Source organism: Candidatus Epulonipiscium sp. (genome assembly GCA_012519205.1).
Classification (GTDB): Bacteria; Bacillota; Clostridia; order Lachnospirales; family Defluviitaleaceae; genus JAAYQR01.
This window is the reverse complement of record JAAYQR010000027.1, coordinates 57,672-173,014: the sequence shown is the minus strand read 5'-3', so window position 1 is coordinate 173,014 and position 115,343 is coordinate 57,672. Positions and strand designations below refer to the sequence as shown.

Annotated in this window: 111 protein-coding genes, 1 other RNA gene, 3 pseudogenes and 1 riboswitch (2 of these 116 cut by a window edge); of the genes and pseudogenes, 27 read left to right on the top strand and 88 right to left on the bottom strand. The window is 33.7% G+C overall.

The features are described from left to right. Positions 1 to 271: the 5' portion of an O-antigen ligase family protein gene (locus tag GX308_09770; protein ID NLK22338.1), read on the bottom strand. Its footprint begins 2,234 nt before the window's first position; 271 of the gene's 2,505 nt are visible here — the first part of the coding sequence; its start codon is at positions 269 to 271; the stop codon falls past the left edge of the window. Between the two features lie 161 nt (positions 272 to 432). On the opposite strand from GX308_09770, the gene GX308_09765 reads away from it, so the two are divergent. Next, positions 433 to 2,043 carry a glycoside hydrolase gene (locus GX308_09765; protein NLK22337.1) on the top strand — a complete coding sequence of 537 codons (1,611 nt, stop codon included), beginning with the start codon at positions 433 to 435 and terminating at the stop codon, positions 2,041 to 2,043. A gap of 127 nt (positions 2,044 to 2,170) precedes the next feature. Here GX308_09765 and GX308_09760 read toward each other — a convergent pair whose 3' ends face one another. The 19 genes from GX308_09760 to GX308_09670 form a co-directional block, all read right to left on the bottom strand. Continuing rightward, on the bottom strand, positions 2,171 to 3,313 hold the full coding sequence (locus GX308_09760; GenBank protein NLK22336.1) for a phosphonoacetaldehyde reductase: 1,143 nt from the start codon (positions 3,311 to 3,313) through the stop codon (positions 2,171 to 2,173). 22 nt (positions 3,314 to 3,335) lie between these two features. Further along, positions 3,336 to 5,345, bottom strand: a complete 2,010-nt coding sequence (gene aepX, locus GX308_09755; GenBank protein ID NLK22335.1) for a phosphoenolpyruvate mutase — start codon at positions 5,343 to 5,345, stop codon at positions 3,336 to 3,338. Further along, on the bottom strand, positions 5,346 to 6,467 hold the full coding sequence (gene aepY, locus GX308_09750) for a phosphonopyruvate decarboxylase (protein NLK22334.1): 1,122 nt from the start codon (positions 6,465 to 6,467) through the stop codon (positions 5,346 to 5,348). It lies immediately after the preceding gene. Positions 6,468 to 6,482: 15 nt separating this feature from the next. After that, the gene (locus GX308_09745; protein NLK22333.1) at positions 6,483 to 7,880 is read right to left on the bottom strand and encodes an oligosaccharide flippase family protein; all 1,398 of its coding nucleotides are present in this window, start codon (positions 7,878 to 7,880) and stop codon (positions 6,483 to 6,485) included. Continuing rightward, positions 7,873 to 9,069, bottom strand: coding sequence for a hypothetical protein (locus tag GX308_09740; GenBank protein ID NLK22332.1), 1,197 nt, complete (start codon positions 9,067 to 9,069; stop codon positions 7,873 to 7,875). Before GX308_09740 ends, GX308_09745 begins: the two co-directional genes overlap by 8 nt. 15 nt (positions 9,070 to 9,084) lie before the next feature. Then, on the bottom strand, positions 9,085 to 10,203 hold the full coding sequence (locus GX308_09735) for an EpsG family protein (protein NLK22331.1): 1,119 nt from the start codon (positions 10,201 to 10,203) through the stop codon (positions 9,085 to 9,087). Positions 10,204 to 10,211: 8 nt separating this feature from the next. Continuing rightward, positions 10,212 to 11,222, bottom strand: coding sequence for a hypothetical protein (locus GX308_09730; protein ID NLK22330.1), 1,011 nt, complete (start codon positions 11,220 to 11,222; stop codon positions 10,212 to 10,214). Next, positions 11,219 to 12,334, bottom strand: coding sequence for a glycosyltransferase family 1 protein (locus GX308_09725; protein NLK22329.1), 1,116 nt, complete (start codon positions 12,332 to 12,334; stop codon positions 11,219 to 11,221). The genes GX308_09730 and GX308_09725 overlap by 4 nt, the downstream gene beginning before the upstream one ends. 50 nt (positions 12,335 to 12,384) lie before the next feature. After that, a complete protein-coding gene (locus tag GX308_09720) occupies positions 12,385 to 13,215 on the bottom strand; it encodes a glycosyltransferase (protein NLK22328.1) in 831 nt (276 codons plus the stop codon). A gap of 20 nt (positions 13,216 to 13,235) precedes the next feature. After that, positions 13,236 to 14,093 (bottom strand): NAD-dependent epimerase/dehydratase family protein, encoded by an 858-nt coding sequence (locus GX308_09715; GenBank protein ID NLK22327.1) that lies wholly within the window; start codon positions 14,091 to 14,093, stop codon positions 13,236 to 13,238. Between the two features lie 72 nt (positions 14,094 to 14,165). Further along, positions 14,166 to 14,789, bottom strand: coding sequence for a sugar transferase (locus GX308_09710; protein NLK22326.1), 624 nt, complete (start codon positions 14,787 to 14,789; stop codon positions 14,166 to 14,168). Between the two features lie 70 nt (positions 14,790 to 14,859). Next, on the bottom strand, positions 14,860 to 15,219 hold the full coding sequence (locus GX308_09705; protein NLK22325.1) for a four helix bundle protein: 360 nt from the start codon (positions 15,217 to 15,219) through the stop codon (positions 14,860 to 14,862). A gap of 251 nt (positions 15,220 to 15,470) precedes the next feature. After that, positions 15,471 to 15,995, bottom strand: a complete 525-nt coding sequence (gene vanZ, locus GX308_09700) for a VanZ family protein (protein ID NLK22324.1) — start codon at positions 15,993 to 15,995, stop codon at positions 15,471 to 15,473. Positions 15,996 to 16,009: 14 nt separating this feature from the next. Further along, positions 16,010 to 16,651, bottom strand: coding sequence for an acetyltransferase (locus tag GX308_09695; GenBank protein NLK22323.1), 642 nt, complete (start codon positions 16,649 to 16,651; stop codon positions 16,010 to 16,012). Beyond that, positions 16,648 to 17,247, bottom strand: a complete 600-nt coding sequence (locus GX308_09690; GenBank protein NLK22322.1) for a sugar transferase — start codon at positions 17,245 to 17,247, stop codon at positions 16,648 to 16,650. Before GX308_09690 ends, GX308_09695 begins: the two co-directional genes overlap by 4 nt. Positions 17,248 to 17,269: 22 nt before the next feature. Continuing rightward, entirely contained in the window at positions 17,270 to 18,385 is a 1,116-nt protein-coding gene (locus GX308_09685; protein ID NLK22321.1) for a DegT/DnrJ/EryC1/StrS family aminotransferase, read from the bottom strand. Continuing rightward, positions 18,382 to 18,750 (bottom strand): hypothetical protein, encoded by a 369-nt coding sequence (locus GX308_09680; protein ID NLK22320.1) that lies wholly within the window; start codon positions 18,748 to 18,750, stop codon positions 18,382 to 18,384. Before GX308_09680 ends, GX308_09685 begins: the two co-directional genes overlap by 4 nt. Before the next feature lie 19 nt (positions 18,751 to 18,769). Further along, positions 18,770 to 19,297 carry a winged helix-turn-helix transcriptional regulator gene (locus GX308_09675; GenBank protein NLK22319.1) on the bottom strand — a complete coding sequence of 176 codons (528 nt, stop codon included), beginning with the start codon at positions 19,295 to 19,297 and terminating at the stop codon, positions 18,770 to 18,772. A 114-nt stretch (positions 19,298 to 19,411) separates the two neighbouring features. Next, entirely contained in the window at positions 19,412 to 21,889 is a 2,478-nt protein-coding gene (locus tag GX308_09670) for a SpoIID/LytB domain-containing protein (protein ID NLK22318.1), read from the bottom strand. Positions 21,890 to 22,137: 248 nt separating this feature from the next. On the opposite strand from GX308_09670, the gene GX308_09665 reads away from it, so the two are divergent. Together GX308_09665 and GX308_09660 are read left to right on the top strand one after the other, a co-directional pair. Continuing rightward, positions 22,138 to 23,736 carry a DUF342 domain-containing protein gene (locus tag GX308_09665; protein ID NLK22317.1) on the top strand — a complete coding sequence of 533 codons (1,599 nt, stop codon included), beginning with the start codon at positions 22,138 to 22,140 and terminating at the stop codon, positions 23,734 to 23,736. A gap of 31 nt (positions 23,737 to 23,767) precedes the next feature. Further along, a complete protein-coding gene (locus tag GX308_09660; protein ID NLK22316.1) occupies positions 23,768 to 25,690 on the top strand; it encodes a hypothetical protein in 1,923 nt (640 codons plus the stop codon). Positions 25,691 to 25,742: 52 nt separating this feature from the next. Here GX308_09660 and ssrS read toward each other — a convergent pair. The 5 genes from ssrS to GX308_09635 all read right to left on the bottom strand — a co-directional run bounded on the left by ssrS (position 25,743) and on the right by GX308_09635 (position 29,242). Continuing rightward, positions 25,743 to 25,934: non-coding RNA, 6S RNA (gene ssrS, locus GX308_09655), on the bottom strand. A 104-nt stretch (positions 25,935 to 26,038) separates the two neighbouring features. Continuing rightward, entirely contained in the window at positions 26,039 to 27,124 is a 1,086-nt protein-coding gene (locus GX308_09650) for an HD-GYP domain-containing protein (protein NLK22315.1), read from the bottom strand. A gap of 57 nt (positions 27,125 to 27,181) precedes the next feature. Then, entirely contained in the window at positions 27,182 to 27,607 is a 426-nt protein-coding gene (gene lspA, locus GX308_09645) for a signal peptidase II (protein ID NLK22314.1), read from the bottom strand. 31 nt (positions 27,608 to 27,638) lie between these two features. Further along, positions 27,639 to 28,583, bottom strand: coding sequence for an inorganic phosphate transporter (locus tag GX308_09640; GenBank protein ID NLK22313.1), 945 nt, complete (start codon positions 28,581 to 28,583; stop codon positions 27,639 to 27,641). Between the two features lie 5 nt (positions 28,584 to 28,588). Beyond that, positions 28,589 to 29,242, bottom strand: coding sequence for a DUF47 family protein (locus GX308_09635; GenBank protein NLK22312.1), 654 nt, complete (start codon positions 29,240 to 29,242; stop codon positions 28,589 to 28,591). Between the two features lie 292 nt (positions 29,243 to 29,534). On the opposite strand from GX308_09635, the gene fba reads away from it, so the two are divergent. Then, positions 29,535 to 30,479, top strand: a complete 945-nt coding sequence (gene fba / locus GX308_09630) for a class II fructose-1,6-bisphosphate aldolase (protein NLK22311.1) — start codon at positions 29,535 to 29,537, stop codon at positions 30,477 to 30,479. 32 nt (positions 30,480 to 30,511) lie between these two features. Here fba and GX308_09625 read toward each other — a convergent pair whose 3' ends face one another. The 5 genes from GX308_09625 to GX308_09605 form a co-directional block, all read right to left on the bottom strand. Beyond that, a complete protein-coding gene (locus GX308_09625; GenBank protein ID NLK22310.1) occupies positions 30,512 to 31,009 on the bottom strand; it encodes an SEC-C domain-containing protein in 498 nt (165 codons plus the stop codon). 56 nt (positions 31,010 to 31,065) lie between these two features. Beyond that, positions 31,066 to 31,578 carry a flavin reductase family protein gene (locus GX308_09620; protein ID NLK22309.1) on the bottom strand — a complete coding sequence of 171 codons (513 nt, stop codon included), beginning with the start codon at positions 31,576 to 31,578 and terminating at the stop codon, positions 31,066 to 31,068. Positions 31,579 to 31,726: 148 nt separating this feature from the next. After that, positions 31,727 to 33,214 (bottom strand): threonine synthase, encoded by a 1,488-nt coding sequence (locus GX308_09615; GenBank protein NLK22308.1) that lies wholly within the window; start codon positions 33,212 to 33,214, stop codon positions 31,727 to 31,729. A 152-nt stretch (positions 33,215 to 33,366) separates the two neighbouring features. Then, a complete protein-coding gene (locus GX308_09610) occupies positions 33,367 to 33,567 on the bottom strand; it encodes a cold-shock protein (protein NLK22307.1) in 201 nt (66 codons plus the stop codon). 149 nt (positions 33,568 to 33,716) lie between these two features. Next, positions 33,717 to 34,466 carry an HAD family hydrolase gene (locus GX308_09605; protein ID NLK22306.1) on the bottom strand — a complete coding sequence of 250 codons (750 nt, stop codon included), beginning with the start codon at positions 34,464 to 34,466 and terminating at the stop codon, positions 33,717 to 33,719. Positions 34,467 to 34,639: 173 nt separating this feature from the next. On the opposite strand from GX308_09605, the gene GX308_09600 reads away from it, so the two are divergent. Continuing rightward, the gene (locus tag GX308_09600; protein NLK22305.1) at positions 34,640 to 35,356 is read left to right on the top strand and encodes a phospholipase; all 717 of its coding nucleotides are present in this window, start codon (positions 34,640 to 34,642) and stop codon (positions 35,354 to 35,356) included. A gap of 9 nt (positions 35,357 to 35,365) precedes the next feature. Here GX308_09600 and GX308_09595 read toward each other — a convergent pair whose 3' ends face one another. Continuing rightward, positions 35,366 to 35,746 carry a helix-turn-helix transcriptional regulator gene (locus GX308_09595; protein NLK22304.1) on the bottom strand — a complete coding sequence of 127 codons (381 nt, stop codon included), beginning with the start codon at positions 35,744 to 35,746 and terminating at the stop codon, positions 35,366 to 35,368. A gap of 138 nt (positions 35,747 to 35,884) precedes the next feature. Between GX308_09595 and GX308_09590 the strand changes: the two genes are divergently transcribed. Next, a complete protein-coding gene (locus GX308_09590; GenBank protein NLK22303.1) occupies positions 35,885 to 36,463 on the top strand; it encodes a phosphatidic acid phosphatase in 579 nt (192 codons plus the stop codon). 372 nt (positions 36,464 to 36,835) lie between these two features. Here the strand turns inward: GX308_09590 and GX308_09585 are convergent, their stop codons facing one another. The 5 genes from GX308_09585 to GX308_09565 all read right to left on the bottom strand — a co-directional run bounded on the left by GX308_09585 (position 36,836) and on the right by GX308_09565 (position 42,592). After that, positions 36,836 to 37,357 carry a peptidylprolyl isomerase gene (locus tag GX308_09585; GenBank protein NLK22302.1) on the bottom strand — a complete coding sequence of 174 codons (522 nt, stop codon included), beginning with the start codon at positions 37,355 to 37,357 and terminating at the stop codon, positions 36,836 to 36,838. 87 nt (positions 37,358 to 37,444) lie between these two features. Beyond that, positions 37,445 to 37,705 (bottom strand): (2Fe-2S) ferredoxin domain-containing protein, encoded by a 261-nt coding sequence (locus GX308_09580; GenBank protein NLK22301.1) that lies wholly within the window; start codon positions 37,703 to 37,705, stop codon positions 37,445 to 37,447. A 124-nt stretch (positions 37,706 to 37,829) separates the two neighbouring features. Next, the gene (gene hpt / locus GX308_09575) at positions 37,830 to 38,366 is read right to left on the bottom strand and encodes a hypoxanthine phosphoribosyltransferase (GenBank protein ID NLK22300.1); all 537 of its coding nucleotides are present in this window, start codon (positions 38,364 to 38,366) and stop codon (positions 37,830 to 37,832) included. A gap of 16 nt (positions 38,367 to 38,382) precedes the next feature. Continuing rightward, on the bottom strand, positions 38,383 to 40,548 hold the full coding sequence (locus GX308_09570) for a topoisomerase IV (GenBank protein ID NLK22299.1): 2,166 nt from the start codon (positions 40,546 to 40,548) through the stop codon (positions 38,383 to 38,385). Between the two features lie 64 nt (positions 40,549 to 40,612). Further along, a complete protein-coding gene (locus tag GX308_09565; GenBank protein NLK22298.1) occupies positions 40,613 to 42,592 on the bottom strand; it encodes a DNA topoisomerase in 1,980 nt (659 codons plus the stop codon). Positions 42,593 to 42,738: 146 nt separating this feature from the next. Here GX308_09565 and GX308_09560 point away from each other — a divergent pair, with 146 nt between their 5' ends. Beyond that, positions 42,739 to 43,521, top strand: coding sequence for a hypothetical protein (locus GX308_09560; protein ID NLK22297.1), 783 nt, complete (start codon positions 42,739 to 42,741; stop codon positions 43,519 to 43,521). Here GX308_09560 and GX308_09555 read toward each other — a convergent pair. After that, positions 43,518 to 45,020 carry a L,D-transpeptidase family protein gene (locus GX308_09555; protein NLK22296.1) on the bottom strand — a complete coding sequence of 501 codons (1,503 nt, stop codon included), beginning with the start codon at positions 45,018 to 45,020 and terminating at the stop codon, positions 43,518 to 43,520. The genes GX308_09560 and GX308_09555 overlap by 4 nt on opposite strands. A gap of 199 nt (positions 45,021 to 45,219) precedes the next feature. Here GX308_09555 and GX308_09550 point away from each other — a divergent pair, with 199 nt between their 5' ends. Continuing rightward, the gene (locus GX308_09550; protein ID NLK22295.1) at positions 45,220 to 45,660 is read left to right on the top strand and encodes a hypothetical protein; all 441 of its coding nucleotides are present in this window, start codon (positions 45,220 to 45,222) and stop codon (positions 45,658 to 45,660) included. 56 nt (positions 45,661 to 45,716) lie between these two features. Continuing rightward, a complete protein-coding gene (locus GX308_09545) occupies positions 45,717 to 46,496 on the top strand; it encodes an exonuclease domain-containing protein (GenBank protein NLK22294.1) in 780 nt (259 codons plus the stop codon). A gap of 51 nt (positions 46,497 to 46,547) precedes the next feature. On the opposite strand, the gene GX308_09540 is transcribed toward GX308_09545, so the two are convergent. From GX308_09540 to rpsA, 6 genes are all read right to left on the bottom strand, one after another. After that, complete coding sequence (locus GX308_09540) at positions 46,548 to 47,225, bottom strand: hypothetical protein (protein ID NLK22293.1); 678 nt, start codon at positions 47,223 to 47,225, stop codon at positions 46,548 to 46,550. Positions 47,226 to 47,342: 117 nt separating this feature from the next. Beyond that, positions 47,343 to 49,190: an ABC transporter ATP-binding protein gene (locus GX308_09535; protein NLK22292.1), complete on the bottom strand. Its 1,848-nt coding sequence runs from the start codon at positions 49,188 to 49,190 to the stop codon at positions 47,343 to 47,345. After that, a complete protein-coding gene (locus GX308_09530) occupies positions 49,187 to 50,947 on the bottom strand; it encodes an ABC transporter ATP-binding protein (protein NLK22291.1) in 1,761 nt (586 codons plus the stop codon). Before GX308_09530 ends, GX308_09535 begins: the two co-directional genes overlap by 4 nt. A gap of 103 nt (positions 50,948 to 51,050) precedes the next feature. Further along, positions 51,051 to 51,350 (bottom strand): MarR family transcriptional regulator, encoded by a 300-nt coding sequence (locus GX308_09525; protein NLK22290.1) that lies wholly within the window; start codon positions 51,348 to 51,350, stop codon positions 51,051 to 51,053. Between the two features lie 476 nt (positions 51,351 to 51,826). Beyond that, on the bottom strand, positions 51,827 to 52,078 hold the full coding sequence (locus GX308_09520; GenBank protein NLK22289.1) for a YkuS family protein: 252 nt from the start codon (positions 52,076 to 52,078) through the stop codon (positions 51,827 to 51,829). 57 nt (positions 52,079 to 52,135) lie between these two features. After that, on the bottom strand, positions 52,136 to 53,281 hold the full coding sequence (gene rpsA, locus GX308_09515; GenBank protein NLK22288.1) for a 30S ribosomal protein S1: 1,146 nt from the start codon (positions 53,279 to 53,281) through the stop codon (positions 52,136 to 52,138). A 283-nt stretch (positions 53,282 to 53,564) separates the two neighbouring features. Here rpsA and GX308_09510 point away from each other — a divergent pair, with 283 nt between their 5' ends. Beyond that, positions 53,565 to 53,804 (top strand): hypothetical protein, encoded by a 240-nt coding sequence (locus GX308_09510; protein ID NLK22287.1) that lies wholly within the window; start codon positions 53,565 to 53,567, stop codon positions 53,802 to 53,804. An 11-nt stretch (positions 53,805 to 53,815) separates the two neighbouring features. On the opposite strand, the gene GX308_09505 is transcribed toward GX308_09510, so the two are convergent. The 4 genes from GX308_09505 to thyA form a co-directional block, all read right to left on the bottom strand. Continuing rightward, positions 53,816 to 54,394: a rhomboid family intramembrane serine protease gene (locus tag GX308_09505; protein ID NLK22286.1), complete on the bottom strand. Its 579-nt coding sequence runs from the start codon at positions 54,392 to 54,394 to the stop codon at positions 53,816 to 53,818. Positions 54,395 to 54,414: 20 nt separating this feature from the next. Next, positions 54,415 to 54,576, bottom strand: coding sequence for a hypothetical protein (locus tag GX308_09500; protein ID NLK22285.1), 162 nt, complete (start codon positions 54,574 to 54,576; stop codon positions 54,415 to 54,417). Positions 54,577 to 54,637: 61 nt separating this feature from the next. Then, the gene (locus tag GX308_09495; GenBank protein NLK22284.1) at positions 54,638 to 55,141 is read right to left on the bottom strand and encodes a dihydrofolate reductase; all 504 of its coding nucleotides are present in this window, start codon (positions 55,139 to 55,141) and stop codon (positions 54,638 to 54,640) included. Between the two features lie 9 nt (positions 55,142 to 55,150). Continuing rightward, a complete protein-coding gene (thyA, locus tag GX308_09490; GenBank protein NLK22283.1) occupies positions 55,151 to 55,981 on the bottom strand; it encodes a thymidylate synthase in 831 nt (276 codons plus the stop codon). A 162-nt stretch (positions 55,982 to 56,143) separates the two neighbouring features. Here thyA and GX308_09485 point away from each other — a divergent pair, with 162 nt between their 5' ends. Both GX308_09485 and GX308_09480 read left to right on the top strand, forming a co-directional pair. Then, on the top strand, positions 56,144 to 56,854 hold the full coding sequence (locus GX308_09485) for an AzlC family ABC transporter permease (protein ID NLK22282.1): 711 nt from the start codon (positions 56,144 to 56,146) through the stop codon (positions 56,852 to 56,854). Next, positions 56,851 to 57,156, top strand: a complete 306-nt coding sequence (locus tag GX308_09480; GenBank protein ID NLK22281.1) for an AzlD domain-containing protein — start codon at positions 56,851 to 56,853, stop codon at positions 57,154 to 57,156. The genes GX308_09485 and GX308_09480 overlap by 4 nt, the downstream gene beginning before the upstream one ends. A 98-nt stretch (positions 57,157 to 57,254) precedes the next feature. Here GX308_09480 and GX308_09475 read toward each other — a convergent pair whose 3' ends face one another. The 10 genes and pseudogenes from GX308_09475 to uxuA all read right to left on the bottom strand — a co-directional run bounded on the left by GX308_09475 (position 57,255) and on the right by uxuA (position 67,523). After that, positions 57,255 to 57,488 (bottom strand): NrdH-redoxin, encoded by a 234-nt coding sequence (locus GX308_09475; protein ID NLK22280.1) that lies wholly within the window; start codon positions 57,486 to 57,488, stop codon positions 57,255 to 57,257. Between the two features lie 205 nt (positions 57,489 to 57,693). After that, positions 57,694 to 59,274 carry a DEAD/DEAH box helicase gene (locus tag GX308_09470; protein ID NLK22279.1) on the bottom strand — a complete coding sequence of 527 codons (1,581 nt, stop codon included), beginning with the start codon at positions 59,272 to 59,274 and terminating at the stop codon, positions 57,694 to 57,696. A 41-nt stretch (positions 59,275 to 59,315) separates the two neighbouring features. Beyond that, complete coding sequence (locus GX308_09465; protein NLK22278.1) at positions 59,316 to 60,158, bottom strand: S1 RNA-binding domain-containing protein; 843 nt, start codon at positions 60,156 to 60,158, stop codon at positions 59,316 to 59,318. 51 nt (positions 60,159 to 60,209) lie between these two features. Beyond that, positions 60,210 to 61,154 carry a 1,4-dihydroxy-2-naphthoate polyprenyltransferase gene (locus GX308_09460; protein ID NLK22277.1) on the bottom strand — a complete coding sequence of 315 codons (945 nt, stop codon included), beginning with the start codon at positions 61,152 to 61,154 and terminating at the stop codon, positions 60,210 to 60,212. 151 nt (positions 61,155 to 61,305) lie between these two features. Continuing rightward, the gene (locus tag GX308_09455) at positions 61,306 to 62,331 is read right to left on the bottom strand and encodes a sugar kinase (GenBank protein NLK22276.1); all 1,026 of its coding nucleotides are present in this window, start codon (positions 62,329 to 62,331) and stop codon (positions 61,306 to 61,308) included. A 9-nt stretch (positions 62,332 to 62,340) separates the two neighbouring features. After that, complete coding sequence (locus GX308_09450) at positions 62,341 to 62,985, bottom strand: bifunctional 2-keto-4-hydroxyglutarate aldolase/2-keto-3-deoxy-6-phosphogluconate aldolase (protein NLK22275.1); 645 nt, start codon at positions 62,983 to 62,985, stop codon at positions 62,341 to 62,343. Positions 62,986 to 63,203: 218 nt separating this feature from the next. Then, positions 63,204 to 63,965 (bottom strand): IclR family transcriptional regulator, encoded by a 762-nt coding sequence (locus GX308_09445; GenBank protein ID NLK22274.1) that lies wholly within the window; start codon positions 63,963 to 63,965, stop codon positions 63,204 to 63,206. A gap of 59 nt (positions 63,966 to 64,024) precedes the next feature. Then, a complete protein-coding gene (locus tag GX308_09440) occupies positions 64,025 to 64,660 on the bottom strand; it encodes a YesL family protein (protein ID NLK22273.1) in 636 nt (211 codons plus the stop codon). A gap of 176 nt (positions 64,661 to 64,836) precedes the next feature. Continuing rightward, the gene (locus GX308_09435; GenBank protein ID NLK22272.1) at positions 64,837 to 66,453 is read right to left on the bottom strand and encodes a mannitol dehydrogenase family protein; all 1,617 of its coding nucleotides are present in this window, start codon (positions 66,451 to 66,453) and stop codon (positions 64,837 to 64,839) included. A gap of 1 nt (position 66,454) precedes the next feature. Next, positions 66,455 to 67,523, bottom strand: a pseudogene (gene uxuA, locus GX308_09430) (mannonate dehydratase). Positions 67,524 to 67,702: 179 nt separating this feature from the next. Here uxuA and GX308_09425 point away from each other — a divergent pair. Together GX308_09425 and GX308_09420 are read left to right on the top strand one after the other, a co-directional pair. Then, entirely contained in the window at positions 67,703 to 68,578 is an 876-nt protein-coding gene (locus GX308_09425) for an AraC family transcriptional regulator (protein NLK22271.1), read from the top strand. Between the two features lie 137 nt (positions 68,579 to 68,715). After that, positions 68,716 to 69,186, top strand: coding sequence for an acyl-CoA thioesterase (locus GX308_09420; protein NLK22270.1), 471 nt, complete (start codon positions 68,716 to 68,718; stop codon positions 69,184 to 69,186). A 9-nt stretch (positions 69,187 to 69,195) separates the two neighbouring features. Here GX308_09420 and xth read toward each other — a convergent pair whose 3' ends face one another. Beyond that, positions 69,196 to 69,948 carry an exodeoxyribonuclease III gene (gene xth, locus GX308_09415; protein NLK22269.1) on the bottom strand — a complete coding sequence of 251 codons (753 nt, stop codon included), beginning with the start codon at positions 69,946 to 69,948 and terminating at the stop codon, positions 69,196 to 69,198. A gap of 255 nt (positions 69,949 to 70,203) precedes the next feature. Between xth and GX308_09410 the strand changes: the two genes are divergently transcribed. Then, positions 70,204 to 70,686 (top strand): transcription factor YdeB, encoded by a 483-nt coding sequence (locus GX308_09410; protein NLK22268.1) that lies wholly within the window; start codon positions 70,204 to 70,206, stop codon positions 70,684 to 70,686. Between the two features lie 106 nt (positions 70,687 to 70,792). Here the strand turns inward: GX308_09410 and GX308_09405 are convergent, their stop codons facing one another. Beyond that, positions 70,793 to 71,146 carry a helix-turn-helix transcriptional regulator gene (locus tag GX308_09405; GenBank protein NLK22267.1) on the bottom strand — a complete coding sequence of 118 codons (354 nt, stop codon included), beginning with the start codon at positions 71,144 to 71,146 and terminating at the stop codon, positions 70,793 to 70,795. A gap of 200 nt (positions 71,147 to 71,346) precedes the next feature. Here GX308_09405 and GX308_09400 point away from each other — a divergent pair, with 200 nt between their 5' ends. The 4 genes from GX308_09400 to GX308_09385 are packed head-to-tail and all read left to right on the top strand — an operon-like array spanning position 71,347 to position 74,956. After that, positions 71,347 to 72,291, top strand: a complete 945-nt coding sequence (locus tag GX308_09400) for an ABC transporter permease (protein ID NLK22266.1) — start codon at positions 71,347 to 71,349, stop codon at positions 72,289 to 72,291. After that, complete coding sequence (locus GX308_09395) at positions 72,291 to 73,241, top strand: iron chelate uptake ABC transporter family permease subunit (protein NLK22265.1); 951 nt, start codon at positions 72,291 to 72,293, stop codon at positions 73,239 to 73,241. The genes GX308_09400 and GX308_09395 overlap by 1 nt, the downstream gene beginning before the upstream one ends. Further along, a complete protein-coding gene (locus tag GX308_09390) occupies positions 73,238 to 73,993 on the top strand; it encodes an ABC transporter ATP-binding protein (protein ID NLK22264.1) in 756 nt (251 codons plus the stop codon). Before GX308_09395 ends, GX308_09390 begins: the two co-directional genes overlap by 4 nt. A gap of 24 nt (positions 73,994 to 74,017) precedes the next feature. Further along, positions 74,018 to 74,956: a siderophore ABC transporter substrate-binding protein gene (locus GX308_09385; protein NLK22263.1), complete on the top strand. Its 939-nt coding sequence runs from the start codon at positions 74,018 to 74,020 to the stop codon at positions 74,954 to 74,956. Positions 74,957 to 74,969: 13 nt separating this feature from the next. On the opposite strand, the gene GX308_09380 is transcribed toward GX308_09385, so the two are convergent. The 18 genes and pseudogenes from GX308_09380 to GX308_09295 form a co-directional block, all read right to left on the bottom strand. Further along, a complete protein-coding gene (locus tag GX308_09380; protein NLK22262.1) occupies positions 74,970 to 75,323 on the bottom strand; it encodes an aspartate 1-decarboxylase in 354 nt (117 codons plus the stop codon). 2 nt (positions 75,324 to 75,325) lie between these two features. After that, positions 75,326 to 76,171 (bottom strand): pantoate--beta-alanine ligase, encoded by an 846-nt coding sequence (locus GX308_09375; protein NLK22261.1) that lies wholly within the window; start codon positions 76,169 to 76,171, stop codon positions 75,326 to 75,328. Positions 76,172 to 76,188: 17 nt separating this feature from the next. Next, entirely contained in the window at positions 76,189 to 77,031 is an 843-nt protein-coding gene (gene panB / locus GX308_09370; GenBank protein NLK22260.1) for a 3-methyl-2-oxobutanoate hydroxymethyltransferase, read from the bottom strand. Positions 77,032 to 77,165: 134 nt separating this feature from the next. Continuing rightward, positions 77,166 to 78,475 (bottom strand): annotated as a pseudogene (gene thiC / locus GX308_09365) (phosphomethylpyrimidine synthase ThiC). After that, on the bottom strand, positions 78,438 to 79,568 hold the full coding sequence (locus tag GX308_09360; GenBank protein ID NLK22259.1) for a thiamine phosphate synthase: 1,131 nt from the start codon (positions 79,566 to 79,568) through the stop codon (positions 78,438 to 78,440). Before GX308_09360 ends, thiC begins: the two are co-directional and overlap by 38 nt. Further along, the gene (gene thiF / locus GX308_09355) at positions 79,537 to 80,160 is read right to left on the bottom strand and encodes a sulfur carrier protein ThiS adenylyltransferase ThiF (GenBank protein NLK22258.1); all 624 of its coding nucleotides are present in this window, start codon (positions 80,158 to 80,160) and stop codon (positions 79,537 to 79,539) included. The genes GX308_09360 and thiF overlap by 32 nt, the downstream gene beginning before the upstream one ends. 10 nt (positions 80,161 to 80,170) lie before the next feature. Further along, positions 80,171 to 81,277 (bottom strand): 2-iminoacetate synthase ThiH, encoded by a 1,107-nt coding sequence (gene thiH / locus GX308_09350; protein ID NLK22257.1) that lies wholly within the window; start codon positions 81,275 to 81,277, stop codon positions 80,171 to 80,173. A 15-nt stretch (positions 81,278 to 81,292) separates the two neighbouring features. Next, positions 81,293 to 82,078: a thiazole synthase gene (locus tag GX308_09345; GenBank protein NLK22256.1), complete on the bottom strand. Its 786-nt coding sequence runs from the start codon at positions 82,076 to 82,078 to the stop codon at positions 81,293 to 81,295. A gap of 1 nt (position 82,079) precedes the next feature. Further along, entirely contained in the window at positions 82,080 to 82,280 is a 201-nt protein-coding gene (thiS, locus tag GX308_09340; GenBank protein ID NLK22255.1) for a sulfur carrier protein ThiS, read from the bottom strand. Between the two features lie 69 nt (positions 82,281 to 82,349). Further along, positions 82,350 to 82,450, bottom strand: a riboswitch (TPP riboswitch). 62 nt (positions 82,451 to 82,512) lie between these two features. Beyond that, positions 82,513 to 83,361 carry a flagellin gene (locus tag GX308_09335; GenBank protein NLK22254.1) on the bottom strand — a complete coding sequence of 283 codons (849 nt, stop codon included), beginning with the start codon at positions 83,359 to 83,361 and terminating at the stop codon, positions 82,513 to 82,515. A gap of 125 nt (positions 83,362 to 83,486) precedes the next feature. Next, positions 83,487 to 84,497, bottom strand: a complete 1,011-nt coding sequence (locus GX308_09330) for a hypothetical protein (protein ID NLK22253.1) — start codon at positions 84,495 to 84,497, stop codon at positions 83,487 to 83,489. A 216-nt stretch (positions 84,498 to 84,713) separates the two neighbouring features. Continuing rightward, positions 84,714 to 85,883 (bottom strand): MFS transporter, encoded by a 1,170-nt coding sequence (locus GX308_09325; protein NLK22252.1) that lies wholly within the window; start codon positions 85,881 to 85,883, stop codon positions 84,714 to 84,716. Between the two features lie 52 nt (positions 85,884 to 85,935). Beyond that, positions 85,936 to 87,306, bottom strand: a complete 1,371-nt coding sequence (locus tag GX308_09320; protein ID NLK22251.1) for a citrate/2-methylcitrate synthase — start codon at positions 87,304 to 87,306, stop codon at positions 85,936 to 85,938. Between the two features lie 181 nt (positions 87,307 to 87,487). Further along, positions 87,488 to 88,165, bottom strand: a complete 678-nt coding sequence (locus tag GX308_09315) for a uracil-DNA glycosylase (GenBank protein ID NLK22250.1) — start codon at positions 88,163 to 88,165, stop codon at positions 87,488 to 87,490. 66 nt (positions 88,166 to 88,231) lie between these two features. After that, on the bottom strand, positions 88,232 to 90,388 hold the full coding sequence (locus GX308_09310) for a glycosyl hydrolase (protein ID NLK22249.1): 2,157 nt from the start codon (positions 90,386 to 90,388) through the stop codon (positions 88,232 to 88,234). A gap of 96 nt (positions 90,389 to 90,484) precedes the next feature. Beyond that, positions 90,485 to 91,675: a pyridoxal phosphate-dependent aminotransferase gene (locus tag GX308_09305; protein ID NLK22248.1), complete on the bottom strand. Its 1,191-nt coding sequence runs from the start codon at positions 91,673 to 91,675 to the stop codon at positions 90,485 to 90,487. A gap of 95 nt (positions 91,676 to 91,770) precedes the next feature. Next, positions 91,771 to 92,499, bottom strand: a complete 729-nt coding sequence (locus tag GX308_09300) for a hypothetical protein (protein NLK22247.1) — start codon at positions 92,497 to 92,499, stop codon at positions 91,771 to 91,773. Continuing rightward, complete coding sequence (locus GX308_09295) at positions 92,468 to 93,526, bottom strand: radical SAM protein (protein ID NLK22246.1); 1,059 nt, start codon at positions 93,524 to 93,526, stop codon at positions 92,468 to 92,470. The genes GX308_09300 and GX308_09295 overlap by 32 nt, the downstream gene beginning before the upstream one ends. Positions 93,527 to 93,775: 249 nt before the next feature. Between GX308_09295 and GX308_09290 the strand changes: the two genes are divergently transcribed. Continuing rightward, entirely contained in the window at positions 93,776 to 96,805 is a 3,030-nt protein-coding gene (locus GX308_09290) for an insulinase family protein (GenBank protein ID NLK22245.1), read from the top strand. Positions 96,806 to 96,825: 20 nt separating this feature from the next. Continuing rightward, complete coding sequence (locus GX308_09285; protein ID NLK22244.1) at positions 96,826 to 97,848, top strand: CPBP family intramembrane metalloprotease; 1,023 nt, start codon at positions 96,826 to 96,828, stop codon at positions 97,846 to 97,848. A gap of 70 nt (positions 97,849 to 97,918) precedes the next feature. Here GX308_09285 and GX308_09280 read toward each other — a convergent pair whose 3' ends face one another. Beyond that, positions 97,919 to 99,205: a Glu/Leu/Phe/Val dehydrogenase gene (locus GX308_09280; protein NLK22243.1), complete on the bottom strand. Its 1,287-nt coding sequence runs from the start codon at positions 99,203 to 99,205 to the stop codon at positions 97,919 to 97,921. Between the two features lie 121 nt (positions 99,206 to 99,326). Further along, positions 99,327 to 100,216: pseudogene (locus GX308_09275) on the bottom strand (LysR family transcriptional regulator). A gap of 108 nt (positions 100,217 to 100,324) precedes the next feature. Between GX308_09275 and GX308_09270 the strand changes: the two are divergent. After that, positions 100,325 to 101,515, top strand: a complete 1,191-nt coding sequence (locus GX308_09270) for a F420-0--gamma-glutamyl ligase (protein ID NLK22242.1) — start codon at positions 100,325 to 100,327, stop codon at positions 101,513 to 101,515. Between the two features lie 54 nt (positions 101,516 to 101,569). On the opposite strand, the gene GX308_09265 is transcribed toward GX308_09270, so the two are convergent. From GX308_09265 to GX308_09250, 4 genes are all read right to left on the bottom strand, one after another. Further along, positions 101,570 to 102,244 (bottom strand): uracil-DNA glycosylase, encoded by a 675-nt coding sequence (locus GX308_09265; protein ID NLK22241.1) that lies wholly within the window; start codon positions 102,242 to 102,244, stop codon positions 101,570 to 101,572. Between the two features lie 91 nt (positions 102,245 to 102,335). Then, on the bottom strand, positions 102,336 to 103,013 hold the full coding sequence (locus tag GX308_09260; protein NLK22240.1) for a cysteine hydrolase: 678 nt from the start codon (positions 103,011 to 103,013) through the stop codon (positions 102,336 to 102,338). 16 nt (positions 103,014 to 103,029) lie between these two features. Continuing rightward, positions 103,030 to 104,325 carry a glutamate-5-semialdehyde dehydrogenase gene (locus GX308_09255; protein ID NLK22239.1) on the bottom strand — a complete coding sequence of 432 codons (1,296 nt, stop codon included), beginning with the start codon at positions 104,323 to 104,325 and terminating at the stop codon, positions 103,030 to 103,032. A 116-nt stretch (positions 104,326 to 104,441) separates the two neighbouring features. Beyond that, complete coding sequence (locus GX308_09250) at positions 104,442 to 104,636, bottom strand: hypothetical protein (GenBank protein NLK22238.1); 195 nt, start codon at positions 104,634 to 104,636, stop codon at positions 104,442 to 104,444. Between the two features lie 291 nt (positions 104,637 to 104,927). Here GX308_09250 and GX308_09245 point away from each other — a divergent pair, with 291 nt between their 5' ends. Continuing rightward, complete coding sequence (locus GX308_09245; protein ID NLK22237.1) at positions 104,928 to 106,427, top strand: hypothetical protein; 1,500 nt, start codon at positions 104,928 to 104,930, stop codon at positions 106,425 to 106,427. 145 nt (positions 106,428 to 106,572) lie between these two features. Here the strand turns inward: GX308_09245 and argC are convergent, their stop codons facing one another. The 4 genes from argC to GX308_09225 all read right to left on the bottom strand — a co-directional run bounded on the left by argC (position 106,573) and on the right by GX308_09225 (position 110,625). After that, positions 106,573 to 107,529, bottom strand: coding sequence for an N-acetyl-gamma-glutamyl-phosphate reductase (gene argC / locus GX308_09240; protein ID NLK22236.1), 957 nt, complete (start codon positions 107,527 to 107,529; stop codon positions 106,573 to 106,575). 144 nt (positions 107,530 to 107,673) lie between these two features. Continuing rightward, entirely contained in the window at positions 107,674 to 107,886 is a 213-nt protein-coding gene (locus tag GX308_09235) for a DUF4250 domain-containing protein (protein ID NLK22235.1), read from the bottom strand. Positions 107,887 to 107,906: 20 nt separating this feature from the next. Next, positions 107,907 to 109,607: an adenine deaminase gene (gene ade, locus GX308_09230; GenBank protein ID NLK22234.1), complete on the bottom strand. Its 1,701-nt coding sequence runs from the start codon at positions 109,605 to 109,607 to the stop codon at positions 107,907 to 107,909. Between the two features lie 70 nt (positions 109,608 to 109,677). Continuing rightward, entirely contained in the window at positions 109,678 to 110,625 is a 948-nt protein-coding gene (locus tag GX308_09225; GenBank protein NLK22233.1) for a DMT family transporter, read from the bottom strand. Positions 110,626 to 110,768: 143 nt separating this feature from the next. Here GX308_09225 and GX308_09220 point away from each other — a divergent pair, with 143 nt between their 5' ends. From GX308_09220 to GX308_09205, 4 genes are all read left to right on the top strand, one after another. Then, entirely contained in the window at positions 110,769 to 111,335 is a 567-nt protein-coding gene (locus tag GX308_09220) for a hypothetical protein (GenBank protein ID NLK22232.1), read from the top strand. 51 nt (positions 111,336 to 111,386) lie between these two features. Then, positions 111,387 to 111,557, top strand: coding sequence for a hypothetical protein (locus tag GX308_09215; GenBank protein ID NLK22231.1), 171 nt, complete (start codon positions 111,387 to 111,389; stop codon positions 111,555 to 111,557). Positions 111,558 to 111,601: 44 nt separating this feature from the next. Continuing rightward, on the top strand, positions 111,602 to 112,696 hold the full coding sequence (gene mnmA, locus GX308_09210; protein NLK22230.1) for a tRNA 2-thiouridine(34) synthase MnmA: 1,095 nt from the start codon (positions 111,602 to 111,604) through the stop codon (positions 112,694 to 112,696). Between the two features lie 106 nt (positions 112,697 to 112,802). Then, a complete protein-coding gene (locus tag GX308_09205) occupies positions 112,803 to 114,281 on the top strand; it encodes a TIGR00341 family protein (GenBank protein NLK22229.1) in 1,479 nt (492 codons plus the stop codon). Between the two features lie 76 nt (positions 114,282 to 114,357). On the opposite strand, the gene GX308_09200 is transcribed toward GX308_09205, so the two are convergent. Further along, on the bottom strand, positions 114,358 to 115,343 hold the end of the coding sequence (locus GX308_09200) for a DUF3160 domain-containing protein (GenBank protein ID NLK22228.1). It continues 1,303 nt past the right edge of the window; only the last 986 of its 2,289 coding nucleotides appear in the window; the start codon falls outside the window, past its right edge; its stop codon occupies positions 114,358 to 114,360.

Below are 115,343 nucleotides of genomic sequence, written 5' to 3'. Positions count from 1 at the left end.
TATAAGGTATGGATAAAATACCTTCATTTCTTTGAACAAAAACATGGGATAAAAATAAGCTTAAAATAAGCCCCAAAAAATAAAAAATATAGAGCCATCTTTTTTTATCTAATAGCCTTTTAAAGTGAATGATAACTAATAATCCAGCCAAAGGGAAAAAAATATCTCCAAGAGATATGTTTACGGGACTTCCTGATACATGAATATAAAACATAAAGGGCAATAATAAAATCAAAACCACATGAATAAAACTTTCTATCCTATTTTTCATAAAATTCCTCATTATAATTTTAATTTGTTCTAGCATTCATCACATTTTATCATACAAAATTATTATGAGCAAATTTTTTCTAATCTATAAGTATTGATACTCTATTTTTCTTTGGAGATGATATAATATAAGAACATCATATAAAACAGGAGGAAAGGGCTATGGATATCAATCAAAGGATACATATTAACCAGTTAGGTTATAGGCCAAAGGATAAAAAGGTCGTAATATGCAGTGAAATGGATGGAACCTTTTATATCGTCAATGAAAAAAATAATGAAACCGTATATGAAGGTATATTATCGGCAGGTGAGTTGGATCCTTCCAGTAAAGATAAAATATATAAAGGAGATTTTTCTTCCTTAGAAAAACATGGAAGCTATTATGTTTTGATCCCTACATCTGGCAAATCCTATCCTTTTGAAATTGGTGATAAGGTGTATACAGAGGTTAAAAAGGCTCTCCTTAAAGGCCTATACTTTCAAAGGTGCGGCATGGAACTAGAAGAAAAACATGCTGGAAAGTGGAAACATGAGGCATGCCATTTGGTAGACGGTATAGTATATGGTCACAAAGACAAAACAATATGTGCCACAGGGGGCTGGCACGATGCCGGGGACTATGGAAGATATACAGTGCCCGGCGCCTTATCTGCTGCGGATCTTATGATAACGTATAGACTTTTTCCAGAAAAAATAAAAGACGTGATAAATATCCCAGAAAGCGGAAATGCTGTTCCCGATATACTCAATGAATGTAGATATGAATTAGAATGGCTTTTAAAAATGCAGGATAAAGATAGTGGAGGCGTTTATCATAAACTGACAACTGCCAAATTCGTTGATCTTGATATGATGCCTTGTGGGTATGTGCCCAAACTAATATTTTCTCCTATTTCTGATAGTGCCACTGGGGATTTTGCTGCAGTTATGGCGATGGCATATGACACCTACAGCACCTTTGATCCCGACTTTTCGAACCAATGTCTTGCAGCAGCTTTGAGGGCCTTTGAGTACCTCCAAAACAAAAAATCATTAACAGAATATAAAAATCCTCCTGGGATTATGACAGGAGAATACGGAGATAAAGTTATCATAGACGAACTTGCCTGGGCGGCAGCTCAGTTGTATAGGGTAACTGGGGAAGATAAGTATCATCAGGTTTTTAGAAATTGCTATTCTTCTATTGGGTGTGAGCTGGGCTGGGCAGATATTAGCGGTATGGCAAAATTAACCTATTTGCTCACATCCCCTGAACTAGTGGACAAAAAAATATATACATACATTAAAAATGAATGGATTAGTACCGCTGACCGATATCTTGGTATATGTTCTAGGGATGGATATGGCATTGGTCTAGAACCTGATGAATACCTATGGGGAAGCAATATGACAGTAGCAAACATAGGAAGGCACCTGATCATTGCGAATATCCTAGAACCTAATAGCGATTATGTTAGCGGGGCACAAAATCATCTTCATTACTTGTTGGGAAGAAATAGCCTTAATCAATGCTTTATAACTGGATTTGGCTCAAAGCCCATACTCAACCCCCATCATAGACCGTCCGTAGCAGATGGGATAACTAAACCAGTACCTGGATTACTGTCAGGAGGCCCCAACAAAGGATTGCATGATGATTATGCAAAGAATCATCTTATGGGACTCCCCCCTGCTAAATGCTTTGCAGATCACGAAGATTCCTATTCAACCAATGAAGTTGCAATATACTGGAATACCCCAGCATTGTTCTTGGCGGCATACTTCGATTAAAATAGAATTAACCTTGTACTAGGTAGCTTATTTATGTACCTAGTACAAGGTAATCTTAATAAGACGAGGTACCTGTCCCCTTGTCCCTCTATCTATAAGTTAGGTCTAATTAACTTAGTTCTATAACTTACATAATAGATTTAAGTATCTCTTCCACATCGTCCTTCCCTAAATCTACAGGATTATTATCCATTCTACCCCCTGTAAATGCTTTTTCTATAATCAGTACAATATCCCTTTCATTTATACCAAATGCAGATAGCCTCATTTCTATGACACTTTCACATACACTATCTATCCAATTCATAATGCCACCATATTGTTCAAATAATCCAAATAGCAGATCATCGTTTGCAAAATGCCCTTTGTTTATCTTACCAACTGCATCTAAAGTAATAGATGCTGCTAGTCCATGTGGTACATTATATAGCATTGTAAGTGGGTAAGATATGGAATGGCATGCTGTTGTTCTCGTTTGCGAAAATGCTAGTCCCGCCAACACCGAAGCCCTACAGAGCCTCTCCCTAGCCACAATATCATCTGGTTCTTCTACAGCTTGCCTTAGATGTTGTATCACTAGCTCTACAGCTCTATATGCAATTTCTTGAACTACGGGTGTTGTATGCTTGGACCAGTAGGATTCTATAGCTTGGCACATTGCGTCAAGTCCAGTAGCAAGTGTCATTTCAGCAGGTACGGACAGTGTTAAGTCTGGTGATATAATAGCTAGCCTAGGCTTAAGCATGGGATGATCAATGGAAAACTTACTATCTCCGTTTTCATCCCATATTGTAGCCCATTGGGTAACCTCTGATCCTGTTCCTGCTGTTGTTGGGACAGCAATAATATGGATTAGTGCATCCCCTGGGTATGTCTTATTTTTTATGCTATCTGTAATCTCATCTATTGTATAGTTTTCATTTTTTTCGATATTATAAAATGCACTGATTCCTTTTGCTAGATCTATACCACTTCCACCGCCAAAAGCAATGATTGTCTCAACCTTACTATTCCCAACTTGTTTTAAGGATTCGATAACATCTTTTTGTGTTGGATTGGCAGGGACAGTTTTTATCCATGTAAATATACCATCTATTGATTCACACCTTGTCTTTAGCTTATTAATAAAATCAGTCATGTTCCATCTTAGTGCTGATGATTCACTCATAACTAACACTACATTAGCCACATCTAACGACATGATCTTTTGCATTAACTCACCTTTATTAGAAAATGTAATCTCAGTATCACAAAATGGTTTGTAAGTCATGGTTTGCTCCTTCTTACTGATATTAATAGTCTTCTGGTATTAAGGTTAATATATCTTTAATGGACATACACATATCATCGGCTTCTTTTGCCCTGTGGTGTGTCAAAATAGTCTTTGCAACTTCTTGCATTGCAGGGAATCCACTTCTGGTAAGTTGGTTTGCATAGATTATGATATTAACTCCATGTTCTGAAAATTCCTCTTCTGTAACCTCATTAAAGGATGTTGGCACAACCACAAGTGGAGTTGTTTTATCTTGCCCCCTAAATTTCTGACAAAATTCAAAAATCTCACTTGGGTCTTTTTTACGGGAATGAATCATAATTCCATCCGCACCTGCAGCTACATAAGCGAAGGCCCTTTCTAAAGCATCCTCCATACCCTGCTCTAATATTAAACTTTCAATTCTAGCAATTAGCATAAATTCTTTTGTTTTAAGGGCACGTTTACCTGCAGTAATCTTTGCACAAAAGCCTTCGATGCTATCTTGAGTCTGCTCTACTTCATTACCAAATAGGGAGTTTTTCTTAAGTCCCGTCTTATCTTCTATTATAACAGCTGATACCCCTACTCGTTCCAATGTACGGATGTTATAAACAAAGTGTTCTATTTGCCCCCCTGTATCCCCATCAAGAATAATAGGCTTTGTTGTCACTTCCATAATATCATCAATGGTTCGCATACGGGAGGACATATCAACAAGCTCAATATCTGGTTTACCTTTTGCAGTTGAGTCACAAAGGCTAGAAACCCACATACCGTCAAACTGATAGGCCTTTCCATCTTGCAGGATTGTTGTATTTTCTGCAATTAAGCCCGTGATTCCACTATGTGCCTCTAGAATACTGACTGTCTTTTTCATTTCTAAAAGCTTTCTAAGCCTTCCACGTCTAATATCAGGGATAGAAAGTTGTGCTCTTGATTGCTGTTCTAATATTTTATATGTATCATCATTAGCATAAGGGAATTCTACAAGCTCTCCACCAAATTCTTTAAGAATTTCTATAACTTCATCCCTAATAGCACTTTGAAAACCAGTTTTCCAATCATCACCGTGTACCACATAATCAGGCTTATATTCTCTAAGATTATCAGCATAACTAAGGGTAGTTTGTGGAACTGTTTTATATACTCCTTTTATATTACGAATTATTTCTTCCCGTTCATTATATGATAGAATAGGAAAACGCTTATAACTAGCTACTGCCTCGTCACATAAAACACCAATGATTACTTGTCCTAGCTTTGCAGCCTCATTAATAATCTTAATATGCCCCCCATGGATAATGTCCGTACTAAAACTCATATATACTGTTTTCATCTTTAACTCCTTTAGTCTTTCTTTGACAATTATAAGGTCCTCTAAATGATCCACTTCATTGCATAACATATCTTTTACATCTAGTGGGTGTATTTGGCACTGTTTCGTTACTTCATTTAATGCGTTTTCTGCATAGCACGATACTTGCCCTTTTTCACAAAAAGAAATGATACGCCCAAGCCATATTTGCCAATCCCTTTTTAACAGTTTATATAAAGGCTGAGCCGCCATTGCATGATCAAAAAATTCAATCCCTACCTTTTTTATTATTTCTTCTTTTATGACTGCTTTAAAATCTTTTTCTGGTAATTCAAGCGTTGAGCTTACTGTCATACAGCTTGTTTTATTTTCAATTACTTTGTTAAGGACTATATTATCAAAAATCAAGTCACCATGCATTAGTAACAAATCATCAGTAAGATACTCTCGTGCTAGGTAAATGGAATAGATATAATTGGTTTTATCATATATTGGATTATTTACAAATGTGTACTCTAAAGGCAAGTTAAGTGATTTACAGTAATTAATTAATGTCTGCTCAAATGGACCTGTTGTAATAATAACTTCAGTAATATTACAATCTGCTAACTGCTTTAATTGACGGCTTAGGATTGTTTCATTTTCAGAGATTTTAGTCATACATTTAGGATGTTCGCTTGTTAACTCTCCCATCCTTCTACCTAAACCTGAGTTTAATATTAAAGCTTTCATCTAATCGCACCCCTTTAGATAATCCATAAAGGCTATCTTATTTTCAATTGGTGTTGTGGTAGGCCTACCAAGGTTATCTCTAGAGCCTATCGCAGACTTTACTTCAATAAGTATTGGTCCTGGTTGATTGTTAATCTTATTTAATATGGATTTTAACTCTTGCTTATCATTCGCTTTATATACAGCTTTGTAACCACACCCTAAAGCAATTGGTCCAAAGTTAACATGGTCTGCAACCGTTGGTTGTCCTCCTACAGATTCATGTGCTCCGTTATTAATCAATACATGAATATAGTTTTGGGGAGATTTAGCTCCTATTAGTGCCATAGCCCCCATATGCATTAATGCGGCACCATCACCATCGATGCACCATATTTTTGTATTAGGTTTGTTTAAAGCTATACCTAATGCAATCGTTGAACTATGTCCCATACTACCTACTGTTAGAAAATCGTATTGATGAGATTGTTTGTTCTTTTCTCTAATCTCAAATACTTCCCTAGATGTTTTACCTGTTGTTGAAACAATAATATCTTCGTTAGCTGCTTCTATAATCGTATCAATAAGCTCTTCACGTAGTTCAGTGTTAGAATTCTTATATTCCAGACTTTGGTCATAGGTCAATCCGCCCTTTTTAACTACAAAAGCTACACTTTTACCTTGGTCAAGTAGCATTTTAAAGTCATCTATTTTATTTTCTAACTGTAGTTCTGTTGTATTTTTATCTAGGACTAAATATTCAATATTCACAGTTTCTAATGTCTTTAATGTAATCTCGCCTTGAAATACATGTTGGGGTTCATCATGAACATCAGGTTCACCTCTCCAACCGATTACAAAAACACATGGTATGCCATATACCTTATCGTTTAGCAATGAGGCAACTGGATTAATGATGTTTCCTAATCCACTGTTTTGAAGATAAACACATGGAATTTTACCAGTGGATAAATGATAACCAGCTGCTAAGGCTACAGCATTTCCTTCATTCATAGCAATGATATGGTTTTTGGATATGCCATATGTATTCATTAAATAGTCACATAGTGGCTTAAGCTGGGAGTCTGGGACTCCTGCGAAAAAGCTACTTTTTAAAACTTTTAAAAAAGCTTCCACTTCAATCATTTAATATACCCCCTAGTTTATAATATTGTATATCTTTTTTATGATAATACCTATTAGATTTAAATGAATTATAATCATAATAATAAAACATATAAGTGTAAAAGTTTTGGCAAAGGGAATCTCTGCAGTCAGAATTATTGATTGAGTTAATAAAAGAGCGAATCTGATAAAGAAAAATTTATAGTTAATGTTAAGCGATATGTGTTTTCTAGTATCAATCATTCTAATTATTGTTATAATTAGATAACCAACAACACTAGAAATCAATGCACCATATACACCAATAAAAGGAACCAAAATAAGATTTAAGACAATATTTATAGTCGCACCTATACCTGTTGAAGTCATTGCCATAATATTATTTTTTATAGCGATATAAAAAGTTCCAAAGTATGTCGAAAAAGCTCCTAGAGTTGCAGCTACTAGTAATAACGGTACATATTTCCATGCAACATAAAAATCACCTTGCAAAATAAGTCTGGCTAAATATGGTATTAATATTATTAATGCGGAACAGATTAGAAATACAAATCCTGAATAATATGTCAGTACCCTTGAAAAGAAAACCTTACTGTCATCATTTTGTATTTCTTTTGCTGTAGAGTACTGCCATGCTTGTTGGAATATTAATACAAATAGATTAATCATAGATGGTATCTTAGTAGCAGCGGTAAACATACCTGCCATTCCTGCACCACAAAAGAACATTATAACATAACGACTAGAAATATTATTAACCCACCAAGAAAGCATATTGGGGATATTAGGTATACTAAATAGCAACATCTTTTTTAGTAACTTCTTATCAATAGCTTTTATATTAATATATAAATATTCTTTTGATGCGAAAAAAGAGAACATAGCCGCAACAAAAAATGATATTATTAATGAGATAAGATAAGACCCAACTCCACCATTAAATACTACAAGTAGAATAACATTCATAACAACTAATGTTAAAGTATTAATAACACCACTTGCTACAAAACGTTTAATATGCCCTATCCCCCTGGCAAATTGTGAAAACAGCTTATGAAGCGTTGTTGCAACGAACAACAAATAAAAGTAAGCTGTATATTGGTAGCCACTAAATAAATAAAAAACAATACATACTACCAATACTATAATAAAACTTTTCATAATCAAGTTAATGGATGTAGACATCATTTTTTCATGTTCTGCATCTTCGTCAATAGAAAAACGAAATAAAGCATCTATAACACATAATGTAGCTACAGGTAATATAATCTGTATTGAACTATTTAAAAGCTCTGCAATACCATATTGTTCTACCGTTAGTTGCGAAGTATACAGGGGCATTAAAAAGAAAGACACTAGTTTAACCAAAATATTTCCTATAGCAAATACTACAGTATTAGATAAAAGAGTTTTGTATTTGTTATTATTCATATAGTGTAATCCCTAAAAACCGTAGTAGTCTCTCGCAATTTTTACCATCCTGATAATGATTTACTAAATCATTAATTGTTTTCCTTGCATCAGTATAATTATCATTTCCCTGTATTACATCACTTATAAAATTTTTCAGATTATCCATATTGAATACTTTATGTCCAGGCATAACCTCTAAAGGATTCGAAACATTAAATCCTCTAACTTTACTGTACTCATCTATATCATCAACTACAAATCCTATTGGTTTATTTATTAACAAGAAATCTTGATAGACAGACGAATAATCTGTTAATAATGCATCCATTTGTCCCAACAAGGTATAAAAGGGTATTCCTTTTCTATCCAAATCTATATTATCAATAAAAATAATGTTGTTATACTTATTATTAGTAATTTCTATATTTGTATCTAATTTAGCAGTATGATGTAGTTTAATAATTAATAAACACTCCTCCATGTACAGATAATTATCTAGGTCTTGAATATTGTCAATAGTCAATAGCGGAAAATTACTTTTATGCCCATTAAACCCTAACCTATCTGAATTTCTATATGTAGGCAAAAATATTATTATATTCTTATATTCTTTTTTATTGATACCTAATTCAGATACTGCGTCAATATCCGAATTAAATAAATAGTCATTTTTAGGTGACCCTGCTACAATTAATTGTGTTTCCTTACAATCATAACTCTTTGTAACCATTTCTGCAAAATACTTTGATGAGATTATGACATTACTAAAACAAGATGCAGCATTATAAAAATCTTTTTTATTAATGCAGTATCCTATTTTTTTTAATCCAAATCCATGCCATAAATTTATTACCTTTTGATTTTTAGGCACTATACAATCAAAACGATTGCCACCAAATGCATATAATACAAATTTTGATGTAATCCTATAATAAAAGCCTAAGAAAAAATTGCTAATAATCTTTGTATTCTCTCCTAAATATTCCTCTATTAAATTCTTATTTCGCGTATAATATACTATTGTATATTGTTTATAATAATGGTTATCCACCATATATTTATATAAAACATATTGATTTTCACGCACACTCGAAATATCACTGAAAAATATATTATTTTCTTTTTTAGGTATAATAAAATTCAATAAACTCATTGAATTAAAAAGTATAAATTTAATAATTAGTCTAAACTTCTTTAATATATCCATTATTAATAACCCCCTTTATTTGTTCCAATAAAACAAATACGGATATGTGCTCTGCCACTCCGGCCTAAGTAAATTTATCATTGTAGAGTAGCAAAAAAATATAACTACTGTAATGAAAATAATTAGTAATTTCCCTTTATTGTTTTTCATTTTTGCAATAGCATTTGGATAATAAATTATAGCGAAGATGCTGTAAATGTTTGTAAATCTACTAAGAATAGTTCCCCTTAAAGAAATAAGTAAAAATGCATATGCAATCAATAGAAAGACAGCTTGCACATCATCCTCCCCTGTTTTATGTGAAATAATCGTATATCTTCTCAAAGAGTTGTTTTTATATACAAATCTATGATTTAATATTTCTGATATAATTAACATAAGTGCAGTAATTGTCAAAGAAATTATCGTGGCAATCCGCGCTTCTCCATCTAAATAGGTTCCATTTAAATAGTAACTATATCTTGGAAATATTGATAACGCAACTTTTAATATTGGAATAAATAAAATATATATACCAGCAGATGTGACCATAACTGTAAAAAGAAATCTTTTTGTAAGCTTAAACTTTGATAAAGGATATGCTAAGAAAAATATAATAGAAACAGTGTGAAATGATGTAGCTAATAAAACGGTACATAAAAATTTAAATGGTTTTTTATCTACTATATATTCATAACTTATTGATACAGTAGCCAACGCCAACATCTGTCTAATTCCACTCATAGATAAATCAAAGTTTCTCATTGTAAAGAACAAAAACACACTTAACCAAACCATATTAGAATGCTTATATATTAATCTTCCATATGCAAAATAAATATATGCTCCTGAAACAACAAAGATAATTTGATAATTGTTTGATATTAGACTTAACACTTTGTTTAAATATAAAAATCCAATCTCATATCTTTTCGCATAAAATGACATCTCCACACCTGACGATATAGAGTTAAAAAGTCTAATGTAAGCTTGTGTATCATTTCCAACTTGTTCAGATCTAAACATAGTAAGAATAGCAAACAAACCCATAGTCAATACAATATATACATATCGCCCTTTTTTCATATTACTTATTGAAAAGATAAAAATTGCACATGATAGTATATATATTGCTAAAAAATAGTATAACCACATACAATCACCTAATCCTTACTAGGCAAACCATACAAATATTCTTCAAGATGTTTTTCTATATACTCAACATCTGCTTTTAGTTCAGGATATGTAAGATAAACCCTAGTGTTTTTTATCGATATCTCAGGATTAAAAAATTCTTTTTTTAAGGTATGATTTTCTTTTTTTAAACCAATAAAATTAATTAACATGTTACTAGTTTCTTCATAACGATAAATCAAATCTTCAAAATAAATTCGTACTACTTTATTAGTATCATCTTTCTCGTATTTTCGATGTGTCCTTGTAATTCTATACCACTCACAAAAGGTTTCAACATCTTTATAAGGAATAATACCCCATCTATATTTTACTTTTTCTAACACATAAAGGTCTCGTGGGTCTCTTTCAACTGATATTACTTTTATATCATCAAAATAGTTTAAATATCTATTAATGTTAGAAGGTGGGACAAGTTGATCTATCATCATATAATCATCATCATTTTCATTCGCATAATTAAATATCTCTTGTAGGTATTGCCTTGTATACTTATAAAATTCTTCTTTTGTAATGTGTGTAAAGTAAGCCGACTCATTTTGAAGCATGGATATATTAAAACGCTCCTTTTGAAAAACCCCAACAAACTGAGCATATACTCTATCAAAAAAATAAAACCAAGAACCCCTATCTATCTGATCTCTATGCCACCACGATTTACATTGTAATTCTGTTATCTTATCAATATATTCCAACGAACATTTCATAAACATATTACCAAAATACTTTCTATATCTAGGAGCATACCAGGTTCCATTAAGAAAATTAACAAGTTTTTTATATCTCTTTATAGCATGACTCGTGTTATGTCTATGATTGTTTTCTATAAGATTGTATTCTAAATCTGAAATTCCATCCGGGTCTTGCAAAAATCTAACTTCAAAGTCTCCGAGTGATTTACAGTTTTCAAATTCACTAAAAAAATCACTAATAGCACTTGAACCAGTCCTATAATACCCTGCACATGTGATAATTTTCATTTTTTACTCCTTAAATTAAGATAAAATTCTTCTAAACTCTTTCCTTGACTCAGAATATCAAAATTAGCTTTAGTATCAGTTTCCATATGGTATAATCGTTTATTATATGGTATACCTTCAATAATAACATCAGCCCATTTTTCAGCTTTATCATCTAAACTCATGCAATAATAATCATCTGAAATCTTAGCTTGATTAGGAACTGTATTAGATACATAACATGTCAAACCATTACACTGAGCCTCTATAAGAACAATTCCTAATCCCTCAAAAATAGATGGCAACACAAAAACATCCATTGCATTGTAATAATCATGTATATTTGACTTAGAACCTAAAAAATACACGCAATTATCAATTCCCAGTTCTGATGCCTTCACCTTATATTTTTCAAATAAAGGACCATCCCCTAAAAGCATTAGGACACAGTCTGCTTTTTTTTCTTTAATTGCAATAAACACTTTAAATAAGTAATCGTGATTTTTTTGTTCAGCGAACCTACCAACATGACCTATTACAAACTTATCTTTTAAACATAACTCCCCCCGAATTTCATTTCTTTTTTTAGAATTATATCTAAATTTTTCTGTATCTATTGCATTGTTAAATATCTTCACATTTCCTGAATTTACATACTTTTGTCCATATAAAAATTTCCCAGCATCCTCTGAACATGCAAAAAATATATTAGAAGTTTTCTTAAGGGGAATACATAATAATTTATTTCTTATTGCTTTTATTCGGTTTTCAGAATACATTGTATTATGGCTATGTGTAATACGGTGTTTAATGCCATACTTTTTAGCAAGAGGATGAATAAATCCATTTAAATACACTTCATGTAGGTGAATAATATGATAGACATGTCCATTTTCTTTAAAAAACCGTCTATAACTATTATAGCTCCTAATACTTGGTTTCTTTAGAAAATATGATTTGCCTCCCATTTTTTTTATTTCATTTTCATATGTATTTCCATTGTTTACGAAATAAATAAAGTCAAATTGCACCTTTTCTCTATCTATATTTCTATAATAATTCATAATAAAACTCATGACTCCGCTACTTATTGCTAAAGTCGATACAACGTGCAAAACTCTAATTTTAGACATTAAACCACCCTCTTATACTTGAAATGCTTTTAATTTGAATATTAATACGTTTATCTTTTCTTCCTTAAAATCTTATCTGATATGATTTTAAGTAGCCATACCGGAGACAAAAACATCACTATTTGCCCTATAACAACTATAACTAAGTCTAGCGTACTCGAGTATCCCATCTTCCAGAATCTATAAATAACTGAAACATAGCTTTTACAATTAACCCAGGTTTTTCTTCTCTTATAATTATCTTTATTCGATCTAAATAATAATAACGGTTTGGGTATATTCATAGAAAGACAGTCATTATGTAGCATTCTTATGAATAAGTCTATGTCTTCTTTTCGCAACACGTCCTGATAACCGCCACAGCCCAACACAGCTGATTTCCTGTACATCACTGTCGGATGATTAAATGGACTTCGCCTTCTAGAGAATTTCATTATATCTTCATGCTTTTCTGGGACAATTCTTGATGTTACGATATTTGAAGGCTCATCATAAAACTCATTTGTCCACGTTCCAACAATACATAATTCAGGATTTTCATTAAACTCCTTAAGTTGTAATTCACATCTATTTTCTAATGAAATATCATCAGTATCCATTCTAGCTACTAACTCATTTCTACATTTCTTCAACCCTTCATTCAAAGCAGGACCTAATCCTAGATTCTTTTCTAAAGGAACAATCGTAAAAAGTTCTGGATTTTGTTTTTTATACCGATTAATTGCCTGATCCAACTCTGCAGTTAGCGGTCCATCTTTTACAATCACAATTTCATCCGGTTTAATTGTTTGTCTAAGCATACTTTCAACACTCTTAATGAAAAATTCCAACTGTTCCTTATTATATATAGACATCAGAACACTATATTTTATTTTTTCCATTTCTAACTCACCCTTCTTAATTATCTCTCTGTCAACTCAATCGATTGTTTAAAACTCCTTATTCTATAATCTGCTTTATCATAGTCACTCATAGACTTCTCATAAACCAAATTTCCAAATACCTTATTAACAACATCAATTCCAAACATCAATCTCAAAATCGGATTAAATACCTTCGTCAAAACAATCCTTTTTCCATGCACTTCTGCAATCAATCTAACCATTTCGCTTGTCCTTACATATTCCTTATTCTGTGGAAAGAACAATCCACTCTCTTTATTATCTATCATCAACTTAATAAACTCACAAAGATTATCTATATGAAGCATACTGCGTTCATTATCAATGTCAGGAAATACTGGTATCTTCTTAGCCATGTTAGAAAGCCTTAGATAATTGCCTCTAGACCCTTTTCCATAAATCATAGGTGGTCTCAAAACTATAATCTTAAAGATATCTGACTTTAAATGTTTGATTCCCTCTTCTGCTTGTAGCTTACTGTTTCCATAGAAGTTACTTGGCGTAGGGACTGTGTTTTTATCAATAATTCTCTTGCTACTGCTGCTATCACCATAAACAATGATACTACTCATAAAAATGAACTGCCTTACACCTTCTGCTTTAGCCTTCTTGGCAGTTTCTATTGTTAAATCTCTATTAACTCTATAATATAGTTCTTCCATCTTAGGATCTGATGACACATGGGCTATCCCAGCCACATGAAACACCACATCGTACCCTGAAAAGTCTTTACCCTTCCATGAATCTCCCATCATATCAACGGTATCTATCTGGTATTCATCAGGATATCTACCTAGCCATTTTTCTAAGCTTGTCCCTATGTAGCTATTAGCTCCTGTAATGAGTATTTTCTTCATAATGGGGTAATCTCCTTTTGTGGATTGTGGGGTAGAAAGTTGGTTAGTTGGTTAGTTGGTTGGTTAGGAGAGTTAGTATCCCTTCCCATTAGGTTTACCTTCTATAACCCCTGTTCCACCTTCTACTACGCCTTCTTTTTTTAGAACACTTTTTATCGTTCCAAAGAAACACTTTATATCAAATAAAAAACTTATTTTCTCTACATACTCCCCGTCTAACCTTGCCTTAAGCTCTATAAGAAGCTCGTCTCTACCATTAATCTGTGCCCATCCAGTCAGTCCAGGTCTTATATCATTGGCACTATATTTATCCCTTTCTTCAATCAAATCATATTGATTCCATAGGGCGGGTCTTGGGCCGATGATACTCATTTCACCCTTTAGTATATTAATGATTTGCGGAAGCTCGTCTAAGCTTGTTTTTCTTAAAAACTTTCCAACCTTGGTAATCCATTGGTCCGGATTTTCAAGTAGATGAGTTGGTGTATCTTTTGGGGTATCTATTCGCATGGTGCGAAATTTTAATATATTAAAATGGCTCTTATTAAGTCCTACTCTTTTTTGCTTGAAAAATATAGGACCCTTGGAGTCGATTTTGATAGCTAGGATGAGGATAGCGAATATAGGAGAGAGAATTATGAGTCCCACGAGAGATAACATTATGTCTATGAATCGTTTGATTTTTAAGTAAAACATGAGTATAATTCCCCCTTATGAGTTGGAAAGTAGAAAGTGGAAAGCGGAAAAAAGCAAAACATCTGCTTCTTTACTTTTTTTCCACCGATACAATTAATCCATTTAATAATCTTCCTACTTCTTTTGCCAAGACTAAAACTTCTTTATATTTATTTTCACTTATATACCGTAAATCTTTTGATAACAACAATTTATATTTTACTTCTTCTAATGATCCTCTGGCAACTAGTAAAAACCTCTTGAATTCTTTACTTGAACCTCTAGCTTTCCCTTCGATAATGTTGCTCGGTACAGATACTGCTGCTCTTCTTATTTGCGAAGTTAGACCGAAAAGTTCGTCTTTGGGAAAGTTTTTCGTTATACTGTATATTTCCAGTACCAATTGATGAGATTTTTGCAATACGACTAACTTACCTGCATCATCGTACATGAAACCCCTCCAAATCTCTTTTCCGCTTTCCACTTTCCGCTTATTTCAAACCAAATCACAAAACATATATTTCTTATTTGTTCACAATATGAACATCACTTGTATTTTACCTTTCTATGTTTTTAATGTCAACATGTTTCTATATATTTTTAAATAATGGCTATTTTATTTCAAAAAGATTCTTCTCTATCTTTCAGGATGACAAGAAAAAGGCCCTGTGCTACTGCATAGGGTTTTTTGGTTTAATGTCTTCATCTTTTGGTATATCCGATGATTAGCTTTTTGGCATTTAGATTGTAGATTTTATTTATTATTTTATTTATAGCTGGTACCCATTCGATTATTAAGAATAATATCACCATAATCAGGCATCCCCAGAATGCTCCTTTTCCATCTCTTATAACATCTTGCACCTGTGAACCTCTTCCGGGAACAAAGTATTGATGGATTTCATCCGTAATGGCAAATATTATAGTTAAAAGCCAAGATACTACTCCTGTCATAAGTGACTTGCCCACATATCCGTATAAGGAGGCATATATAAGCATAGCTAATCCTGCAAATATTATAATATGAGCTGTTTTCCTTATCCACATCTGCAAGCTCATTGCCCTTGAATTATCCGTATCCATTGCTTCTTCTTGGGTTGTTATATTGACTCTATCTAATAACCACGCCGAATCTTGTCTAGACAGATCTCCTGTTCTTGAGGAGAAAAAAAATATAGCAATCATCCATAATATAGTCACTACCCATATAGTCTTTCTAAGTAACATAGTAATCCTCCAAATCAAATCTCTCTAGCCGGTACTCCTGCCACAGTGGTTGCTTCTTTAACATTCTTAATAACAACAGTTCCTGCTCCGATTATACTGTTTTTCCCTATTTTTAGACCTTGTTTTATGAATGCCTTACTGCCTATTGCAACTTCACATTCCACATCAACATTACCTGAAATATTAACGCTCCAATATAAAGTGGTATAGTCACCTATAGTCGTATCGTGGCCTATACCGCATTGAGGGTTTATATGAACATGGTTCCCGATGGTAATATTAGTTGTGAGTACACAGTAAGGACTTATTAGGACTCCTTCGCCAATTTTTACTTCTGGGGTGATATATGCGCTAGGATGAATAATATTTATGTCCTTGATATTATATTCTTTCATTTGATTAACCAGTCTTTTTTTAATCTTTGGATTGGCAACAGCACAAAAGCCGTATAATTGCTCACTGGTTTTGTAAATTAAGTCCAATGCATCAAAATCCCCCAAGACCGGAATGTCAGAATGTAATATGCCTTTTTTATTTATATCGTTATCAATAAAGCCTAGGACTCTATATGTGGGATTTGTTTTATTGATATCTTTTATATATTGGGCGACTTCCCTTCCTAATCCACCGGCTCCGATGATTACTATATCCTTCACATTATTTCATCTCTCTTCCCATATACCCCTTCTGCCGTTAAAACTACTTTGATAGTTTTTAATACTATCTTAAAATCCAGCCATAAGGAATAGTTATTAATGTACTCAACATCATATTCTATTCGTTTATCCCAGGGTAGGGAGTTTCTACCTCTTACTTGGGCAAGTCCTGTAACCCCCGGACGCATCTTTAGACGTTGCATTTGATGGGGGGTGTATTTTTCCACCTGATATCTTAAGGTTGGCCTTGGCCCTATTATGCTCATATCCCCTTTTAGGATATTGAATAGCTGTGGAAGCTCGTCTAGACTGGTCTTCCTTAAAATTCTTCCAATATTAGTGATTCTGGGGTCCTTTTCTTCTGTATAAATGCCTGTTCCTATGTTTTCTGCATTTTGAATCATGGTTCTAAATTTATAAATATCAAAGTCCTTTCCATCCTTGCCAACTCTTTTTTGGATGAAAAAAACAGGACCTCTAGATGTTAATTTAATTCCTATAGAAATAATTAGAAAAATAGGTGTTGTTATAAGTAATAGGATAAATCCTATAATTTTATCTAAAATATGTTTGATAGTTATTTGTATCTTTTCCATGATATTACCTCTCTAATAAAGCCTAAAATCTGCTTTCAAAACTTTTTATAACATCCACAACGTAGTCGATATCTTCTTTTTCAAGATTTGTATAAAAAGGAATAGCAATACACTGATTACCTGCTTTTTCCGTTATTTCAAAATCCCCTTCCTTGTATCCGTGGCTCTTTTTGTAGAAAGGTTGTAAATGGATAGGAGTAAAATACGGTTTGCATTCGACTCCGTTTTCTTTTAAGTAGTCTATTAGATGGTTTCTTATATCTTCCTCAACCCGAATCACATATACGAACCAGCTCATTTTGGTTACATTAGGGTCTATGATTGGTCTATTAACCCAGGGAATTTCCCTTAACCTTTTGTTGTAGTAGTCGGCTACTCCACTTCTTTTTTCGATGATTTCGTCTATTCTTTCCATTTGAGCAATGCCTAAGGCTGAGTGAATTTCGCTTAATCGATAATTATATCCTAATCTCTCATGGTAAAGCCATAACCCTGTTATTGCTCTTCCTTGGCTTCTCATACTTCGGCATAGTTCTGCTGTTTCGTCATTATTAGTTACTATAACCCCACCTTCTGCCGTTGTTATTTGCTTATTGGGATAAAATGCAAAAGCTGCCGCATCGGCAATACTCCCAGCTTTGATGTGATTATATGCACTTCCCAGGGATTCACAGGAATCTTCTATGAAAAAAAGATTATGTTTTTGGGCTATCTCTTTAACCTTTTTCATATCCATGGGTTGTCCAAAGGCATCTACTGTTAATATAGCTTTAGTTTTATCCGTAATTTTTTCTTCTATTTTATCGATATTAATGTTTAGGGTATCTTCATCAATATCAACAAAGACAGGGATTGCCTTTTCAAACAAAATACAATTAGATGAGGCAATAAAACTAAAAGGGGTAGTAATAACTTCATCCCCTTCTTTTATTCCTAGGGCCTTGATAATTAAGTGTAGGGCGCTGGTACCACTATTGACTGCTATAGCATGTTTTACCCCTATATATTCTGCTATCATTTTTTCAAATTCTTCAACTTTTGGTCCTATACTTAGAATCCCTGAGCGAAGTACTTTATTAACATATTCTATTTCTTTATCCGTAATATCAGGTCTTGATAAGGGGACTTGCTTTTTCATTTAATCACTCTCAATATCTGTTCTTTATTTTTTGCAACCTCTACCGTCGTTTCTGCCACTCTGATTTCTAGCTTAACAGTCACTTCTTTTATATCCCTTATGTCTTTTTTAATTTTATCTTGAGATAGGAACATACTTGTCATCATACCATCTTCTCCAACAGACTTTGAATGAAGTAAATCTATCCTATCCATAATCTGTTTTTGGCCAGTTTCTAGGTGATTTAGCCGTGTTTCCATGGTATCTAGCCGTACATCCATGGTATCTAGCCGTGCATCTATAGTATCTACTTTTTTATTAATATTACCAACATCTTGTTTTAGTCCTGTAAGCTCACCAAGTATTTTATTTAATATCTTTTCCATGTTATACCTCCCTCTGTTTTTATAAGATGGATAATATATTTATATACGGTAGGTCCTTTTCTTTTACTGTATTCTTTTTATCATCATTCCAAATTAGTATCATAAAGCCCTCTTTTTCTTTTATACTGTCGATATCATTTAGTAGCTGGCATTCCATATCTAAAGTACCGATAATATCACTTATGGTTATCCTAAGTACATTATATACCTCATCTTCTTTTCCGTATAGGTATATTGTTTTTATTCCATTTTTCCTTTGCTTTTCCAAAATGAGTTTTGCTACTGCCTGTATGCGAGTGATGGTTTCATATGTTCTAACTATGAAATGATATGTTTTTGCTGTTTTTTCTTTTATTCCTTCTGGTGTTAATATGTACTTTAGGGTTCTAGCATTTAGTCTTTCTATTTTTATTAGGCCGGTTTTTATCATCTTTTTTAATAATAAATTAACAGCACCTAGGGATAGGCCTGTTTTTTCTGCTATTTCCCGCTGGGTAATATGCTCATTTTCCTGTATATGGGTTAAAATTTCCAGTTCTTTTTCCATAGATAACTCTCCTTGTTCATAGTTTGAACGATTTTATTGTACTTCATTTTAAAAGGAGTTGTCAATGATTAAAAAGGGTCGGCATGAAAACCGACCCTATAGTTTATAGTGGGCTTAATAGATTTTATTTACTTCTGTTTCTGGATAATAGTGTTTTAAGATTTCTTTATACTTATATCCTTTATCTACCATACCTTTTACCCCGTTTTGGCTCATACCTGCCCCATGACCATTTCCCCCACCGTAAAAAGTATATCCTGTTAAATTGCCTTTTGAATCTTCCTTAGATTCTATAATAAAAAATGCACTGGGCATAATGTCATAGTCAGCCATCTTCGTTCCGTTGTATAAATTAGTAACTATATGATCTTTACCTTTTATATATTGCTTAGGTTGAAGAAGAAAACGAACATTGTATTCTGTAAGTACTTTCACTGTTGCCTTAGAGCCTATTAATACCATTTCTGTGATATTTCCTCCTTGACCCCTTTTTAATATATCTATCTTTTTAAGCTGCCCTATATTTTCAACTGGCCGGCTTCTGAATATATTGTTTTCATCTAATAATTTAATGAGCTTGGGGTTGGCTTGATATCTTTGTTTTATATTGGCATTAATAGAGGCGCTTAATTCTTCTAAGTCCATACTTACATTCCATCTAAACCATCCAAAATCCTTATCATATGCATCTATATCCTTTGACTTTATGAATCTTTTTATGTTTTCTTCCTTTGTAAGGTCTCCAAAGTTCTCCCCATCGAACTGCTTTTTAGAAATTAAGTAAGGGGGGGTATAGCTTGGAAATGACCTGTCACTATAATCTGCCCATACTTCTCCCGAATTAGCCGTATATCCACAGGAAGTAGAAAAAAAATTCGCATTTACAACATTGCCCTTATGGGTTATTCCTTCGTTTGTTGTATCCTTTACTGCCTGTATGGATATATCATTTTCAGGGATATTATTATAAACTTGGCATTGTACCGAATCATCGACATTTCCTCCATAAGTATAAAAACGATTGGCGAGAAACTGGACATAGGCATAACTTCTAGCTGTAACTGCCTGCACCTTTGCCGGTTCTATACCATAAGATGAAGGCATTTCACTAGGTATTACCGCATATAAATATTCCTCTATTGGAAGTTCGTTAACAATGCTATAGCCCCCATCTAACTTCATTATATCTAAGGTGCCGCGATATCTTGGATTTTCTCCGTTTCTAGTTATCGATAAAACTTTTAATTTACCCCTGCCCGATTTGGTTTTTATCCTTACCCTAGGCACCGAATCCGATAAATTTCTACTTACATCATTAATATTAAATCCGTCCCCTGCATTATAGAGTTTTTCTTCCTCTCCAATATAAACCATAAATTCCTCATCAGAAGTTACGATTGCTTCTTTATGTATTAGCCCTGTAAATCCTGTCTTATTAAGGGCAACCCTTATGTTTTTAGGCTCTGGCTTTTTTTCTATTAATGCAGCACAGACTTTTCCATCCTTTAAAATAAACCTTGCAATATCTTCACCTATAGTAAGACTGCTTAGGCTGCCCCACCCCGTCTTATCCCCGGATATATTATAAAGTTTATAGTCATTGCCTAGAGGAATATACCCCCGCCCTTCTAGTTCGATTTTATTTGACTCAGCCCGCAATACCTTCCCCCTAAGTTCTTCATCAAAGCTTTCTAAACTTAATATATTTCCTAGATTTATTTTAATATCTGCTATTTTTCCTTTTTCCGCACTAAAATCCTTTTGGGTGTGGTATGTTCTATGAACTCCCCCTACAAAAATTGTAATTTCATCCTTAACACTGTCGGGTATATAGCAATTAGTTATTGTAGGTTCTTCATTTTCTATTTTAATGAAACCAAATACTTCTTTGTCCTTTACTAGAACTCTTATTTGTTTATCGATATAAGCATCCATGGGAAGACCAAAAAAACTGTATATTCCTTTGTCTGTTCCCATATTCCATGCTTCAACCTCTGTATTATTAGCAGGGGTAGCTATTACTATAAGCGAAGCTTCTCTTATACCATAGGTCTTTTCAATACCCTTTTCCTCTGCTAGCTTATCCATTAATTTAAGGTAAATATTTACCCATTCCTTATAGGATATATGCTGCTTTTGTTTTTCTTTGGATAAATTCATTTTTACATTATACTTTCCCTTCCCTAACCTTTCTAAAATGGTTTGGGCTTGGGAATAAGTCAAAGGTTCTAAGGGGTTAAAAGTATCCCCTGAACCATTCATAAAACCCTGTATGCTCACCACATTGATGTACATATCGTACCAATCCTTAGGATTTACATCCTTATACTTTATCTCTCTATCCATTGTTTTTATATCGCCAAAATCATTGTAGGTTAAAGCAATCATCTTAGCCGCCAGTGCCCTAGATACAGTGATATCTGCATCTACGTCATATTTATGGGTTAGAGGGGCTTCCATCTTTTTTTCTTCTATTATAAGTTCTTCACCTTTTACTTGCGTTTTATCCTTTGGTAGCCCTTGATAACAGGAAGAAAGTACAGCAATGTTACATAAAAAAATACTTATACAGAATATGGTTTTGATTTTCATAGATTTCCTCCTTTATTTTCCGTAGATTAAATAGTTGTCCATATTTTATATGTATGTTTACTTTATGGTAATGTATGCACCATTTTTTGTAAACATAATAGACTCAAATATCCTAAGGACTTTTTCGACAAAGCTCGTTCAAAATAGTTAAAAAACAACAAATAAATGTAAGAATAATATTTACATGTTTATTTATTTTCGAAATTAATATATAATAATATTAAACTATATTTTAAGAGGGGGATATTATGGATTTTGAAATCTTATATTCAAATCCCTATGTTCAATTAATTGAAAAAGAAGATGGTTTCTACATAGAAACTTTTAAAGCTGGTTACAATCTAGATGAATTTAATCAAGTTTTGATAGACTTTCCCCAAGTTAAGATTGTAAACTTTCTTGCTTTAAGGAGGGCTATTTTAGATGCTCCCCAACCCATGTATAAATTTGCTGTCAAAAGGGAAAAAATAGAACTTGATGTAAGCAGTGACCATCTTAAAGCCTATATTACGCTTTTTGTACCAGATTCCGACTTAGTTGGGGCAAAAAGAAAGGAAATTTCTTTACAAATTTTAGAGGCCCTTCAGAAAAAAGGTGTAGTATATGGGATTATGCAGGATGTCTTATTGTATAACTTAAAGCCAAAGGTAAAAACCCTAATTGCCAAGGGCAAACTACCGGTAAATGGTGAACACTCTAAGATTAAGATGTATGAACTTATCGAACCAAAACCAACACTAACTGAAGACGGCACTGTTAACCATTATGAATTAAGTTTGATTAATAAGGTGAGTGAGGGGGATTGGCTTGGAGAAAGGATTGATGCTACCCCCGGCGAACCAGGCAAATCGGTGCTTGGAGAAGAAATTCCTGCAAAATCTGGCAAACAGTTCCCTCTTCATTATGATAAACAATCCGTAGAAGAAGTATATGATAAGGAAAAGGGCGTTACAATATTAGTAGCCAAAAAAACCGGTGCTGTATTTTACAGGAATGAAGTAATCTATGTTTATGATTATCTTGAAATTGATGGGGATGTTTCTTTTGAGACCGGTAATATCAACTTTGACGGTTTTATCAATATAAGGGGTTCTATTGAAGATAACTTTTCAGTTAAAGCCAAAAATGATATTGAAGTCTTAGGTGATATGGGAGTTGGTGGAGTAGAAAATATCCAAAGTAAGGATGGCTGTATTTATATTCGCGGCGGAATTGCAGGGAAAAACAAAGCCCGTATATTCTGCAAACAAGATTTATTTACTAAATTTGCTTCTGAATGTACCATAGAATGTGAAGGAACGGTACACATTGGGTTTTATGCCATTAATTGCAATATCAAGGCAAAACAGGTTATCTTCGAGTCTAGAAGCAGCAGAATCATCGGCGGTAATATTGATGCTGAGATTAAAGTTGTTGTTAATGAAGTAGGCAACCGTACCTATATCCCTACGACCATAACCTTACAGGGCTTTAATCGTAGAGAGTTTAAAGACAGATTTGATGAAATAAATGCATCCATCAAAGAAATGAATGAAAAATTAGTTGATTTCAAGCATAAATTAGCTATTTATAGGGGAAGTGAAAATCTATCCGACAGTCAGAAATTCGAACAAAAAAAGATAACCAGGGAATTTGCAATTTTAAGGGAAGATCTTAAGAAATTGCATTCAGAAAGGAAAAAATATATATCTTATTTACGTACAAAGGGTGAGGGTGAAATTTCCGTTGCAGGCCAAATTCATGGAAATACTACTTTAACTATTAGAAATCACATCAAAAGAATTATTGATGAGGAAAGAGGTCCTATAACTTATTATCTCCTTGACAATGAATTAAGATCAGAATAAATACTTACTTATATTAGGGGGCAGGTTGTATATGAATTATGATGAGATTTTATACAAGGTAAACAAGCAAAAAGATTCTCAACAAATTACAAACCAATTGTATCGATATACGGGATTGATTCATGCTATACAGTTTTTTTCCCAGAGATTTAGTTATGAGCAAATACTAGATTATATCTATGACTTTTTAAATGAACTTCTTATAGTGGATCAAATTGCAGTATTTGCAAAAAAATCCGATCAGTATGTCCTAACAAAATCAAAAGGCTTTGATCTAAACTCATATACAATACCTTTTGATAATAATTATGATATGATTGCTACTTTTCATGGACATATTCTAAAAGAAGAGGATTTGGAACGTTTCCTCCCTAAGGATTTACTTTATGCATTTCCCTCTCGCCTCGGGGTCCCTTTAATCGTAGAGGATGAATTATACGGGTTTATACTGACTAATCGTATAGAAAACAACCCTGAATTTGGACAGGATGATTATATTATCGCTGAAGCCCTTATGCAGCTATTTAGCACATCTCTTTCTAATTACAAGAGTTATCAAGACCTTCATGAGGCCAAATTAGAATTAGATGAAAAGATATTCAACCTCTTTGCAATTAATCAGTCTTCTAAAGTTCTCCTTAGCGAGCTTAATCTATCTAATCTTTATAGTCTTTCTATAGACGTCTTTTCAGAACTTACCCAAAGTTCCATTACATCCTTCTTTTTATATGATGATAAGGGGGAATGTTTTACCCTCCGAGGAATGAAAGATACTTTTAATCCCAATAATAACTTTGTGTTATCCGTATATCCCACCCACGATTACCATCTAGATAGAATGAAGCCTATTTTGGATATGAATAATTTAGAGGATGCTGCATTTTTCAATAGCTTTTTTAACAATATACAAGACATAATGCCTCTCCTTAATCCTTCATATATAGTACTTCTTATAAAAAACGGCAAGTTGCTAGGCTTTGTAACCTTAGGAGAAAGTATTACAGAAAAGCCCTATAATAAAGGAATTTTTGAATTAATTGAAAGCCTTGCCTCCTCAACATATATAGCTTTATCCAATGCTAAGTACTTTAATGAAACCAATGAACAAAAGGCATTATTGCAAAATAAATTTGACCGTTTAGTTTCTCTTAATCATCTAATGAAAAATATAAACAGTGCCTCTACAGTTGATCAGTTATCCCGCTTAATTCTAAGTACCCTACATATTTCCTTTGGGATAAAAAAAGGTTTTTTAGCCTTATCGGATGCCTCTCATAGTAACTTTAAAATCTTAGAATCCATTGGCATGAAAAACTGCCCTCAGATCTTTACCTTAACTGAAAATATGTCTTGTTTGATAGAAGGAGAGCATTTTATTGTTAATAGTAAGGATCAACTTCCAGTATTGCTTCCTAAGGAGTTGTCTGATTGCTTAGATTGCGGAAGTGGAGCCCTTTTTGTTCCAATTTGTATTGAGAGGATTGAAACTGAATTATTAGGCGTTATAGCAATCTTTGAGTTTTCTGAAACCATCATTTCAGACCAAGAAAGTGTGCTTATTGTAGATACCATTGCTAACCATATTGCTCCTGTATTGTACCATTTAAATCAAATGGAAGTTCAAAGCAACCTCCTATCTCCTAACCATCAAAATATACTCTTTAAGGATTTGGAGTCGTATATTGTTGAAGCAGAAGAATTATTTATGGATTTAGAAATAATTCATATACACAGTAACAGTTTTTCATTTAATGAGATAAAACTTCCCGATGTATTTATAGAACAGTTTAAACACTTTTACCCGATTTCAAAAACCGATGTATTTATAGTTGCCTTTGAAAGTTCTAACTCTGAAGACTTAAATCTCCTACTTCCTAAGGAATATGATTTATCAATTTATAAATACAAGAAGGATTTTTTCTCCTTAGAGGAGTTTAAGAGATTATTCTCATAAAAATATATAAAACCACAAAAAAATACCTGCTAAGCAGGTATTTTTAATTAAGTTATGACCCAAAATGCCGTTTCCCTGTATTTTGATGCCCTAGCCCCAGCTAGGTGGGTATTCTCATTAGAATATTTGCCTTCCTTCGCCCAAAGGGAATTACTTAAGGCCTGACATCCACTCTAAAATATGGAATTCCCGATCAAAAAGTGTAGGTTCAAAATAACAGGTTTGTCGAACACCTCAGGAAACATATCGTTTATTTGTAAATTTATTATATCATATTTCACTAAAAAATCAAGTCATTTATAAATTTAGGCTTTTCCTTTTTATTCAATAACAAGAAGCATATAACTTTTATATTATTTCATCAATAAATAAATCCCTTTCATCCCTTAAATCCACCAACGCATTGTCTACCCGCACAATTGGTCTAGATAGATTATTAGAATTGATGAACATAATCTCCCCCTCTTCACCGGTGGATAACCTCACCCAACAATTCAAATAATTATATGCAATATTTTTCAAAAATGAAAGAAGAAACTTAGTATCTAGTTTTCCATAAGCCTCCTGTTCAAAAGTTTCAATCACTTTAAAGGGGCAAAATCGTTCTCTATATGATCTATCAGAGGTCATAGCATCATAGATATCTGCTATGGCTACGATTTTTGCAAAATCATTTATTTGGTTTTCTCTTGCCCCTAGGGGATATCCTGTTCCATCATATTTTTCATGGTGCATTAAGACTGCCATTTTTATATCATTATGTATGTCCTGACTTTCTATCATTCTAAATCCATAGATTGTATGTTTTTTGATTTCCTCAAACTCTTCTGGTGTTAATTTCCCCGGTTTATTTAATATCTTAGTATCAATTTTTGTTTTTCCGATATCGTGGATTAATCCTGCCACGGTTAGATTCTTAAGCTCTTCCCCATAGATGCCTAACCATTGCCCAAATATATTACAAAGCAAGGAAACATTTACTGAGTGAGTATAGGTATAATCATCACCGGATCTTAGATTATGGAGAAAGGCAAATATATCGCTTTTTGATTCTAGTATATCTATCATATCCTTGCTCATGGTAAACAGTTCCGATATGTTTATGGTTTTACCTTCACCTATATCCATTATATGATTATGGAGGGCATCTAAATTGGTTTCATAGGAGGATTTAAAAGTATTAAAGGCTTCTGCCTTTTTGATGCTTCTGCTATCTACCTCTTTAGGCTCTCTTCGCATATATCCAATGGATACTTTCTCATTAATAAAAACATAATCGATATTATATATCCTAAGTTTATTTATATTTTTTTCATTAAGCTCAGTTCCTCCGACAAGAAGTCGCAACCCTGTCAAACTAAACACATCTTCTGCTAAAATCATGCCGGGTTTTAAATCCGCTGCAGAAATTATTTGTTTAAACTCCTCCGCCATTATACCCCCCCCACCTATTAAGGTATTATTTTCCAATCGGAAACTTCTTGATAAAAATTAAGATTTGTAAAAGTATCGCTCCCAGGATGATGAATATATCCGCAATATTGAAAATAGGGCATCTTTTAAAATTGAAATAAAAAAATCCACCACATGGCCTTTTTTTATTCTGTCTATTAAGTTTCCTATCCCACCTCCTATGATAAATCCTACAGCTAATTTTGTCAAAACAAATCCTTTGCCCTTAATTAGTTTTAGAATGTATAATACAAGACCAATAATGGGGGGAATTGTAATTATCTTTATAGTCCTTGGAAATCTTTCAAATAAATTCAACGCTGCCCCTTTATTCTTATGAATTGTTAAATGGATTTTATTATCGAATATAGGATAATATTTCCCTTCATATAAGTTTTGTAGGGCAATTTTCTTTGTATATTGATCTAATATAATTATGCCGATAATTATTACTAAAAAAATCATAGGCTTATCCTTTCTTAGCTCTTATAAAGATTTATGAGAACTTAAAAAATAGCAAAAGACTTATTATTCCTGCAATTGTAGGGGTTCCAAACCAACCCATTAAAATATTACGGACTGTTTTAAAGCTTATGGTGTTTACTCCTTTTACAAGACCAATACCTACTATGGCACCTACCACAGCTTGGGAAGTCGGTACAGGTATTCCTATTTTGACAAAAATAAAGACTGTCATAGCTGATGCAATTACAGAGATTAAACCAGATATCGGCGAAAGAGTCACTAGGTTCTCCCCTACTGTCTTCATTACACCCTTACTGTAGGTGATTACCCCAATAGCCATTGTTATGCCCCCGATTAACAAGGCCTCCTTAGTAGTTAATATATTTATATTTCCTGTGTATATGGCAGTTGCATTGGCAACACTATTTCCCCCTAAGGAATATGCAGCAAAAATACCTGATACATAATACGTAATCCTAATAATATTATCGTATATCCCATAATTCTTAATTCTTTTTTCTATATATCTCTCAAAGATTTTGTATAAGATGAAGGCGAGAATGGCAGCTGTAAAAGGGGTAGTAAGCCATGCCGTAAAAAATTTAATCCCTTCGGAAAAATCTGCTCTTCCATTTATTATTGCACCACCTATAATTGCCCCTATAACGGCCTGTGAAGTAGATACGGGTAGGCGAAACATAGTCATAATTGTCACTGTAATAGCTGCGGCTAACATAGCCAAAAAGGCTTGCATTTCTGTGTTTATACCGCTGTTATAAGAATAGGTGCTTACCTTAGAGAGCCCTCTTGCTCCTTCTAGGAAAGCCCCTACTATCACAAATACTGCTGTTAGTATTATAGCTGTTTTATATTTTACCTTTCTTGTGGATACAGCAACGGCAAAACAACTAGAAGCGCCATTGCTACCCAAAGCCCATCCTAACACCGCCCCTGAAATAACTGAAGGTGATATCATGATTATCATACCTTTCTTAATACCATAATCATTTCTAGCATATCGGATATATCTTCTCCTACATCCGATATATCTGCTATATCAGAAATTATAGTTTTAATTTGATTCTTCTTTGCTAACTCTATATCCATTCTAAAAAGTGTACGTATTGCATTGTATTCTATTTCATCAATCTCCGACTCTAATTTTGCAATTTTAACAAGTTTTTTATGATTTGTTTCCAATTGATGGAAATTGTTAAAAATATCGTTGATTAATTCCTTAAGATATTTTAACTGAATCTTCGTTTTACTATTTATTTCCCCTATAGCAGGTTTAAGTTCATCGAAAAATTCGATTTGTTGGAGGAAAATCTGCTTAATTGTTTCCTCACATTTGTTTGCAATATCGTCTATTAATTCAATGAGTTTTAAAATCTCCCGTCTTGATTCAGGAAGCAATGCCCCCTTTAGGAGGGATTGAATAATTTCATGACGAATACTGTCTGCTTTAGCTTCTGCTCTATCTACCTCTTTAGCCATTTTTTCGATTTCAGGGTTTAATCCTTTGCAGTTTAGTTCATCTAAGGCATGGATAAATAACTCATTGCACTCTAGAACAGCTGCCATATGCTGGTTCATAAGATCTAGTATTCTCCGCTCTCTTTTAAATAATCCCATAATAGCACCCCTTCTGTGAATAATTGCTACATTTAATATAACACAAAAATATGTTTTGTTAATCACTTTATTATTATTTAGTCAATTGTAAATTTTTGTATATTGTGCTATAATATGATTTAATCTATTATATATGGTAAATTATGAAGACATCCTTATAAGCTTTTAGTTGATTGTTGTTTTTTTAACTAAAACTAACCCTAAAGTTGTTGTAATATCCACTGCTAACCATTATAATAGTTAAGGAGTAATTGGTCTATGTATTATTAATCTTTTGAAAGGTGGAGTAAAAATGGCATTAGTAACAACAAAAGAAATGTTTAATAAGGCATTCGAAGGAAAATATGCTATCGGTGCTTTTAACATCAACAACATGGAAATTGTCCAAGCAATTACCCGTGCTGCAGGAAGTCTTAAGTCTCCTGTAATTCTTCAAGTATCTAAAAGTGCCCTAAAATATGCAGGCCCTGGATACTTAAAGGGAATGGTTGATGCTGCAATCGAAGAAACAGGGATTGACATTGCTCTTCATCTGGACCATGGTCCTGATCTTGAGACTGTTAAAGAAGTAATCGATGCAGGATTTACTTCCGTTATGTTTGACGGTTCCCATTATGATTATGAAACCAACGTGGCAAAAACTAAAGAAGTTGTAGAATATGCCCATGCAAGAGGGGTAGTAGTTGAAGCTGAATTAGGAAAATTAGCAGGGGTTGAAGATGATGTAAGTGTATCTGCTGAAGATGCTACATATACCGATCCAGACCAAGCTGTTGACTTTGTACAAAGAACAGGGGTTGATTCTTTAGCAATAGCTATTGGTACAAGCCACGGAGCTTATAAATTTAAAGGCGAGGCAAAATTAGATTTTGACCGTCTAGAAACTATTACAGCTAAATTAGAAGCTGCAGGAATCCACAACTTCCCAATTGTACTTCATGGTGCTTCTTCTGTTGATGCTGCTTCTGTTGCAACCTGCAATAAATATGGCGGAAAAATCCAAGGGGCTGCGGGTGTTCCAAATGAAATGTTAAGAAAAGCAGCTTCCATGTCCGTATGTAAAATCAATATGGATACAGATATAAGACTTGCTATGACAGCAGCTGTTCGCGAAGTATTTGGTGAAAACCCAGCTGAATTTGACCCAAGAAAATATCTTGGTGCTGCAAGGGATCAAATTGAAAAACTGGTAGAACTAAAAATCAAAGATGTATTAGGTTCTAATAATGCCCTATAAAAAATACCCGCTAAGCGGGTATTTTTTATATTTTATTTTCCACAGCATTTCTTATATTTTAGGCCACTGCCACAGGGGCAAGGTTCATTTCTTCCTACTTTTTTAGGCTTTATAACTATTTTTGATTGATTGTATTCTTTTTTAATTTCATCTCTTTTTTCTTTTGTTAAAATATTATCCCATGCTGAAATCGTATATAGCCACTCTGCTCCTGCATCTAGCATATTCCAGTAAAGTTTTTCATAATCGATATTTAGGTGAATGCTAGTATCTTCAGTGAGTTCTTCTAAATTAATTTCTGGAGATATACTGGTATTAATACCATCTATAAAACCTGCAAACTCAACATTAGTCATTTTGTATTCTTTTGCCAAATCCTTGAATACACCACTAACTTCCTGAGTGTGTTCTCCTAAAATCTTTTCGTAGACATTTTTCTCTTTTTCAAGATAATCTTGAATATACTTTGTTTGTGCTTCCTTAGTAGGTTGTGAGTCTATGGACTTTTCCCATTGCTGATACAAATTCATGAATATTACTCCTTTTCTTTATCTTATCTAGTATAGATTTCTAACTATGAGCTGGTTTATTTTAGTTCATCAATATAACTTGCTAGAATCTCTCCATAGTATATCACATGATAATCATGATTGGAATAAGATTTTTTATTGATTAAGGAATCTAATAGCCCGGGTTCTATCGTCTGTTTATGGACTATTCTACACTCATAATATAGATTACAACCATCGATTATAGGTGTATCTATAACCTTACCCTTTGAAATTTTTAGATTACATTCTTTAAATTTATCAATATCCCTTCCTGATTTTGTTCCACAAAAGCCCAGCTCCTTTTTTAGCTGTCCTTTTAGAGGAATACTAATGGTGAATTCACTGTTTTTTTCGATTATATCATAGGTATATCTAGAATAACGAACCATAACAGTAAAAATTGGCTTCTTCCACATAAAACCTATATTTCCCCAGCCAATGGTCATAGTATTGGTATCTTTATCGGTTTTTGTAGTCAAAAAAGCGCCTTTAGGAAGCTGCTCTAGCAACTGCTTAGCATATTCATTATACCCTACATCTTTGAACATAATTAATCCTCCTAATTTATTTATATTTATTAATTAATCATCTTAATATAAGGCTCCTACCGTACTATAATATAGCATATTCATTTTTTATGTGCAAAAGTTTATGGTCCTATTGCTATAATTAAGCAATAGGACCATAAATCTTAGATTATCTTAATATCTCATCTACCATCTTTTTCATTTCATCTTTCCCACATACAGTAGTATGGAGGATTGGTCGTTTGTCGATATCTTTTATCCCTAAGGGGATATCATTTTTAGTTAGTTCCTTCATTTTTTCCATTAGTTCAAAATCCGAGTATTTGTCATATTTATCGTCTATGGCATTCATAACGCTATTTGTAAATTTGTATGGACTTGCGGTGGATACTATAATAGCCTTTGTATTATCCTTTGTCTTTTTTGTATAGGTCTTATACACATAATAAGCTACTGCAGTATGGGTATCCATCAAATACCCTGAGTTTTCAAATAATTCCTTTATAGATTTTAGGGTTTCTTCTTGAGTAGCAAAACTTCCATAAAAGTCTTTTAATTTATCTTTCATAGTGGCTGTTATTTGATAATTACCCTTGATTCTTAGATCTTCCATTAACTCTTTTGTTGTATTAGGATTCTCATCGGCAATTTGATATATGAGTCTTTCTAAATTACTAGAAATTAAAATATCCATAGAAGGGGATACTGTCAGTATAAACTCCCTTTCCTTATCATATTTACCCGTGTCAAAGAAATCATATAGCACTTTATTATCATTGGATGCACATATTAATTTTTTAATGGGAAGTCCCATTTCTTTAGCATAGAAAGCTGCTAATATATTTCCAAAGTTTCCTGTAGGAACTACCACATTTATAGCATCATTTAAAGATATTTCTTCCTTTTGCACCATTTGGAAGTACGCATAAAAGTAATATACCACTTGAGGCACCAAGCGTCCTATATTGATAGAGTTAGCAGATGATAACATATATCCATTTTCATTTAGTTTTTTGTTAAACTCGGTATCTGCAAATATTTGTTTAACTCCGTTTTGGGCGTCATCAAAATTTCCCTTTATGCCTATTACATATGTATTTTCACCGGTCTGTGTAGTCATTTGACGTTTTTGGATTTCACTTACCCCATCCTGAGGAAAAAACACTATAATTTTTGTTCCCTCTACATCAGCAAAACCTTCTAGAGCTGCTTTTCCCGTATCTCCGGAGGTAGCAGTTAGAATTACTATTTCCTTTTCTATATTAAGTTTTTTAGCTGCGGTTTTTAGAAGATGGGGCAATATAGAAAGTGCCATATCTTTAAATGCTAAAGTAGGCCCATGGAATAATTCCAAAAAATAAGCCCCCCCTTTTTTTATTAAAGGTGCTATCTCATCAGTATCAAATTTCTTATCATAGGCCTTATCAATACATTCTTTTAATTCGTTTTCCTTAAAATCACTTAGAAAGTGTTTCATTATATGATAAGCTAGTTCCTGATAGTTCATATCCTTTAATTGTTCTAGGCTATACTCTAATTTAGGTAGTTTTTCTGGTACAAATAATCCACCATCATTGGCTATTCCTTGAACTATGGCTTGGGAAGCTAGTATGTTTTCTTGTCCTCCCCTGGTACTTTTGTATTTTATTTGACTCATTGGATTTCCTCCTCAAGTTATAAAAAAGATATTTATTTATAGATTATATCATAAAAATTGAAATAATATAATTAATTTTTAGCTACATAAAAATGCCACCCAACTGGGTGGCATTAGTGTAGCGACATACTTAAATATATAATAGTTTATTATTATAATTTAGATACATTCGCTGCTTGAGGTCCTCTAGCACCTTCAACAACGTCGAATTCTACTGCTTGACCTTCTTCCAAAGTTTTGAATCCATCTCCTTGGATAGCAGAGAAGTGTACGAATACATCATCTTCACCTTCTACAGAAATAAAGCCAAATCCTTTCTCTGCGTTAAACCATTTAACTGTACCTTTTTTCATTTAAAATCCTCCAAAACAATTATTTATTTGGCATATTGCCTATTTAAAAGTATCACATATTTGGGTTAATGTCAACGTGGTTATGAAAAATATTTTATTTTTACCCAATGTCAATACTTATATCTTTATTTTTACCATATTGCTTGAATTTACTTATGGGAACAGCCATGTTTTTTATGAAAGTTTTGGATATCAGGAAGACTTTCAACAAATTTATAAAAATCTTCGTATGTGCCCTTATATGTGCTTTCAATTTTGTCTTCACCCTTGCGAATAACAAAATCCTCTATTAAAAAGGTCTCCATTCCTAGTTTCCCTGCAACTAAATCTTCTTCCACATCGTTTCCTACCATTATACATTCCGCTGAATCCTTTTTTATATCTTGAAGTATTTCTTCATAAAACTTAATTTGAGGTTTGCAATAATGGCTTTTTTCATAGGAAGTAATATGTATGAAATCCTCTGGATTAAATCCTGCCCATCTTATTCTATGAAGAATTGCCTTTTTAGGAAATAAGGCATTGGTTGCTATTACCATTTGGTATCCCTTTTCTTTTAAAAGATTTACTATATCTTTTATTATGGGAACTTCAATTACGGCATCCCTAGCTGCCAAAAACCCCTCATCATAAAAATAATCAAATCTTTCTTTAAACTGTGTTATATCTTTTCCTATATATTTCTCAAAGGATTCCATAAAAACTTCTTCATTGGTCCTAAAATCCGTATTTTTAACCATATCCCCAGTTGCCTTCCAAATGCTAGAAACTAATTCTTTAGGATTTATTAAATCAGCAAAAAATTTTCCCATTTCTCCGAAATAAATACTCATAAACTTTTCCATGTCAAGAGGCAATAATGTTCCGTCCAAATCAAATAAAATTGTACTTAAATTCATATGCTTCCTCCAACTTTATCAATATAATAATGCTATGTCATTTATCAATAATAACATATATTCAAAAAAGCTCAAAATCTTTTGTAATAAATCAATAAATTATTTATTTCTGCTAAGACTAATACAAATAACATTCTTTATTTTTATGCCCTCGGGGCAGAATGGAGGTTATAATGGGTTTTATAGAAAACAGCTATAATAAGACTTTAAGGTTGTCTTTTGCCATGCTTAACCCTCTTAAAAAATCCGTTATTAGGACCCAGTGTAAAGTTCATAAATTTATTAATTTCTCGGCTCTTCAGATATTAATGAATGATGGCTATACTAAAGAATACAGTTTTTTTGAAAAATATATTGATTCGATTAACGAAGGAGCCGTCTGGGCCGATCAGGATTTTAAAAGCAGTGCCCATTTTTATAATCCATACACGGATAAAGGGCTTTATGGCAGGGTCAATGCCAAGGTTTTATCCGATAAATATTATACCAAAGCAATAAATTTATGGAAAGTTGCGGAAAGGGAAAAATCCATGTTTTATCTAGGGGCAGCCCTTCATATTCTTCAAGATATGGTTATACCCCAACATGCCAATGTAAGGCTGCTGGATAACCATAGGCAATACGAAACTTTTGTAAAGAGAACATATAGATATATAAAGAATTTCAAAGTGGAAAGAGGGGCTTATATATTAGATTCCCTTGAGGAATATATTAAATTAAATGCAAGAACAGCTATGAAACTTTATAAAAGATTTAAGATAATCGAAGAAGATGAACAAAGATTTTATCGTATCACCAGATGTATACTACCCTTAGCAGAAAGAACTACTGCCGGATGTATGGTAATGTTTTATAAAAGAATCAGCTCTTCAAAACGAGCTAAATCCTAAATGATTGGTTTATTCTACTTCGAATATTTCTATGCCAAGGTGAGCATTCACCTTTTCCCTATTTTCTATTTTAGGGATTGAACCTTCAAACACCCATCTATCTACACTTCTTGAGGATACCCCTACCATCTCTGCCAATTGTGGAATGGAGATCTTTTTATCCATTAGGATATTGTATAGTTTGGTGTTTTTTATATCCCAAGATTTCAAGCTGCGAATTATAACCTTTTCTTTTGGATGAAGAAGGGCATAGGTCTTGGAATATTCTCTGCAGAGATTACACTGGACATTGCCATGCTTTACAGGTTTACCGCATCTGGTGCATAACCCTTTTTGCTTTCTCCTTTTTCTTAGTTCTCTCATTGCCTTTGCGTTATCATAGGTACTCAATACATCAACTCCCAAAGGTTTTTTATAATTATTCCCACTTTGAAAGTTTTTAACGTTTTTTTACACTGATATTGATTTTATTCCATAAATAGCCTATACTATGCAAGGACAATATTATTTAAAAGAAAAGGGGATCTTATGAAGCCAATAAAAGAATTTCTATATAAAAACAAACATTTTTTTATTCTTCTTTACTATTTTGTTATCTTGTTAGGTTATCAGCATCTTAATAAAACAACAATACCTAAATACTATATGTACCACCCTATTGATAGCCATATTCCTTTTGTACCCATAATGGTAGTGCCTTACCTTTTTTGGTATGTTTTTATTACTGCTTCTTTGGTGTATTTAGGTTTTAACTGCAAAGAAGATTTTTATCGTCTTGCTCTTTTTATGTTTACAGGGATGACTCTTTCCTTTGTAATATTTATAATCTTCCCAAACGGACAAAAGCTAAGACCTGTTATTACAGATACAGATGTTTTTTCTAGGCTTATTGCCCTTATTTACTCTACAGATAATCCGACTAATTCCGCTCCAAGTATGCATGTTATCGATACCATGGCGGTTTATATTGCTCTTAAGAAAAATCAAACCTTAAATAAGATTAAAAGTTTCCAGGCTGCATCTTTTATCATTTCTGTACTCATTATTATATCCACCGTTATGATTAAGCAGCATTCCATCCTTGATATGATGTATGGTTTTTTGTAAGTCTTGTACTATATGTTGTAATTTATCAAATTCCCATTAATATTCCCGGTTTCTCGGATAAAAAACATCTCAAGGGTACACTATAGGGTGTGTTCCATACCCGAAATATAACTTCTATCATCCTGTCAGCTAATTTAACAATAAATTTCCCTTTCCCTTAACGATGAAACATGACCTTCATTCCAATCAGACTATTACTATTATAAAATTAGTTAATAATATATCAGGTACAACCTCACCGGCGGATTTTGTAAAGGTCTACAAATCTCCAATTATTTTATTTCCCGCTTTCTAACCTACTTTAATTTTATTATTATCTTCCATCCAAAGCTTATGCTTTAAATATAAAAAACCCCGCTTATGCGGGGTTTTTTATATTATCTGTGGTTCGGGATATTTTTTACCGAAAGTATCTACGGTCATTGTTTTAATTTTTTGTTCCTCCAAGGGGCGGTCTGAATAGTCTGTCTTAACATCGGCAATCTTATCAACTATTTCTAGGCCTTCTATTACTTTTCCAAAAGATGCATATTGTCCATCTAAATGTGGGGAATCTTCATGCATAATAAAAAATTGTGAGCCTGCCGAATCGGGGTTTTGAGCCCTGGCCATAGATATGACTCCTTTTTTATGTTTAAGGTTATTTTCGACTCCATTTATCTTAAATTCACCTTTGATACTATAGCCGGGTCCTCCCATTCCTGAACCCTCTGGGTCTCCCCCTTGAATCATGAATCCTTTTATAATCCTATGAAAAATAATACCATCGTAAAAACCCTTATTTATTAAAGAAATAAAATTATTAACTGTATTAGGCGCTTTATCAGGGTATAATTCTAATTTTACTTTATCTTCATTTTCCATAGTAAGCGTAACAATCGGATTTTTTTCCATAGACATTCTCCTTCTTTATCGTATTCTTCTTATGTATTACACTGTTAATATGTATTTATTCATAGTTTCAAAACTTTCTAACGAATACTACAGACTACATAGTTCTATCCTGCTCTGAATATGTTCCTTGAAGAATTTGTCCACATTTTCCGGTTGAACAGAATATACTTCTTCCTTATTAATCGTAACTGACACTGCTTTTGTACAATTACCCAAGCAAAATCCACCTTTAATTATAACTTTATCTGTAAAATTATTTTGCTTTACTAATTTTTCCAAAGCACTAACAACCTTGTAAGCTCCTTTAAAGTGGCAATCAACTCCAATACATACCTCAACAGTTATCATATACCTTCTCCTCTTTCCTCTTTATCTGACAATAGTAGTATAAATTATGATTGTTTTTTTGTCAAAATTTTTTGAAGGATTTTTGAAGAATATGTGCATAGCATCGCCTTAGATTGAATTTTTATTATTCGTATATTTCATTTTTCAGCACTGCTACATAGGGGAGGCTTCTATATTTCTCTGCATAGTCAATCCCGTAACCTACAATAAATTCATCTGGTATTTCAAATCCTATATAATCTATAAATAAATCTACCTTGCGTCTTGCAGGTTTATCTAATAATGAACAAATCCTTAAGGATTTAGGGTTTCTCCTTAGTAGGTTTTCCTTTAGATAGTTTAGGGTTAGCCCTGTATCTATAACATCCTCCACTATTAGTATGTTTTTCCCCTCTATATCCTGTTCTAAGTCTTTTAATACCCTAACTACTCCACTGCTTTCTGTAGACTGTCCATAGCTTGATACCACCATAAAATCAATGTATACAGGGATGTCTATTTTACGGATTAAATCCCCCATAAATATGTTAGAGCCTTTGAGGATTCCTATGACGGTAATCTCCTCTCCCTCATAATCTTTAGAAATAATTTCTCCAAGTTCCTGTACCCTTTTTGCTAATTCTTCCTCGGTAAATAGTATTTTTTTAATGTCGTTTTTCATTACACCAGAGCCTTTCTTATATATTTAGTTTTGTTTGTTTGTAAATAGATTTAACGGCAGCAGGGAGAGTGTTTCTCCTGAAATCTTCTATGTCCTCGTTGGGAAATTCATCCACTGTAAAAAATGATTTTAGTATTGTTTTTTTGGTCATTTTAACTCCCTGGGTACCGGCAGTAGACCTCTGCCTTCCTACGCTAATCAAGCTAGTATTAATAAAGGCGCCCCTATTATCATTTCTTAATAAAAGGATATCTATATCATCAACAATATGAAGGATTCGTATACATTTTGAACGGCCATAAAATCCATTAAGAAGTTTTCTTCTGTTTTGCTTTGTTTCGTATAGTCTTAAGGGTATTTTTACAACTCTGCCGTTCTCGAAGGCAATTAATAAATTCCCTTCATAGGTACCCCCGTGGGTAATAAAGATAATTTCTTCATCTTCGTCTAAATCAATTACATTCGGAATATAATCCCCTAAACTACTTGCTTTGGTATCTTCTAATTCATAGGCTTTTATTTTGTATACATTTTGCTTATTAGAAAACAGCAATATATCCCCCTTATTATTAATCTCTATTTCTTGTAGGATTTTATCCCCATCTTTCAAATCGTGATTGGAGTTGCCCCTAAGAGATGCCGGAGAAATCTTTTTAATATATTGATGCTTTGTTAAAAACACATTAACAGCATAATCCTCTATTAAGTCTTCTTTTGAAATTGTTACCACTTTTTCTTCTGATATGATTTTGCTTATTCTAGGTTGACCAAATTTTTTTGATACTCCCTTAAGTTCCTCTTCAATAACAGTCTTAATTTTTTTCTCGTTTTCTATAAGTTCTGAAAGACTCTCTAACTCCTCTTTTAAGATATCTATTTCCTTGGTACGATTTAAGATATATTCTTTATTAAGATTTCTAAGTTTTATTTCTGCAATAAATTCAGCCTGTGTTTTATCAATGCTAAATCCCGTCATTAAGTTAGGTATAACATCTTTTTCTTTTTGGGTATCTCTTATTATTTTAACAGCTTTATCAATATTTAATAATATTTTTTGAAGTCCCAAAAGCAGATGCATTTTTTCTGTTTTTTTGTTTATATCAAATTTTGCTTTCCTTCTAATACATTTTATTCTAAATCTAGTCCATTCGTATAGTATCTCCCTTACACCCATTACCCGTGGTTGCCCATCGATAAGTATATTAAAGTTACAATTAAAATTATCTTCTAAAGGAGTTAATGTGTAAAGTTTAGCCATTAGCTCATCAGGATCTATATTTCTTTTTAAATCCAGGGTTAATTTTAATCCTCCCAAATCTGTTTCGTCCCTGATATCATTTATTTCTTTTATTTTTCCTGTTTTAATCAATGCTACCAATCTATCGATGATAGCTTCTACTGTTGTAGTATAAGGAATTTGGGTAATTTCGATGGAATTATTTTTCTTGTCATAACCATATATTGCCCGAATCTTAAAGCTACCCCTGCCGGTTTCTAAGACTTCATTCATTTCCCCATCATTATAAATGATTTTCCCTCCCGTAGGGAAGTCAGGGGATTTGATATACTTTGATAAGTCGATATTTTCATCTTTTAGGTAGGCTATGGTAGCCTTGCATATTTCTCTTAAATTAAAAGGACAGATATTATTTGCCATTCCCACGGCTATCCCTTGATTAGGATTAACCAGTATATTAGGAAATGTCGTAGGTAAAAGCATAGGTTCTTTCATTGTTCCGTCATAGTTATCCACAAAATCCACAGTATCTTTATCAATATCAGAAAAAATTTCCATGCAAATTGGCATAAGTTTTGCCTCTGTATATCTTGAGGCAGCATAGGCCATATCTTTTGAGTATTGTTTACCAAAGTTCCCTTTCGAATCTATAAATGGAACTAAAAGAGATTCTGCGCCTGTGGTAAGTCGTACCATAGTCTCGTATATTGCTTGATCCCCATGAGGATTAAGACGCATTGTTTGACCTACTATATTTGCCGATTTTGTTCGATTTCCTTTAAGGAGACCCATCTTATACATGGTATATAGCAATTTTCTATGGGCAGGTTTAAATCCGTCTATCTCCGGAATAGCTCGGGATATTATTACGCTCATAGCATAAGGCATATAATTTTGTTTCAAGGTATCGGTAATTTTTTGAGTGATGGTCAGTTCTTTTTCCATGGTTTTGCTCCTTTGTACGGGGCAGCATGGAAACCGCCCCTACTTTAAATTTTATCACTACTTCTTATATTACGTCTAAATCTTCTATATAAAGATAACCGTATTGGGAAATGTAGTTTTTTCTTCCATTTAGATTATCCCCTAAGAGGACTTCAAAGGTTTCTTGGGTTAATGTTACATCGTCAGGGAGTATCCTTATTAGTCTTCTTGTTTCTGGGTTCATAGTTGTCTCCCACATCATATCGGGATCATTTTCTCCAAGGCCTTTAGAACGCTGGATTGTATATGTGCTTCTAATTTGAGAAAGTATCTTTTTCTTTTCTCCTTCATCATAGGCAAAATAGGTTTTTCTATTTGTATTGATTTCAAAAAGTGGGGTTTCTGCTATATATACCTTTCCCTCTTTAATCAAGGTAGGAACAAGCTTATAGAGCATAGTCAAAATCAATGTACGGATTTGGTATCCATCCACATCGGCATCGGTGCAAATAATAACCTTATCCCATTGGAGCTTGTCCAGTTTAAAAGTATTAAGGTCTTTACTGTATTTATTATGAAGCTCTACCCCACAGCCTAAAACTTTCAGAAGGTCTGTTATCACTTCACTTTTGAATATTCTATGTTCATCAGCTTTTAAACAATTTAAGATTTTCCCTCTAACAGGCATTATTGCTTGAAATTCTGCGTTTCTTCCTAGCTTACAAGAACCTAGGGCAGAATCACCTTCAACTATATATAATTCCCTTTTTGACTTATCCTTTGTCCTACAGTCTACGAATTTTTTGACCCGATTGATAACATCAATCTTGCCTCCTAATTTCTTTTTAATATCAATTCGAGTCTTTTCCGCTTTTTCTCTACTTCTTTTATTAATTAGTATCTGTTCGGATATTTTATCTGCTTCTTCTTTGTTCTCGATAAAATATATTTCTAATTGTTTTTTTAGGAAGGCCGTCATAGCCTCTTGTATAAAGCTATTTGTAATCGCCTTCTTGGTTTGGTTTTCGTAACTTGTTATGGTAGAAAAAGAATTACTAATTAAAATCAAGCTGTCTTCTATATCCATGAAAGTAATCTTTTTTTCATTTTTATTATATTTATTTTCTGATTTTAAATATTGATCGATTGCATAGACAAATGCACTTTTTACTGCTTTATCGGGAGCACCGCCATATTCTAGGAAACTGGAGTTATGAAAGTATTCTAGGACATTGATTTCGTTATTAAAACAAAAGCCTATTTGCATTTTGACTTTATATTCTGGTTTGTCTTCTCTATCTTTTCCACTTGTTTCATGTTCAAAAAACTGGATAGATGAAAAACCTTTTTTGTTATCTATCTCATGGATATAGTCGAGAATCCCGTTTTTATAGCAGTATTCATAAGTTTCCCCCGATGCCTCATCTTTTAGGATAAATACAAGGCCTGCATTAACAACTGCTTGTTTTTTTAGGGTTTCCTGAAAATAAGATATGGGGATACGGATATCCGTAAAAACCTCAATATCAGGTTTCCATTTGATAATCGTTCCTGTTTGCTTTCCATCGTATTTATCTTTTTTCATGCCTCCGATATTACTGCCCTTTTCAAAATACAAATCGTATTTGAATCCATCCCTGTATACAGTAACCTCCATATATTCCGAACTGTACTGGGCCGCACAACTCCCAAGGCCATTTAATCCTAGGCTGTATTCGTAAGTTTCTCCGCTATTATTATCGTACTTTCCCCCGGCGTATAACTCGCAAAATACTAGCTCCCAATTATATCTTTTCTCTTTCTCGTTATAATCTAAGGGTATTCCCCTTCCATCATCCTTAATCATAATAGAGGAATCCTCAAAGAGAGTTATTTCTATTTTGTCTCCAAATCCTTCCCTCGCTTCATCGATAGAATTGGCTAATATTTCAAATACGGCATGTTGACAACCGCTAAGCCCATCTGAACCAAATATTACACTTGGCCTTAATCTAACTCTATCGGCCCCCTTTAAAAGTGATATACTCTCATTGTTGTATGCATTTTCCTTTTTTTCTATAGACATAATATAACCCCTTTATGCTAGTTTCTCTATTAAGATTAATAAAAACAGACGTTCGTGTCAAGTTTTATATAAAAGCTCCACTACTTCTGACACAAAGATTTTTTTATGTTATATTGTATTTATTCATTATTTTCGGGGGGGATAGCGTGAAAGGGATACTTAAGGCATATAAAAAAAATGGAGAAGCCTATTACCGCTCATCCATTACTTATAATAATAAACATATCAGCCTGGGAAGTTTCAAAATCCCGCAATTGGCAAACAAAGCCTACAAAGAGGCACGCCAGGTTTTATTTGAAAATAAAAAAACCCTTAAGGATTTTTCCGAGGATAATATCCTTTCTTTTGAAAAATGGGTAATCATCCATAATTTTAGGGATAATAAATATTATATAGGCAATCCAATTTATCTCCATAAATACTATTTTTCTTATTATTTAGATTCTAGGACCGAACTTAAATTTGATACGGATGACCTGTTTTATTATGCCTCCCATAAAATTCATAGGAAAAACGGTTATCTTTATGTTAATGATTATGGCATTCAGCAAAATATACTTAATCGTTACGGTATTAGAAATTTTGCTGTTAAGGATAGGGACTATCGTTTTAAAAACGGTGATTATTATGATTTTAGACATTATAATATTGAAATCATAAACCCCTATTATGGGGTATGCAAAGAGTTCAGGCGAAATAAAATGGTTTTTGTTGCCCGTATAAATATAAATGGCACATGGACCATAGGTGTATATCCATCCCCTATATATGCCGCCATAGCTTATAATAAAGCCGTAGATTATGTGATTTCTAAGGGAGTCAGCTCTAAAAACTACACAAAAAATTATATTGAAGAACTAGATTCCACAAGTTACAAAGAAATCTATTCCAAAGTAAGGATTTCAAGAAAAATCAAAAACCTTGCTTAATTTATCCATACAGCTGTATTTGTAGGTACTGTATTATAGAACCATTTGCTATTTTCTAGGGAAAGCCTTATGCACCCCTGAGAAGCTCTCTTTCCTAGGACATTGGTTTCTAATATATAGCTCCCAGTTACATCCATAAGTATAGAATGATACAAATAATCTCCCCATATTCGAACCCAATTCTTGCACATATACCCTTTTCCAAAATAAGCCCCCCTATCCTTGATTGTGAAAGAACCTCTTGGGGTCGGGGTTATGTTTTTACCCGTGGAAGATAACATACTGCGAAGGAGCTTCCACTTACCATTTTCCTTCTTTAATACATGTGTCATTTGTCTATCCAAGTCGGTCCATACAAAATAATTAGTATTACTGGTAAATCCCTTTAGATTAGCATAGGATTCTACTTCTTCTTTGGTCATTTGATTTTTATTAGTAGGGGGGTCCCTAGGTATATCAACAGAACCCCAAGGAATCCTTCCTTTTTTCTCTGTAGTAAGACTTTTACACTCATACCAATAGCCGCTCTGTGCATATAGTATTTCTACTTTCTCCCCATTTTGAAATCCCCCTGCTGCCTTTTTCATGGTCCCTATTATTATTGAGGGTTTAACAAGGGATAATAACTTTTCTTCCGGCGTTTTATAAAGCTTAAGGGCATATCCAATTATCTTTTTTGATTGATAATAATCCAAATCCTGTTCATAAAATGGATTTTCCAATAAATTGCTGCCCTTGACTACAGTACCTAAATATATGTTTTTTTGATGGAGTTCAAATTTATCCACATTGAATTCCACAATTGCATTTTCCGATATTTCATAAACACTATCTTGGACTATAGTGTTTTCCTTGCTTTTTTCATTATGCCAAATATGAACTAAACTTAAATCTATATTACTATTATTATTATTTATAATCTTGTTTCCTGCTAATTCAACCTGTAAATCATTTTTATAAATATTATCATTTAGTAATAAAGAGGCTTCTTTAGTCCCACTGTTCCACTCTAAATATCCAAACAATGACAAATCATTAAAATATATAAAAGTTGAGCCCTCCACGGCATAACAAGGAATTTTTCTATTACCTATATATATGGATAGATTTGTATGAACCATAGGCTTACCTATAAGGCTTCTTTCCTTATTTTCTATCTGTTCCTCATCGAACCCCGTAACTTCTTTAATTTCACTTTTATTTACGGATATCTTTTTTAATTCATTATCAAATTTAATGTCAAATCCATAATTGTTTAAGTCCGCCAATGCTATCATGGTATAACCTTCATGTGTAAATGAAGGTACCCAATATCCATTAATCAATGCTTTAGCCGTGCCCTTTTGCAATATGCCTAGCTCTACACCAAAATCTATCATCTCCCTAGGCTTATTTTCTTCGGCAGATATTATATTAGGACCTAGTCCTAATATAATAGTGGTAACCCCTAGAATAAATATCATCTTAGTAATTAAGTCAAGATATGTTTTCTTCTTCATTTTCAGTCCCCCATTATGGTATTATTTTTTGTAAAATCATTAATATAATACCAATTAATGGAATATATTTCAATAGCTATATCCACTATATTCCAAAAAAACAATTGTAATTGAATCGTTGTATTTAGATCCTAAAACTGCTATACTAGTTCATAGGTTAAATTTTCTACAAACTACATACAGCACGGAGGTATTAATTATGCAAGAAAACAATGGTAAAGGGTTTATTTGGCTTTTTGTAGGTTTATTTGTAATTTTATTTGCTTTTGCAACATTTAATCAGATTTCAGGAAGGGTTTCAAATAAGAAAGCTGCTCCTATTGATGAAATGATTAAAGCAATAGTTCAAAGTGATTCGGTGTTTTCCGATATCCCTAAACAACAGTATCAGGACATTGATGAATTTCCTGAAGATATCCGTCCTTATTTTAAAATGGAAGAAGAAGCAGATTCAACTCAAAAATTAGTTGGGGATCTCTTTTTCATTTATAATCCTAATACAAATATTTCTAATTTATATTCTTTGTCCCAAAATGGCCTTATTTCCATCTATGATTCAACTTCCGGTTCACAATTCTCCGATGAGATTTTTACCTTTTTTACGGAAAAGGTAGAACAAGTATATGCACAAACTTTATAAAAAATTGCCCGATTAAACCGGGCAATTTTTATCTATGTCTTAAAGGAGCCACAATTATGGATTTTATTATATTCGATTTAGAATTCAATCAAGGCTTTGATTTCAAAAAAACAGGCAAACCTGTTAATAATATTAAATGTCCTTTCGAAATAATAGAAATCGGAGCTGTCAAACTTAATGAAAATTTAGAAACCATAGATACATTCCATTTCCTTGTTAAACCAGAAATCTATAAAAGACTTCATCCCTTTGTAAAAGATATTACAAAAATTTCAATGAAAGATTTAAAGGAATCCTTGCCCTTTGACGAGGTATATAAGAAGTTTTTAGATTTTATTGATAGTAATAACGATGTATTTTGCGTATGGGGTACTGTAGATTTAAAGGAACTATACAGGAATGCCATGTACCATAAACTTCATAAAAAACTACTTCCAAAGAAATATGTGGATGTTCAATCTGTAGCTGCAAGATTTCTGAATAATCCCAATGGCAGCAGTATTGGACTTAGAAATGCCGTAGAACTTCTCGGCATTCCTCTTGATGCACAATTTCATAATGCCCTTCATGATTCCCTATATACTGCAGAGGTCTTCAAAAAACTTCATACCCATTGTATAAAGCCCCAAATATATGATTTTTCAACTCTTTCAGCCCCTAGAAGAAGAACTGGACAAGTGCCAAAAATGAAGCTGGATAAGAGAAATCTGTTTTTACAATTTGAAAAAATGTTCAATAGAAATTTAACTGTAGAAGAAAAAGAAATGATAAAATTAGCCTATAAAATGGGGCAAACAAATCAATTTATGATTGAGACTAAAAATAAACAGGCATGAAGAAACCCTCCCATTCTTAATTGCATTTAGGGCTCTTGCTGTCATGAACAACTAGGATATTTTCTGTTTATTTAATCCTCTCATTTCACTGAACCCAATATAAACCGTCCAAACATAGGCTAATGTTTTAGGTATCATAAGCATTCCAATAAGCATATGTTTATCGCCCCATAAAACTACTGGGATATAAAATGCAAAACTAAGAACAATGGTCAACCACATGTCTTTAAATGCAACATCGTTTGCTTCTTTAGCACTTTGATAAAACAATACAATGATTAGAATCCCCATCGCGGCAAAAGGAATGTTACGGTAAATACCCCAGTCTAATGGAGGTGTAGCGCTGGTCCATGCATTTTGAGGCATGAAGCTAAGTACAATTCTTATAGCCGCTAATGCATAAATTGAAAAAGTTAATGCGTTTTTCCCCTCAACTTTATAGCGTAAACGCCAAACATAATACAGTATTATATAAAATACAGTCATTGTTATTGAGGTGATAAACTTGCCGGTTCCTAACGCACTGGTGAAGTTTTCAAGCCCCGTTGTATTAAGCGCTAATGCTCTGGGTACAAGATGAAAAGCATCGCCTACTCCTAAGGTTACTGCCATAATTCCAAATAGCTTATATTGCTTGTTGTCGTTACTGTTTTTTATCATTATAATTCCCATAATGATTACAGTGGAAAGATACGCAATGTCAAATAATAGCTCAATAATTCCTTGCATGATAATTCTCCTTTTTTAATAAGATTTTTCTTCAAGACCGCTGGGACTGGTATTTACAGCACTTATACTTTAATCAAGATTCTCAATCACCCCCTTAAATGTTTCTACGGATTCTTACTATGCAACTGTTTCAAACTGACTATTATACAGCTCCGCATAGAAACCGTTCTTTTCAAGTAATACGTTATGACTGCCACTTTCGATAATGTCACCATCCTTCATTACTAGAATCACATCAGCATTCTTAATTGTAGAAAGCCTATGTGCTATAACAAATGAAGTCCTGCCGACTGTCAACTTGTCCATTGCTGCCTGTACGATACGCTCGGTTCGTGTATCTACAGAGCTTGTCGCTTCATCAAGAATTAGTAATGGCGCATCTTGAATCATAGCGCGAGCAATAGTAATAAGTTGTTTTTGTCCTTCGGACAGGCTGACTTTATCGTTTAAAATGGTTTCATAAGCATTCGGTAGGGTTTGGATAAAGTGATGCAATCCAGCGGTCTTACAGGCATCAACAACCTGTTTATCTGTTACACCTTGTTTGCTGAAAATGATGTTTTCCTTAATTGTACCTTCGAAAAGCCATGAGTACTGCAAAACCATACAAAACTGATCATGGACATTTTCCCTTGTCACTTGACTGATAGGCGTCCCATCAAGCAAGATTTCACCATCATCCAATTCATAGAACCGCATTAGCAGATTCACTATCGTTGTTTTACCCGCACCCGTCGGACCCACAATAGCTACCTTTTGCCCCGGTCTTATCTTTGCGGAGAAATCGTGGATAATTGTCTTTTCAGGGATATATCCAAATTTAATATTCTTAAATTCAACATCTCCTTTTATATCTCGTAAAGCCTTGATCTTTTGACTCTCATTCTCAAGTTCTTCTTCATCAAGAAATTCAAATACTCTTTCTCCAGCAGCCGCGGCTCTTTGCAGATTGTTTGCAGCTTGTGCCATTTGAGAGAGAGGTTGTGTAAATAAGCGGACATACAGCATAAAAGCAACAATCACGCCGAAAGATATAGTGCCATTCATAGCAAGGGCAGCACCAAGCACGCAAACAGCAACATATCCGAAGTTACCGACAAACTGCATTAAAGGCATCATCATTCCTGACAAAAATTGCGACTTCCATGCACTGCTATATAGCTTTTCATTTATTTTTTCAAAGGTTTGCTTTGATTCTCGTCCGCCGTTATATGCCTTTACCACGTTATGTCCGGAGTAAATTTCCTCGATATGACCATTAATATTTCCGAGGTTTTTTTGCTGGGACACAAAATACCCTTGTGATTTCTTCATTATCAGTATCATGAGAACAAATCCAATCAAGCTTGCCCCAACAGAAGTTAGTGCAAGAATCCAGCTGTTGTAGAACATCATAATCAAAGCACCAACGAATGTAGTTATCGCTGTAACAAGCGTTCCGATACTTTGATTCATAGTTTGTCCTATTGCATCGACATCGTTCGTAACGCGGCTTAGCACATCTCCATAACTGGTTTTATCAAAATACCGAAGAGGCAGTCGATTTATTTTCTGGGAGATATCAGTACGCATGGTTTTAGATATTCTCTGTGTAACAGTCGCCATAATAAAGCTTTGAGCAAAACCCAACAAAGCAGAACCAGCATAAAAGATAACCAGCATCCAAGCGAGATTAGTGATGGCATCCATGTCAATACTTCCAAGTATGGGTTTCCCATTAATTAGAGCAGGAAGACCTTTTGCAATTTCATTTGTCATATCCTTAAGCTTTTCCGGGCCTATAATCATTAGCACAGTGCCTATGGCAGCTAATATTAGTGCAATAATAATTACCAGTACATAGGATTTAGAGTATTCAATTAACTTAGCCCAAGTCGCTTTGAAGTTTTTTGGCTTTTCAACTGGGCCGCCCATTCTGCGACCTCCACCCATAGGTGATGGTCTTTTCATTGTATTTTCACTCATGACACAAGTTCCTCCTCGCTAAGCTGTGATAGCGCAATCTCTTTATATACTTTGCACGATGACAGCAATTCCTTATGCGTGCCTTTGCCAACCATCACACCATCGTTAAGAACAATGATTTGGTCAGCATCCATGATTGTTCCAATTCGCTGTGCAACAATCATACTTGTAACACCTGCTGTCTCTTCTTTAAGAGCACTACGCAGTATGCGGTCTGTTCTATAATCCAGTGCCGAAAAACTATCGTCAAAGATATAGATTTCTGGTTTGCGGCACACAGCACGGGCTATGGCGATTCTCTGTTTTTGACCGCCAGATAGATTAAGTCCGCCTTGAGAGATATCCGCTTCATACTGCATGTTCATAGATTCAACGAAATCTGTGCCTTGTGCAACAGAAACAGCTTTTTTTATTTCGTCTTCAGTTGCAGCATCTTTTCCGTTTTCTCCGTAATTTACATTAGAATTTACTGTCCCCTTAAACAAAACTGACTTTTGCGGAACATAGCCGATTTTATTATATAAAGACTCACCCACATAATCCTTCACATTCACACCGTCAACCAATACTTCGCCTTCAGTTGTATCATAGAAGCGTGGCACGAGGTTGATAAGCGTACTTTTGCCACTACCAGTCGAACCAATAAAAGCAATGGTTTCTCCTTGCTTTACTGTAAAACTAATATCCTTCAAAACATAGTCAGCGGCTCCAGGATATTTGAAGCTTACATTTTTGAACTCAACCTCCCCAACAATCCCCGGTTTACCACTGTGTTCTGTCCCATCAATAATAGATGGCACGGTGTCCAGCACTTCATTAATACGTTTAGCAGATACGGATGCTCTTGGCAGCAATATAAACATCATCGCAAACATCATAAACGACATGATGACTTGCATTGCATAGGCTGAGAACACGACCATATTTGAAAATATGGCCAGCTTATCCATAGCAACAGCATTGTTAATTAGGTTCGCACCAATCCAATATATAGCTAAGGTAATTCCACTCATTACCATGTTCATCATAGGCATTACGATTGCCATGCCACGGCTGGTAAAAAGATGAGTTTGTGTTAACTCTTTATTAGCCTTTTCAAACTTTTCTTCCTGATAGCTCTCAGCATTATAAGCACGTACAACCCTAAGTCCGGTTAGATTTTCCCGAGTTATTTTATTCAGGTTGTCAGTCAAAGTCTGCATTTTACGGAATTTAGGCATAACAAAAATCATTATTAAGGTAGTAGCTACAACCAATAGTAATACCGATATACCCGTTGCAATTGACCATTCAACACCCTTTCCTGCAATTTTTGAAAGTGCCCATACTGCCATAATAGGTGCTTTTATTATCATCTGAAGCCCCATTGTAATAATCAACTGTATTTGCGTGATATCGTTGGTGGAACGAGTAATTAGACTGGCCGTGGAAAACTGATTAATTTCATTTGTTGAGAATGAATCCACCTTGGAAAATAGCATACTACGAAGTCTTTGTGAAAATGAAGCCGCAATGCGTGCAGCAAAAAAACCTACTATAATGGCCGACGCAACGCTTCCAAAGGCACAAAGAAGCATAAATCCGCCTTGCTTCCAAATTTCACTCATTGCACTCCCCGGCGTTTGAACTAACCGGGTAATTGTAGACATGTAATCAGGCAATTTTAAATCAAGCCAAACCTGTGCCACTATAAAGATAAGGCTTATAATAACTTGGCGCCATTCCTTTGCTTTTAGATATTTAAAAATCTTAACCATACACTGTTTCCTACCTTTCATTCGGAAGAGATTTACTAACACCATAATATTGTAATAGTGTTAGCTACATGTAATTTTTTTGCAGCCGCTATTTACGACTGCATTATTGTTTATTATTTACAATCTCAGGACCTAATTCGGAAAGCCTTCCGACAATCCTTACGAGTTCTTTGGCATCATGTTCACCTAATAATTTGAGGATTCTTACTGTGTAATTGACTACCGTTTTATTACGATCTTTTGTAAACTCTATTCCATCTTGAGTGAGTTCTACCAAAATTCTCCTTCGATCGCTTTTATCAATCTCCCGAGTAATTAATCCTTTGTTTTCAAGATTATTAAGCATGGCAGCAACACGGGCGGAACTGATATTCATCTCGTTACTAATATCGCTTGGTAACACTGTTCCACCTTGCCTATAAATATATAACATTGCAAAAGTTTCACCATGCATATTATCATCAAATCTCTTCTGATGACCGCGGCTTCGGTATTGATATGAGTTATGCAGAAACTGTCTTGCCAATTCTTCGTAGTCCACTTCTTCACCTTCTTTCGGAAGTGCTAACACAATTAGTATTGTAATACTGTTAGGTAAAAGTGTCAAGAGGATTTTAGCCACTTAAAAATAATCACAGTGCTATCCGAGGAGAATATCGCTTTTATCAGGGAGAATCTCGAATAAGCCATCTCAAACAAAAAGACCTCTTTACTATACCCAGACTGGGCATAGTAAGGACGGGAGGTAGAGCCAGCGGTTTCTATGTCCACCACAGAACAAGAAAAATCGACATAGCCGGTAATACTACCAAACTATGCCGATATTTTTCTAGGATATAAAATCCCTAAGACTAACCATCTAAGGTTGCCTCTTTTTTGCTATATTCTATTTAGAGATTTTTCAATTTCTTCCGGGCTCATGCCCCTAGCATCGATAATAGGTACTTTGGTAGATGTTGTTTCATTACCGGTCACATCTTCAGTCATACCCGTTATAACAATAGCATCAACATTAGATAAACTATCCATTGAATTTTCTAGACTGCTTTCGAATTCTTGAACATTATATCCCTTGTCCTTTAAATAGTCCTTAATTGGTGAAAGACCTTTTTGTATTCCTATATTTTTCATAGTCATACCTCCTTTTATGCTTATTATTTCATAAGGCATGATAGTCTATTCATCCATTTAGAACTTTAATCCTTTTAATTTATCCTTCAAAACATCTCCTATGGTAACTTCGCCATTATCGGTATCATTGTATTTTGAGTAGTCCTCATTATGGCCTTCTATAGCTTCCCTAGCACTTAAGCTTAATTTCCTTTCTTCCGGCTTTAATTCAATAATCTTTACTTTTATTTTATCACCTACGGATAACACCTCAGAAACATTTGCAATATGCCTATCTGTAACCTGAGAAATATGAACCAAACCTTCCAATCCGGGTTCTATTTCGATAAAAGCCCCAAAATTAGTAATTCTAACTACCTTACCTTCTACTGTATCATTTAGTTTGTATTTTCTAATTAAATCGTTCCAGGGGTCCTCTTGTATATCTTTTAGTCCTAGGGATATCCTGTTTCTTTTTTCATCAAAATCTATTACATAAACCTCTACTTTATCCCCTACAGATACCACTTCCCCGGGATCTAATACTCTTTTCCAGGATAAATCTGATAAATGTATTAATCCGTCGGCTCCACCCAAGTCTACAAATGCACCAAATTTAGCTAATCTAGTTACCACACCCTTGCGTTTTTCACCTTTTTTAAGGGTATTCCACAGTTCTTTCTTTTTCTTATCCCTTTCCCTTTGCTCTATTTCCTTTCTTGATAATATAACCTTTTTGCTTTCCCTATCGAATTCTATTAGTTTTACTTTTAAGGTTTGCCCAACATATTTATTTAAGTCTTCAACATAATTAAGAGAAAGCTGAGAGGCTGGAATAAAAGCTCTAACACCCTTAATGCTTGCTGTTACACCGCCCTTTACCACTTCTTTTATGGATACGTCAAAGGCCTTACCTAAAGCATAATACTCTTCTAATTCATCCCAAACCACGATTTGGTCTGCCATTTTTTTGGATAGTAATACATTTCCTTCTCCATCGTCCATTTGAAGAATATACAAATCAATTTCATCCCCGGGTTTTAGGATGTCCTTAGTATCGATCCCATCGTCACTTAATTCTTCTTTTGTAATAATTCCATCTGACATATAGCCTATGTTAACTAGGACTTCGTCCTCGCTTAATCTCATTACTTTTCCTTTAATGATATCCCCTGTACGAAGTCTTTTCATGGATTTATCAATATCCTTCATCGCATCTTCCATAGTTATTTCTTCCATAGTTATTTCTTCCACATGATTATTTTCCATTGCAAAACATCTCCTTGTTTCTATGATTGATACTATTATAATACACTAATTTTCATAAATCATAAAGGTATTAATTCTTTTATTTAATCATAACTATGCAAGAATGATAGACTTTCTTTTATTTAGTTTTAAAGTAGCAATTTCTTTTTCCAAAAAATATATTTAAAAGTTATTATAACAAACGACAAAAGCACAAATACTATAACTGTAACTAAAATAGAGAGAAAGGATATCAAAGATGATTACCATTCAAGAATGCTGGACAGCTAAGGATCAGACTGGATATTACGGATCAGTTTTTAGTTCCGAAGAAAGTGCTACTGAAGTAGAAAGGGAAGATCCTAATTTTAAAGTAACTAAGGGGTATCGATTGGTAGATGAAAATGGAAATCATATTTTTAATACAGAAAGCATATATTTTGATTTGTCTGAAGCAGAAGAAGAACTTGAAAGTTTAAATATAGAAAGTCTTTGGTAGCAGCCATTATCTTAAAGGCTGCTGCTTTCTTTTTTGGGGGTATTGATTTTATATCCAAATATTCCTCCGCAAAGACCCCCTATTATATGGGTCAATTGTGAAATCTGATCCTTGGCAAATAGTCCATTCATTATTTCTTTTCCCATAAATATAATAACTACAAGAATCAGAGTTAGGGGAATTGTTCCTTCTTGAATATTTGCAAACGAACTTAATAAAATAAGCATAAAGACAATGCCACTAGCCCCTAATAAGGCTGAATTAAAAAACATAATATTAATAATACCCGTGATAAAAGCAGTAAACAAAATCATAAAAAGTATATTGCGCGAGCCATACTTTTCTTCTAGTATAGGGCCTATTAGCAATATTAGTAAAAAGTTGTTAATAAAATGTTCCCAATTGGCATGGCCTAATATATGTCCAAATAATCTTATATAAAAAAAGAAACTTTTTGGCGAACTTCTATAAACAGAAAACAAAAGAGAGGTAGTAAACATTTTAGTCCATTGTCCCAATAATAAGGCGGCAAAAGATAAAACAGTAAATGTTAAGATAATCGGCGCATTATAATGAATCTTTTTAAACATAAAATCCCCCCACATAACCTTTATTTTTTATCTTCATTTAAGAAAGGCGAATATTTCTTTTCTTTTTCTATATATTTCTTTGCTGTTTCATCTAGCTTCCTTGGTTCTCTTTCTATCTTTTCTTGTCCTAAAACTCCGTCTTCCATTTGAATCAATTCCATCTCTTGCCGTGTAAAAGCCATAGTATATCACCTCTATTTAAGTATTTGTAAGCTAAATAGAAGTTATACCACGAAAATAAAATTATAATTGAACTGTGAAAGTATTTTCATAAACCGTATATATAAATTCCAAATCTTCATACTCCCTCTTTGCACTTTCACTAATCTTTTTCCATGTTTTTTCTTTATCTAAATTAGGAAAAAAAGTATCAGGGGTGTATCCTTTATGAAACTTTGTAACATAAGCCTTGCTGCAGTATTTAAGAAGTGCCCTATAAATACTTTCTCCCCCTATAATGAAAACATCTTCTTGTTTATAACCTTTAGACATTTCTAAGAATTCTTCTAAAGAATTGCAAACATTAGCACCTTCTACTTTATAATCTTTATTTTTTGTGATTATTATATTTGTCCTATCTTTTAGGGGTTTTGAATTAGGTAGGGATTCAAAAGTCCTTCTTCCCATAATAACGACTTTTCCTAAGGTTTTTTCTCTAAACTGTTTCATATCCTCCGGGACTCTTTTAAGCAAATTTCCCCTACATCCAATACCCCAGTTTTTATCCACCGAAACAATAATATTCATATTTACCTCCTACACTGCCACAGGAATATTTTTAACTGGCTCCCCATGTTCATAATCTTCTAGAGAAAAATCTTCTACTTTAAATTCATAAAAATCCTTGACCTCTTTATTGATTAATAGTTTAGGCGCAGAATAAGTTTTCCTTTGTATTAATTCTTTTACTATGGGAATATGCCTATCATAAATATGAGCATCTGCTATAACATGAATTAATTCTCCAACTTTTAAATCGCTAACTTGAGCAAACATATGGAGTAGTATGGCGTATTGACATACATTCCATCCATTGGCTACTAATATATCCTGGGATCTTTGATTAAGTATACCGTTTAATTTGTCCCCTGTTACATTAAAAGTAAGACTATAGGCGCATGGATACAGATTCATTTCGTGAAGGTCATGGTGGTTGTATAAATTGGTCATAATTCTTCTGCTATAGGGGTTATGTTTCAAATCATAAAGAACCCTATCTACTTGGTCAAATTCCCCCTCTTGGTATTTATGTTTAATCCCCAGTTGATAACCATAAGCCTTTCCTATTGAACCTTCTTCATCGGCCCAAGCATCCCATATATGACTGTTTAAATCCTTAACATAATTGGACTTTTTCTGCCAAATCCAAAGAATCTCGTCAATTGCTGATTTAAAAGGAATTTTCCTTAGGGTTAAAATAGGAAATTCCTTAGATAAATCATATCTACTTATAACACCAAATTTCTTTATAGTATGGGCGGGAGTACCATCCTCCCATCTAGGTCTTACCTTTTGCCCCTTTGAACTTGTTCCATTATCTATGATATCTTTACACATATCTATAAAGATAGTATCTGCTAAACTCATCCTGCACCTTCTTCCATAATATTTATTATTCATCTTTTTCCTGAACTTAAATCTATAATACTGCACATTTTTTGTAGAATCAACAAATAAATAGTCGATTGACATTTTATACTTTCCTATGTATATTTTATTTATAAAATTTAAAGAATAAGGGGCTATACTATGACAATCTCGGATAAAAGAACTGACATAAAAGAGGGTATCAAAGACGCCTTCCCCATTGCAATCGGATATATTCCTATTGCAATAGCCTTTGGAATATTAGCCAAAACCAATCAAGTTTCCCTTATGGATACCTTTTTATTTTCACTTATGATTTTTGCAGGGGCTAGCCAATTTGCTGCTTTAAATTTAATTGCTTTAAAGGTAGCAGCCCTAGAAATAATCCTTGCAACAGCCATAATGAATTTTAGACATTTTTTAATGAGTGCAACCCTTAGTACAAAAATAAAAAACCCTAAAAAGGGTATAATTCCTCTAGTTGCTTTTGGGATAACCGATGAAACCTTTTCTGTCACAGCTATGAAGGATGGGAAAATAAGTATGCTATATGCCCTTATTGTAAATACAACTGCTCATATTTCCTGGGTTAGTGGTAGTATTGTAGGCTATTTGGCAGGTTCAATTCTCCCTGAAACCGTGCAAAACAGTATGGGAATTGCTCTATATTCAATGTTTATTGCTATTTTAGTTCCATCGATGAAAAAATCCTTTAAAGTAATTATTATTTCATTATCCGCTGGAGCTATTCACTCTATTTTAAATGTAAGTAAGCTAATCCCCCAAGGCTGGACCCTTATTATTTCTATAATACTCGCTTCCTTACTTGGGGTTATTGTATTTTCTAAAGATGATGGAGGTGCAAATATATGAGTTCTTATTTCCCACTAATATTAGGCATAGCTATCGTTACGTATATACCAAGGCTTATTCCTTTTACCTTAGTTTCAAAAAAATCCATGAACCCTACCCTTAAGAAGTTTTTAACCTATGTTCCCTATGCGACTTTAGGGGCTTTAATTATACCTGATGCCTTTACTTTTATACCGAATAATCCGCTAGCAGCTTGGGGCGGAGTCATTACAGCCTTCCTCTTATCTTGGCTAAAGGGTAATATAGTGTTATCTGTATTAGCATCGGTCGGGGCTACCTTTTTGCTTCTTCAATACCTGTAGTATATACCATTTTCCCTCCATACCTATTTCTATTATACAAAAAAGTATAAGATAACACAAAAAAGTCGAGATTTTTCCCGACTTTTTTGAGGTTAATATTATAAACCTAATAAACTATTTATCTTCTCCCTATCAAAACCTACTACAATACTTCCATCGATATCGATAACGGGTACCCCCATTTGACCGGATTTCTTGACCATTTCCTCGGCTGCAATTTGGTCCTTGGCTACATCAATATCCTTGTATTCAAAATTATTTTTTTTCAAATAGTTCTTCACCATATGACAAAATGGACATGTCGGAGTAGAGTATACAATAATGTTATTCATGCAAAAACCTCCTTTTCGTTATAATATGTTTTATAGGATTATTTATGCCTCATATTTCAAGTTGTTGTTTATAATATCATTATATTACGTTTTTACAATTTATCAATTTTAGTATATTGTCATTTTTACCTATATTTTTAAAATAACTTATATATCCTAAAAATCCCTTTGATTTTCATAGAATCCCTTCATATCTAAATGATTGCTACTTTTTCTTATTTGCCGGCTCAATATTTATGGATTTCCCTTTGATTTGGGCGTGGTTCATTATCTTTAGAACTTCCTTTGTATATTCTTTAGGAACCTCTACAAAAGTGTATTTGTCGTATACATCAATGGTTCCTATGAGTTTTCCAGAAAGGCCGGTTTCTCCTGCTATAGCCCCTACGATATCCCTAGCCCTTACATTTTGCTTTCGCCCTATATTTATAAACAATCTTACCATTCCTGGTTCTGAACCTGTTTCTTCGAAGTCCGCATCTGCCTCATGCTCTGTTTCTTTGCCCATTACCATCTTTAGAAGAGCTGCAGATAAATCTAGGGAGGTATAATCTTCTTCAACTAATCTTTCTATGATTCTGATTTGTTTATTTAAATCTTCATTTTCGATAACGCTTTTTATGTTGTCGATTAGAATACTGATTTTGGCCTCTTCTACGTCATTGAGGCTAGGAGCTTGTTGAAGCTTTATTTTGGTCTTGGTATACCTTTGGATATCTTTAAGTTTATATATTTCCCTACCTACGATAAAACTAAATGCCTTCCCTAGGCGACCTGCCCGTCCTGTCCTTCCAATTCTATGAACATAGTATTCTTCATCCTGTGGAATATCATAGTTAAATACAGCCTCTACATCATCCACATCAATTCCCCTTGCTGCCACATCTGTTGCTATTAATATCTCTGTGTTTCCATTTCTAAAGTTATTCATGACCCTATCTCTTAGGGGCTGCTTCATATCCCCATGGAGCCCATCTGCAAAATATCCTCTTCCTTGTAAATCATTTACCAGTTCATCTACCTTCTTTTTGGTGTTACAAAAGATAAGGGACAGTTTAGGATTATGCATATCAATAAGTCTTGTAAGAATTTCAACTTTATTTCTTTCTTTTACTTCGAAATAATATTGTTCAATGCTTGGGACAGTTAGTTGTTTACGCACTACTTTAACTATTTCAGGGTTTTCCTGATGGGTTTTTGCAATATCTAAAATAGCTCTAGGCATGGTAGCAGAAAACAAAATGGTTTGACGGCTTTTTGGGGTACCTTTAAGTATCATCTCGATATCTTCCCTAAATCCCATATTAAGCATTTCATCTGCTTCATCTAAAATTATCATTTTAAGTTTATTTAGTTTTATGGTTTTTCGATTCATGTGATCCATTACCCGTCCTGGGGTCCCAATTATGACTTGAATGCCCTTTTTTAAAGATTTAATTTGCCTGTCAATTGGCTGTCCCCCATATATGGGAAGGGTCTTTATTCCCTGAAGGTATTTTCCCAGTTTTCTTATTTCTTCCGAAACTTGAATCGCTAATTCCCTCGTAGGACATAATACCAAAGCCTGTAAATTATTGTCTTGGACATCAACCTTTTCCAAGATAGGTATTCCAAAAGATGCTGTTTTACCTGTTCCTGTTTGGGCTTGTCCTATTACGTCCTTCCCCTCTAATATATGAGGTATTGCCTGAGATTGTATAGGGGTGGTTTCTTCAAACCCCATATCCTCAACTGCTTTAATTAGTTCTTTTGATATATTTAAATCATCAAATCTAGCTGTATTCATATTTTACTCTCCTATTGTTAAATTTTATCTTTATGGTGTTTTTAATTATGAAATTCTTCGATACCTGAGGTGGTAATTTTTATTTTTCCTTCTTTGAATAGTTTACCGATTGCTCTTTTAAATGCTCTCTTACTCATATTAAATTCTTTTTTTATTATAGATGGATCAGTATTGTCGTTAAATGGAAGCTTGCCCCCTTTTAACAATAACTTTCCTAAGATAACCTTAGCATCTTCCTCCACCTGGATATAGGCTTTTTCCCTTACACTGATATCTATTTTTCCATCTTCACGGATTTTTATTACTCTGCCTTCTATTTCATCCCCATTTTGGTACTTTTCATATAATTCAGTTGATGGAATAAAACCGTGATACTTGCTATCGACAGCTACAAAAACCCCTAAATCTTCTTTTACTTTATACACAATCCCACAAACTTTATCATTTTCCTTATAAGGTGAATCGCTTCTTAGAAGGTCATACACATCCATGGTAGCGCAAAGTCTATCGCTTTTATCTATGTATAGACCTACTAAATAGCTTTTTCCCTTAGAAACCCGGGTGGCCTGTTCCCTAAAGGGAAGGAATAAATCCTTCTCAAGACCCCAATCTAAAAATGCCCCTATTTTACTTGTGTCTACGACTTTTAAAATAGCTAATTTTCCTAAAGTTACTCTAGGTCTTTTGGTTGTGGCTATGATACGGTCTTTCGAATCCCTATATATAAAAACTTCTAGTTCGTCTCCCACTTCGGTATCTTCTGGTATTTGTTTCTTAGGAAGTAGAACATCCTCTTCCTTTTTTCCTTCTTTTGTGTTTAAGTAGGCACCAATGGAAGTAATTCTTAAAACCCTTAGTTTTTGAATTTCACCTAATTTTATCATATGCATCTCCTTGATATTAGTAATATTAACCTTTATAACATCCTATCATTTCTACAGTAGAATTCCTATACCAATCATCAAAACATGGATAAGATTTATAAGTGTGAAATTTCGTACAGCGGTAACAAAGGTATCTTTTTTTGATTGCTTTTCAAAAAATATACGGATATTTTTCTTGACTATTATAAATGTAAATAGTGTAGCTAAAGTAAATATCGGGCTTATATATAATATAACCAAAAGTATAATATCAATATATATAATATAGTATAAAATTTTAAAAATCCTTAAGCTCCTATCCTTTCCAATATAAATGGGAAGGGTATATCTCTTATTAATAATATCATCTTCCATATCACAAATATTATTTGCCAGCATTATATTAGCAATACCTATTACGGCAGGCAAAGATATCAAAAATATATATATGATTTCTTTAAGATTAAGATTAAGGGTTAATATTTCATTTTGGTAAACAATATCTACAATACCTATATCGTATATGTGAATATATATAGAAATAAAAACTATCATGAACCCCATAAAAAGTCCGGAGAAAATTTCCCCTAAGGGCATTCTTGAAATTGGTATGGGACCAAAAGAATAAAGTATTCCTGTTATAAAAGATAGGATTCCCAGTATAAGAATGATTATGTTTGTCCTTAAAAATAAGATAAATCCTGTTGTCGAGGCTATTAGTAGAAGAATCATTATGGTTATCCATACGGCGGATTCTTTTATATTATCTCTTATTATTGCATTATGGGTCTCATAATTATACCCATAGGTTTTTCTTGCCTTTTTGTAGTCTATGTAGTTATTAATTGTTGTAGTCAACATATCAAAAGTTAATAATGAAATAAGCATTATCATAAAATTTAATATGTTGAACCTTTTAAAATGATATATGGCATAGGCATTTCCTAACAAAAAAGGAATCATACTAGCCACCTTTGTTTGGATTTCCGCTAATTTTAGAAAACTCCTAATGCTCATCTTTTCCCTCCTTTTATCTAACTCAATTATTCTACTATAAATCCACTAATCATTCAAATACTTTATGGGAAAGATGAGTAGATATATTGTATACAATAAAAAAAGAGAGTATGTTATTTAACATACTCAATATCAATGAGCAACTAAGTTGTTATCTTTGAACCCTCCCAGAAGCATCTCCTTTGACCAAGTTCATAACTTCCTCTACGGTAGAATGATTAAAATCTCCTGGTATCGTATGCTTTAGGGCAGATGCTGCAACACCAAATTCCAATGCGTCTTTGAAGTTTTGATCGGTGATTAATCCATAAATCAATCCTGCTGCAAAGGAGTCTCCTCCCCCTACTCTATCAACTATCCTAATATCGTATTTTTTCGAATGATAAAATTCGTTTCCATCGTAAATCATTGCACTCCATCCGTTATCAGATGCAGAATAGCTTTCTCTCAAGGATGAAGCTACATATTTGAATCCAAATTTATCTTTCATTTGTTTAAAGATGGTTTTGTATCCCTCTAATTCTAATTCACCTTTTGTTACATCGGTTTCCCCCGGTTTAAACCCTAGTACTTTTTCTGCATCTTCCTCATTCCCGATACATACATCCACATATGCCATAAGCTTAGTCATGATTTGCTGTGCTTTCTCGGGAGTCCATAGTTTTTTTCTGTAATTTAAGTCTACGCTAACCATGACTCCATGCCTCTTAGCTGCCTTAAGGGCTGTTTCCGTAAGTAGAGCTGCCTTATCACTGATTGCAGGTGTAATTCCGCTAAAATGAAACCAATCTGCCCCCTTAAAAATCTTATCAAAATCAAAATCTAATATCTCTGCTTCTGCTATAGCGGAGTTAGCTCTGTCGTATACTACCTTAGAAGGGCGCATGGATGCTCCTGTTTCTAGATAATAAATACCTATTCTTTCCCCACCTCTAGCAATATAATCTTCTTTAACGCCAAAGCGTCTTAAGCTATTTACTGCTGATTGTCCGATGGGGTTTTCAGGAAGCTTGGTTACAAAATATGCATCCAGCCCATAATTAGCTAAGGAAACCGCTACATTTGCTTCCCCACCGCCGTATACAACCTCTAAAGTATCTGCTTGTTCAAATTTTAAGTGTCCCGGGGTCGAAAGTCGAAGCATGATTTCTCCCATAGTAATCACTTTTTTACTCATATTTATCCCCTACTTTCTGGCTTCCTTTATTTTTTCGATAAATTTCCTTGCTGTTTCCGTAATAAGTTCATAATTTCCGGTTTTAGCACCGCTAGTTAGCTCACCGCCAACTCCAACAGCAATGCATCCATTTTTAATCCATTGATCTACATTATCCAAACTTACACCACCGGTAGGCATGAGTACTGCTTGTGGGAGGGGCCCCTTTATAGCTTTAATAATATCAGGTCCATATGCGCTTCCCGGGAATACTTTTATGATATCTGCCCCTGCTTCCATAGCCCTAATCATTTCGGTAATGGTCATACATCCCGGCATATAAGGAATTTGATATCTGTTGCATAGTTTAGCGCTATCCATATCAAACCCAGGGCTAACTATGTATTCTGCTCCGGAAAGAATAGCAACTCTGGCAGTTTCACTATCTAGTACCGTACCTGCCCCAATAATTAACTCTTCTTTTGTAAATGTTGATTTTAGGGATTCAATAACTTTATGAGCATCAGGTACAGTAAAGGTTATTTCTATAGCCGGTATGCCACCTTCTATACATGCTTTGGCAATTTTCTCTGCTTGCTCATTATTTTCTGCCCTGACCACTGCTACAATACCCACATTTATAATTTTATTTAAGGTTTCGATTTTGGAAATCATATTATCCTCCTATCTATTTCGTTCCATTATACGGTCCACAGTTTCATTATACGAAATACAGTGTCGCAATGCAAAACAAAATATATGGATTATTTTTAAACTACTTTTAGTTTTCTCCGTATTATTCTTCCTTTCTCTATTATTCGTATCTTTTCATTTTCTATTCGATTTACTTCTTGATATTTTGATGATTTATTCGAAAATAAAGAGCCAGGTTATCAATTTTTATAACCTAGCTCTTTCGATATCTCCATGGTATAATGCACTAACCATCTAGAAAACTCTTTGATTTTTTCATCAGTCATTCGCGTTATGGGACCGGAAATACTCACAGCAGCACAGGTTTCCCCTGTATAGTCATATATGGAAGCTCCTACGCATCTGACATCTAATTCATTTTCCTCTTCATCCACTGCAAAGCCTTTTTCCCTTATGGATTTTAATTCTCTCTTAAAATCCTCAAGATTTATAATCGTAAAGGGAGTATACTGCTTTATATCACTTTCTTCCCAGATTTTTTCAATCTTTTTATCATCAAGCCCCGAAAGTATGGCCTTTCCTACGGCCGTACAATAGGCAGGGCTTCTTCTTCCAATTCTTGAATGCATTCTAATGGTAGTTTTGGATTCAACTTTATCGATATAGATTATATCGGTGTTTTCTCTTATTACTAAATGGACAACCTCGTTAGTTTTTTCCATTAATTCTTTTAAATACGGTCTAGCTATCTCTAATATATCCATATTAGAAATTCTTTTACTTCCTAATTCAAATAATTTTAAAGTAATTTTATATCTGCTATTTTCAGAATTTTGCTCTACATATCCTTTTATAATCAATGTGGATAACAATCTGTGCACTGTGCTCTTATGAAGATCTAACTTAGCACTTATATCTGCAACTCCCAGCCCATCATCATAATCTGATAGTACTTCCAAAATTGATAATGTCCTATCAACAGATTGAACTATATCCTTCATCTCTTTCTCCCTTTCTGTATACTGTGGATTTCACGCTTTAAAATTTTAATCCTTTGTACTTATTCTGCCTCAGGTTCTTCTATTTCTTCTTCTGTCTTGGGTATATACTTTTTAAATATTCTATCTAAAAAATAAGAACTCCAAAGGGCATAAGTGCTAACAAAGAAGAAAATAAATAAAGGCCATATTTTTATAAAAAAGACTACTCCAGCAAAGGCAAATATACATAAAAATGTAGTAATAATATGCTTATTAGCCATGATAAGAGAGGTCTTAAAAAGACCACCTATGGTCATATAAAATCTTGAGAGCAGGGCAAACATATAGATACTCATAACTACGAGTTCAATTAGAATAATAATTTGGATGGGCATGATAAATCTTGCCATGGTGCCTACATTTCCTATATTCATTATATTAACATATAGTATAAAATAAGCGATTAAAAGAATAATCCACACTATGGTAGACTGCATAAAGTTCATTTTGAAACTTTTCCAAAAATCCCTAAACAAATAGCCCTCTTCTTTACGGACTCTTTTACCTGCTACATAAAACAATGCCGTTGTAGATGCCCCTGCAGTTACAATAGGTATACAAAATAAAAGCCATAATAAATTTAACATAAATAAATCAAAAACAAGACCACCAAATTTATAAAGGGGCCCATCTACTGAAAAAATCCCATTTCCCATATTTTTCCTCCTCATTTGTTTGTATATTTATTTGGAAAAAATAAGAGCTACGGTTATATTATCACACTTATTAAACATATGAAATATTCTTTTTACATGTTTAATAGTTTTAGGATACGATAACCCATTATAAAGAAACAACTTTGAATCCTTAACATCCAAAGTTGTTCCTTTATCTATATCTTTATATATTTATTTAAAGTAGTTTCCACCGCTCCGGTGCCGGCAATCATTTCTGTAAAATAATCTTCAACTCTTTTTCCCAATCCTACTTTATATAAATTAACCCCAAATATTTTTTCATTACTTAATATGGGCTCTAAGACCTTGTGAGCATCTATCCTATCTCCCAATGAAATATCTTCTATGTGCAAAGATAGGGCATCAAGCATGGGGTCCGGACTAATGATAAAGGGCTCCCCCTTATCATCAACTCCCATAAGGTAGCGAATCCAACCTGCAAATACCAAGGGAATTATTTTCAAATCCTGGGTATCCAATTTATTTGATTGCTCATAGGCTTTTATAGTTTCCCCAAAGCGAATAGGTAGTTTTTGTGAAGTATCTGTAGCTATTCTCTGCGGGGTATCCGGCATAAAAGGATTCGGGATACGAACTTGCAATACTTCATCTATGAATTTTTTAGGATTGATTATTTTGGGATCGACTGCAACAAGAAGCCCTTCTTTATAACCTATAATTTCAACCATTTTCCTTAGCAGCGGATTTTCCATTTCCTTTGAAATCAAGTCATACCCTAATAAACAGCCAAAGATTGCTAGGGCAGTATGCAGGGGGTTAAGACAGGTGGATACTTTCATTTTTTCTACTTTATCCACTGTCTGTCTATCGGTAAAGATAATCCCTCCCTTTTCTAGTGGAGGTCTGCCATTAGGAAAGGCATCTTCGATTACCAAATACTCACATTCTTCGCCGTTAACAAAAGGAGCAACATAAGTATTTTTTGATGTAATGATTTGCTGTATGTCTTCTATTCCATCCTCTTCTAATACTTTTCTTACGGAATCATCTGGTCTTGGAGTAATTTTATCAATCATAGTCCAAGGAAAAGATAGCTTTGATGGATTATTAATATAATCCCTAAATCCTTTTTTCACTAAACCTCTTTCTTCCCAGGCAGACGCAATGGTGTTAATAGCTTCATATAACTTATCCCCATTATGGGAACAATTATCCATACTGACTAAGGCAATGGGCTTTTCTCCTGATAAGAATCTTTCGTATATAAGGGCGGTTACTTTTCCTATATAACTTTTAGGTAGAGACACCCCTTGTTCTAAATCGGCCTCTACATCCTTAAGAAACTGAGATTTAGCATCTATTAGACTATAACCCTTTTCTGTGATGGTAAAACTTGCAATCTGCAAACTATCATTCATAAAGATTTCTTTTAGCCTGTCAAAATGAAATTTATTCCCACTATCTGCCACAAGAGACTCTACAACAGACCCTATAACTGTTTTTTCTACAGTTCCATTGGATTTTAGGGTTACTAATATGGAATAATCATCATAGGGTTTGTTTATTTTTTCAATGATTTCATAATCATATCCTTCTACTGCAATTAGTCCCCTATTAATTATATTCTTATTTAATAAATTTTGTACTGTATTAGCTTGGAATGCCCTAAAAATATTACCTACTCCAAAATGAATCCAAAAGGGGTTTTTTATTGTGTTTATCCTGATTGTTTCTCTATCGTATTTAGGAACCCTATAACCTTTGATTGTCCATGTGTCCTTATTTTTTAGACCTTTTTCATTTAGTTTCATATTATCTGTTTCCTTTCTTTATTGCTTCCCAAAGTCCGTTTAAGTAAGAAGCACCTAAAGCCCTATCATACAGGCCATATCCGGGCATCGCCACTTCTCCCCAAATCATACGACCATGGTCTGGACGTATGGGACCTGTAAATCCTATATCATAAAGTGCCTTCATAATTTCGTACATATCAAAACTTCCATCGGAGGATAAATGTGCCGATTCTTCAAAATCCATAGGGGGAGTTAAACTTTAGATTTCTAACATGGGCAAAATGGATTCTTCCCTTTAAGGAACGAATCATATCCGGCAAATCATTTTCTAGATTCGTTCCATAGGAGCCAGAACAAAATGTAACTCCGTTATGGGGATTGTCCACCATCTTCATCATTCGTAAAATGTTTTGTTTATTAATGATAATTCTAGGTAAACCAAATACACTCCACGCGGGGTCATCGGGATGTATTGCCATATTGATATCGTATTTGTCACATACTGGCATAATTCTTTCTAGAAAATATTTAAGGTTTTTAAAGAGTTTTTCTTCGTCCACTTCTTTATACATATCAAAAAGTTCTTTTATCTTAGCCATCCGCTCTGGCTCCCAGCCCGGCAAGATAAAGCCTTTAGCATCTGAATCTAGACTCTTAAACATGTCCCTAGGATTTATCTTATCGACTGCCCCTTGATTATAAGCCAGCACCGTAGAACCATCGGGTCTTTTGCGGGCCAATTCCGTACGGGTCCAGTCAAATACGGGCATAAAATTATAACATACCATATGAATGCCTTCTTCTCCCAATCCCTCTAAAGTAGTAATATAATTATCTATATATTTATCCCTATCCGGTGTACCTACTTTAATAGCATCATGGATGTTCACACTTTCAATACCTTCTATCTTTAGCCCTGCTTCTTCTACTTCTTCCTTTAATCTTTTTATGGATTCCCTACTCCATGCCTCCCCCGGTATAGAGTCGTATAGGGTTGTAATAACCCCCTCTACCCCTGGAATTTGTCTTATTTGTTCTAAGGTAACCGTATCGAATTCTTTTGTAAACCACCTTAATGTCATCTTCATAATATTACCTCCCTATAATGAGTATAATAGTATTTTAATTTGATTATATGAGTTTGTTGTATTAATTCAATTGGAAAACTTGTTGTACATATTGCAAATCTTGCTATGAGGAAGTATTATATAAATGTAATATAAATCTTATAAATAAATTAGATTGAGGGATATCCTTGAAAAAAACTTTGAAAAAGAACTTACAATCTTCCTTTAATACCAGACAATATATGTTGTCAAAGGACTTTGAGATATACTATTATTCTGATTCCCAGCTTCCTCCGGTTGCACCCCATAGCCATGATTACTATGAGTTTTACTTTTTTTTGGAGGGCAATATGGAAATCAATATTGCCGGCCATAGATATCCTATTAAACCTGGGGACTTTTTCCTAATACCCCCTGGAACCAATCATTATCCCTCCTTTTTAAATCATGAGCTGCCCTACCGCCGTTTTGTACTATGGATTAGTCAAGATTATTGTAACCAACTATTAAAAATTTCACCCAGCTATGTTTATATGATGCAATATGTATCTACAACTAAAAACTATATCTTTCATAATGATGTTATTTCTTTTAATAGCATTCAGTCCATGATTTTTAGACTAATTGAAGAAATTAAAAACGAGCGCTTTGGTAAGGAGGCGGAAGTTTCCTTACAGCTTAATTCTTTGCTTCTTCATTTAAATCGCTTAGTATATGAAAAAAACCATAATAAAGTTAAAACTACCAATAAACCATTATACCTAAATATTTGTAATTATATTGCAGACAACCTATCCGGGGATTTATCCCTAGATTGTCTTGAAAAGGAGTTTTATGTTAATAAATTTTATATTGCCCATGAGTTCAAAAATAATATTGGAATATCCATTCATCAATATGTAACAAAAAAAAGATTGCACGCCTGTAAAGATGTAATCTTAAGTAATCAATCCATTACTAAAGTATTTAGACTTTATGGTTTTAATGATTATTCTACCTTTTATCGTGCCTTCAAGAAAGAATATGGTATTTCGCCAAGGGAATACAAAGAAATGTACCCCTCCATAGATTCGTGATTTTATGATTTTATCTCATTATTATATCCCCATGAAATCATCATCGGTATATTTTTATTTTTATTATATATACTAGTTATGATATAATTGTTTCTACTAAATTTAACCCATTTAATATAGATAGAAAGAGGTGGAATATGAACGGTAAAACCCCTAGTCAATCTGCGGTCGAAATGACCGAATTAGTTCTTCCTAATGATACAAATATTCTCGGTAATCTCCTGGGAGGAAGAATGATGCACTGGATGGATATTGCAGGAGCCATGGCTGCTTCAAGGCATTCTAATAAAACCGTTGCCACTGCCTGTGTGGATAGATTAGATTTTAGACACCCCATTAGAGTAGGGGAATTGGTTATGCTTAAAGCTAAAATAACCTGGGTAGGAAAAACTTCTATGGAGGTCAAGGTAAGGGTTTATGCAGAAAACACCAAAACAGGGGCCATAATATTAACAAATAAAGCTTATCTAACTTTTGTTGCCCTAGATGAAAATTGTAAACCTTCCCCTGTGCCGCCTATCTTCCCCGAAACGGAAGAAGAAAAAAGTGATTATGAAAAAGCACAATTAAGGCGGGATGAAAGAATACGCAAAAAGACGAGAAATTAAATTCTCGTCTTAAAATATTTCAAGTCCTACGGGACAATGATCCGAACCTAATATATCACTATAAATTATTGCATCTTTTAGTTCATCCTTCAAACTATTTGAAACACAAAAATAATCTATACGCCACCCTGCATTATTTTCCCTAGCTTTAAACATATAGGACCACCAGGTATAAGCCCCTTCTCTATCAGGATAAAAATATCTAAATGTATCAATAAATCCTTTATGTATAATCTCATCGAATTTAGCCCTTTCTTCATCACTAAATCCTGCATTTTTTCTATTAGACTGAGGATTTTTAAGGTCAATTTCTTTATGGGCTACATTTAAATCTCCGCAAAAAATAACAGGCTTTGTTTTTTCTAAATTCTTCAGATAACTAAGGAAGTCATTTTCCCATTCCATACGGTATTCAAGCCTAGCAAGACCCCTCTGGGAATTGGGTGTGTATACTGTTACAATATAATATTTATCAAATTCTAAGGTTATAACTCTTCCTTCTTTATCATGTTCTTCTTCTCCTATACCATAAAATACGCTAATTGGTTTGATTTTCGAAAAAATAGCTGTCCCGGAGTATCCCTTCTTTTCGGCATAATTCCAGTACTGATGATAGCCTTTTAGTTCCAAATCAATTTGACCTTCTTGCAACTTTATTTCCTGGACACAAAAAACATCTGCATCTTCAGCCTCAAAAAAATCCATAAAACCTTTTTTTACACAGGCCCTAAGCCCATTTACATTCCATGATATTAGTTTCATAACATATCTCCTCTTTTTTAATTATTTGCCAGTAAATATGTTTATAAGTTTTTATTGACTTGATATACATAGCATGATAAAATATAATATTTTGCAATTTCTATTATTTATGGTATACTTATATATGGGAGCATTTATAAAACTCAATTGATATCATATAAAGCTTCCCTAAAGTGGATTCCAACAGGCACCAGAAATTCTATTAGACCTTTTTGTTGGTAATCTATAGCAAGTTAAAATATGGAGGTGGCTCTTTTGCTTAAGGTTGGAAGTAAGGTTGTTTACCCGATGCAGGGCATTGGAGTAGTCAGTAGCATAGAAGAAAAAAATTTTTATGATGAAACCAAGCGCTACTACACAATAGATATTCTCAACAGTACCATGAATATTTTAATTCCTGCAGATAAAATACCCAAATCAAATTTGCGTTTAGTTTCTGATTTATCTACATTAGAAAAAATACTCTCCGCAATAAATAAGGAACTTTCTCCAGAATCTGAGGAACTTTCGCAGAAGGAAAAGTATGCATTAAATATGAAAAAAATCAAATCAGGCTCCTTAAAAGAATCTATCGAATTAGTCCGTGACTTAACCCATGCAGGAAACATAAAAAAACTTAACTCCAATGAAACACAGATATTAGCAACTGCAAAGAAAATGGTTTTAGAAGAAATATCAGTTATTAAAGATATTTCCACTGAAGAAGCAGATGATTTTCTAAAATCGAGAATATCATAAATAAGTAACCAAAATATTTGGTTGCTTATTTTTTTGCCAAAATAGATGATTCAATTATACCGCAAATCATCCAAAAAACAAATTCTAAGTGATTATACTCCATCAGCTATTTATTAAATCTCCTATATTTTAGTGGTGTTACCCCAACAATCTTCTTAAATGCCATGTTGTAGTAATTTTGATTATTATATCCCACTGATAGTGCAATTTCTAACATTGATAGATTTGTATTTACTAATAAATCCTTGCTCTTTTTAATTCTTATTTCATTAACAAAGTGGGAGTAGGTTTTTCCTACTTCCTTTTTAAACAAATTGCAAAAATAGCATTTATTCAAGCCCAGGTATTCCGCCATTCCCTCAAGATTGAGGGGTTTTTCATAATGCTCCTTAATATATGTTATTGCCTTTCTTACATGAAAACTATAGACTTTCTTGCCAACGGTCCTTTTTATATCCATCGATATCTCCCCTTAAAAAACAGGTATGTTTTTCTATTTTTTATAAAGTATCTAAATTTAGTTATAAAAAACTAAATATATTTAAGATTGATATTAGTTTTAGTGGTAAACTATTGTTTATTGAAAATGAATGTCATAATCACTATCATTATATAAAACTTGCTAACATATGTCAATTAGAACCCCCCGTAGGAGGCATTATGAAAAAAAGATATCTAATATCGATCCTAATTATTTTATCCTTTACCTCAATATTTATCGGTGTTAAAGAAATATCTCCCTTAGATATTTTAAATTTAAATGAAGATAAGATCCAAATATTATTATTAAGTAGGCTCCCAAGGCTTGTAAGTATCATAGCAGCAGGAATGGGAATGAGCATAAGTGGTCTTATAATGCAGCAAATAACACAAAATAAATTTGTATCCCCCACGACTGCTGCAACTATAGATTCGGCTAAATTAGGGATTTTGATTTCCTTAATATTGTTTTCATCAGCGGGTTCCCTAATAAAAATGCTCATTTCTTTCACTTTTGCCCTTGGGGGAAGCTTTTTATTTTTAGGGATTTTGAAAAAGATTAAGTATAAAAATGCGATAATTGTACCTCTTTTAGGGATGATGGTCGGGAGCGTAATCGACTCCATAACTACTTTTTTTGCCTATAAATATGATTTGGTCCAAAATATTTCCTCATGGATGCAAGGAAATTTCTCCATGGTCATAAAAGGTAGGTATGAGCTTTTATATATTAGTATTCCCCTTTTGGTTATTGCATTTTTATATGCGAATCAATTTACCTTAGCTGGTATGGGGGAAGATTTTTCAAAAAATCTAGGACTTAATTACAATAGGGTTGTGGGGATAGGAATATCCATCGTTGCCTTAATATCTTCCGTAGTTGTTATCACCGTAGGTAGAATACCCTTCTTAGGCCTTATAATCCCCAATATAGTTACCATGTATCAAGGGGATAATTTGAAAAAAAGCATTTTTCCAACGGCCCTATTAGGGGCACTCTTTCTCTTATTATGTGATATCTTAGGACGGATAATAATATACCCTTATGAAATATCCATAGGCCTTACTGTGGGAGTTTTGGGAAGCTTTATTTTCCTTTACTTGATTCTTAGGAGGAATTCATAATGAAAGAAAAAAAGAAAATATACTTCCTTGGGGTTATTTTGATAATCCTATTCTCTTTATTTATTTTTATGGGATTAAATGATAGAAACCTAGGTTATGCTCTCCCCCTTCGTATAGCCAAAATAACTGCAATCATATTAACAGGATCTGCCATAGGGTTTTCTTCTACTATATTCCAGACCATAACCAACAATCGTATATTAACCCCCAGTGTACTGGGACTGGATTCCTTATATCTATTTATACAAACCTTTATTGTCTTTATATTTGGTTCTAGCTTTTTGGCTACAAGTAGTGGCAGCTTTAACTTTATCTTATCCATAGGGCTCATGGCTTTATTTTCCTTGGTAATATTTAAGCTTCTTTTTAAAAAGCAAGGGAATAACATCTTTTTTCTTTTACTTCTCGGTTTAGTTTTTGGGACATTTTTTCAAAGCATATCTTCCTTTATGCAGGTATTAATAGACCCTAATGAGTTTTTGATTGTACAAAATAAAATGTTTGCTAGTTTTAATAATGTAAATACAAAAATCCTATGGTTAGCCCTTCTTATATCGTTTTTATCTGTGGGTTACACTTATAAGTATTTAAGTAGTTTAGATGTTTTATCACTAGGGAGAGAAAATGCTATTAATCTAGGTATTGATTATGATAAAGTCGTTAAAAAAATGCTTATAGTTATTTCTATTTTGGTTTCTGTATCCACTGCCCTAGTTGGTCCTATTACCTTTTTGGGATTATTAGTGGTTAACCTTTCTAGAGAGTTTATCAAAACCTATAAGCATAAATATCTGATTATAGGTTCAATGCTTCTTGGTTCTTCCTTTCTCGTAGGTGGACAGCTTATTGCCGAAAGAATAATAAATTTTAGCACCCCCATAAGTGTAATTATTAATTTTATAGGTGGAATCTACTTTATATATCTGCTTTTAAAGGAGGAAAAAATATGATAGAAGTAAAAAATGCCCTAAAAAAATACGGCAATAAAAGTGTTGTAGATAATGTAAGTGTAAAGATAAAAAAAGGTGAAATAACTTCATTCATTGGTCCCAATGGAGCTGGTAAAAGTACCCTTTTATCTATGATGAGCAGAATTCTTGATAAAGATGGAGGAGAAATCCTTATTGATGGTAAGGAAATCAGTCAATGGGATAGCAATGAGTTGGCGAAAAAAATATCTATTTTAAAACAGACTAATCATATCAATATAAGACTTACCATCAGAGAACTTGTAAGCTTTGGGCGTTTTCCATACTCTCAAGGAAGGCTCACTAAGAAAGACTGGAAATATATAGATGAAGCCATAAGCTATATGAAGCTTTATGACATACAAGATAAGTATCTAGATGAATTAAGTGGAGGACAAAGACAAAGGGCATATATTGCCATGGTTATAGCTCAAGATACAGAATATATCCTTTTGGATGAACCCCTTAACAATCTAGATATGAAGCATTCAGTAGATATTATGAGGATACTAAAACAGTTATCTAGTGAACTTAATAAAACTGTTGTAATTGTTATCCACGATATCAACTTTGCCTCTTGTTATTCTGATTATATAGTGGCCTTAAGTAATGGCCAAATAGCAAAGGAAGGGGGCGTTAACGAAATAATAGACAAGAAAGTTCTTGAAGATATCTATGATATGGAATTCAATATCCAAGATATAGAAAACAGTAAAATATGCATTTATTACTAAATAAAATTACTAGAGGTGATAAAAATGAAAAAAACTAAAAGTTTATTTACTTTACTATCCTTATTAACTATAGCACTAGTCTTTACTGCCTGCAGCTCTAATACTAAAACAGTCAATACAACAATGGGTGAAACCATAACCATTAGCCACTTACTAGGAGAAACCACAGTAAATAAAAACCCAGAAACCGTAGTTGTATTTGATTATGGTATATTAGATTCCCTAGATAAAATGGAAGTTGAGGTAACAGGGCTCCCCAAAGCTAGCCTTCCTGCATTCCTAGATAAGTTTAATGAAAGTAAATATATAGACGTAGGGACATTAAAAGAGCCTAATTTCGAAAAAATATTCGAACTTAATCCCGATGTAATCTTTATTTCTGGAAGACAACAAGAGGCCTATGAAGAACTCTCAAAAATAGCACCCACCATATATTTTGAATTAGATGGCTCAAAGTATATGGAGTCAGTTACAAAAAACATCAAAACCTTAGGAGAAATCTTCGACAAAAAAGAATTCGTAGAAACAGAATTGGCAAATATCAATAAAGCTATAGAAGACTTAAGTAAAGAAGTAAAAAAAGATGGAAAAAATGCATTAATCCTTTTGGCTAATGATGGAGCTATCAGTGCCTACGGGCAAGACTCACGATTTGGCATCATCCATGGTGACTTTGGCTTTACCCCAGTGGATGCTCAAATAGAAGCAAGTAACCACGGCCAAAGTGTTACCTTCGAATATATTCTAGAGAAAAATCCTGATTATTTATTTATTATCGATAGAGCTGCTGTAACCGGTGGAAGCTCCTTGGCAAAACAAATCTTTGATAATGAAATCATAAAACAAACCAAGGCTTATCAAAATAATAACATCATATACCTCAATGCCCATATTTGGTATGTAGGCTCCGGTGGCCTGAATGGAACAATGAAAATGATAGACGAAATAAAATCAAATAACTGATGAACCTGGTTCATCAGTTATTTATTATCTTATTATCTTTATCTACAAATATGGTCTTAGGTTTATGGGATGTAATCTCCTCTTCCGTAAGAATACAGTAAGAAATTATAATAATTTCATCTCCTACCTGCGCCTTTCTCGCCGCTGCCCCATTTAAGCATATAATACCACTGTCTCTTTTACCTTTTATTACATAAGTTTCTAGTCTTTCTCCGTTGTTATTATTTACTACCTGTACCTTTTCTCCTTCAAAAATAGCCGCTGCTTTCATTAAGGTTTCATCAATTGTAATGCTTCCTACATAATTTAGATTTGCTTCTGTTACTTTTGCTCTATGTATTTTTGATCTCATAAAATGTAAAAACATATTCACCCTCCTATGATACAATTATCAATCAATCTAGTTTCCCCTATCTTTGCAGCTAAGGCAATAACTAATTTTTCATCTAAAGACTTGGGGGGTTCTAGGGTATTAGCATTTAAAATTTCTACATAATCTATTTCCAATATTGACTTAGTTGCCATATGTTTTTTTAGACTTTCTTTTATATCAGGAATGGAATATATATTATCTCTTATTAGTTTTTCCCCTTTTTGTAGAGTATCATAGAGTATCGTTGCTGCTTTTCTTTGCTCTTCATCTAAATATTTATTTCGTGAGCTTTTTGCTAGACCGTCATCTTCTCTTATGATGGGACAGCCGATAATATCTATATCCATATTCAAATCTTCTACCATTCTTTTTATCACAATGAGCTGCTGATAATCCTTTTCTCCAAAGAATGCTACATTAGGTTTAACAATATTAAGAAATTTGGCTACCACAGTGGCTACCCCCCTAAAATGCCCTGGCCTTTTAGCTCCACATAATACATCTGTAATTTTCTCTATGTTTAAAAATGTGTTATATCCCTTGGGATACATTTCTTTTACAAGAGGAGTAAATACTAAATCAACCCCATCCTCTTCGCAAATTTTTAAATCCCTGTCCAAATCCCTAGGATAAATTTCGTAGTCTTCTTGAGGGCCAAATTGTGTTGGATTAACAAAAATACTTACTACGACATATTCACAGCTTTCTTTTGCTTTTTTTATCAAAGACCTATGGCCTTCATGTAAAAAACCCATGGTTGGGACAAAACCTATGGTTTTCCCTTTATCTTTTATTTCCTTTACTTCTTCTTTTATTGCAGAAATCGTTTTTATTTCTTTCATATCATTACCTCGCAAATTTATTTAATATATTCCCTAATAAGTTCTTCTAGAATACCTTCATCCATCTTATAGCTATGTACTTCTTCTGGAAAGGTTCCTAGTTGAACTTCTTCTATATACTTTTTTACTGTTTCTTTCATCTTTGCACCTATATCTACATATTGTTTTACAAATTTAGGCCTCACATTTTCATACATACCAAACACATCGGCATATACTAAAACCTGACCGTCTACCCCACCTCCTGCTCCGATCCCGATAACAGGAATATCAAGGTTCTTGGCTATATGTTCTGAAAGAATATGAGGCACACATTCTAGTACAATAGAAAATACACCTGATTCCTGCAAGGCATAAGCATCTTCCAAGAGCCTTTTCGCTCCTTCAATTCTCTTACCTTGTACTTTATACCCCCCAAGTTTATGTATGGACTGTGGGGTCAAGCCTAGATGTCCCATAACAGGAATACCTGCCTTAATAATCCCCTCAATCTGAGGTATAAAATCCTTGCCCCCTTCTATTTTAACTGCTTCCGCTCCTCCTTCTTTAAGAAGCCTTCCTGCATTTTTAATACTCTCCCCTACGCTAATGTGATAAGACATAAAGGGCATATCGGCCACAATTAGAGCCCGTTCAACCCCTCTTTTTACAGCCTTTGTATGATAAATCATATCTTCTAGGGTAACAGATAGAGTATTTTCATATCCAAGCATAACCATTCCTAAGGAATCCCCGACTAATATAGCATCTACCCCTGCCCCATCGATTAGTTTTGCAGTTGTATAGTCATACGCTGTTAACATAGAAAGTTTCTTATTCTCTAGCTTTGATTGTAGAAAAGTCTTAGTTGTTGTCTTCACAATTATCCTCCTATGAACTAATGTTATAATTTATTATACAATAATAGAAATTATTTTTACATTTAATTCTTAAATAAGCAAAAATAACTGATGAAGCTAGTTCATCAGTTAAAGCTGGTTCATTAGTTAAGCAGTTAGTTATTTAATCTTATGTCTTCCCCGTTTAGAATCTTTTTCATATTTCTCATAGAACACATTTTTCCACACATTGTACAAGAATCTTCGTGTTCTGGGGTGGATTCTTTCCGATATTCTATAGCCTTTGCGGAATCTATAGCCAGATTAAACATCCTTTCCCAGTTAAGATCTGCCCTAGCTTCACTCATCTGATTATCCCAGTTTTTTGCTCCCTTTACGCCTTTGGCAATATCTGCTGCATGGGCAGCTATTCTTGTGGCTATAATGCCCTCTTTCATATCTTCTAAGGTAGGTAGTCTAAGATGTTCTGCTGGGGTTACATAGCAAAGAAAGTCTGCTCCGGTAGAGGCTGCTATGGCTCCCCCTATAGCGCTGGTAATATGGTCATATCCCGGGGCTACATCAGTTACTATGGGACCTAAAACATAGAAAGGAGCCCCATGGCATAATTTTTTTCCTATCATCATATTTCCCGCTATTTCATTTATGGGCATATGCCCTGGTCCTTCTATTATTACCTGTACATTTTTTGCCCAAGCCCTTTTTGTTAGTTCCCCTAATACAATTAGTTCTTCTATTTGGGAGGCATCGGTAGAATCGTGAATACTTCCCGGTCTTAAGGCATCTCCTAGACTTAGAGTAACATCATATTTTTCACATATTTCAAGAAGTCTATCATAGTGTTCATAAAAAGGGTTTTCTTTATTGTTCAGTTCCATCCAAGCAAACATTAAGGAACCCCCCTTGATACTATATTAGTAAGTCTCTTGTTTTTCTTTAATCTATTGGCGGTAGCCTTATTTATTCCCGCATGGATAGTCATAAAATCCACACCATCCTTAGCATGTTCTTCTACTACATCGAAAAATTCATCTTCGGTTATATCTTTCAATTCCTTTTCATAAAATCCTACAGCATCATATATAGGTACCGTTCCTACCATAGCCCGAGAAAGTTCTATAAGCTTTTGACGAAATTCCTTTGTTTTTCCATAGGAGCTTAAGTCCATAATGGATTCAGCCTTTAAATCTAGGGCATATCTTACTTTTTCTATTTCTAGGTCTATGTTGTAGCAATCTTTAGAAATTCCTAGATTTACATTAATCTTGGTTCTTAATCCTTGTCCTATTCCTTCTGGATTAAGGGATATATGATTTTTATTAGCCGGAATAACTATTTTACCATCAGCAAGTAATTCTCTTATTTTTGCTACTTCTAATTGTTCTTTTTTTGCTACTTCCTCCATTTCTTTAGTAATAATTCCCTTTTTAGCAGCATCCATTTGAGTTGTATAATTCGCACTCATTATTTTTCTCCCCTTCGTTTTTACTATCCTTAATGATAGTTCTTATGTTCTTAATCTTTTCTTTGATATTATCAGCCCCTACGATTTCAGTAACTAATGAGATGCATTTAGCACCACTTTTGACTACTTCTTCTATATTATTTTCCTTTATTCCTCCAATAGCTACATGGGGAATGCTTATATTTTCTACTATATATTGTAAATATGTAAGTCCTACGGGATTACATACATCTTTTTTGGTAAAAGTCCTATATATGGGGCCAACTCCTATGTAATCGGCACCCCTAAGAACAGCATCCCTTGCCTGTTCTGGGGAATGGGTTGATAAACCAATTATCATTTCATCTCCCACTAGTTTTCGCGCCTTTTCTATGGGCACATCATCTTGACCAATATGTAAACCATCGGCTCCCACAGCAAGAGCTATATCTATGTCATCGTTAACAATAAAAGTAACATCAAAGTCCTTGGTTAATTTTCTTATTATCTTACATTCTTTATATTTTTCTAGATTTGTTTTATCTTTTTCCCTATATTGTATAACTTTAATTCCTGCTTCTATCATTTCTTTTACCACAGTAATATTGCTTTGTCCTTTCGAATGTTCCTCTGCCGTAATACAGTATATATCTGTATTTAAAGCCCCTTTTTTTATAAATCTTGAAAAAATATTATTGTAGTTTTTCTCTAAGGCATAGATTTCGTATCTATATCCTTCATATTTTTTTGATGTCTCATATTGTCCTATTATTTTTAGATTTTCTTCTATTACTCTTAAGCCTTCTTCTACCCGTTTAAAATTTCCTGTTACTAACTGCCTTATATTAATTTTATTATCAAATTTACTTTTTTTAGATATTGTAAGTCCCAAGTCATTTTCAGAATCCCTGTAATTAATCATAACTTTATCCATAATTCCTATGGATTTTCTAATTTTATGACGAATATTTTTAATTTGCTCTGTCAAAATGGATTCTTCATAGTAAAATCTTGATAAATCTTCTAAAACCCTAAGTCCTTCTGATGTGCGATTTAGATTTGCATCTATTATTCGATAAATTTTATTCAAGAATTTCCCCCTTTCTAAGAACATATTCTAAAATAATATCTGCTTGTTTTGCCGCTGTAATATTTACCCTAGGAGAAATTGGAGGGGATTTTTCTCCTGTTTCCGTTACTAAATCTCCTACGATATAGAATTTCTCCTTTATCTTATGAACTTTTATATCATCACTTTTACCCCAACCACCTAATCCCGAGGCAGATACTAAAAATTTTCCTGAATTCATATAGGCTTCTACGATAATTTTTTTATAAATTGCCTTATCAAAGGCCTCTACAATAATATCGCAATCAGAGAATCCCAAGGAAATATTATCTTTTTCTAGTTTTAGGTCTATGGTCTCAACTTCTATATCAGGATTAATATTTAATAAATTTTCCTTTAAGATAGCTACCTTAGGTAGTCCTATTTGATGATAAAAGAAAAACTGTCTATTTAAGTTGGAAAACTCTACCTTGTCAAAGTCTATTATCTTAAAATATTTAAATCCGCATCTAACTAAATTAAAGGCACAATTTGAACCCAGTCCCCCAGCACCAGCAATACCTATCTTAACCTCTTGAATCTTTATTAAATTTACTTTTCCAATATAATCTAGTAATGCTTTTTCAAAATAATTCATAATCACCTCTTTATATAAAATGCCAATCTTTAAATACCGGCTGATATCCTAATTTGTAAATGGCTTCTTTCATTTCTCCTACATCTCTTTCATCGGATATTTCAAACTGACTTGTGTTTTCATCTTTGTGATAATGACCTCCCACCGCTGTAATGGAACCAGCAGACATCTTAGTTACTCCAAGTTGGATAATATTATTTCTAAAATCAGCATTTTCTCTAGTAGAAATAGTAATACCAACCCTGGGCATAAAAAGTCTTAAGGCTGTCATAATCTGCACCATATCCCTATCCCTTACTATTGAGCCCGGTTTATAACTTCCTACATGGGGCCTAATCCTAGGAAGAGAGACACTAATCTCCACATCTAAGTATAGATTTTGTAAATACAAAGCATGAAACCCTGTTAAAAATGCATCCCTTATCCATTCCTTATCAAGGCCTAATAATGCCCCAATATTTACAGCCCTAATATTTGCCTTACAAGCCCTTTCTGGGGCATCTAGGCGATATTTATAATCTTTCTTAGGTCCTTTTTTGTGAAGCCTATCATATAGTTTTTCATTGTATGTTTCTTGATAAACCGTTAAAAGGTCAACCCCTGCATCTATTAGGATTTCATATTCCTCCTTGGACATGGTATAAACTTCTATAGCTATAGAAGGAAAATATTTTCTAAGGATTTTTGTGCATTTACTAATATATTCTACGGTTGCAATCCCTCTAGCATCCCCTGTAAGGATTATGATATGTTTAAGTCCCGTAGAAGATATTGTTCTAGCCTCATCCTCTACTTCTTCTAGGGTTAATTGTTTTCTTTGGATGGAATTTTTGCAGTTGAAACTACAATAAACACATTGATTAGTACAATAATTAGAAAGATATAAAGGAGTATAAAGTAATATAGTTTTCCCAAAATGCTGTACTGTAAGTCTATGGGCTTTTTGTGCCATTTCCTCTAGGTAAAAAGAGGCTTGGGGTGATAGTAATATTAAAAAGTCTTCTATATCCAGTGTGCTTTTATTAATACTTTTTATAATTTGCTTATCTGTAACTTTTTTAAAAAACCTATAAAAATCAAAATCCTTATACTTTAAATATTCATTATAAAAACTCATTAAATTACCTTCTTTTTAAACTTTATAGTTAGAAGCTTCTAAAAATCCTGTTAATGGAGAAGATGCATTAGCATGACAAGATATGCCTCCTAATCCTGCAAGATATGCCTTTCTTCCTGCCTTTATACCCAATCCAAAAGCCTCTGCCATAAGGATAGGATTATTGGCACTGGCGATAGCAGTATTCAAAAGACAAGCTGCCGCCCCCATCTCCATGGCCTCACAAGCATCCGAGGGTTTGCCTATACCTGCATCTACAATTACAGGTAAAGAAATTTCCTCAATAAGAATGCGAATTAGTTCTTTTGTCTTAAGTCCCTTATTAGTCCCTATAGGAGCCCCAAGAGGCATAACAGCAGCAGCCCCTACATCTACTAAATTTTTGGCTATCATTAAATCAGGGCTTATATAAGGAAGCACTACAAATCCTTCCTTAGCTAGTACCTCTGTAGCTCTTATGGTTTCATATCCATCAGGGAGTAGATACTTATTATCAGAAATTACCTCTATCTTAATCCAATTACTACATCCCGAAGCCCTGGCTAATCTTGCAATTCTTATTGCTTCATTTGCATTTCTAGCTCCTGAAGTATTAGGTAATAACTGAATATTTTTTGGTATATAGTTCAAGATATTTTCTGAAACTTTATCAAAATCCATTCGCCTTAAGGCAACTGTTATAACCTGTGCTCCACCTCTTTCCAAAATTCTAGGTATCATTTTATCATCGGGATATTTACCAGTTCCGATAAATAAACGGCTTTGCAACTTAACTCCCCCTATTACCAATGAATCACTCATTTTATCCCCCTCCTACAAATCTTAATACCTCTAAGATATCATTTTCTTTTAATGAAACACTGCTCCACTCTTCTTTTTTAATAAGATTCGAATTATGTTCAACTACGATGGTGTCTGGGTTTAAGCCCTTGGATAAAATCAACTCCGTTAAAGTCATTTTATTTTCTAGAATTTCTTTCTTTCCGTTTAAACTAATTTCCATGGATTCACCTCCTAAGGCTAGGGGATTTTAACACAAAAAAGCCTACCCGAAGGTAAGCTTAATAATGTATAAAGTTCCCATATGCTTCCCTACGGTGGTACTAACCACATCAGGTTAAAGGGTTAGGATTTCTCCTTCTCAGCCATTCAAGGGCACCCCTAGCAATTTATTAAGTTTTGTAAAATTTCTTACTATATTAGTATAACCTTATGATTGGTATTTGTAAAGTGTTTCAATATTTCTGCCATAGTTTTTTTGTATCTTCTAGACTGGATAAAAGTATTAATAAGTTTTGTCTTTTCATTCTCATCGATTGGGCTAAGACTGCTTGCGCTACCATCATTGCAATTTGATTTTTGACGTACTCCATCATAGTTTCTGCCATATCTGCATCTCTTATACGACTTTCTGCTGCTGTTAGGTTTTCTTCATAATTTGCTAAATTGTTTAGGGTATGCCCTAATCGGTTTTGCATTGCTCCTAGTCTTGCTCTTTCCGAAGAAACTCTATCTACAGAACTATCTAAGGCACCTATAGCCATTTTGGCATCTTCTTCATTGTCAATTCTTAAATCTTTAATGCCGATATCGGTCATATCCCCAATGGTAAATTCCATAGTATTTCCCGCATTGGGCCCTACTTGAAGGGTAATTCCTTTGTCCTTTTTTGAACCATCTAAGAGAGGTTGGGTATTAAACTCTGTGTCTTTTGCAATCTGATATATAGCTTCTTTTAATTGTTGAAACTCTTCATCTAAATATCCTCTGTCCTTGTCTGTATTCGTACCATTAGCAGATTGTACTGCTAACTCCCTCATTCTTTGGAGTATAGAATGAACTTCATTCATCGCTCCTTCTGCTGTTTGGATTAAGGATATACCATCTAATGTATTTCTTTGGGCCTGCCTCACACCTCTAATTTGCGCTCTCATTTTTTCGGAGATAGCAAAACCTGCAGGGTCATCGGCAGCTGAATTAATTCTTTGACCAGTGGCCAAACGGTATGAAAGTACCTCTTGTTGTCTTCCAAGGGTATTTAAATGATTGATTATTCTAAGCTCTGCCACACAATTAATATACATAATTCCACCTGCCTTTGATATATTAGCACTTATATCTATATCGTCAGAATTAGGGGAATACTTAGTAAGTAATATTTTTGATTTCCTATTTTCTTACAATCATCTTATTTCGTAAGGTATGAAAATTAAACTTCCATTAGTTCATTTATAAAAGTATCAACTGCCGGCAATTGATTGGCTGTTCCTAAAGATATATCACAATAATCGCAAGTATCCTTAAGCACACTTGCAATATAAGGATTACGAATGATAATTCTTGTCATTCGGCCGTATCTCATAACAAAATCAATAAAGATATTAAAAATTTCATTAGCCTCGTCATGTTCTGGTGTAAGCATGCTCTGTCCTACTACGACACCATTTGAATGGTCTACTAGAAGGAGCAGTTTGGGATTAATTGGTCTATCATATTTACCATCCCTAACATACGCATTCATATATACCATATCTAATTCTAATAATATATTTATCTTAGCCTGTTTCTTCATTTTAGCCCTTAAAAGTTCATCTTCGAGAATCAATAGAGGATATTGTTTTTCTACAATAGGAAGAGGAGCACTCATATCTACCCATTCCTTCTTCTCTTCGTCATACTCATGTAGCAATGTCTGTCCTGCTCCAAAATTAACTTTAATTTCATTATTGGTATAACCTCCCAATGCCATGTAAAGCTGATGAAAAAGTTCTGTTAAAAACAATACTTCTTCTTCATCTAATATATAGGGCATATAACCCTTTTTGTATGATTCAAAATAAAGCCACTGATTTTTACCCCTGAATTTTAATCCTAGTTCCTTGATTATCTTCTTTTGTTTATTAGGTACATCTTCCCTGCTTCCCCAAAAGCAAGAAATATTGGATTGTTCAAACATGACGTATTCTGGCGGAATACCGCCTTCCCCACTTTCAACAATATCAAGATAATCCCTTAATCCCTTAAAACCTATAAAAACATTAATCCCATAGCGTTCTCTTTCCCGCCCTAAGATACTGCAAAAACAGGGTTCTTCCCTACCTGGTAGCATTATGGTAATTAACTCTACATCCCAAAAATAATCCCATGGTTTTAGCTTTCCGATTTCCATTGCTATATTATATAATTCTTTCCATTGCTCTATATTAGATTCTACTCGCATGGATTCCTCCCGTAAACAGTAGTATTATTATTTGATAATATTATACCATAAATTAATTATATAATGCACATATTATTGAGAACTTAGTCTATTTATCAAAATATCACACAATAGATAATGTTAAAAAACCATACAAAAGTTATTATTTCTTAGTTCAAGTGAATGAAGAAACTTCCTAGAAAAATAAATAAAAGCATCATATATGATGCTTTTATTTTACATAGATGAATTAATAATCCTTAACACGCCTTCTGAGGTAACCACCATGCATAAGATAAAACCTATTAGGACCGGTGGAAAAATTATTATCCCTGTAAATCTTGAAACTTGTCCAAGGAGCATAGGCATAAATGTAATTCCTATATATGCAGATGCCATTTGATATCCAATAATCTTTTGCGAATTACTAACCCCAAATCGTTTGGGCGTTTCGTGGATCATAGCAGGGTAAATCGGGGCAAAACCTAAACCTACAAGCAGTAGGCCTACTACAGGAAGTATATTCCCTAGGGGCAGTAAAACAAGTATGCTTCCTAGTAAGGATACGCCCTGCCCCAACCTTACCAAGCTTTTATTGCTCATCTTTACACTCAAAAACCCTGCAATCATCCTACCCGCTGTAATTCCTCCATAATAAAATGATATGGCCCTTGCACCCATATCCACTGCAAATCCTCTAACCGTTACCAAGTATGTGCTGCCCCAAAGTCCTGCAGTCATTTCTGCAGCACAATAAAAAAACAAGACAAAAAGCGTTAGTTTTACCCCTGACATCCTAAAAACATTTTTTGTACTTGAAATTTCCTTAGTATTTTCTGTCTTAATATCTACATTGGGATGAACCTTCTTCCATATTGGCAAACTTAGAAGTAAAATGATTGTAAGCCCTAACTGTATCACGGATATAACCTTATATCCAGTATGCCAGCCCCCTGGCTGCGCCAAATAGCTAGATACGATGATAGGGCCTAGGGTCGCTCCTAACCCCCAGCAACAATGTAGCCAATTCATATGTTTTGCATTAAAATGAATGGCCACATAGTTGTTTAGGGCTGCATCTACTGAGCCAGCACCTAACCCTAAAGGAATAGCTAAAATAATGAGCATCCAGTACTCACTTGAAAAACCAAATCCCATTAATGCAAATGCCGTTATCCCAACACTAACTAATGTAACAATCGATGTTCCAAATTTGTGTATTAATCTATCACTTACTAAACTTGAGATAATTGTACATCCAGCAATTACCATCGTAACAATACCAGCTGAGGAAGAAGATACCCCTAACTCCATATGCATCGCCGGCCATGCTGAACCTAATAATGAATCCGGAAGTCCTAAACTAATAAAAGCTAAATAAATTACAATTAAAAGTAAAGTAACCATAAGCCACCCTTTTGTACCTTTCTAATCGTGGAAAGATGAACCCCCATTAGTTCTACCTATTCTGCATTGATACATATTCCCGTCTATGGGCTACACTCTTATATGCTGGGCGGATAACCTTACCTGAGTTAACCAATTCCTCTATTCGATGAGCACCCCAACCAGCTATCCTGGAGATTGCAAAAATCGGTGTGTACAGTTCTTCAGGGATTCCTAACATATCATAAACCAACCCTGAGTAGAAATCTACATTTGCACATACTCCCTTATACATTTTTCGCTCTGAAGCTATTGCTTGTGGAGCTATTTTTTCTACTGTTCTATATAAATTAAATATCTCCTCGTATCCATTTTGCTTTGCTAACTCTTTCGCATATCCCCTTAATATTTCGGCTCTAGGGTCAGAAATAGAATACACTGCATGACCCATACCATAAATTAAGCCAGATTTATCAAAGGCTTCTTTTCTTAATAACTTGATAAGGTAATTTTTAATTTCCTCTTCATCATTCCAATCTTTGATATTCGCCTTAATATCTTGGAACATATGTTTTACCTTAATATTTGCTCCCCCGTGCCTTGGTCCCTTTAAAGCTCCAATAGCGGCAGCAATAGCGGAATAAGTGTCCGTACCTGTTGATGTCACCACATGGGTAGTAAATGAAGAGTTGTTCCCTCCCCCATGTTCCGCATGAAGTACTAGGGATAAATCCAATATGGTAGCTTCTAATTTGGTATATTTTGAATTGGGTCGAAGCATATGAAGAATATTTTCCGCAATGCTTAATTCGGGCTGAGGACTATGCAATACTAGACTCTTTTGCAAATATCTATGAACATATGATTGATATCCGTATACAGCAATTAAAGGAATTCTTGCAATTAGTTCAATACATTGTCTTAATACATTTTCTATGGAAATATCATCTGGGTTTTCATCAAAACCATATAAACTAAGGACTCCCCTTGCCAGTACATTCATAATGTCTTTGCTTGGGATTTGCAAAATAGTGTCACTGACGAAATCCTCTTGCATTTTTAAAGCATTAGTTATAAGAGCCTTAAACTCCTTGAATTCAGTTTCCGTAGGTAAATCTCCACAAATGAGTACATATGCAATTTCTTCGAATCCAAATCTACCTTCTTCTAAAAAATTCTTTGTAATATCATATATATCTATTCCGCGATAAATTAGCTGTCCTGGAACAGGAACCAATTCATTTTCACTAAGATGATAAGCGTGAACCTCACCTATTTCAGTTAATCCTGCAAGGACGCCTTTTCCACTGATATCCCTTAAGCCTCTTTTCACCTCGTATTTAGTATATAGTTCTGGGTTGATATAGCTACTTTCTCTCACTTTATTACTTAACCTGTTTAGAATAGGTTCTCTTTCTACATTTGAAAAATCTTGCTTTTTCATTCTCATCTCCCCTTAAAATATTTTTCTTATAATTTTATCACGTTATGGATAGACATTGCAAGAAAAACAAGTACATCTTTTACATAAAATGTAATTAAGGGGAGTGATTTATTCCTGTCTGTCCACATTTTATTTGTCCGTCTTCTAAAGCTATGGCTTAAATTAGTTCAAAAACTTAATATTAATGACCGTGAAATATCTCCCTTATACCCATAACAAATTCATTTTTTCCGCCTTGAGATGGGTGTCTTACCTTATTGCAGCTAATACCTAACTTATTAAGAGTTTCATAAGCCTTATTGCCTACTGCAATAACCTTTTTAATATGAAACATTTTTATTATTCGAAGGAGGGGCTTCTGCCCTATTAAAAGTTCCTGCTTTAAGGGAGCTCTATTGCTTTTTTCGTTGTCTTTTTTGTGGGGATGAAAAGGAAATGCATTCCATCCAAGGGCTACTGCATCATGTTTTATAAGGGTCTCCCATATGATGGTAGCTGTGGCCTCTTTGAGTAGCTTTTCTTTATTTGATGCCAACCTATATCCCTTTTCCTTCCCAAACAGCCCTAATCCCTCCATATTGTTCATAAGCAAATGTTCACTAGTAAAGGGAACCCCTGTAAGTCGACATCCCCTGTATCCCGGCGCCTCTCCTACCAATATAACTTTAGGTTTTAACTCATACATTTGATTTAGATAAATCAAAAGGTTATCTCTTCTTATAGAGTTTTCCTGATATTGATAGGAATATTGATTGTATACATTTGGGGTTACATCAGTAAATGCTAGTTCTTCCACAAAACCTGCAATAACTGATGAAGCAGCTTCATCAGTTATTGCAGGTTTTCTTGTGTATTCCATCTTTGCTCCTCCTCATAGGGCTATAATACGCTTTAATGTAATATGAATGCCAATAACTAATTTAAATTATAAATACCTATACTCTCTAGATAGTACGATTTCTTTTTTTAATCTTATATCCTTTACAGAACTTCCTACCAAAATAGAAAATTCCCCAGGTTCAACATAAAAACTTTTCTTATTTTCATCATAATACCCAAAAGCAGTCTTATCTAATCTAAATCTAATTTCTTTTTCCTCTTCTGGATTAAGGTTTGTTTTTTCGTATGCTTTTAACTCTTTTTTAGGACGTTTTAGGGAAGCTTCTTTATCGTTGGTATATACTTGCACAACTTCAGCCCCTACCTGCTTACCTATGTTTTTTATTTTTAAACTTAGGAATACCTCTAAATCTTTTTCTTTTTCCTCTACAAAAATCTGTAAATCCTTGTATTCAAATGTAGTATAAGATAATCCATGACCAAAACAAAATTGTGGCTCTATTCTATAAGTTTCAAAATATCGATACCCTACAAATATATCTTCATTATATTTGACATTATCTCCCCCAGGGAATTCTCCAAAATGATGGGCGGGAGAATCTTCTAATTTCTTAGGGAGTGTTTCCGGAAGTTTTCCTGATGGATTGACTTCCCCAAAAAGGACTTCTGCTAGGGCTATACCTCCCTCCATACCGGCATACCAACTATATATTATGCTTTTTGCTTTATCTGCCCAAGAACTCATATCTACGGGGGAACCGGCAACCATTACAACTATTGCATTCTTATTTGCTTTTAATACTGCTTCTATAAGCTCATCTTGTCCGTAAGGAAGTTTCATATCCTCCTTGTCCTTTCCTTCGGAATCAAAGTCATGGTTTAGACCTCCAAATAGAACAACTGCATCGGATCCTTTTGCAATTGCAACTGCTTCCTCTAGAAGTTCCTTACGCTTTGTTAGTATAGATTTGCTTAATTCTTCTTGGTATTTTTCTTTCGAAATCCTTTCTTCTAAGCTATTGGCTTGCCAATTAATTTCTTCATCCTTTTCTTTTTTATCTACGTAATATCCCCTAGCAAATTTTACATCCACATTGCCACCTAATTTCATTTTAAGGCCCATTAGAGGTGTAATTTCGTATAGAGTCTTGATTTCTGCACTACCTCCTCCATCTGAATGGATCCTATTGGCATTATCTCCTATAACAGCTAAGGTTTTTATTTTTTTGGGGTTTAAGGGCAATATTTCATCCTCATTCTTTAAAAGCACTATTGACTCTTTTGCCACCTCTAATATCTTTTTTCTATGCCCTGGAGTATTATAGGTTCCCGATTTTCTTTCTCCATCCAGCATATTAAGCCGTTCCATCAATCTAAGGATATTTCTTACTTTTTGCTCTATTACTGTTTCTTCTACTTCCCCTCTTTTTACTGCTTGAAGCAAGGGATTTGCCATATAATAATTATCAAAATTATTCTCAACAGACATCTCTATGTCAAGACCATTATATGCTGCCTCTCTTGTGTCATGGACACCACCCCAATCAGAAATAACGGTCCCATCAAAGCCCCATTCTTTCCTGAGAACTTCATTAAGTAGATAATCATTGTGGCAGCAATACTGGCCCCTGAATTTATTATAAGCCCCCATTATGGTCTTGGTTTTTGCTTTCCTAACAGCTGCCTTAAATCCTGGGAAATAAATTTCCCTTAAGGCCCTATCACTAACTTCTACATTAACGTCCAACCTTCTTGTTTCTTGATTATTTGCAACAAAATGTTTCACACAGGCTGCTACATCATTTTCTTCTATTCCTTTTATAAGAGGAACCACTGTTTCCGATATAAGATATGGATCCTCACTCATATATTCAAAATTACGGCCGCATAAGGGAGTTCTCAAAATATTAATCCCCGGTGCTAAGATGACATCTTTCCCCCGGCCCCTTGCTTCTTCTCCTAAAACCTGTCCAATTTCATATGCCAATTTTCTATTCCAGGTAGCGGCAAGGGCTGTATTACTTGGAAGATAGGAGACATAGTCATCAGAATTGCCTATAGGTTTCCAAGAATTGTCTTCAAATTCATTACGGACTCCCATGGGTCCATCGGACATCTTAAGGGGTGGAATCCCAAGTCTTTCTACTCCCTTTGTGCGAAAGATTCCTTCCCCGTGTATCATGCCTATCTTTTCCTCTAAAGTTAATTCCCTAAGTAGCTGCTCAATCCTTGTCTCATTCATAGTATCCCTCCTGCTTAATAAGAAATCTTTGTATTCATTATATAAAAAGTGTGGTAGATAATCTACCACACTTTTTAAACATTCCTTCTTTAATATTTACTTCATATTATATAACTTTGCCAACTTTCCGAATGCTGGTAAAGAATTTTTTATTTTTTCGTAAGAAATACAATAGGCAAGTCTTACATGCCCCGGACAACCAAAGGCAGAACCGGGTACTAGTAGGAGATTAAACTGTTTTGCATCTTCACAAAACTTTTTATCATCGGCAATAGGAGTTCTTGGAAATAAGTAAAATGCTCCCTCTGGCTTGATACATTTGAAACCTAAATCTACTAAATAATCGTATAATAAATCCCGATTCTTCTTATAGACATTAATATCCACTTCAGATTCTAGACAGTCTGCAATAACTCTTTGAAATAAAGAAGGGGCATTGACAAATCCAAGAATTCTATTGGCAACATTAAGGGCCGCCATAATATTTTCATAATCATCCATTTTAGGATTTGAAACTATGTATCCTATTCTTTCCCCTGGAAGGGATAAAGATTTACTATAGGAATATCCGATAAAAGAATTCTTATAATATTTTAAAACATAAGGAACTTCTACCCCATCATATACAATTTCCCTATAGGGTTCATCAGATATAAGGTATATGCTAGTTCCTAATTCTTTTTCTTTTTCTAAAAGAGTTGCTGCTAACTTTTTCATTGCCTCGTCAGAATATACTACCCCTGTAGGGTTATTAGGGGAGTTAATAATTACTGCCTTAGTTTTTTCCGTGATTTTTCCTTTTAAGGCTTCGATATTAGGTTCGAAGGTGTCAATATCAGGGGAAACGACTACCAATTTACCATCAAAATTATTTACATAATTTCTGTATTCCCCAAAAAAAGGTGCAAAAACAATGACCTCATCCTCTGGATTTAGGAGGGTCTTAAGTAGAATATTAAGCCCCCCTGCTGCTCCACAGGTCATAACAATACTATCTAATGATAAGTTTAAATTGTGTTTTTTATTAATAAAGTTAGAAATCTTTGTTCTAACATCTTCATATCCTGAATTATTCATGTACCCATGAACAAGATTAGGAGCCTCACTATTGAGTATATTTTGAATTGAATCCTTTATATTTTTTGGTGGCTCTACATTAGGGTTTCCTAAACTAAAATCAAATACATTTTCTTCTCCATGAATACTTGCTAATCTTTTACCTTCTTCGAACATTGCTCTTATGGTAGAACTATTAGCTACTAGAGTTTTCATTTTATTCGATATCATATTTGCTCTCCTCTTCAATACAAAATTCATTTTTTAAAATATATAGATAACATTGTACTATTAATCCCTTACAAAATCAATAAAATGGGGTTCACTTAATTCATCTGTTTTTCAATGTAAAATGTAGTTTTCTGCCCTATCGTCAAAATGGATCCTAAATCAATCAAAGGTCTTGTTTTATCATATATTATCTTTAATCCCCTTTTATCTATAAAATCTTTTACCCTTTTATAATCCGGATGCTTAGTGATATCCCCAGTAAAATACATTGTATCTTTAATTCTTCCCCCACATCCTCCGATAAAACCAGAAGATTGCCCGGGTAATATTATAAATCCTGGCTGAATCAAACAAACATCTATCTTTTGGGACGAACATACCTTAGCAATACCTACATCAGAAGTTATAATACTCTTACTATCTATGGGGAGAGTACAACATCTAGTATATCCTTGGTTAACATGAATAAGTTTTTTATTTAGTTTTTTCATATCCTCCAAAATGCGAGGGGTGGTATGCTTTAAATTATGAATAAAGTATTCTCCCATCATTACTGCATTAAACCTTACGGATTGAGGGTATCTATACCCTAATTGCCCTTCTAGAATTTCGATTTGGATTAATGTATCTTCTAATTTATCCTTAATGAGTTCATGCTGTTCTTTTGATATATAGATTTTTTCATTACTACAAAATAAGAATATATCAGGGTGATGGTTTATACTTTCGTAGACAATATCCAGTGATTTTATTTCTATAACTTTATCTAAACCTTGAAGTACTTCCTTCAAATTATTTGAAGTATTTTGGGATACAAATATCATTTAGAGTTTTCCCCTCGCTTTCAAAAATCATTGAAGCTGGTTCATCAGTTATTGGTTTATCAGTTATTTTGAATTCGATGGGTATCCCCTTTTTTTGTATTATCTTTTTGTATTTTCTTTTATGTCCTATGAGGCTCTGATATGCTTTCTGGTTTGCATATATTATGAGGGGCATCCCCCCACTGTTTTTGTATACTTTGATTATTTCTTCGTGGAGCATTTTTTCTTCTACTAATTGTCTAAAGGCAGGATGATAGGGCCCTGCCACAATCCCCTTGCCCAAGTTTACTTCTTCTGAAGCTTGAAGTCCTACCCTAAGTACAGTTATATCTTCATTGTAAAACAAGGGAAGTATTTGACATGTCCAGTCAATTGCTTCATCTAGGGTTAAGGGAGTGTATTCCCCTTTGTAATATAGGGTTTCAAGCTCTGTATCTTTCATTATAACTGTCGGGTATATCCTGGTAGTTTTGGGATTCATAGATATAATTTGATTAGCTGTAATTATACTCTTTTTTAAGGTATCCCCTGGAAGACCAAGCATCATTTGAAGCCCCAACTCAATGGGAGCTTTCTTTATGAGAGAAACAGCCCTATATACATCTTCTACTTTATGATTTCTACGGCTTAATTGTAGCACCTTTTCATCTAGGGATTGGACTCCTAATTCTACTGCCTTAACAGGATAATTTAATAAAAGGTCCAATATTTCTTCATTGATATAATCAGGTCTTGTGGATATTCTAATACCTTCTAGATTATATTTAGTTATATATCTTGTAGCTATTTCTAGATAGTTTTTTTGAATAATAGGGTTAATTCCCGTAAAACTTCCCCCAAAAAAAGCAATTTCAATTATCTTATCTTGATTATAATCTACTAAATAACTCTCTATGAGGTTACAAATTTGAGCTTCATCAAAGGTATCCTTTACACCTGTTATTCGTTTTTGATTACAAAATATACAGTCATTAGGGCATCCTTGATGGGATACGAATATGGGAATAATCATTTTCTTTTTTATCATTATCTCACCCGTTATATTATTAATCTCTAGTACTAATTAAGACCTATGTAAAGTCATGGGTTTTTAATTATACTATATGATTATTTTATATTTTAAAGTTTATTATAGCAAATATATCTTTGATATTTACAAGGTTAAGTTTTATAATTGTAATATATTAAGATTAATATATCTTTACTTGAATAAATGTAAATAAATTGTTATAATTTTTATTTATAATCATGAATATTTAAACTTAGGAGGCTAAAAATGAATTCATCAAAAAAAATACTTGTTTTTGGCAAAACTATTGCATTAGTATTGTCCATACTTACTTTTCTTTCCCCATTTTCTATATTTGCTTCTTCAAACAACAGCTTTATTGTGGGAAAGAGCTACTTTGGATTTCGACTTCTTGAGGAAAGCATAATTGATGAGATTGATTCTATAGTAAGGGTCTTTGAACATACTAAAACTGGGGCAAAATTAATTTCCTTAAATAACGATGATGATAATAAAGTATTTACTATTAATTTTAGAACACCTCAAGAAAATAGTACAGGAATTCCTCACATCATCGAACATTCCGTATTGGATGGCTCTAAAAACTTTCCTATAAAATCCCCTTTTGGAGAAATGGGAAAACGCTCCTTGTCTACATTCCTAAATGCTCTTACCCATTCAGACCGCACGGCTTATCCAGTGTCCAGTAGAAACGAAAAAGATTTTAAAAACCTCATGAATGTATATTTAGATGCAGTGTTCTACCCTAATTTCCTTCATGATGAAAGGATTTTTATGCAGGAAGGTTGGAGCTATTCCTTAAATAGTGTGAATGATGAAATCACATACAATGGTGTGGTCTATAATGAAATGCAAGGTAGCTATTCTAATCCATCTAAAGTTTTATATAACCAAATTATGAAGTCTCTATATCCAGACACCATTTATTCTAATGATTCTAGCGGAGATCCTAGTGAAATTCCAAATTTAGCTTATGAAGAATATGTTAATTTCCATAAAACTTATTATCACCCATCTAATAGCTTTATGTATTTATACGGAAACTTAAATCTTCTAGATACCCTAAAATTTATTGATGAAGAATATTTAAATCAATTTAACAAAAAGGAAATAGATTCTGTTATTTCTATGCAAAAACCTTTTTGTGAAAGAGTCTATGAAGAGGCTTTTTATAGCCTTCCTGAAAATACAGATCCCACAAACAAATCTTATCTAAGCTTAAACTATGTAGTGGGTGATACTAAGGATAAAGAATTATATTTAGGATTTTCTATTTTATCAAGCCTATTGCTTAATGGAAATTCATCGCCCCTAAAATTAGCATTGCAACAGGAAGGGATAGGAACTAACATATATGGACAGTATTCTGCATCTCAAATTCAACCTTTTTTTAGCATCATTATTGAAAACGCCTCAAAGGAAAATGCTATAATGTTTGAGCAATCCGTGGAAAATAATTTGAATCAGTTGGTAAAGAAGGGACTTGATAAGAATTTAATTAATTCCGTTATAAGTTCTCTAGAAATCAATCTGAGAGCTTCTAAATCCTCTGCCGATAGAGGTCTTGGCTTCAATGACAATATAATGACTGCTTGGAATTATGATATGGACCCCACCCTATATCTTACCTTCGAAAAAGAATTAAGTAACATCAAAAAGAAAGCTGAAAATGGATACTTTGAGGAATTAATAGAGAAATATCTTATAAATAATCCCCATAGCTCTCTAGTTATACTAAATCCAATAATGGGGCTTGAAACGCAAAATCAGATTAAGCTTCAAGATAAGTTAAAGGAATATAAGGAAAGTCTTTCAGAAAAAGAATTACTTAGTTTAGTAGAGCAAACTAAGGAAATAGAGGCATGGAAGAATACTCCAAACTCTAAAGAAGATTTAGCTAAACTTCCTTCCCTATCTTTAGATGATATAGATATTAAAGAAAATCCATTCCCTACTGATGTCGAGAAGTTAGACGAAATCACTATATTAAACCATCCTTTGTATACCAATAAAATTGCATATATTAATTTTTACTTTGATACTACAAAAATTTCGCAGGAAAAACTTTCTTATCTATTTTTGTTACCGAATATAATTGGAATGGTAGATACAGAAAATTATACTTATCAAGATTTATTTACGAATATCATGGCTAATGTTGGGCAGTTCAATTGCTATCCAGCCGTATATACGGATTACGAAGACTATAAACTCATTCACCCCAAAATGGTAATTTCCACTTATACATTATCAAGTAATGTAAGTTCTTTACTAAGTCTTCTAGATGAAATAGTTAATAAAAGCAAATTGGATAATGTAGAAAGATTAAAAGAAGTTATTTCAGAAATTAGAGGTGATTATGAGACTGCCCTTAATAGTAATGGTATAAATATAGCAAAAAGCCAGCTAGAAAGTTATTTCTTGCAAGCATCACGGTATGAAAACCTAGGTACTTTAGAGCAATATCAATTTATATTACAAATACAAGAAGAACTAAATACTAATCCTGAAAATGTGATTAAAAATCTCCAAGAGGTGCACTCCTTGGCATTTGATAGAAAAAATCTCTTAATAGGGGTTACCGTAGATTCATCAGAGTATAACAATATCAGAAAATCTTTGATTCATTTTTCAGAGACTTTAAAAACCTCTGATTTGGAACCTCAAACATATTATTTCCCCGCTTCTTCTACAAAACAAGGAGTTATAAATGGAGAAAAAATTCAATATGTTGGCAAAGGATATAATTTTAGAGATTTGGGCTATGACTACAGTGGAAAGATGCAGGTTCTGCGAAATATTATTGCTTTAGAATATTTATGGAATGAACTAAGGGTAAAGGGAGGAGCTTATGACTTTCTTCCAAATATCAGTGAAAATGGTAACCTTTATTTCATTACCTATAGAGATCCTAACCTAAAAGAAAGTTTATCAGTGTTTGATAAAATTCCTGCATTTTTAAATACCTTCAATGCAGATGAACAAGAAATGACAAACTATATAATTGGCACTTTTAAAAACTATGATCCCCTTTTAAACCCCTCTCAAAAAGGAGATATAGGAGATTCTTTCTATATAACGGGTAAGAGTAATAAAGATTATATAAAGGAACAAAAGGAAATTCTAAATACTACTACTAAAGACATTAAAAATTATGCTATACTTATAGCAGATGTTATGAAACAAGACAATTACTGTATCGTAGGCAATGAAGGCAAAATTAAAGAAAGCAAAGAAATATTTGATGAAGTTTTGGAAGTTTTTAATATTAATTAGTATATAAGGGGGTTATGTATTTGTATTATTTTAAAAGGGAAAAAACTTATTTAAAAAGTTTTGAGGAAAATGCAAAACGATCTTATATGAAAATAGGGGCTAAAAAACCTGTCTTCTGGATTGTTAGTTATTTAATCTGTTTCGGATTGCTTATCATTCCACTCTTTCTTACTATGTTTTCGGCTGGTTTTATCGGAGCTATGTATGCTATATTAGGCGGTAATATGGATGCTCTATATTTATTTATACTTCACAATCCATGGATTGAATGGATATCACTGACAATATCCAATGGAATGGTCATATTGTCTTTTTTTCTATACATAAAACTAGCAGAGAAACGGCCTTTTAAATCCATCGGTCTCAAAACTACAAATAAGTTATCGAAGTATTTAAAAGGTGCCGGTATTGCCATTGTCATGCAATTAGTTTATTTTATAACGATTTTGCTTTTTGGTTGGGGGGAGATTCTATCAAAACCCATTAATGCAACATATGCACTCGGGCCTTCAGCCATAGGTTTCGTTATTCTACTCCTCACAGGATTTATTATTCAAGGGGCTAGCGAGGAGGTAGTTGTAAGGGGCTGGATGCTTCCTGTACTATCAAGGCATTACAAGGTAACAACATCTATTATTTTATCCGCTGCCTTTTTTGGATTTTTGCATTTTCAAAATCCTAACCTTGATGTACTATCTATGATTAATCTAATTCTTTATGGGGTTTTTGCAGCCCTGTATGCCCTATATGATGATGGATTATGGGGGGTTTTTGCTCAGCATTCTATCTGGAACTGGTTTATGGGTAATATCCTTGGATTGCCTGTTAGCGGTATGATTGCTGGCAATGTAAGCATAATAGAAACAAAATTAGTTGGACCTACTTGGATTACTGGAGGGACCTTTGGCCCTGAGGGTGGAGCTATTGTTACTATCATATTCACTTTATCGATTTTAATTTTAATCAAATGTCTAATTAAAAAGGGTATTTTAGTTTCTTCCAAAGATTCTTCTGCTTCAACTAGTCATGCAGCTAAAATATAAACAATAGATTCTTAATCACTTAGAAAAACCGAGTTTGGGCATATAAAAAGATGCTTTTGAAAGCATCTTTTTATACCCAGCCTCGGTTTTTGACTGCTTGTGCTACTCGATCTATCGCAATTACATAAGCAGCATCACGCATATTTAAATCTTTGTCTACTGAAAGTTTATAAACTGCTTTAAATGCAGCAGTCATCTTTGTATCTAGCTTTTCCATTACCTCGTCTTTTTCCCAGAAGTAGTTCATATTACATTGAACTTGTTCAAAGTAGCTGCATGTAACTCCCCCAGCATTAGCCAAGAAATCAGGAATAACAAATATATTTCTTTCATTTATAATCTTATCAGCATCTGGGGTAGTTGGCCCATTAGCTCCTTCAACAATTACTTTAACTTGATTGCTTATATTTTGTACATTCTTTGCTGTAATTTGATTTTCTAGGGCTGCAGGTATAAGTATATCAACATCTTGTTCAAGCCATGCACCGCCATCTAAAATTTCACAACCCATTTCCCTAGCCTTATTTTTATCGACAGTACCAAAAGTATCAGTGATGTTTGCAAGCTCATTAATATCTAGTCCATCAGATTTCTTAAAGGTATATGCCTTTTTATCGTTATTATCCCAACAAGAAATAGCTACAACTTTTCCGCCAAGTTGTTGGTACAGTTTAGCTGCATGTTGAGCTACATTACCAAAGCCTTGTAGGCTGGCAGTTGTTTTAGTAATATCTATATCCAATGCTTTTAGGGCTTCTCTTAATACGAAGATAACACCAAATCCCGTTGCTTCAGTTCTTCCAAGGGATCCCCCCATGCCAACAGGCTTTCCTGTTATAAAACCTGGGTATCTTCCCCCATGGATTGTCTCATATTCATCAAGCATCCATAGCATGTGTTTTGCATTAGTCATTACATCCGGTGCAGGAACGTCTTGGACTGGTCCCATATTTTTTGATATCTGTCTTACATATCCGCGACATACTTGCTCTTGCTCCCGCTCTGATAGAATGCGGGGGTCACACACTACCCCACCCTTTCCTCCTCCAAGAGGAATATCTACCACTGCACATTTCCAAGTCATCCATAGGGATAATGCTCTAATTGTATCTACAGTTTCTTCAGGATGAAAACGAATCCCCCCCTTAGCAGGACCTCTTGCATCGTTATGTTGGATTCTATACCCTCTAAATACTTTTACACTTCCATCATCCATTTTTACAGGAATAGAAAAATGGAATTCCTTCATTGGCTGACGAAGAAGTTCACGCATACCTTCATCAAGTCCAATTTTTTCGGCTACACTATTAAACTGTGCTTGAGCATTTTCATATGCATTATATGTCTCTTTACTCATGTTTTCCCTCCTAAATATATGTATTCCAAATTAATCATTAATTCATTGAATTATTATATCACTCCTGATACCAATCGTCAATGCAAGATTCCTATTTTGTGATTTCTATTGTTTGACTATTCTACAAAATCTTTTCCTCTACTATCTCAACGAATTTTTTAGCGGCAGGCGAAAGAGAAACGCTTTTTAAAAAACAAAAACCTATAGCTCTTTTAGGAATCTTCTCTTTAGTATTTACTATATATAATAGTTTATTCTCTAAGTATTCCTGAGAAAATTCTCTAACAACGCAGGATATCCCAAAATTATATCTTGCAAATTCCAATAATAATTCATGGGAACCTAGCTCAATCTCCGGTATTAATTTAATTCCCATTGATGACATATATTTCTCTACATACTGCCTTGAATTAGAGTTGCGTTCTAGAAATATTAGGGGCAAATTGATGACTTCCTCTAGGTGTAAGGGAATAGAACATATATCTTTGTATTTTTCCCCACATACAAAGATATCATGAATATCAATGCATTTTTTTATCTTTAAAGCCGAATCCTTAACAGGCAGATTGCAAAGGGCTATATCAATTTCCCCAGATTTTAACATAGAGCATAATTCAAGAGTGGTGCGGTTTATAATTTTAAGTTTAATATTTGGGGATTGTTTGTGGAATATTGATAGGTACGGCAATAAAAAATGTCTTGAGATGGTATCTCCAACTCCTAATTTCATTTCTCCTGCCATTAAACTTTTGGTTTCAAAAAGTTTTTTTCGCCAACATGGATTAAATTGATTGCTGAGTTTACATGTTCAAATAGGAGCTCTCCTTCATTTGTTAGGGTCACCCCTTTTGATGTCCTTGTAAAAAGACGAATATCTAATTCCTTTTCTAGATTCATAATAGCCTGACTTATGGCAGGCTGGGTCATATACAACCTTTTTGCAGCCCTAGAAAAACTTTGTTGTTTTGCGACTTCACAAAAAATATTATACAAGTCTAATTTTACTGACATATAACTACTCCTTATATCAAATATTAAAGCTATTTATTTTACTTATATCATTAAATTATGTATAATACAAGTATAGATTTTACTCTTATGGGTTAAGGAGAGATGCAAATGGAAAGAATGATAGGAACAGTTGCAATGGGTCTTCGTGCCCCAATCATCAATGAAGGGGAGAATATAGCAAAGATTACTGTAGATACTATATTAAAGGCCTCAAAGACTGAAGGCTTTAGTATACATGATAAGGATATAGTTGCTATTACTGAATCTGTTGTTGCCCGTGCACAGGGCAATTATGCTAGTATCGATGCTATTGCAAAGGATATAACGGATAAATTTGGTGATGATACTATTGGAATCATTTTCCCAATCTTAAGCCGCAATCGTTTTGCTGTTTGCCTTAGAGGAATTGCAAAAGGGGCCAAAAAAATCATATTAATGCTTAGCTATCCTTCAGATGAAGTTGGAAATCATTTAGTTGATATTGATCTTCTTGACGAAAAAGGGGTAAATCCTTGGACCGATGTATTGACTGAAGAACAGTTTAGAGATTACTTTGGATATATTAAACACACTTTTACTGGTATCGATTATATTGATTATTATAAATCTTTAGTTGAGGAATATGGCATTGAATGTGAGGTTATATTTTCCAATAATCCCAAGACTATTTTAAAATACACAAAAAGTGTTCTTGTATGTGATGTCCATACAAGACTTAGAACAAAAAGGATTCTAAAGGCAAATGGGGTAGATAGAATATATGGGCTTGATGATATATTATCCACACCCATCGATGGTAATGGTTATAATGAGGAATATGGGCTTTTAGGCTCCAACAAAGCAACAGAAGAAACCGTTAAACTTTTCCCCCGTAACTGTCAACCCATAGTGGACGAAATTCAAGGCTCTATTAAAGAACTTACCGGAAAGACAATTGAAGTAATGGTATATGGGGATGGGGCATTCAAAGATCCTGTAGGCAAGATTTGGGAGCTGGCGGACCCAGTAGTTTCACCGGGGTATACTAAAGGACTTGAGGGGACTCCCAACGAAATCAAGTTAAAATATCTTGCAGATAATAATTTCTCCGACCTGAAGGGCGAGGAGCTTAAAAAAGCAATTTCTGAATACATTAAAAATAAAGGGGAAGATCTTGTAGGTTCTATGGAATCCCAAGGAACCACTCCAAGGAGACTTACCGATTTAATAGGCTCCCTTAGCGATTTAACCTCTGGAAGTGGAGATAAGGGAACGCCTATTGTATATATTCAAGGATATTTTGATAATTATGCAAAATAAATAAATTTGGGTAGGCATAAAACCTGCCCTTACATATATGCAGTCCCCTTAAGGCTAGACATCGGGAATCTGCCACTCTATTTCAGTTTCTCCCATTTTCCTTAGAAAGTTATTTGTCTTCGAAAAATGTTTGCATCCAAAGAACCCCTTACTGGCAGAAAGGGGACTTGGATGGACTGAGGTCAATATTAAATGTTTAGGATTTGTTATGTAGGTAATCTTTTCTTTTGCATTGTTTCCCCATAATAGAAATACTATAGGGGATTCTTTTTTATTTAGAAGTTGCATAATAACATCAGTAAATTGCTCCCAGCCTTTATTTCTATGGGAATTTGCTTTATTTGCTATTACGGTTAAACTCGTGTTAAGAAGCAAAACCCCCTGCTTTGCCCAAGGGACTAGGTATCCATTATTAGGTATGTAACAGCCTAAATCATTTTGCAATTCTTTATATATATTTTTTAGGGATGGTGGAATCTTGACTTCTTTTTGTACAGAAAAAGCCAATCCATGGGACTGATTTTCCCCATGATAGGGGTCTTGTCCTAATATTACGACCTTAGTATCTTTATAAGATGTTAACTTTAAGGCTTCAAATATATTATGCATATTAGGATATATAGTCTTTGTTTTGTATTCATTTAAAAGAAATTGTCTAAGCTTCTTATAATATTCCTTTTCGAATTCATTTTTTAAAACTTCATCCCAATCGTTTTCGATATTCACCATTATGAATTTCCCCTTTATTGTAGATTTAATTCTATTCTAATAAGCTTACCTAATACAAGGTTGCCTCAGAATAATTTCTGAGACAACCCCATTATTTTCTAACAACCTTTACTCCATTTCCAATCATGCTGTATATAAACACAATATTCATTAAATCTCCATCATGATTCGCTATATCAAGGTCATAGGTATCTATCCCATAGGTAGGAACAATAACCTGACCATCATAGTTATTATGAATAAAATACGTCTGCATGGATATAGCTGCTTGATAAATACATATATCTGTGCAATCACCTATGATTACAAACTTTTTAATACCCCTATTATATAAATTGATAAACTTTTCTCTAAACTCATCTACAACAAAAGCATTGGTACAGTTTTTACCTATAATGATTTTATCTTCTATATCATCTAACTCTTTAATTATTTTGGCTTCCTCTGTTCCTCTTATGCAGTGAGGTGGATAAGCATCAAATTCTTTCGAATCCTCTAGATGATCTTCATTAACAATAATAATAGGTATATCCTTATTTTTAGAAAAGCTATGGGCAATTCTTGATACCTCGGGAATTAATGCTTCAATTCTTGGGCTGTATAAGGCTCCCTTTTGTGCAAATCCATTATTCATATCCATGAGGATAAGAGCTGCTTCCCCTACTAAAGATTCTACCTCTAATATTTCTAATTTTTCAAAGTCATCTACCATACGCCTTAGGGTTTCTGAGCTTCTCTTAATAAATAACTCTTTGTTAATTCCCTGCATAATATTTCCTCCAAAATTATTCATTAAATTTTTTATTTAATTTTTTATGTTTAAAAGTTTTTGTCTTGTCAACATAATCTGATACGACATGACCATTTCCTATAAGCTTATACTTATAAATTAAAAGTCCATCTAAACCAACTGGTCCTCTTGCGTGAATTTTATTTGTGCTAATTCCTACCTCTGCCCCAAAGCCATATCTAAATCCATCACTAAATCTAGTAGAACAATTTAAAAAAACATTGCCTGAATCTACAAGATTCATAAACATCGAGGCATTTTGTTTGTCCTCTGTTATAATTGTCTCCGTGTGTCCGGAACCATATTGATTAATATGATCAATAGCTTCTTCTATACTGGATATAATTTTGATTGAAAGTTTATAATCTAGATATTCTGTTTTCCAGTCTTCTTCTGAAGCTACACCTACGTCTATAATACTTCTTGTTTTTTTACATCCTACCAGCTCAACTTCCCTTTTATATAGTTCTTCTTTTAGCTTTGGTAGAAACACTTCCGCGATATTTTCGTGAACCAATAAAGTTTCTGTGGCATTACATACGGCAACATACTGTGTCTTAGAGTCAACTACAATATTAAGGGCTTTATTAATATCAGCAAATTGATCCACATAACAATGGCAGATTCCATCTGCATGACCTAAAACGGGAATCCTCGAGTTATCTATAATGTATCTTACAAATTCATTAGATCCCCTTGGAATAATCAAATCTATATGTCTGTCCATCTTAAGCATTTCATTTACGTCATCCCTAGTTTCGAGAAGTTGAATCCAGCCGGGAATAATACCCGCTTCTTTTGTAGCTTCTTTAATAATATCAGTTAAAATCCTGTTGGTATTATTTGCTTCGCTACCTCCTTTAAGGAGAGCTGCATTTCCGCTTTTTAAGCAGAGGGTTGAAATTTGAACCAATGCATCTGGTCTTGATTCAAATATAATGCCAATTACCCCTATAGGACAGCTAATACGATATAACTCAAGTCCATCATCTAGCTGAGTAGCTGCCTGAGTTACATTAACAGGATCCTCAAGTCTGATCAAACTTTCAATCCCTTGTATTACATCTTCAATCTTTGCTTCATCAAATTTCAACCTTTTTAAAAGAGGCAGGGCAAGATTATCCTTTTCACTATTGTATAAATCTTGTTCATTTGCCTTTATTATTTCACCTTTTCTTTCCCTTAGGGCTTGAGCTATTTTATTTAATGCTTTATTTTTAAGTTCTGTATCTGCTATTGCTAATTTGATTGATGCCTGCTTTGCTTGTACTGCCATATCTTTAATATTCATAAAATCACCCACTCATATTACTTTTATTCCATAATACTATAGCTATGGGATTTATGCAATAATTCAAATGGCACCTTCTTTTTGAAAGACATTTGCTTAATCAAGAATAGTTAATGCTAATTGGTATAAATATCATTAATAGAACTTGTAATATACTGTTCATGTTCTAAACTCTCTAACACTGGAGCTTTACAACTATCATATTTTTTATCAGGCTTATCTATTGACTCAAAGATAACTTTTAGGTTATTATTTTGCATATACTGTATAAACAAAATGGCATATTCCCTTTCCTCTTGTGCCTGTATCATAAACCAGTTTGCAAATCCATCTAAACCTTCCTATGTAATAATTTGCAAAATCTAGATACAGATAAGCTGAGAAAAGTTCCTTATTAAATGGTAGTATATAAATCGGCTCTTAAATATTTTCCAACTTATTAGTAAAATATTCATCCTCTTTTTTACATTATATGTGTTAAAACAAGGATATTTACTAAAATTTTATCAATTCCTTATTAGAAAGTATTGAATCTTGTTGAAATATATTCAAAATATAGTTAAAATGTATATAAGTATATTTTACAATAAAGGGGTAATATTATGAAAAAGATGAATGAGATTATTGGTTTACGCATTATCAGTATGGCTACTGCTGAATACATAGGCAAAATAAATAATTATATTTTCAACTCCCAAACTGGAATGGTAGATTATTTAGTGGTAGAACCCAAAGATGAAGTGGCAACTACAATGGTTATGCAAACAAAGGATGTTATTAGGGTAGGAGATAATGCCATAATAGTTAAACATGATAATATAATGCTTGATAATAATGACATCAAAAAAGCCCTTAATTTGTTTCAAAAAAATATTAGGGTGATTAATACTGAAATTTTAACCGATAAGGGAAATTATCTTGGTAAGATTGGTGGCTTTTATATAAACCAAGAAAAATTATATGTTACTGCATTAGAACTTATTAGGAATAATAACGGTATTAAAGAAGTTAAAATGATACCAAGCAAATATGTAGTTATCTTTGGTAAAAATACAATTATCGTTAAAGATGAAGCTATTCAAAATCTTTGTGATTCACCCGATGATTTCATTAATGAGTTTGAAAATTCTTTTTTTAGCCTTATAGAAGAAACCATTATAAACAATGAAGAGTTTTCCCAAGAAATTGTTCCTGAAAAAGGCATAACATTGCAAGAAGAACCTTCATTAATATTACCTTCCACCGAAAATGAAATAAACACAAATATTGATGAAATAACTGAAATAATAGAGGAAGAAGAACCCTTTATTTATAATGAACAACTCCAATTTGATGGTAACCTAAAATTTGAAGAACCTGTAGAAGATATTGAAGAAAACAACAACAAAGAAATCAATTTTACAGATAACGAGGAAAACCTACAAACAGAAGAAGAGGATATTACTATAGATGATATTAATGAACTTCAAGAAGCATTAGATTTTGAAATGTATTCATTAGAATCTGAGACTGCTCCTTCATTAGAAATTGATGAAGAAATAACCGAAGATAATAACGATAAGGATTCAGATTACAATAATTTTTTTTATGACATGGATGCAGATGACCTTACAATGAATGAACATCAAGAAGACGATTTAAACGAAAAAAGTTTTTTAGATTCCAACCCTATGAATTCTGATGTTAACGCACATACAGAAGAAGTACAAGATGATATGTCTTTTTATGACGATGCCGACGAATCAGATGACTACGGTAGCTTCTTATTTGATTTTGATAAGACAGACAATTTTTCAAATCAGGAGTTTAATACGAAGTCAAAAAATAAAGAACAAGATTTTATTGATGAAATTTTAAAGGATTTAAAAGCTAATGAATCCAATGATTCGCAGTCTGATGAAATACAGCTTAAAGAAATTAAATTTGATGATAAGTTTGAGCAGAAACAAACAGAGTTTCTAACAGGAAAAGTCATTTTAAAAGATATTGTTAGTGATAGCGGTGTAATAATTGCTAAGTTAGGAGCATTAATCGACCCTGATATGATAGAAAATGCAAAATCCCAAGGAAAACTAATTGAGCTTATCTTAAACTGCAAATAGAACCTTTAGTAAAATAAAAGGTCCCTTCTTGGTAAAGCCAATACCTAGAAAGGGACCTTTCTTTATTCGAAAATATGGATTCACTAAGGACATAATCCATTTAAATAACCTATAAATCTACATATATATCACACGAAACTATATACTATTCTAAACTTGTATCCTCATCAATGCCCATAATTATATTCATATTCTGAACCGCTGCTCCCGATGCCCCCTTGCCCAAGTTATCTAGCCTTGTAAGAATTAAGGTAGTTCCGTTTTCATCATTTCCAAATACGAAAATATCACATTTATTAGTATCATTACATGCTGTAACATCAAAGCCACCATCAAATAGTAAGTCCATCGGCTGATAAGGCATAACTTTGACGAATCTTTCCTCCTCATAATATTCAGCTAAACTTAAGGCTATTTCCGCACTGGTCATTTTCTTAGATAATAGATGATTATATATTGGTATAGTTACAGCCAATCCTTTATAATAATTGCTGAGTATTGGAAGAAAAATCGGATCGTTTTTAAGTCCCGAATACATTTTCATTTCGGGAAGATGCTTATGACTAAGCCCTAGAGCGTATGGTCTTGGGGATTTTATATATGGGGTGTTAACTTCTTTGTTTTCATATTTTTCTATTAAGTTTTTTCCACCACCACTATAACCTGTAAGAGAATGAACTGTAACAGGATAATCATTAGGCATAATCCTCATATTAATAAGTGGTGCAACCGACAATATAAAAGCTGAGGCATGGCACCCCGGAACTGTTACTCGGCTTGATGCAGCTATCTTTTCCCTTTGCCCTTTTACTAATTCGGGCATTCCATAGGTCCAGCCTTTCGTGGTTCTATGACCTACACTGGGGTCAATTATTTTTGTTTTGGGGTTTGTTACTAGTTTAGCTGATTGCCTTGCTGCCTCATCAGGTAAACATAAAAATACTATATCGGCATTGTTTAGGTATTTCTTTTTTTCTTCTATGTCTTTTTTCTTTTCGGGGTCTATCATCATTAACTCGACATTTGGGTGTTTCTCCAATCTTTCATGAATTTGGAGCCCTGTGGTTCCCATCTGCCCATCTACGAACACTTTATATTTCATAATTCATCCTCCAATTACTTAAAGTTAGTTACTTTTTAAATAATTATACACTACATTGAATATTTATTCAACAAAATTTAAGGCTTAACCCTAAAAATTAAAAACAAGTGGTAAGATTTCCACTTGTTTTTAATAAGTATTAATTCATTCTTCCGTTATAGACGTAATAAATTGATTTGTACTTTTTTTATACACATAATCTATGGCTTTTATTTTATCTTTTATCACCACTTCTGATAGATTGTATCTTTCACATAGTTCTTTCAAATCCCTACATTCATCCCTTAATTTCATATTTAACCAACTAAGTAGTATATAGGGATCGCTTAGGGGTACATAATCATTCTTCACTGTCATTCTCCTTGTATGTATATTTATTATTTTATTATCCTATTATTAACAACATCCATAAGTCCATTGGTGGTTATACGTATTTCTGGTATCACGGGTAAAGCTATAAATGAAAGAGTTATAAAAGGTTCCATATCCATGGGGACTCCCATTCTGTGGGCATGGCTAATCATCTTGCTAATTCTTAAAGAAACCTCGTCAAATTCCAAATCACTGATTAATCCCATAATAGGTAGGGGCAAAGTTTCAAGTACCTTACCTTTTTCTACGATTGTATACCCTCCTTGTGTTCTAATAAGCTCATTGACTGCCAATATCATATCCTTATCATTATCACCAATCACTATAATATTATGGGAATCGTGGGAAACACTAGAGGCAATTGCTCCATCTCTTATTCCAAATCCTGTGACGATGGAAAGACCTACTTTCCCCGTCTGTTTATGTCTTTCAATTACACAGGCCTTATTAAATTCCTCGTTGGTAATAAAAATACCATTCCTGTTGGGGACATTTGCCTTTATATGCTTTGTCACAATTTGTCCTTCTATCATTTTGATTACAGATATAGGATTGTTTCGTACTTTGATTTCTAACATTTCTTCCGAGATTTCTTTTATATTAACGGTAGTTTTAATCTTATCCTTGGGCTTTGGAATAACTATAGGGGTTTTATCGTTTACTATGCTTCCCTTATAATATACCGTCTCTACTTCAACATTTTCCAAATCTTTTAGAATAACCAAGTCTGCCTGATATCCTGGGGCAATTGCACCTAGGTTTTTTAGATTGTAACATCTGGCTGCATTGATGGTTGCCATTTTTATTGCCTGTATTGGATTTAACCCCAGGGATACGGATTTTTTTATGTTGTAACTGATATGTCCTTCCTTTTTGATTTCCTCGATATGTTTATCATCTGTGCAAAAGGAAAAACATGTTGTATCTATATTATTTTTTATTATCCCTTTTACGATAGCCTCAAGATTTTTGGCTGCTGAGCCTTCACGAATAAGTACCTGCATTCCGTTTCTGCACTCTTTTATGGCATATTCAAAATCACAGCATTCATGGTCTGTAACTATTCCGGCTAAAGTATATGCTGCCAATTGCTTATCATTTAAAAAAGGTGCATGGCCATCTATTATTTTATTTTTAAATAGGTTGAGCTTTTCAAACATGGAGATATCTGCATTTATTACTGCATTATAATCCATAACTTCCCCAAGCCCTAATATTCTTTCGTTATTAATGTATCTTTTCATTTCATTTACACCGAACTCATACCCATTATCCTCCATAGGGGCTGCCGGTACACAAGATGGTATCATAACAAAAACATTAGCAGGAACATCTTTAGTTTGCTCTAATATATAATCGAGTCCATCTAAACCGCTTACATTAACAGATTCATGGGGGTCTACAATGTAGGTAGTCGTTCCGAACAAAACAGCATTATGAAGTAGTATTGGCGGCGGGACTAGGGTAGATTCTAAGTGCAAATGAGAGTCAATAAACCCTGGGCATACGAACTTTCCTCCCAAATTATGTTCCGTTTTTCCCTCGTATTCACCAATACCAATGATTATTCCACCATTTATAGCTATATCGCCTTTGATTATTTCTTCGCTAAAAACATTGATTATGTTGGCATTTTTTAATACTAAATCTGCCTTAGCCTTTCCCAAGGCAATTTGAGAAGCCTTTTTAAAATTATTATATCCCATACAATACTCCTTTAACTCATAAAAATTGTCTTCTTTAATATTATAGGTAATTACTTCATATTATTCCTATTTATACTTTCAGGTTATTTTTACGCCCGTTAACGGCTAAAAATCCCACAGATACTAAAATAATTCCCCAAAGTAGCCCTACGGTGAAAGTTTCTCCTGGAATAAAAATGGCAGATAGTAAACTACCAGATACAGGGGTCATAAAACGATATAATGTTATTTCTCCTGCCTTATTATATTTTAATAAGCCGTACCAAAGTGCAAAGGCTACTGCCGATAATAAGGCGGAATAAATAAATAAAATCCATGCCTTAGGGGTAAATGAAAAGGCCATCCAAGATTTACTACCGGTAACTCCGAACAAAAGCATTGCAATAGCCCCCAAAAACATCTGCCATCCTGTTACTACAAAAGGGTGAATATCTTTTGCTAGTTTTTTAGCCAAAATAGTACCCCATGCACTAACAAGCCCTGACAAAATCATAAATCCCTCTCCTACAAAAGAAAAGGATAGGGTAAATGCTTGTCCACCGCCCTTACCCAAATTAGCTATAATAATACCCCCAAATCCTGTTATAAGGCCTATAACCTTTTTAATATCCATTCTATCATCCTGGTATATATAATGGGCAAATAAAACAACAAAAAACGTCCCTATAGAACCCAATATTGAACCTTTTATTCCTGTGGTATGGGCAAGACCATTATAAAAAAAGAAATACTGTAATGCTGTTTGAAACATCCCTAAAATAAAAAGTTCAAAAAACGTCTTTTTATCCACTTTAAGAGGTATTTTAATTACCCATTGAATAATAATAAACAAAAAAATAGCTGCAAGAAAAAATCTCATTCCTGCAAATACAATCTTACCGTAAAAATCATCTGCTCCTAGCCCGATTTCTTCATAACTAACCTTTAAAACAGGAAAAGCACTTCCCCATAAAACTGAGCAAAAAATAGCAATTGCTATAACATAGTACTGATTTTTAAAAAACTTTTTACTCTCCATGAATATATGTATTCCTTTCTGTCAATTGTATATACTAGTATTGATTATATCACAATTTATTTAAAAGCATACAGTTCATATATTCTTATAAAAGTATATGCACAATCATAAAAAATGCACTATAATAATTCTGGGTGATAATTATGAGAAAGAAAAAATACTTTCAAAAAATATATAAATTTGATGAGACTTCTAAATCCTATTTAATTGAAGTATCCCTCGATGATTATGATGACGTTTATGATGATTGGGATCCTTCTCCTTTTAAAAAAAGGGATATAGAAGATGAATTTAATGATTTCATAATCAATTCCTCAGAAGATATACCGCTAAATTTTAATATTAATATTGTCCTTTATATTCCTTTAAATAAAAAAGCCCCCAAAAAAGAAACAGCCCTACTTTCTGCTTATAAAAATTATTATAAATATGCCCTCGAAAAGCTAAATATATCCAGATTAGATTTACACAAAAAAACCTTATACGATTTTCTATTTGCTGTGTTTTTATTGACTATCGGATATTTTTTCTTTATGGAAACAGAAAATATAATCTTGCAAGTTATACATGAGGGTATTTTCATAGGTGGCTGGGTATTTTTATGGGAGTTTTTTACTAATGTTTTTATGACAACTAGTAAAATGCATAATAAGTATAGATTGTATAAGAGGTTGTATGATGCAGATATTAAATTCATGTATACGGAGTAAATGGGAATAATAAATATTGTAAATTTAATAATCTAGAAAGGGGTTTTTAAAATGGGCGATAATCGCTCTTATGAAGAAATCAAAAAAGATGCCATTGATAAACAAGAACATGCCATTAAAGAATTATCTAAGGATCATAGCCCTAAATTAAAGGAAAAAATAATCGAAAGTATACAAGAAAGAGAAAAAATGATAAATTATATCGATAACCATCTTGACTAACAACCCACTAAGGTTCTTCAAAATACAAATAGGGGGTATGCATAATGGAAATAGAACCCAAAAACACCAAGGTTGTAATAGGTATGTCCGGTGGAGTTGATTCTTCTGTGGCAGCATTGCTCCTCAAAGAACAAGGATATAATGTTATTGGAATCTTCATGAAAAACTGGGATGATACTGATGACTTTGGTTACTGCACTTCCGAAGAAGACTATGAAGACGTAAGGCGAGTATGCAGCCAAATAGACATCCCTTATTATACAGTTAATTTTGAAAAAGAATATTGGGATAAGGTATTTACTTACTTTTTAGATGAGTACAAAAAAGGTAGGACTCCCAACCCCGATATATTATGTAATAAAGAGATTAAATTTAAAGCTTTCTTGGAAAACGCCCTAAAAATAGGGGCAGACTATATTGCAACCGGTCATTACGCAAGAGTTGAATTATCTAATGGGGAATATAAGCTACTTAAGGCCATCGACACGAATAAAGACCAGACCTATTTTTTGAGTCAATTAAATCAATACCAATTATCCAAGGCCCTTTTTCCCATAGGCAATTTAACAAAACCTCAGCTTAGGGAAATTGCCCTAAACTATAAACTATCTACTTCCCAAAAAAAAGATAGCACGGGGATTTGTTTTATAGGAGAAAGGAATTTTAAGAAGTTTTTGAGTCATTATTTGCCCGCACAACCCGGTGAAATACGCTCTATTGATGGTGAAATTTTAGGAAATCACGATGGTTTAATGTATTATACCTTAGGACAAAGAAAGGGCCTTGGCATAGGTGGAATGGGCACAGGGGAGCCTTGGTTTGTTGCCGATAAGGATTTGGAAAACAATATTTTATATGTAGTTCAAGGGGAAAAGCATCCAAGTCTTTATTCCAAAGGATTGATTGCTGTAGATATGAATTGGATAAGTAAAAAAAATAAATCTGAAGAATTTGATTGCATGGCTAAATTCAGATATAGACAACCCGATCAAGAGGTCAAAGTTCAATTATTAGATAAAAATGCCTGTAAGGTTACATTTAAAAAAGCTCAAAAGGCAATAACACCTGGGCAAGCTGTAGTTTTTTATAATGATAATGAATGTTTAGGTGGAGGCACCATTGATAAAGTAATAAAATAGGAATTTATTTTCACCTTTTTCGTTAAAAAAGAACATAATATTTGAAAATCCTCTATAATAATATATAATACTAATTAAAATAAACTAATTTAGAGGGATGAAATATATGTTCAATTCGATTTTTGAAAATAAAATTTTTGTATCTTTTAAGAAAATGATGGTATCAAGTTTTAGGCTTGATACCGATAAAGCCTCTAACGAAGAAATACATAACACTATGCAAAGTTCTTCTCGTATTAAGGGCTCTAATGCGGTTATACTGATACTGGCAATCTTTATTGCCTCCATTGGACTTAATATGAATTCTACAGCCATAATAATAGGAGCTATGCTAATCTCCCCACTTATGGGGTCTATTATGACCATGGGTTATGGATTGGCTACCAATAATCTTAAATTGGTTCGAAAGGCATTTTTAGGACTTATGCTCCAGATTATCATTTGCATTATCACATCCTATGTATATTTTAAATTGAGTCCTATTTCTACAGCCCGTTCGGAAATACTAGCCCGTACCACCCCCACCATTTGGGATGTTTTGATTGCTATATTTGGAGGAACGGCCGGTATAATTGGAGTTACTAGAAAAGAAAAGAGTAATGTTATTCCCGGGGTTGCTATAGCTACAGCCTTAATGCCCCCCTTATGCACTGCCGGGTATGGACTTGCAATGGGGGAAATGAAATACTTTTTCGGGGCATTCTATCTCTTTTTTATCAATAGTTTCTTCATATGCATTGCAACCTTCATAATCATTAAAATAATGGGTATTCCCAAAAAGACCTACATAGATTCTGTTGCTGAAAAGCGGGTTAAGTTGCTCATATATGCTATAGGTATTCTTACGATTCTTCCAAGTATTTACCTTGGGTACGGTATTGTAAAGGATACCATCACTGAAAGCAGTATAAATACTTTTATTGAGAAAGAATTTATATTTGAAAATACGAGGGTACTAAATAAATATCTTGATAGCGCAAACAATACCTTAGAAGTGATTGTATTTGGAAGTAGGATAAATGCGGATTCCGTAGAAGTATTAAATAATAAACTAAGTCAATATAAACTTGACAATTTAAATCTAAGGATTACCCAAAGCGATACCCCTACTTCTTTAGGGCAGGACGATGTGAAACGAATCATAAATGAGGAGCTTTACCAAAACAACCAAATTGCTTTAGGTGATAGGGATAAGAAAATAGAACTCTTGGAAAATGAGCTCTATAAATACAAACTTAATTATGAATTTGATGTTAAAGGTCTTTATAATGAAATAAGGACCCTTTACCCTGAAATTACTGATTTATCTATCGGAAGGGCCAAAACCTTCAAATCCCAAAATGAAGAGATGAAAGAAATAATCATTGCAACAATAAATGTATCCCACGAACTTCCAATAGAGGATCTATCAAAAATAAAAGAATGGTTCAAAACTAAAACCAATAATCCCGATGTCGAGTTATTCACAAATTATGCAGTGCCTATAGCTCCGCTTTCCTTGCCGGAATCTACTGGGGTATCTGAGGTTTTACCTAATGAAATAATAGGAAAATCTAATACATCTTCCACATTGGGGAAAATGTAGTAAATCCTCTCTACTTTATTCCAAAAATCTAACTATTAAAAAGGGCAGCCTAACTCTATATGCTGCCCCTTTTAATTTAGTATTCTATTATATATTCTATACCTGGTATATTTATTTTATTTTCCTCGAAAGATTTAAATGAACCCATCCATTTAGGCTGTGCAGGGGCACCTTTTTGAAGAAGTTCTGGAACGATTTGTTCCCATTCCCATTCCCCATCTTTCATTTTTCTAATACCTAACTGCTCATGCCACTCTTCATCTGTCAAAGGTTTATCACATAAAAATTCATAGTAACTATACACGACCCCTCTAGTCAAATATACCTTCCCATTATTATTATAGGTGGCTACTAGGATATCATTAGGTAATCCTGTACCAATTTCCAAAAATTCTCCTGTATCAGCTATACCAGCTACATCAGAAATGACCGCAGAGCTTTTAGGCTGCCTATAATAAGATGCTAAGGAATCGTCAATATATTCTAAGCTTCCTCCAATATACTTCAGACTTCTATTTTCCTCTTCAGTAATAGGTATATTTTCTAATTCTTTCACTGCACAGGTCCTAAATAATTCGTAAACCTCTTCCATGCTTTCTAAGGCAAAGGCTTTTTCCTCAGGTAATAGGCCCCTTTTTTCTAAATTAACTTTAGAATACTTTACTAGCCATAGCAACCTATCGTACACCTCAACTGCTGGCTCTACATAATTAGGTATGTATTCTTCTAACTCTTCTCCTCCACCCTTTTCTGCTACAGGTTGTTTTGTATAAAGTATTGTATCATGTTTAAGTTCTGCATAAGAGCCCAAGCCACTGGATATGTTTTTATCTTCCCAAGCTTGATTTTGCATAAACATTGGAAATCCTTCTACACTGTCTTTTTTTGTCCAAAGAGCTTTTAATGTCCACAGCCAACCGTTATACATATTCCTCTGCCAGTCTCCTTGGCCTAGGGCCTGAACCTTTTTCTCCATCTTATCCAAATTACTAGAATACACTTTTTCGTCTAGTTTATACAAATTATATTCTTTGGCAATATTCTGGGCTCTCTTATTACCAA

Excerpts from the sequence above, each read along its gene's own strand:
- vanZ (NLK22324.1), bottom strand. The coding sequence starts at position 15,995 with ATGTTACTTAGAAAGACTATATGGGTAGTGACTATATTATGGATGATT.
- GX308_09665 (NLK22317.1), top strand. The coding sequence starts at position 22,138 with ATGGATTTTGAAATCTTATATTCAAATCCCTATGTTCAATTAATTGAA.
- GX308_09710 (NLK22326.1), bottom strand. The coding sequence starts at position 14,789 with ATGTTTTACTTAAAAATCAAACGATTCATAGACATAATGTTATCTCTC.
- GX308_09420 (NLK22270.1), top strand. The coding sequence starts at position 68,716 with ATGAACGGTAAAACCCCTAGTCAATCTGCGGTCGAAATGACCGAATTA.
- GX308_09295 (NLK22246.1), bottom strand. The coding sequence starts at position 93,526 with ATGATAAAAAAGAAAATGATTATTCCCATATTCGTATCCCATCAAGGA.
- GX308_09600 (NLK22305.1), top strand. The coding sequence starts at position 34,640 with ATGGGTTTTATAGAAAACAGCTATAATAAGACTTTAAGGTTGTCTTTT.
- GX308_09270 (NLK22242.1), top strand. The coding sequence starts at position 100,325 with ATGGAAAGAATGATAGGAACAGTTGCAATGGGTCTTCGTGCCCCAATC.
- GX308_09715 (NLK22327.1), bottom strand. The coding sequence starts at position 14,093 with ATGAAGAAAATACTCATTACAGGAGCTAATAGCTACATAGGGACAAGC.
- GX308_09290 (NLK22245.1), top strand. The coding sequence starts at position 93,776 with ATGAATTCATCAAAAAAAATACTTGTTTTTGGCAAAACTATTGCATTA.
- GX308_09245 (NLK22237.1), top strand. The coding sequence starts at position 104,928 with ATGAAAAAGATGAATGAGATTATTGGTTTACGCATTATCAGTATGGCT.
- GX308_09730 (NLK22330.1), bottom strand. The coding sequence starts at position 11,222 with ATGAAAATTATCACATGTGCAGGGTATTATAGGACTGGTTCAAGTGCT.
- GX308_09590 (NLK22303.1), top strand. The coding sequence starts at position 35,885 with ATGAAGCCAATAAAAGAATTTCTATATAAAAACAAACATTTTTTTATT.
- GX308_09625 (NLK22310.1), bottom strand. The coding sequence starts at position 31,009 with ATGAATTTGTATCAGCAATGGGAAAAGTCCATAGACTCACAACCTACT.
- GX308_09720 (NLK22328.1), bottom strand. The coding sequence starts at position 13,215 with ATGGAAAAAATAAAATATAGTGTTCTGATGTCTATATATAATAAGGAA.
- GX308_09255 (NLK22239.1), bottom strand. The coding sequence starts at position 104,325 with ATGAATATTAAAGATATGGCAGTACAAGCAAAGCAGGCATCAATCAAA.
- GX308_09635 (NLK22312.1), bottom strand. The coding sequence starts at position 29,242 with ATGGGATTATTTAAAAGAGAGCGGAGAATACTAGATCTTATGAACCAG.
- GX308_09475 (NLK22280.1), bottom strand. The coding sequence starts at position 57,488 with ATGAATAACATTATTGTATACTCTACTCCGACATGTCCATTTTGTCAT.
- GX308_09740 (NLK22332.1), bottom strand. The coding sequence starts at position 9,069 with ATGGATATATTAAAGAAGTTTAGACTAATTATTAAATTTATACTTTTT.
- GX308_09220 (NLK22232.1), top strand. The coding sequence starts at position 110,769 with ATGAGAAAGAAAAAATACTTTCAAAAAATATATAAATTTGATGAGACT.
- GX308_09375 (NLK22261.1), bottom strand. The coding sequence starts at position 76,171 with ATGAAAGAAATAAAAACGATTTCTGCAATAAAAGAAGAAGTAAAGGAA.
- hpt (NLK22300.1), bottom strand. The coding sequence starts at position 38,366 with ATGAAAAACGACATTAAAAAAATACTATTTACCGAGGAAGAATTAGCA.
- GX308_09675 (NLK22319.1), bottom strand. The coding sequence starts at position 19,297 with ATGGAAAAAGAACTGGAAATTTTAACCCATATACAGGAAAATGAGCAT.
- GX308_09325 (NLK22252.1), bottom strand. The coding sequence starts at position 85,883 with ATGGTTACTTTACTTTTAATTGTAATTTATTTAGCTTTTATTAGTTTA.
- GX308_09640 (NLK22313.1), bottom strand. The coding sequence starts at position 28,583 with ATGATATCACCTTCAGTTATTTCAGGGGCGGTGTTAGGATGGGCTTTG.
- thiS (NLK22255.1), bottom strand. The coding sequence starts at position 82,280 with ATGGAAATTAGTTTAAACGGAAAGAAAGAAATTCTAGAAAATAAAATG.
- GX308_09335 (NLK22254.1), bottom strand. The coding sequence starts at position 83,361 with ATGTATATTAATTGTGTGGCAGAGCTTAGAATAATCAATCATTTAAAT.
- GX308_09680 (NLK22320.1), bottom strand. The coding sequence starts at position 18,750 with ATGGAAAAGATATTAAATAAAATACTTGGTGAGCTTACAGGACTAAAA.
- GX308_09390 (NLK22264.1), top strand. The coding sequence starts at position 73,238 with ATGATAGAAGTAAAAAATGCCCTAAAAAAATACGGCAATAAAAGTGTT.
- GX308_09470 (NLK22279.1), bottom strand. The coding sequence starts at position 59,274 with ATGAATACAGCTAGATTTGATGATTTAAATATATCAAAAGAACTAATT.
- GX308_09480 (NLK22281.1), top strand. The coding sequence starts at position 56,851 with ATGAGTTCTTATTTCCCACTAATATTAGGCATAGCTATCGTTACGTAT.
- thiH (NLK22257.1), bottom strand. The coding sequence starts at position 81,277 with ATGAGTTTTTATAATGAATATTTAAAGTATAAGGATTTTGATTTTTAT.
- GX308_09460 (NLK22277.1), bottom strand. The coding sequence starts at position 61,154 with ATGAGCATTAGGAGTTTTCTAAAATTAGCGGAAATCCAAACAAAGGTG.
- GX308_09400 (NLK22266.1), top strand. The coding sequence starts at position 71,347 with ATGAAAAAAAGATATCTAATATCGATCCTAATTATTTTATCCTTTACC.
- GX308_09445 (NLK22274.1), bottom strand. The coding sequence starts at position 63,965 with ATGAAGGATATAGTTCAATCTGTTGATAGGACATTATCAATTTTGGAA.
- ade (NLK22234.1), bottom strand. The coding sequence starts at position 109,607 with ATGGGATATAATAATTTTAAAAAGGCTTCTCAAATTGCCTTGGGAAAG.
- GX308_09485 (NLK22282.1), top strand. The coding sequence starts at position 56,144 with ATGACAATCTCGGATAAAAGAACTGACATAAAAGAGGGTATCAAAGAC.
- xth (NLK22269.1), bottom strand. The coding sequence starts at position 69,948 with ATGAAACTAATATCATGGAATGTAAATGGGCTTAGGGCCTGTGTAAAA.
- GX308_09205 (NLK22229.1), top strand. The coding sequence starts at position 112,803 with ATGTTCAATTCGATTTTTGAAAATAAAATTTTTGTATCTTTTAAGAAA.
- GX308_09250 (NLK22238.1), bottom strand. The coding sequence starts at position 104,636 with ATGATACAGGCACAAGAGGAAAGGGAATATGCCATTTTGTTTATACAG.
- GX308_09505 (NLK22286.1), bottom strand. The coding sequence starts at position 54,394 with ATGTTTAAAAAGATTCATTATAATGCGCCGATTATCTTAACATTTACT.
- GX308_09725 (NLK22329.1), bottom strand. The coding sequence starts at position 12,334 with ATGTCTAAAATTAGAGTTTTGCACGTTGTATCGACTTTAGCAATAAGT.
- GX308_09580 (NLK22301.1), bottom strand. The coding sequence starts at position 37,705 with ATGATAACTGTTGAGGTATGTATTGGAGTTGATTGCCACTTTAAAGGA.
- GX308_09530 (NLK22291.1), bottom strand. The coding sequence starts at position 50,947 with ATGGTTAAGATTTTTAAATATCTAAAAGCAAAGGAATGGCGCCAAGTT.
- GX308_09315 (NLK22250.1), bottom strand. The coding sequence starts at position 88,165 with ATGGAATACACAAGAAAACCTGCAATAACTGATGAAGCTGCTTCATCA.
- GX308_09260 (NLK22240.1), bottom strand. The coding sequence starts at position 103,013 with ATGCAGGGAATTAACAAAGAGTTATTTATTAAGAGAAGCTCAGAAACC.
- GX308_09465 (NLK22278.1), bottom strand. The coding sequence starts at position 60,158 with ATGATAAAATTAGGTGAAATTCAAAAACTAAGGGTTTTAAGAATTACT.
- GX308_09670 (NLK22318.1), bottom strand. The coding sequence starts at position 21,889 with ATGAAAATCAAAACCATATTCTGTATAAGTATTTTTTTATGTAACATT.
- GX308_09450 (NLK22275.1), bottom strand. The coding sequence starts at position 62,985 with ATGATTTCCAAAATCGAAACCTTAAATAAAATTATAAATGTGGGTATT.
- GX308_09360 (NLK22259.1), bottom strand. The coding sequence starts at position 79,568 with ATGTTCTTAGAAAGGGGGAAATTCTTGAATAAAATTTATCGAATAATA.
- GX308_09760 (NLK22336.1), bottom strand. The coding sequence starts at position 3,313 with ATGACTTACAAACCATTTTGTGATACTGAGATTACATTTTCTAATAAA.
- GX308_09650 (NLK22315.1), bottom strand. The coding sequence starts at position 27,124 with ATGGCGGAGGAGTTTAAACAAATAATTTCTGCAGCGGATTTAAAACCC.
- GX308_09300 (NLK22247.1), bottom strand. The coding sequence starts at position 92,499 with ATGATATTTGTATCCCAAAATACTTCAAATAATTTGAAGGAAGTACTT.
- GX308_09495 (NLK22284.1), bottom strand. The coding sequence starts at position 55,141 with ATGAATATTATTGTTTCGGTGGATAAAAACTGGGGTATTGGATGTAGG.
- GX308_09500 (NLK22285.1), bottom strand. The coding sequence starts at position 54,576 with ATGGCTTTTACACGGCAAGAGATGGAATTGATTCAAATGGAAGACGGA.
- GX308_09745 (NLK22333.1), bottom strand. The coding sequence starts at position 7,880 with ATGAATAATAACAAATACAAAACTCTTTTATCTAATACTGTAGTATTT.
- GX308_09620 (NLK22309.1), bottom strand. The coding sequence starts at position 31,578 with ATGTTCAAAGATGTAGGGTATAATGAATATGCTAAGCAGTTGCTAGAG.
- GX308_09305 (NLK22248.1), bottom strand. The coding sequence starts at position 91,675 with ATGATATCGAATAAAATGAAAACTCTAGTAGCTAATAGTTCTACCATA.
- GX308_09565 (NLK22298.1), bottom strand. The coding sequence starts at position 42,592 with ATGTCTATAGAAAAAAAGGAAAATGCATACAACAATGAGAGTATATCA.
- GX308_09395 (NLK22265.1), top strand. The coding sequence starts at position 72,291 with ATGAAAGAAAAAAAGAAAATATACTTCCTTGGGGTTATTTTGATAATC.
- GX308_09280 (NLK22243.1), bottom strand. The coding sequence starts at position 99,205 with ATGAGTAAAGAGACATATAATGCATATGAAAATGCTCAAGCACAGTTT.
- GX308_09405 (NLK22267.1), bottom strand. The coding sequence starts at position 71,146 with ATGGATATAAAAAGGACCGTTGGCAAGAAAGTCTATAGTTTTCATGTA.
- thiF (NLK22258.1), bottom strand. The coding sequence starts at position 80,160 with ATGAATTATTTTGAAAAAGCATTACTAGATTATATTGGAAAAGTAAAT.
- lspA (NLK22314.1), bottom strand. The coding sequence starts at position 27,607 with ATGATTTTTTTAGTAATAATTATCGGCATAATTATATTAGATCAATAT.
- GX308_09735 (NLK22331.1), bottom strand. The coding sequence starts at position 10,203 with ATGTGGTTATACTATTTTTTAGCAATATATATACTATCATGTGCAATT.
- GX308_09510 (NLK22287.1), top strand. The coding sequence starts at position 53,565 with ATGATTACCATTCAAGAATGCTGGACAGCTAAGGATCAGACTGGATAT.
- GX308_09585 (NLK22302.1), bottom strand. The coding sequence starts at position 37,357 with ATGGAAAAAAATCCGATTGTTACGCTTACTATGGAAAATGAAGATAAA.
- GX308_09705 (NLK22325.1), bottom strand. The coding sequence starts at position 15,219 with ATGTACGATGATGCAGGTAAGTTAGTCGTATTGCAAAAATCTCATCAA.
- aepX (NLK22335.1), bottom strand. The coding sequence starts at position 5,345 with ATGAAAGCTTTAATATTAAACTCAGGTTTAGGTAGAAGGATGGGAGAG.
- GX308_09555 (NLK22296.1), bottom strand. The coding sequence starts at position 45,020 with ATGAAGAAGAAAACATATCTTGACTTAATTACTAAGATGATATTTATT.
- GX308_09330 (NLK22253.1), bottom strand. The coding sequence starts at position 84,497 with ATGCGAGTAGAATCTAATATAGAGCAATGGAAAGAATTATATAATATA.
- GX308_09440 (NLK22273.1), bottom strand. The coding sequence starts at position 64,660 with ATGGGAAATGGGATTTTTTCAGTAGATGGGCCCCTTTATAAATTTGGT.
- GX308_09570 (NLK22299.1), bottom strand. The coding sequence starts at position 40,548 with ATGGAAAAAGAACTGACCATCACTCAAAAAATTACCGATACCTTGAAA.
- argC (NLK22236.1), bottom strand. The coding sequence starts at position 107,529 with ATGAAATATAAAGTGTTCGTAGATGGGCAGATGGGAACCACAGGGCTC.
- GX308_09380 (NLK22262.1), bottom strand. The coding sequence starts at position 75,323 with ATGTTTTTACATTTTATGAGATCAAAAATACATAGAGCAAAAGTAACA.
- GX308_09235 (NLK22235.1), bottom strand. The coding sequence starts at position 107,886 with ATGACAGTGAAGAATGATTATGTACCCCTAAGCGATCCCTATATACTA.
- GX308_09435 (NLK22272.1), bottom strand. The coding sequence starts at position 66,453 with ATGAAACTAAATGAAAAAGGTCTAAAAAATAAGGACACATGGACAATC.
- GX308_09535 (NLK22292.1), bottom strand. The coding sequence starts at position 49,190 with ATGAGTGAAAATACAATGAAAAGACCATCACCTATGGGTGGAGGTCGC.
- GX308_09455 (NLK22276.1), bottom strand. The coding sequence starts at position 62,331 with ATGAGTAAAAAAGTGATTACTATGGGAGAAATCATGCTTCGACTTTCG.
- GX308_09660 (NLK22316.1), top strand. The coding sequence starts at position 23,768 with ATGAATTATGATGAGATTTTATACAAGGTAAACAAGCAAAAAGATTCT.
- fba (NLK22311.1), top strand. The coding sequence starts at position 29,535 with ATGGCATTAGTAACAACAAAAGAAATGTTTAATAAGGCATTCGAAGGA.
- GX308_09345 (NLK22256.1), bottom strand. The coding sequence starts at position 82,078 with ATGAGTGATTCATTGGTAATAGGGGGAGTTAAGTTGCAAAGCCGTTTA.
- rpsA (NLK22288.1), bottom strand. The coding sequence starts at position 53,281 with ATGGAAGATGCGATGAAGGATATTGATAAATCCATGAAAAGACTTCGT.
- GX308_09540 (NLK22293.1), bottom strand. The coding sequence starts at position 47,225 with ATGCAAGGAATTATTGAGCTATTATTTGACATTGCGTATCTTTCCACT.
- GX308_09545 (NLK22294.1), top strand. The coding sequence starts at position 45,717 with ATGGATTTTATTATATTCGATTTAGAATTCAATCAAGGCTTTGATTTC.
- GX308_09215 (NLK22231.1), top strand. The coding sequence starts at position 111,387 with ATGGGCGATAATCGCTCTTATGAAGAAATCAAAAAAGATGCCATTGAT.
- GX308_09310 (NLK22249.1), bottom strand. The coding sequence starts at position 90,388 with ATGAATGAGACAAGGATTGAGCAGCTACTTAGGGAATTAACTTTAGAG.
- GX308_09615 (NLK22308.1), bottom strand. The coding sequence starts at position 33,214 with ATGAGTCAAATAAAATACAAAAGTACCAGGGGAGGACAAGAAAACATA.
- GX308_09320 (NLK22251.1), bottom strand. The coding sequence starts at position 87,306 with ATGAAAAAGCAAGATTTTTCAAATGTAGAAAGAGAACCTATTCTAAAC.
- mnmA (NLK22230.1), top strand. The coding sequence starts at position 111,602 with ATGGAAATAGAACCCAAAAACACCAAGGTTGTAATAGGTATGTCCGGT.
- GX308_09690 (NLK22322.1), bottom strand. The coding sequence starts at position 17,247 with ATGGAAAAGATACAAATAACTATCAAACATATTTTAGATAAAATTATA.
- GX308_09520 (NLK22289.1), bottom strand. The coding sequence starts at position 52,078 with ATGAAAAATATAGGAATACAAAAAGGTCTTTCACCAATTAAGGACTAT.
- GX308_09385 (NLK22263.1), top strand. The coding sequence starts at position 74,018 with ATGAAAAAAACTAAAAGTTTATTTACTTTACTATCCTTATTAACTATA.
- GX308_09765 (NLK22337.1), top strand. The coding sequence starts at position 433 with ATGGATATCAATCAAAGGATACATATTAACCAGTTAGGTTATAGGCCA.
- GX308_09685 (NLK22321.1), bottom strand. The coding sequence starts at position 18,385 with ATGAAAAAGCAAGTCCCCTTATCAAGACCTGATATTACGGATAAAGAA.
- GX308_09610 (NLK22307.1), bottom strand. The coding sequence starts at position 33,567 with ATGAAAAAAGGTACAGTTAAATGGTTTAACGCAGAGAAAGGATTTGGC.
- GX308_09605 (NLK22306.1), bottom strand. The coding sequence starts at position 34,466 with ATGAATTTAAGTACAATTTTATTTGATTTGGACGGAACATTATTGCCT.
- GX308_09550 (NLK22295.1), top strand. The coding sequence starts at position 45,220 with ATGCAAGAAAACAATGGTAAAGGGTTTATTTGGCTTTTTGTAGGTTTA.
- GX308_09225 (NLK22233.1), bottom strand. The coding sequence starts at position 110,625 with ATGGAGAGTAAAAAGTTTTTTAAAAATCAGTACTATGTTATAGCAATT.
- GX308_09265 (NLK22241.1), bottom strand. The coding sequence starts at position 102,244 with ATGGTGAATATCGAAAACGATTGGGATGAAGTTTTAAAAAATGAATTC.
- thyA (NLK22283.1), bottom strand. The coding sequence starts at position 55,981 with ATGAGTTTAGCAGATACTATCTTTATAGATATGTGTAAAGATATCATA.